104 protein-coding genes and 1 pseudogene (1 of these 105 only partly in view) are annotated in these 115343 nt (G+C 70.9%); 59 read left to right on the top strand and 46 right to left on the bottom strand.

The window, feature by feature from the left end; all coding sequences use genetic code 11:
* From RLT58_RS12565 to RLT58_RS12555, 3 genes are all read left to right on the top strand, one after another.
* A protein-coding gene (locus tag RLT58_RS12565; protein WP_311310485.1) for a tyrosine-type recombinase/integrase crosses the window boundary here: on the top strand, positions 1–719 show its 3' portion. Its footprint begins 559 nt before the window's first position; the window shows 719 of its 1278 coding nt (coding positions 560–1278); its start codon lies beyond the left edge, outside the window; its stop codon occupies positions 717–719.
* A 184-nt stretch (positions 720–903) separates the two neighbouring features.
* Positions 904–1188, top strand: coding sequence for a type II toxin-antitoxin system Phd/YefM family antitoxin (locus RLT58_RS12560; RefSeq protein ID WP_311310484.1), 285 nt, complete (start codon positions 904–906; stop codon positions 1186–1188).
* Positions 1185–1439, top strand: coding sequence for a Txe/YoeB family addiction module toxin (locus RLT58_RS12555; RefSeq protein ID WP_009321768.1), 255 nt, complete (start codon positions 1185–1187; stop codon positions 1437–1439). The genes RLT58_RS12560 and RLT58_RS12555 overlap by 4 nt, the downstream gene beginning before the upstream one ends.
* A gap of 173 nt (positions 1440–1612) precedes the next feature.
* Here the strand turns inward: RLT58_RS12555 and RLT58_RS12550 are convergent, their stop codons facing one another.
* The 6 genes from RLT58_RS12550 to RLT58_RS12525 form a co-directional block, all read right to left on the bottom strand.
* Positions 1613–1930: a hypothetical protein gene (locus RLT58_RS12550; protein ID WP_311310483.1), complete on the bottom strand. Its 318-nt coding sequence runs from the start codon at positions 1928–1930 to the stop codon at positions 1613–1615.
* 262 nt (positions 1931–2192) lie between these two features.
* The gene (locus RLT58_RS12545) at positions 2193–3302 is read right to left on the bottom strand and encodes an AIPR family protein (protein ID WP_311310482.1); all 1110 of its coding nucleotides are present in this window, start codon (positions 3300–3302) and stop codon (positions 2193–2195) included.
* A gap of 522 nt (positions 3303–3824) precedes the next feature.
* Entirely contained in the window at positions 3825–4523 is a 699-nt protein-coding gene (locus RLT58_RS12540; RefSeq protein WP_311310481.1) for an ArsR/SmtB family transcription factor, read from the bottom strand.
* A 113-nt stretch (positions 4524–4636) separates the two neighbouring features.
* The gene (locus tag RLT58_RS12535) at positions 4637–5455 is read right to left on the bottom strand and encodes an SAM-dependent methyltransferase (protein WP_311310480.1); all 819 of its coding nucleotides are present in this window, start codon (positions 5453–5455) and stop codon (positions 4637–4639) included.
* 82 nt (positions 5456–5537) lie between these two features.
* Positions 5538–5789, bottom strand: a complete 252-nt coding sequence (locus RLT58_RS12530) for a DUF397 domain-containing protein (protein WP_148020507.1) — start codon at positions 5787–5789, stop codon at positions 5538–5540.
* Positions 5786–6652 carry a Sco1979 family transcriptional regulator gene (locus RLT58_RS12525; RefSeq protein ID WP_311310479.1) on the bottom strand — a complete coding sequence of 289 codons (867 nt, stop codon included), beginning with the start codon at positions 6650–6652 and terminating at the stop codon, positions 5786–5788. The genes RLT58_RS12530 and RLT58_RS12525 overlap by 4 nt, the downstream gene beginning before the upstream one ends.
* A 318-nt stretch (positions 6653–6970) precedes the next feature.
* Between RLT58_RS12525 and RLT58_RS12520 the strand changes: the two genes are divergently transcribed.
* The 4 genes from RLT58_RS12520 (at position 6971) to RLT58_RS12505 (ending at position 9709) form a co-directional block, all read left to right on the top strand.
* Positions 6971–7435: an ATP-binding protein gene (locus tag RLT58_RS12520; protein WP_399131403.1), complete on the top strand. Its 465-nt coding sequence runs from the start codon at positions 6971–6973 to the stop codon at positions 7433–7435.
* 134 nt (positions 7436–7569) lie between these two features.
* A complete protein-coding gene (locus tag RLT58_RS12515) occupies positions 7570–7950 on the top strand; it encodes a hypothetical protein (protein ID WP_311310477.1) in 381 nt (126 codons plus the stop codon).
* Positions 7951–8077: 127 nt separating this feature from the next.
* On the top strand, positions 8078–8515 hold the full coding sequence (locus tag RLT58_RS12510) for an NfeD family protein (RefSeq protein WP_311310476.1): 438 nt from the start codon (positions 8078–8080) through the stop codon (positions 8513–8515).
* Between the two features lie 57 nt (positions 8516–8572).
* Positions 8573–9709, top strand: a complete 1137-nt coding sequence (locus RLT58_RS12505; RefSeq protein WP_311310475.1) for an SPFH domain-containing protein — start codon at positions 8573–8575, stop codon at positions 9707–9709.
* A 54-nt stretch (positions 9710–9763) separates the two neighbouring features.
* Here the strand turns inward: RLT58_RS12505 and RLT58_RS12500 are convergent, their stop codons facing one another.
* Positions 9764–10318, bottom strand: a complete 555-nt coding sequence (locus RLT58_RS12500; RefSeq protein WP_311310474.1) for a MarR family winged helix-turn-helix transcriptional regulator — start codon at positions 10316–10318, stop codon at positions 9764–9766.
* Positions 10319–10357: 39 nt separating this feature from the next.
* On the opposite strand from RLT58_RS12500, the gene RLT58_RS12495 reads away from it, so the two are divergent.
* Positions 10358–11266, top strand: a complete 909-nt coding sequence (locus RLT58_RS12495; protein WP_311310473.1) for a DMT family transporter — start codon at positions 10358–10360, stop codon at positions 11264–11266.
* On the opposite strand, the gene RLT58_RS12490 is transcribed toward RLT58_RS12495, so the two are convergent.
* From RLT58_RS12490 to RLT58_RS12480, 3 genes are all read right to left on the bottom strand, one after another.
* Complete coding sequence (locus RLT58_RS12490; protein WP_311310472.1) at positions 11253–13850, bottom strand: discoidin domain-containing protein; 2598 nt, start codon at positions 13848–13850, stop codon at positions 11253–11255. The genes RLT58_RS12495 and RLT58_RS12490 overlap by 14 nt on opposite strands.
* A 99-nt stretch (positions 13851–13949) precedes the next feature.
* Positions 13950–15062: a pyridoxal-phosphate dependent enzyme gene (locus tag RLT58_RS12485; protein WP_311310471.1), complete on the bottom strand. Its 1113-nt coding sequence runs from the start codon at positions 15060–15062 to the stop codon at positions 13950–13952.
* Positions 15063–15327: 265 nt separating this feature from the next.
* Positions 15328–16728, bottom strand: a complete 1401-nt coding sequence (locus RLT58_RS12480) for a glycoside hydrolase family 18 protein (protein WP_311310470.1) — start codon at positions 16726–16728, stop codon at positions 15328–15330.
* Between the two features lie 268 nt (positions 16729–16996).
* Between RLT58_RS12480 and RLT58_RS12475 the strand changes: the two genes are divergently transcribed.
* From RLT58_RS12475 to RLT58_RS12450, 6 genes are all read left to right on the top strand, one after another.
* Entirely contained in the window at positions 16997–17749 is a 753-nt protein-coding gene (locus RLT58_RS12475; RefSeq protein WP_311310469.1) for a GntR family transcriptional regulator, read from the top strand.
* Between the two features lie 227 nt (positions 17750–17976).
* A complete protein-coding gene (locus RLT58_RS12470) occupies positions 17977–19752 on the top strand; it encodes a purine-cytosine permease family protein (protein WP_311310468.1) in 1776 nt (591 codons plus the stop codon).
* 206 nt (positions 19753–19958) lie between these two features.
* A complete protein-coding gene (locus RLT58_RS12465; protein ID WP_311310467.1) occupies positions 19959–20159 on the top strand; it encodes an SPOR domain-containing protein in 201 nt (66 codons plus the stop codon).
* Positions 20160–20202: 43 nt separating this feature from the next.
* Positions 20203–20610 carry a (deoxy)nucleoside triphosphate pyrophosphohydrolase gene (locus tag RLT58_RS12460; RefSeq protein WP_311310466.1) on the top strand — a complete coding sequence of 136 codons (408 nt, stop codon included), beginning with the start codon at positions 20203–20205 and terminating at the stop codon, positions 20608–20610.
* Between the two features lie 236 nt (positions 20611–20846).
* Complete coding sequence (locus tag RLT58_RS12455) at positions 20847–21275, top strand: ATP-binding protein (RefSeq protein WP_311310465.1); 429 nt, start codon at positions 20847–20849, stop codon at positions 21273–21275.
* Positions 21276–21468: 193 nt separating this feature from the next.
* On the top strand, positions 21469–24024 hold the full coding sequence (locus RLT58_RS12450) for a SpoIIE family protein phosphatase (RefSeq protein WP_311314497.1): 2556 nt from the start codon (positions 21469–21471) through the stop codon (positions 24022–24024).
* Positions 24025–24042: 18 nt separating this feature from the next.
* Here RLT58_RS12450 and RLT58_RS12445 read toward each other — a convergent pair whose 3' ends face one another.
* The 7 genes from RLT58_RS12445 to RLT58_RS12415 form a co-directional block, all read right to left on the bottom strand.
* Complete coding sequence (locus RLT58_RS12445) at positions 24043–24756, bottom strand: PspA/IM30 family protein (RefSeq protein ID WP_311310464.1); 714 nt, start codon at positions 24754–24756, stop codon at positions 24043–24045.
* 88 nt (positions 24757–24844) lie between these two features.
* The gene (locus RLT58_RS12440) at positions 24845–26962 is read right to left on the bottom strand and encodes a TPM domain-containing protein (RefSeq protein WP_311314496.1); all 2118 of its coding nucleotides are present in this window, start codon (positions 26960–26962) and stop codon (positions 24845–24847) included.
* A gap of 134 nt (positions 26963–27096) precedes the next feature.
* The gene (locus RLT58_RS12435) at positions 27097–28569 is read right to left on the bottom strand and encodes a glucoamylase family protein (RefSeq protein ID WP_311310463.1); all 1473 of its coding nucleotides are present in this window, start codon (positions 28567–28569) and stop codon (positions 27097–27099) included.
* Between the two features lie 167 nt (positions 28570–28736).
* Positions 28737–29939, bottom strand: coding sequence for a glycoside hydrolase family 1 protein (locus RLT58_RS12430; RefSeq protein WP_311310462.1), 1203 nt, complete (start codon positions 29937–29939; stop codon positions 28737–28739).
* A gap of 105 nt (positions 29940–30044) precedes the next feature.
* On the bottom strand, positions 30045–30938 hold the full coding sequence (locus RLT58_RS12425) for a carbohydrate ABC transporter permease (protein WP_311310461.1): 894 nt from the start codon (positions 30936–30938) through the stop codon (positions 30045–30047).
* Entirely contained in the window at positions 30935–31927 is a 993-nt protein-coding gene (locus tag RLT58_RS12420) for a carbohydrate ABC transporter permease (protein WP_311310460.1), read from the bottom strand. The genes RLT58_RS12425 and RLT58_RS12420 overlap by 4 nt, the downstream gene beginning before the upstream one ends.
* 5 nt (positions 31928–31932) lie before the next feature.
* The gene (locus tag RLT58_RS12415; protein ID WP_311310459.1) at positions 31933–33183 is read right to left on the bottom strand and encodes a sugar ABC transporter substrate-binding protein; all 1251 of its coding nucleotides are present in this window, start codon (positions 33181–33183) and stop codon (positions 31933–31935) included.
* A gap of 257 nt (positions 33184–33440) precedes the next feature.
* On the opposite strand from RLT58_RS12415, the gene RLT58_RS12410 reads away from it, so the two are divergent.
* Positions 33441–34424, top strand: a complete 984-nt coding sequence (locus RLT58_RS12410; RefSeq protein ID WP_311310458.1) for an acetylxylan esterase — start codon at positions 33441–33443, stop codon at positions 34422–34424.
* A gap of 95 nt (positions 34425–34519) precedes the next feature.
* Here RLT58_RS12410 and RLT58_RS12405 read toward each other — a convergent pair whose 3' ends face one another.
* A complete protein-coding gene (locus RLT58_RS12405; protein ID WP_311310457.1) occupies positions 34520–35575 on the bottom strand; it encodes a LacI family DNA-binding transcriptional regulator in 1056 nt (351 codons plus the stop codon).
* A 177-nt stretch (positions 35576–35752) separates the two neighbouring features.
* Here RLT58_RS12405 and RLT58_RS12400 point away from each other — a divergent pair, with 177 nt between their 5' ends.
* The 3 genes from RLT58_RS12400 to RLT58_RS12390 are packed head-to-tail and all read left to right on the top strand — an operon-like array spanning position 35753 to position 38219.
* Positions 35753–36208 (top strand): MarR family winged helix-turn-helix transcriptional regulator, encoded by a 456-nt coding sequence (locus RLT58_RS12400; RefSeq protein ID WP_311310456.1) that lies wholly within the window; start codon positions 35753–35755, stop codon positions 36206–36208.
* 14 nt (positions 36209–36222) lie between these two features.
* Complete coding sequence (locus RLT58_RS12395) at positions 36223–37626, top strand: MFS transporter (RefSeq protein WP_399131875.1); 1404 nt, start codon at positions 36223–36225, stop codon at positions 37624–37626.
* 38 nt (positions 37627–37664) lie between these two features.
* Positions 37665–38219 carry an isochorismatase family protein gene (locus RLT58_RS12390; RefSeq protein WP_311310455.1) on the top strand — a complete coding sequence of 185 codons (555 nt, stop codon included), beginning with the start codon at positions 37665–37667 and terminating at the stop codon, positions 38217–38219.
* A gap of 9 nt (positions 38220–38228) precedes the next feature.
* On the opposite strand, the gene RLT58_RS12385 is transcribed toward RLT58_RS12390, so the two are convergent.
* The 4 genes from RLT58_RS12385 to RLT58_RS12370 all read right to left on the bottom strand — a co-directional run bounded on the left by RLT58_RS12385 (position 38229) and on the right by RLT58_RS12370 (position 42212).
* Entirely contained in the window at positions 38229–39014 is a 786-nt protein-coding gene (locus RLT58_RS12385; RefSeq protein WP_311310454.1) for a succinate dehydrogenase/fumarate reductase iron-sulfur subunit, read from the bottom strand.
* Positions 39011–40933, bottom strand: a complete 1923-nt coding sequence (locus RLT58_RS12380) for a fumarate reductase/succinate dehydrogenase flavoprotein subunit (RefSeq protein WP_311310453.1) — start codon at positions 40931–40933, stop codon at positions 39011–39013. Before RLT58_RS12380 ends, RLT58_RS12385 begins: the two co-directional genes overlap by 4 nt.
* Positions 40934–41779, bottom strand: a complete 846-nt coding sequence (locus RLT58_RS12375) for a succinate dehydrogenase subunit SdhC (protein WP_311310452.1) — start codon at positions 41777–41779, stop codon at positions 40934–40936.
* A 184-nt stretch (positions 41780–41963) separates the two neighbouring features.
* Entirely contained in the window at positions 41964–42212 is a 249-nt protein-coding gene (locus RLT58_RS12370) for an Rv0250c family protein (protein WP_311310451.1), read from the bottom strand.
* A 296-nt stretch (positions 42213–42508) separates the two neighbouring features.
* Here RLT58_RS12370 and RLT58_RS12365 point away from each other — a divergent pair, with 296 nt between their 5' ends.
* From RLT58_RS12365 to RLT58_RS12325, 9 genes are all read left to right on the top strand, one after another.
* Positions 42509–44911: an ABC transporter family substrate-binding protein gene (locus RLT58_RS12365; protein ID WP_311310450.1), complete on the top strand. Its 2403-nt coding sequence runs from the start codon at positions 42509–42511 to the stop codon at positions 44909–44911.
* Between the two features lie 333 nt (positions 44912–45244).
* Entirely contained in the window at positions 45245–45895 is a 651-nt protein-coding gene (locus RLT58_RS12360) for a hypothetical protein (RefSeq protein ID WP_311310449.1), read from the top strand.
* Positions 45896–46033: 138 nt separating this feature from the next.
* The gene (gene typA / locus RLT58_RS12355; RefSeq protein ID WP_311310448.1) at positions 46034–47908 is read left to right on the top strand and encodes a translational GTPase TypA; all 1875 of its coding nucleotides are present in this window, start codon (positions 46034–46036) and stop codon (positions 47906–47908) included.
* A 283-nt stretch (positions 47909–48191) separates the two neighbouring features.
* The gene (locus RLT58_RS12350) at positions 48192–48770 is read left to right on the top strand and encodes a hypothetical protein (RefSeq protein ID WP_311310447.1); all 579 of its coding nucleotides are present in this window, start codon (positions 48192–48194) and stop codon (positions 48768–48770) included.
* 455 nt (positions 48771–49225) lie between these two features.
* Complete coding sequence (locus tag RLT58_RS12345; RefSeq protein WP_311310446.1) at positions 49226–50860, top strand: peptide ABC transporter substrate-binding protein; 1635 nt, start codon at positions 49226–49228, stop codon at positions 50858–50860.
* A gap of 166 nt (positions 50861–51026) precedes the next feature.
* Positions 51027–51959 (top strand): ABC transporter permease, encoded by a 933-nt coding sequence (locus RLT58_RS12340; protein ID WP_311310445.1) that lies wholly within the window; start codon positions 51027–51029, stop codon positions 51957–51959.
* Positions 51952–52902: an ABC transporter permease gene (locus tag RLT58_RS12335; RefSeq protein WP_311310444.1), complete on the top strand. Its 951-nt coding sequence runs from the start codon at positions 51952–51954 to the stop codon at positions 52900–52902. Before RLT58_RS12340 ends, RLT58_RS12335 begins: the two co-directional genes overlap by 8 nt.
* Positions 52903–52913: 11 nt before the next feature.
* Positions 52914–53972, top strand: a complete 1059-nt coding sequence (locus tag RLT58_RS12330; RefSeq protein ID WP_311310443.1) for an ABC transporter ATP-binding protein — start codon at positions 52914–52916, stop codon at positions 53970–53972.
* Positions 53965–55107 (top strand): ABC transporter ATP-binding protein, encoded by a 1143-nt coding sequence (locus RLT58_RS12325; RefSeq protein ID WP_311310442.1) that lies wholly within the window; start codon positions 53965–53967, stop codon positions 55105–55107. The genes RLT58_RS12330 and RLT58_RS12325 overlap by 8 nt, the downstream gene beginning before the upstream one ends.
* A 139-nt stretch (positions 55108–55246) precedes the next feature.
* Here RLT58_RS12325 and RLT58_RS12320 read toward each other — a convergent pair whose 3' ends face one another.
* From RLT58_RS12320 to RLT58_RS12300, 5 genes are all read right to left on the bottom strand, one after another.
* Positions 55247–56332, bottom strand: coding sequence for an ABC transporter ATP-binding protein (locus RLT58_RS12320; protein WP_311310441.1), 1086 nt, complete (start codon positions 56330–56332; stop codon positions 55247–55249).
* Positions 56333–56358: 26 nt separating this feature from the next.
* Entirely contained in the window at positions 56359–57324 is a 966-nt protein-coding gene (locus RLT58_RS12315; RefSeq protein WP_311314494.1) for an ABC transporter ATP-binding protein, read from the bottom strand.
* Positions 57325–57395: 71 nt separating this feature from the next.
* A complete protein-coding gene (locus RLT58_RS12310) occupies positions 57396–58376 on the bottom strand; it encodes an ABC transporter permease (RefSeq protein WP_311310440.1) in 981 nt (326 codons plus the stop codon).
* A gap of 86 nt (positions 58377–58462) precedes the next feature.
* Positions 58463–60247, bottom strand: a complete 1785-nt coding sequence (locus RLT58_RS12305; RefSeq protein ID WP_311310439.1) for an ABC transporter substrate-binding protein — start codon at positions 60245–60247, stop codon at positions 58463–58465.
* Positions 60248–60320: 73 nt separating this feature from the next.
* Complete coding sequence (locus RLT58_RS12300) at positions 60321–61349, bottom strand: ABC transporter permease (protein ID WP_311310438.1); 1029 nt, start codon at positions 61347–61349, stop codon at positions 60321–60323.
* Between the two features lie 507 nt (positions 61350–61856).
* Here RLT58_RS12300 and RLT58_RS12295 point away from each other — a divergent pair.
* From RLT58_RS12295 to RLT58_RS12270, 6 genes are all read left to right on the top strand, one after another.
* Positions 61857–63488, top strand: coding sequence for a peptide ABC transporter substrate-binding protein (locus RLT58_RS12295; protein ID WP_311310437.1), 1632 nt, complete (start codon positions 61857–61859; stop codon positions 63486–63488).
* Between the two features lie 106 nt (positions 63489–63594).
* Entirely contained in the window at positions 63595–64518 is a 924-nt protein-coding gene (locus RLT58_RS12290) for an ABC transporter permease (RefSeq protein ID WP_311310436.1), read from the top strand.
* Positions 64511–65485 (top strand): ABC transporter permease, encoded by a 975-nt coding sequence (locus RLT58_RS12285; protein ID WP_311310435.1) that lies wholly within the window; start codon positions 64511–64513, stop codon positions 65483–65485. The genes RLT58_RS12290 and RLT58_RS12285 overlap by 8 nt, the downstream gene beginning before the upstream one ends.
* Positions 65486–65498: 13 nt before the next feature.
* Positions 65499–66476, top strand: coding sequence for an ABC transporter ATP-binding protein (locus RLT58_RS12280; RefSeq protein WP_311310434.1), 978 nt, complete (start codon positions 65499–65501; stop codon positions 66474–66476).
* Positions 66466–67749, top strand: a complete 1284-nt coding sequence (locus tag RLT58_RS12275; protein WP_311310433.1) for an ABC transporter ATP-binding protein — start codon at positions 66466–66468, stop codon at positions 67747–67749. The genes RLT58_RS12280 and RLT58_RS12275 overlap by 11 nt, the downstream gene beginning before the upstream one ends.
* Before the next feature lie 198 nt (positions 67750–67947).
* Positions 67948–69036 carry a hypothetical protein gene (locus RLT58_RS12270; RefSeq protein ID WP_311310432.1) on the top strand — a complete coding sequence of 363 codons (1089 nt, stop codon included), beginning with the start codon at positions 67948–67950 and terminating at the stop codon, positions 69034–69036.
* Between the two features lie 10 nt (positions 69037–69046).
* On the opposite strand, the gene RLT58_RS12265 is transcribed toward RLT58_RS12270, so the two are convergent.
* On the bottom strand, positions 69047–71125 hold the full coding sequence (locus tag RLT58_RS12265) for a S9 family peptidase (RefSeq protein ID WP_399131872.1): 2079 nt from the start codon (positions 71123–71125) through the stop codon (positions 69047–69049).
* Between the two features lie 209 nt (positions 71126–71334).
* Between RLT58_RS12265 and RLT58_RS12260 the strand changes: the two genes are divergently transcribed.
* The 10 genes from RLT58_RS12260 to RLT58_RS12215 all read left to right on the top strand — a co-directional run bounded on the left by RLT58_RS12260 (position 71335) and on the right by RLT58_RS12215 (position 82094).
* Entirely contained in the window at positions 71335–71529 is a 195-nt protein-coding gene (locus RLT58_RS12260) for a hypothetical protein (RefSeq protein WP_136330729.1), read from the top strand.
* Positions 71530–71592: 63 nt separating this feature from the next.
* Positions 71593–72492: an N-acetyl-1-D-myo-inositol-2-amino-2-deoxy-alpha-D-glucopyranoside deacetylase gene (gene mshB / locus RLT58_RS12255; protein ID WP_311310430.1), complete on the top strand. Its 900-nt coding sequence runs from the start codon at positions 71593–71595 to the stop codon at positions 72490–72492.
* Positions 72489–72935: a DUF6113 family protein gene (locus tag RLT58_RS12250; RefSeq protein WP_311310429.1), complete on the top strand. Its 447-nt coding sequence runs from the start codon at positions 72489–72491 to the stop codon at positions 72933–72935. The genes mshB and RLT58_RS12250 overlap by 4 nt, the downstream gene beginning before the upstream one ends.
* 430 nt (positions 72936–73365) lie before the next feature.
* Complete coding sequence (locus tag RLT58_RS12245) at positions 73366–75246, top strand: hypothetical protein (protein WP_311310428.1); 1881 nt, start codon at positions 73366–73368, stop codon at positions 75244–75246.
* A gap of 173 nt (positions 75247–75419) precedes the next feature.
* On the top strand, positions 75420–76358 hold the full coding sequence (locus RLT58_RS12240; protein ID WP_311310427.1) for an ABC transporter ATP-binding protein: 939 nt from the start codon (positions 75420–75422) through the stop codon (positions 76356–76358).
* Positions 76352–77107 (top strand): ABC transporter permease, encoded by a 756-nt coding sequence (locus RLT58_RS12235; RefSeq protein ID WP_311310426.1) that lies wholly within the window; start codon positions 76352–76354, stop codon positions 77105–77107. Before RLT58_RS12240 ends, RLT58_RS12235 begins: the two co-directional genes overlap by 7 nt.
* Positions 77104–78282, top strand: coding sequence for a sensor histidine kinase (locus RLT58_RS12230; protein ID WP_311310425.1), 1179 nt, complete (start codon positions 77104–77106; stop codon positions 78280–78282). Before RLT58_RS12235 ends, RLT58_RS12230 begins: the two co-directional genes overlap by 4 nt.
* Positions 78279–78890: a response regulator gene (locus RLT58_RS12225; protein ID WP_311310424.1), complete on the top strand. Its 612-nt coding sequence runs from the start codon at positions 78279–78281 to the stop codon at positions 78888–78890. The genes RLT58_RS12230 and RLT58_RS12225 overlap by 4 nt, the downstream gene beginning before the upstream one ends.
* Positions 78891–78964: 74 nt before the next feature.
* Entirely contained in the window at positions 78965–80518 is a 1554-nt protein-coding gene (locus tag RLT58_RS12220) for an alpha/beta hydrolase (RefSeq protein WP_311310423.1), read from the top strand.
* Between the two features lie 199 nt (positions 80519–80717).
* A complete protein-coding gene (locus RLT58_RS12215) occupies positions 80718–82094 on the top strand; it encodes an alpha-amylase (protein WP_311310422.1) in 1377 nt (458 codons plus the stop codon).
* Positions 82095–82157: 63 nt separating this feature from the next.
* Here RLT58_RS12215 and RLT58_RS12210 read toward each other — a convergent pair whose 3' ends face one another.
* Entirely contained in the window at positions 82158–83087 is a 930-nt protein-coding gene (locus RLT58_RS12210; RefSeq protein ID WP_311310421.1) for an SDR family oxidoreductase, read from the bottom strand.
* Between the two features lie 121 nt (positions 83088–83208).
* Between RLT58_RS12210 and RLT58_RS12205 the strand changes: the two genes are divergently transcribed.
* Positions 83209–83775 carry a TetR/AcrR family transcriptional regulator gene (locus RLT58_RS12205; RefSeq protein WP_311310420.1) on the top strand — a complete coding sequence of 189 codons (567 nt, stop codon included), beginning with the start codon at positions 83209–83211 and terminating at the stop codon, positions 83773–83775.
* Between the two features lie 133 nt (positions 83776–83908).
* Here the strand turns inward: RLT58_RS12205 and RLT58_RS12200 are convergent, their stop codons facing one another.
* Entirely contained in the window at positions 83909–85723 is a 1815-nt protein-coding gene (locus RLT58_RS12200; RefSeq protein WP_311310419.1) for a pectate lyase-like domain-containing protein, read from the bottom strand.
* Between the two features lie 320 nt (positions 85724–86043).
* On the opposite strand from RLT58_RS12200, the gene RLT58_RS12195 reads away from it, so the two are divergent.
* Positions 86044–86730, top strand: a complete 687-nt coding sequence (locus tag RLT58_RS12195; RefSeq protein ID WP_311310418.1) for a class I SAM-dependent DNA methyltransferase — start codon at positions 86044–86046, stop codon at positions 86728–86730.
* On the opposite strand, the gene RLT58_RS12190 is transcribed toward RLT58_RS12195, so the two are convergent.
* The 3 genes from RLT58_RS12190 to RLT58_RS12180 form a co-directional block, all read right to left on the bottom strand.
* A complete protein-coding gene (locus RLT58_RS12190; protein ID WP_311310417.1) occupies positions 86684–87541 on the bottom strand; it encodes a class I SAM-dependent methyltransferase in 858 nt (285 codons plus the stop codon). The two genes, RLT58_RS12195 and RLT58_RS12190, sit on opposite strands and share 47 nt — an antisense overlap.
* A 140-nt stretch (positions 87542–87681) precedes the next feature.
* On the bottom strand, positions 87682–88242 hold the full coding sequence (locus RLT58_RS12185) for a TetR/AcrR family transcriptional regulator (protein WP_311310416.1): 561 nt from the start codon (positions 88240–88242) through the stop codon (positions 87682–87684).
* Positions 88243–88256: 14 nt separating this feature from the next.
* Positions 88257–88835: a sugar O-acetyltransferase gene (locus tag RLT58_RS12180; RefSeq protein ID WP_311310415.1), complete on the bottom strand. Its 579-nt coding sequence runs from the start codon at positions 88833–88835 to the stop codon at positions 88257–88259.
* Positions 88836–88928: 93 nt separating this feature from the next.
* On the opposite strand from RLT58_RS12180, the gene RLT58_RS12175 reads away from it, so the two are divergent.
* Positions 88929–90137, top strand: coding sequence for an MFS transporter (locus RLT58_RS12175; protein ID WP_311310414.1), 1209 nt, complete (start codon positions 88929–88931; stop codon positions 90135–90137).
* Here RLT58_RS12175 and thrS read toward each other — a convergent pair.
* The 3 genes and pseudogenes from thrS to RLT58_RS12160 all read right to left on the bottom strand — a co-directional run.
* A pseudogene (thrS, locus tag RLT58_RS12170) lies at positions 90134–91372 on the bottom strand (threonine--tRNA ligase); the annotation flags it as partial. The gene RLT58_RS12175 and the pseudogene thrS overlap by 4 nt on opposite strands.
* Before the next feature lie 207 nt (positions 91373–91579).
* The gene (locus RLT58_RS12165; RefSeq protein ID WP_311310413.1) at positions 91580–92302 is read right to left on the bottom strand and encodes a class F sortase; all 723 of its coding nucleotides are present in this window, start codon (positions 92300–92302) and stop codon (positions 91580–91582) included.
* 150 nt (positions 92303–92452) lie between these two features.
* A complete protein-coding gene (locus tag RLT58_RS12160; RefSeq protein WP_311310412.1) occupies positions 92453–93100 on the bottom strand; it encodes a hypothetical protein in 648 nt (215 codons plus the stop codon).
* 385 nt (positions 93101–93485) lie between these two features.
* Here RLT58_RS12160 and RLT58_RS12155 point away from each other — a divergent pair, with 385 nt between their 5' ends.
* Positions 93486–95507: a GTP-binding protein gene (locus RLT58_RS12155; RefSeq protein ID WP_311310411.1), complete on the top strand. Its 2022-nt coding sequence runs from the start codon at positions 93486–93488 to the stop codon at positions 95505–95507.
* A 33-nt stretch (positions 95508–95540) separates the two neighbouring features.
* Here RLT58_RS12155 and RLT58_RS12150 read toward each other — a convergent pair whose 3' ends face one another.
* Together RLT58_RS12150 and RLT58_RS12145 are read right to left on the bottom strand one after the other, a co-directional pair.
* Positions 95541–96392: a transglutaminase-like and tetratricopeptide repeat-containing protein gene (locus RLT58_RS12150; protein ID WP_311310410.1), complete on the bottom strand. Its 852-nt coding sequence runs from the start codon at positions 96390–96392 to the stop codon at positions 95541–95543.
* A 2-nt stretch (positions 96393–96394) separates the two neighbouring features.
* On the bottom strand, positions 96395–97393 hold the full coding sequence (locus tag RLT58_RS12145; RefSeq protein ID WP_311310409.1) for a GNAT family N-acetyltransferase: 999 nt from the start codon (positions 97391–97393) through the stop codon (positions 96395–96397).
* Positions 97394–97510: 117 nt separating this feature from the next.
* Here RLT58_RS12145 and fdxA point away from each other — a divergent pair, with 117 nt between their 5' ends.
* Together fdxA and dapC are read left to right on the top strand one after the other, a co-directional pair.
* Positions 97511–97831, top strand: coding sequence for a ferredoxin (gene fdxA, locus RLT58_RS12140; RefSeq protein WP_065490770.1), 321 nt, complete (start codon positions 97511–97513; stop codon positions 97829–97831).
* A gap of 120 nt (positions 97832–97951) precedes the next feature.
* Entirely contained in the window at positions 97952–99046 is a 1095-nt protein-coding gene (gene dapC, locus RLT58_RS12135) for a succinyldiaminopimelate transaminase (RefSeq protein ID WP_311310408.1), read from the top strand.
* A 76-nt stretch (positions 99047–99122) separates the two neighbouring features.
* Here the strand turns inward: dapC and RLT58_RS12130 are convergent, their stop codons facing one another.
* Together RLT58_RS12130 and RLT58_RS12125 are read right to left on the bottom strand one after the other, a co-directional pair.
* A complete protein-coding gene (locus tag RLT58_RS12130; RefSeq protein ID WP_311310407.1) occupies positions 99123–99551 on the bottom strand; it encodes an ATP-binding protein in 429 nt (142 codons plus the stop codon).
* Positions 99552–99837: 286 nt separating this feature from the next.
* Positions 99838–100749: a VldE C-terminal domain-containing protein gene (locus tag RLT58_RS12125; protein ID WP_311314493.1), complete on the bottom strand. Its 912-nt coding sequence runs from the start codon at positions 100747–100749 to the stop codon at positions 99838–99840.
* A gap of 86 nt (positions 100750–100835) precedes the next feature.
* Between RLT58_RS12125 and dapE the strand changes: the two genes are divergently transcribed.
* Together dapE and RLT58_RS12115 are read left to right on the top strand one after the other, a co-directional pair.
* Entirely contained in the window at positions 100836–101915 is a 1080-nt protein-coding gene (gene dapE, locus RLT58_RS12120; protein ID WP_311310406.1) for a succinyl-diaminopimelate desuccinylase, read from the top strand.
* Positions 101916–102011: 96 nt separating this feature from the next.
* Positions 102012–102797, top strand: coding sequence for an LOG family protein (locus RLT58_RS12115; RefSeq protein ID WP_311310405.1), 786 nt, complete (start codon positions 102012–102014; stop codon positions 102795–102797).
* A 58-nt stretch (positions 102798–102855) separates the two neighbouring features.
* On the opposite strand, the gene folP is transcribed toward RLT58_RS12115, so the two are convergent.
* A complete protein-coding gene (folP, locus tag RLT58_RS12110) occupies positions 102856–103728 on the bottom strand; it encodes a dihydropteroate synthase (RefSeq protein ID WP_311310404.1) in 873 nt (290 codons plus the stop codon).
* A 121-nt stretch (positions 103729–103849) separates the two neighbouring features.
* Here folP and RLT58_RS12105 point away from each other — a divergent pair, with 121 nt between their 5' ends.
* Complete coding sequence (locus tag RLT58_RS12105; protein ID WP_311310403.1) at positions 103850–104278, top strand: DivIVA domain-containing protein; 429 nt, start codon at positions 103850–103852, stop codon at positions 104276–104278.
* Positions 104275–104859, top strand: a complete 585-nt coding sequence (locus RLT58_RS12100; RefSeq protein ID WP_311310402.1) for a DNA-3-methyladenine glycosylase I — start codon at positions 104275–104277, stop codon at positions 104857–104859. Before RLT58_RS12105 ends, RLT58_RS12100 begins: the two co-directional genes overlap by 4 nt.
* Before the next feature lie 49 nt (positions 104860–104908).
* On the opposite strand, the gene RLT58_RS12095 is transcribed toward RLT58_RS12100, so the two are convergent.
* The gene (locus RLT58_RS12095) at positions 104909–105730 is read right to left on the bottom strand and encodes a 2-cyclohexenylcarbonyl CoA isomerase (RefSeq protein WP_311310401.1); all 822 of its coding nucleotides are present in this window, start codon (positions 105728–105730) and stop codon (positions 104909–104911) included.
* 313 nt (positions 105731–106043) lie between these two features.
* On the opposite strand from RLT58_RS12095, the gene RLT58_RS12090 reads away from it, so the two are divergent.
* Complete coding sequence (locus RLT58_RS12090; protein WP_003966491.1) at positions 106044–106211, top strand: DUF3117 domain-containing protein; 168 nt, start codon at positions 106044–106046, stop codon at positions 106209–106211.
* 66 nt (positions 106212–106277) lie between these two features.
* Here RLT58_RS12090 and RLT58_RS12085 read toward each other — a convergent pair whose 3' ends face one another.
* A complete protein-coding gene (locus RLT58_RS12085; RefSeq protein WP_311310400.1) occupies positions 106278–106943 on the bottom strand; it encodes an O-methyltransferase in 666 nt (221 codons plus the stop codon).
* Positions 106944–107126: 183 nt separating this feature from the next.
* Here RLT58_RS12085 and sigE point away from each other — a divergent pair, with 183 nt between their 5' ends.
* The 5 genes from sigE (at position 107127) to RLT58_RS12060 (ending at position 112150) form a co-directional block, all read left to right on the top strand.
* Complete coding sequence (gene sigE / locus RLT58_RS12080) at positions 107127–107888, top strand: RNA polymerase sigma factor SigE (RefSeq protein ID WP_311310399.1); 762 nt, start codon at positions 107127–107129, stop codon at positions 107886–107888.
* Positions 107885–108880, top strand: a complete 996-nt coding sequence (locus RLT58_RS12075; RefSeq protein WP_311310398.1) for an anti-sigma factor family protein — start codon at positions 107885–107887, stop codon at positions 108878–108880. The genes sigE and RLT58_RS12075 overlap by 4 nt, the downstream gene beginning before the upstream one ends.
* Positions 108881–109001: 121 nt before the next feature.
* Positions 109002–110795 carry a S1C family serine protease gene (locus RLT58_RS12070; RefSeq protein ID WP_311310397.1) on the top strand — a complete coding sequence of 598 codons (1794 nt, stop codon included), beginning with the start codon at positions 109002–109004 and terminating at the stop codon, positions 110793–110795.
* A 99-nt stretch (positions 110796–110894) separates the two neighbouring features.
* On the top strand, positions 110895–111371 hold the full coding sequence (locus RLT58_RS12065; RefSeq protein WP_311310396.1) for a sec-independent translocase: 477 nt from the start codon (positions 110895–110897) through the stop codon (positions 111369–111371).
* Positions 111372–111490: 119 nt separating this feature from the next.
* The gene (locus tag RLT58_RS12060) at positions 111491–112150 is read left to right on the top strand and encodes a hypothetical protein (protein WP_311310395.1); all 660 of its coding nucleotides are present in this window, start codon (positions 111491–111493) and stop codon (positions 112148–112150) included.
* 66 nt (positions 112151–112216) lie between these two features.
* Here RLT58_RS12060 and RLT58_RS12055 read toward each other — a convergent pair whose 3' ends face one another.
* The 3 genes from RLT58_RS12055 to RLT58_RS12045 are packed head-to-tail and all read right to left on the bottom strand — an operon-like array spanning position 112217 to position 115213.
* On the bottom strand, positions 112217–113350 hold the full coding sequence (locus RLT58_RS12055; RefSeq protein WP_311310394.1) for an Mrp/NBP35 family ATP-binding protein: 1134 nt from the start codon (positions 113348–113350) through the stop codon (positions 112217–112219).
* Between the two features lie 44 nt (positions 113351–113394).
* Complete coding sequence (locus RLT58_RS12050) at positions 113395–113949, bottom strand: DUF1003 domain-containing protein (RefSeq protein ID WP_311310393.1); 555 nt, start codon at positions 113947–113949, stop codon at positions 113395–113397.
* Complete coding sequence (locus tag RLT58_RS12045) at positions 113939–115213, bottom strand: magnesium transporter MgtE N-terminal domain-containing protein (RefSeq protein WP_311310392.1); 1275 nt, start codon at positions 115211–115213, stop codon at positions 113939–113941. Before RLT58_RS12045 ends, RLT58_RS12050 begins: the two co-directional genes overlap by 11 nt.
* Positions 115214–115343 lie beyond the last annotated feature (130 nt).

The following is a 115343-nucleotide window of genomic DNA, read 5'->3' as shown; positions in this document are numbered from 1 at the left end:
TCAGGATCCGTTGGCAGGTCAGCGCCATGGCCCACCGTGCGGACTGCCGCATGATCTTCGTACCGCTCAAAAATCGGACGGAAGGCGAATATCGCGACGTTCCGACCGCCCGATTTGTTGATCAGGAAATGGACGCTCACCTGTCGACGTGGAAGCCGGTGCCCGTGGTCTTCATCGGGCAGAGGGGCAAGCGGCGCAGGCTTGAAGCCTTCTTCTCCCCGCGTTCCCACGGCAAGAGCACGATGCCCACCGCGACCACCTACGGCTACCACTTCAAAAAGGCGTGCCAGTCGGCGGGCCTGGTCGGCGCGGACGGCGAGGCGGCATACACCCCTGGCAGCCTGCGGCACTTCTTCGCCTCGACCGCCTTGGCCCACGGTGTCCCGATCCACGAGGTGTCACGCTGGCTGGGCCACCGGTCGGTCAAGACCACGATCGACATCTACGGGCATCTGCTGCCGAGCGCCTGGGGCCGCTGTCGTACGGTCCTGCAGAACGCGATGCGGCCGGCACCCCTCATTGAGGCGGGCCCGGCTGAGGCGCTGACCGGATCCGGCGTCAGCACCCAGGTGACGGGCCGAGGGGCGGCCGGTGAGGCGACTGAGCTGCACGGTGCTGGGATAGAACTCCCGTGCTGGGATGGTGCTGGGATGGGCACCCCAGAAACCACGTTTCCGCAGGTGGGAGCTCTGCACCAAACATTCCGCTTCAATGTGTGAGCGTCGTACTACTGCAAGCTAGGCACTTCGTCAAGTTTGCAGGTGGCAAGGGGGTGACTTCCCGGGCAGTCGCCCCCCGTCGTCTCCCGTGCTGGGATTCCTGATCTTTCGTCAGGTATCTGCCCTGTACGGGAGCGGTGAAAGTGGTACGTTATTCGGTACCGCAATCGGGAAGGGGCAGGTCATGTCCATAACTGCGAGTGAAGCCCGCAAGGCGCTCTTTCCGCTGATCAAGAAGGTCAACGACAATCACGAGGCCATCGAGATCGTCTCCAAGCACGGCAACGCGGTGCTCGTCTCGGCCGAGGACTATGCGGCGCTACGTGAAGGCTCGTACCTCCTGCGCTCTCCGGCGAACGCTCGCCGCTTGCTCAAGGCGTACGAGAATGCCTTGGCCAACATCAACGTGTCCGAGCGGGATCTGATCGCCCCCGACTCGCCGGATGCGCCACGTGAGGGTGCCGCGTGAGGCTCGTCTTCGAGGATCAGGGCTGGGAGGACTACACGTCCTGGCTCAAGAACGACCGGAAGATGCTCGCCCGGATCAACAAGCTCATCGAGGACGTCAAGCGTGACCCCTTCACGGGGATCGGCAAACCCGAGCCGCTGAAGTACCACCTGCCCGGGGCGTGGTCGCGGCGGATCGACGATGAGCACCGCCTCGTCTACCTGGTCACGGACAAGGAAATCGTCATTCTCGCGGCTCGTTATCACTACTGACGTCCGGGACGTTTTCTTGTGGGACGTGGCCCGTGCGGTGCGGGCTGGCGACGGAAGGCGCTGCTAGGGTCACATTCAGGGAGTTGTGTCGCCCATGGCTTGCTGCGGTCGGGCGTGGAATCTTGAGTGTGCTGGGGCACCCGGCGGAGAGTCAATCCGCCGGGTGCCGCCGGTCAGCCGGAACCAAACTTGGCCTCGACCTGCGTGACCAGGTCGCGGCACTTTGTGGTGTTCTTGAAGAGCGGCGCGAGATAGTTGTTCGAGTAGGTGCTCTCGATGGCCTCGGTCAGGTGCTCGAGAGCGATGCCGGTCACCTTGTTTACCCGCTTGGTCTCCTTGGCCCAGTCGTAGTTCGCATCGTCGACCTTGTCCAGTCTGAGTTGGTTGAAGACCAGCTGCAGCACGAGCCGGTTCCCGTGCGCGGCCACCGCGAACTCCCTGTCGACGAGATTCTTCCGGCGATCGGTCAAGTCTGCCTCGACCGCACGCATCACTTGAACGCAACGCCACACTCGATGCGCGCTGGTCCCGTTGTTGAACAGGTTTGTGTACGGGTGCTCGTTCGGTGTTTTCGGACAGCCGGCCAACCGCGCTCTTCGCTAGGACTGTGTAGTACGGATTGTTGTGGGCACAGGCAAGGGCGACGATTGCGTCTTCGACTGTGCACCCGTCACTCTCTGCGGGCACGTTTTCTCCGCGCTTGACGGAGTACTGCTTGTGCAGCGACAGAAGCATGTCCCGACGAATGCGTTCCTACTGTTGATCAAGTGCGACGAAGTCGCGATTCTCGACACTGTTCTGTGTGTTCGTCGCCCGGGTCACATCCGTGGCGAAATCGGGTGGACATCCCTCGAGCGAGATGAATCGAACCCATACGCGGGCCTCTTCGAGAGACTTCTCCTCCTTCTTTGCGGCCCGGTGGATGCTCGCCACGGTCTGTGCCCCATTTACCACGCTCACGCCCTCGATCGTGAAGTCCCCGTACGTGTGGGTAGAGCCACCGCGAGGTGCCTTCTTGATGGACTCGCAGAGTGCGGTGATTCCGTTGTTGAAATACCAAAAGTTCTCGCCCTGGGTGAGGAGCGTGTGGGTCAAGCCCTCGTTTACCTCGGTATTGCCGAGCGACTTGCGCAGATTCTGCGAGAAGAGTCGATCGCCGTGCTGTTCGAACCATGAGGCGATTTCTGTCGCCTGAACAAGTCCGTAGTACGCCTGATAAGGAAGATTGACTTTGCCCCACTGCTCGGTGGGTACGGTCAACTCGATCCGTGGCCCTGCTGTTCCTTCGACCACCATGGAGTGGAATTCTCGTAGGCCAAGTACTTCCAGGGTGACCACTGGATCGTTTTCGTTGGCTTCCGCCAGGAAGTCGGCGAACACATACTGGGCCTCCGCTGGCAGGGCGCTTCGGCCCGTAGTGGCGACAACCACGATGAAGGTGACCGCGGCATCACTCAAAGCTGCAGTGATTTCTGTGCGACGCGCTTGGAGCGTGGGGGAGAAGCGGTCGAACTTCATGTTGAACAGGTCGCTGCAGCCGTTCCGGATCTTGAGGGCGTCGGCCTGGGAGAGCCCAGAGTTTCCTGAACTGTCTAGTTTTGACTGGACGATGACGATCCGGCGGTTTTCCTCATCGATGCCCAGAGCATCGATCCCGTTGTCGTGGAACCCGTCGGTCACGGCGGCGGCCTCGTTGAGGGTGCAGCCCGTGAAGCGCTGTACGGCGCGAGCTGCCAATGCCCTGCTGAGGAAGATCGTGTCGGATTGGGCGCGCTGGCTGCCCGTCAGATCACTCAAGTGAATCAGGCCGGTGAAGTCCTGGCTGAGTGAATCCTTGACGTGGTGAACATGCAGCGTGTGCATGGAGGTCCCGCCCCTCGTCGTCCCGTGAACCAAGAGATTCTGCGTAACGCTTGGGAATGGTCCTGCCTTGGCCTTTTCGGTGAGGGTGGCGCAGCTGCCAGGATCTGGCTGCGATCGCGATCGAACCCAGGTGTGGGCTGCGTCAGCGGTGGCGGCGCCGAGGGAGAAGACCCGCGCTTGTCGCCACGGCGGGTGGCGACGGCCGCAGCTGCATCAGCTTGCTGATCGCCCGCTCGACGGTGTTGCGCTTCTCGTATCGCGTGGAGCCGAAGCCCGGGGGCGGCCGCCCGGCGAGGCCCGGCGCCGGCGTCCGGCCTGCTGGTCCTTCCTGTCGGGCGGCAGGCGGTGCGGGTGGCGCCTTCGACCAAGTCGGCGAGATCGGCACGGATCTGCAGGCGGTCCACCCGCTCGATCAGCAAGCGCACATCATCATTGGCAGCCATGCCGCAACGGTAGGTCCGGATCGGTCAAACGCCGGTTGAAGTCTTCGTGTGCCGACGCGCACGCCCATCGGCTCAGCGTTCAGCCCTTGCCGCAGGCGTGCAGCTGGAAGGTCTCGGTCAGCACCTCGCGGCCGTGTTCGCTCACCGAGACGACGCGGCCGGCCTCCCTCGTGCGCAACCAGCCTCGGCGGAAGAGCTCCGACGCGATGGTGGCTCCGAGACTCCCGCCGAGGTGGTGGCCCTGCTCGCTCCGGTCGACGCAGGCCCGGGTGAGCGGGCGTCGGCGCCGGGACAGCTCGACGACATCGATCTCCAGGCGGCCGAACGCCCGCACCCCGCGAGGTGTGACGTGCGGGACGGCCCCACGGCATTCGAGGAATCGGCCGTCGAGCAGTCCTCTTGTCAACGCCACGCCGGTTCTGCCGCCGATGTGGTCGTGACACATCCGGCCGCGGCGCAGTGCGGCGTTCTCGGCCACATCGCGGAAGGAGCGTGCGGGAGCAGTGGGCGCCACGAGCAGCAGAGCTTCGATGGCGTCGGCGACGGCCTGACTGCTGAGTCGGTACAGGCGTTGCCGTCCGTGCGGCTGGACCGCCAACAGACCGCCGGCCGTCAGCTTGCGCAGGTGCGCACGTGCCAGTGGGGCCGAGACCTTCGCCCGCTCGGCCAGGGACGAGGCCGCTGTCGGGCCGCCGTCCAGCAGGGTCGGCAAGATTTTCGCGCGTGTGCGATCGCCGATCAGTGCGGCGACAGCCGCCAAGTCCGGTGAGCCGGTCACATCGTGAAGGTACCGATCCGATGCCCGCTTCCGCGCCGCTCACGGCAACGAGGCCGGGCCCCGCCGTCGCCGCGCAGGGGCCCCGCCTCCCCGGCGGGCTGGAATCCCTCCGGTCAGCGCTTTATCCCTACGCCCGCGAGCAGGCTGATCTGGGCATCCGGAATATCCGGCTTGCCCGCGACGGGTTCGGGGGTCCGCCAGCGGTGGCAGACACAGACGCCTGGGGCAAGCAGGTCGAGGCCGTCGAAGAAGCGGCTGACCTCGCTGTGTGAGCGGACCTGCGCCGGAGTGCCGGCGCTTTTGTAGACCTCCACGACCTTTTTCCAGGTCTCCGGGTCGTAGTCGGGTGTGCAGTGGTTTATGGCGAGGGCGCTGCCGGCCGGGAGAGGGTCCAGCAGTCGGCGGACAATGGCGTACGGCTCCTGCGCGTCGACGACGAAGTGCAGAATCGCGTTGAGGCTGAGAGCGATGGGCTGGGTGAAGTCCAGTACCTCCGTGTCCCGGACCGCGCTCATCAGTGCGTCGGGGTCGGTGATGTCGCTCTCGACATAGGCCGTGCGTCCCTGCGTCGTGCTGCGCATGAGGCGTTCGGCGTACTTCAGGACGAGAGGGTCGTTGTCCGCGTACACCACACGGGCCTCGGGCACCAGAGACTGGGCGATCTGATGCAGATTGGGCTCGGTCGGGATGCCCGTGCCGATGTCCAGCCACTGGCGGATGCCGTGTTCCTGTGCCAGAACCCGTGCGGCCCGGTGCATGAAAGCCCGGTTCTCGCGGGCCACCACGGGGAGACTGGGGTTGGCCTCGACGGCGAGCAGGGCGGCTTCCTTGTCGACCTCGAAGTGGTCCTTGCCGCCGAGGAAGTAGTCGTACATCCGGGCCGAGTGCGCCCTGCTCGTGTCGAGGTCCCGGCCGGCCTGCCTGGTGCTCATGTGCTCCCCTTCATGCGTGTGTCGGTCGGCCCGGAGGCCGGGGACGGGACCGGTGTCGTCGTCCCTCCCTCATGCCGTCGGATCACCCGGCGGCCAAGTGATCGGCCAGACCCTCTTTGACCCCGCGGACGAACGCGGCGATCTCCTCCGGCGTGTAGATCAGCGCCGGGCCGGCCGGGTCGGTGGACTGCCGTACGGCCACGCGGCCGTCGGCGAGCTGCTTCGTCTCGACGCACTGGCCGCCGTTGGGCCCGCTCCAGGGACGTTCCCAGCCCTGTTCCCCGAGGTTGCGCGCCGGCATGCCGTTGTAGACGCCCTCGTCGGTGATCGTCATGAGTACTCCTTGCGCATGCGGTTCAGGAGCGCCCTGCTGTCCTCGGACGACGTCAGCAGCGCCATGCGGGAATGTGCCTCGAGGTGGGAGACGACGTCCGCGCGCTGGTCCAGATAGACCGATGCGGACAGGAGCTCGCTGTACACGATGTCGGGCAATTCGGGTTCCTCGAACCGGAAATATGTGAACGGGGCACAGGCTCCGACATACGCGCCCGCCGTGAAGGGCACGATGTCGAGGCTGACATGGACGAGCTCGGAGACGTCCAGGAGCCGCTCGATCTGCTCCTTCATCACATGAGGGCCGCCCACCACCCGGTGCAGTACGGCTTCCTCCATGACCACCCACAACGTGGGGGCGTTCTCCCGCTCCAGCAGGCTCTGGCGGCGCATCCGCAGCTCCACACGGCGTGCGAGATCCTCCTCGCTGCCGTTCGGCAGCCCGCCGCGCAGAGTCGCGTGCGCGTAGTCGTGGGTCTGCAGCAGCCCGGTGACGTACTGGGGTTCGTACGTGCGGAGCGTCTGGGCGCCCGCTTCCAGGCTGACGTAGGCCGTGAACCAGCTGGGGACGGCATCACGATACGAGTGCCACCAGCCGGGCTTGTTGGCCTGCTCGGCCAGGTCGACGAACTCGTCGATCTCCTGGCGGTCCGCGCCGAAGGTCTCCAGCAGCTTCTCCGCGTAGAGCGGCTTCAGCGCGACCTCGGCCTTCTCCAGACGGCGGATCGTCAGGGGCGTCACACGCAGAGCCTTGGCCGCGTCCTCCAGCGAGGCGCCGACGCCGAGCCGCATCTCCTGCAGCCGACGGCCGAGGATCATGCGCAGGACTGTCGGAGCGCTGGTGCCGGAACGGGCTTCGCTCACACCCAACCTCCTGAGAGTCCGTCAATAGCGCCATTCTTACAGCCCATTTGATGTTGGCGCCAGAGTGATACCCACGGTGCTGAAATTATCAGGGAGTCGGTTGCAGGGTGCATGCGATCACGCGCATAGTTGGTGTGTGAGCGGTCAAGGCACACCTCTGACGCAGGGTCCGGCCCCGGACGGGACACGTGACGCCGATGCCGGCGTCGGCTCCCCGTCGCCCGTTGCCTGCCTCGGCACACGCCTCTCACCGTCCGAGTTGCAGCCCGTACCCCCACATCGAGCCCGCCGCCCGGAGGGCACTGGAAGGCGACATCCGTGACTCTGTCCCCACCCTCGGTCCCGGCCTCGACCCCCGCCTTAGGCGGGGCCGCACCGTGCCGGGAGTACTGGTTCGGCCTGCCCGCCCTGCGGACGAGTGTGAAGTCCGCCCGCGACACCGTGCGTGACCGGCTCCGCGCCTGGAAGCTCTCCGGCGACACCTGTGGCGACGCGGTGCTGCTGGTCTCCGAGCTGACCACGAACGTCGTGCTCCACACCGGCAGCGGCCGTGTCCTGTGCGGCCTCACGCTGACCGGCGACGAACAGCGCCTGCGCATCGAGCTCCACGACGAGGGCGGTGCCACCACCCCGGTCCGCCCGCCCGAACGGCACGCCGGCCCCGGCGCGGAGGGCGGGCGCGGACTGTTCCTCGTCCAGCAGCTCGCGGACAGCTGGGGCTCCGCACGCTCGACGCGCGGCCAAGGGAAGGTCGTCTGGGCAGAGTTGAGGACCAGCCCCTGATGCCGGGGACCCGGACGGCACAGGACGAGACAGGACGGCACCCGGCCCGGACCCGGCCGCCGTCGCACACAACCGCCGCGACCCCCTCGCGCGGCGGGGAAGACCCCGCCCTCGATCCCCCCAGAGAAGGCGCCATGACTCCCCACGGTGAAACCGCCTCTCCCGTTGTGCTGTACGTATGTGCCGACCGGTCCCCGGGCGCGCGCGGGGAGGCGACGGAGCGCGCACAGCGAGAAGGCCGGGCGTTCGCCCGGGAGCGCGGGCTCAGGATCGCCGAGGTCGTCACCGACACGTACGGCGAGCCCGACCCGGCCCGGCGCCGGGGGTGGCGCCGGGTGAGACAGCTGGCGCAGACGGGACACGTCACGGCCGTCCTCGTCCGCTGGCCGAGCGCCATCGCCCCGGAGTGCGCGCGCGAGCTGCGCCACCGCGAGGCCGCCTGGCTCCGCGATCAGGGCGTGCGCGTCCGCTACACCTGGGCGCCCCTGTCGGCGCGGGGCGCCGAGGCCGGCTGATCCCGTTCCGTGCCGCTCGGCCCGGTCTGCGGGGCGGTGGACGGGCCGGGGCGGGTGGTGCCCGCGGGGGTTCCGTCCCGGTTCCGGGGGGTATGTACTGGGTACACCCCCCTGGAAGGCTGATTCGATGCCGTGGCTCGCATGGTTGCTCGCCGCCGCGGCACTCGGTGTCGCGGAGTTCTTCACCCTGACGCTGGTCTTCGGGCTGCTGGCCGGTGCCGCGCTGGTGGCCGCCGTCGTGGCCGGTGTGGGGGTCGGCGTCCTCGGCCAGGTGATCGCCCTCGGAGTGGCGGCGGTGGCAGGGCTCGTCCTGGTCCGGCCCGTCGCGCTGCGGAGCATGGCGCGGGTCCCCCTCACGCATGAGGGCAGCGACGCGCTGGTCGGCAAGCGGGCCGAGGTGGTGCGCGAGGTCACCGCGACGCGGGGTCTGATCAAGATCTCCGGTGAGGAGTGGTCCGCCCGCGCGCTCGACGAGAGCCATGTGATTCCGGTGGGAGCGCTGGTGGACGTCATGGAGATCGAGGGCGCGACGGCTGTCGTGTATCCCCGCGAACTCCTGCCCTGACCTGCTGGACGTGACCCGCAGAAGGTGACCTGCTGAACACCTAGCGAGGGAGGAAGCGTGGATCCGTTCGTCATCCCGATTCTGGTGGCGGCGATTGTCGTCGTCTTTCTCGTGGCCGCCACCGTGCGGATCGTCCCGCAGGCGCGCCGCTACAACATCGAGCGCTTCGGCCGGTACCGCGCGCTGCAACCGGGCCTGAATTTCGTCCTGCCGGTGGCCGACCGCGTCAACACCAAGCTCGACGTGCGTGAGCAGGTGTACTCGTCCGACCCCAAGCCGGTGATCACCGAGGACAACCTCGTGGTCAACATCGACACCGTGCTCTATTACCAGATCACCGATCCGAGGGCGGCGGCCTACGAGGTCGCCGACTACCTCCAGGCGATCGACCAGCTCACCGTGACCACGCTGCGCAATGTCATCGGCAGCATGGACCTGGAGGGCACGCTCACCTCGCGCGAGGAGATCAACGCCCGGCTGCGTACGGTCCTCGACGACGCCACTGGGAAGTGGGGCATCCGGGTCAACCGCGTCGAGATCAAGGCCATCGATCCGCCGAACACCATCAAAGAGGCGATGGAGAAGCAGATGCGGGCCGAGCGGGACAAGCGCGCGGCCATCCTGCACGCCGAGGGGGAGCGGCAGGCCAAGATCCTCACCGCCGAGGGCACCAAGCAGAAGGACATCCTGGAGGCGCAGGGCACGCAGCAGGCGATGATCCTGCGGGCCGACGGCGAGGCGAAGTCGGTGGAGCTCGTCTTCCAGTCCGTCCATCGCAACAACGCCGACCCGAAGGTCCTGGCCTACAAGTACCTGGAGACGCTCCCGCACCTGGCGCAGAGCGAGAACAACACGTTCTGGGTGATTCCCGGCGAGCTGACCGAGGCGGTGCGTGCCGTCACCAGTGCTTTCGGTGACCAGTCGGCGACGGGACTTCCCCCGTCGGCGCCGGGAGCGGAGGCGCCGGCCGCGGGCGGCACGTCGGAGGAGGGCGAGGGCGATGACGAGCGCGCGGGCGTGGGCGAGCGCGCGGCTCCGGAGCTGGAGCCGGGATCGAAGCTCCTGCTGGACGCCTCCACGGCGGCCGACGAGGTCGCCAAGGAGGCCGCCGCCGCCGTCAGCGACGCGAAGGCGGAGGCGGAGGCCGCCGGAGCGACCCAGCTGCCGGACCGGAGGCGGACGTCCGGTGAGTGAGTGACGGCGTACGGGTGAGTGGCGGCGTACGGCGGGCGGGCCCGGGCCCGCCCGTCAGGCGGTCGCCTCGCGCCCCGGTTCCACCCTCGCCAGCCATGCCGTCAGCAGCCCCTCCAGCGCCGTCGCCTCGTCCCCGGTCAGGGTGTCGAGGAGGGCGCGTTCGTTGCGCATGTGCTCCGTGAACGCCTGGTCGATCAGCTCGCGGCCAGCACGGGTGAGGGCGACCACGCGGGCGCGGCCGTCGTCCGCCGCGCGGCGGCGGGTGACCAGGCCCGCGCGTTCCAGGCGGTCGATGCGCTTCGTCATCGCGCCGGTGGTGACCATGGTGTGCGCCGCCAGCTCGCCGGGGGCGCGTTCGTACGGCTCGCCGGCCCGGCGCAGCGCCGCCAGGACGTCGAACTCGCCCTCGCTCAGGCCGAACCGCCGGTAGACCACGCAGAGCTCCTCCGTGAGCAGCCCGGCCAGGCGGTGCAGTCGCCCGATCACCGCCTGAGGGCTCACATCGAGATCCGGGCGCTCGCGGGCCCACTCCGCCTGGATGCGGGCCACGTGGTCGAGGGGCTGGGCGGCGGGCTGGGGGAGGGGGTGCGGGGTGGTCTCTTCCGGCATGGCCTCATTATAGCTTCCGGGGAAGGTATATTAGCTTCCATGGAAGCTAATGCGCGCTGGGTCCTCGTCACCGCGGTCGCCCCGGTCGCCTGGGGGACGAACTACTACGTCACCCACGCCTACCTGCCCGCCGGGACCCCGCTCTACGGCGCCGCGATCCGCGCCCTGCCCGCCGGGCTGCTCCTGCTCGCGCTCCGGCGCGAACGGCCGCACGGATCCTGGTGGTGGAAGGCCGCCGTCCTCGGAGTGCTCAACATGGGCGGGTTCTTCGCCCTCGTCTATGCCGCCGCGCAACTGCTCCCCACCAGCACCGCGTCGACGATCATGGCGACCTCGCCCGTGGCCATGATGCTGATCGCCTGGGCGCTCGTGGCCGAACGGCCCGGTCTCCGGCCCCTGCTCGGGGCCGCCGCCGGCATCGGCGGGGTCGGCCTCATGCTGCTGACCGGCGCCGTCGCCGCGGACGTCCGGGGCGTGCTGGCGTCCGTGGCCGCCATGCTGATGTCGTCCCTCGGCTACATCCTCACCAAGCGCTGGGGCACCGGAACCGATGTCCTCGCCTCGACCTCCTGGCAGCTCGTCGCCGGCGGCCTCCTGCTGCTGCCCCTCGCCGTCGCCGTGGAGGGCGCGCCGCCCGCGCTCGACGGACCCGCCGTCCTCGGCTTCGGTTACGTCACCGTGGTGGCGACCGCCCTCGCCTTCGCCGCCTGGTTCGCGGGCCTGCGCCGTCTGCCCGCCGCGACCGTCGGTCTCGTCGGGCTGCTCAACCCCGTCACCGGGGTGCTGCTCGGCACCGCCGTCGCCGGGGAGGCGCTCACCCTGCGGCAGATCTGCGGGCTCGTCCTCGTCCTGGCCGGGATTCTGCTCGGCCGGCCACGCCGCGCGGTGCGGCGGCCGGCCGGGCCCCGGAGCGAGGCCGAGGACAAGCAGTGCTCTAGGGCTGGGTGACCGTCAGTTCGCGTAGGCCCGTGGGCCGGTCCTCGTCCGTGGAACGGACCGTCAGCCGGACCTGGCGCGCCGCCGTCCCCTTCCGGTACGGCTCCCAGTGCCGGCCGTCCACCGATGTCTCCACGTCGTACGAGGCCGGGCGCACCTCCGTCCACTCCGGGGCGATGCCCGTCACCGGGGCCGTCCGCCCCAGGTCCACCGTCAGCGTGCCCGTACCGCCGTCCGGGGACCACGCCGTCGCCGGGCTGCCGTCCACCGCCGCCGCCGCGTACAGACCGGGTGTCTCGGAGGTGGCCGTCGCGGGGCGGCAGCGGGCCGCGTCGGTGGTCGGGGTCAGGTCGGGGCGGCGCGTGGGGAGGGTGAGAGTGCCCGACAGCAGGCGCGGGCCCGCCGGGGTGTCCACGGTGAAGGGGGCACCCGACGTCAGGCGGACCTCCGTCGTCCGGGGGCCGATGGCGATGTCGTACGTACGCCCCCGATGGTGCAGGCCCGTCAGGCCGACGCCCCTGCCGAGCTGCGGCGGCAGCAACGGGTCCAGGCGCACCCCGTCCTCCCGCAGCCGCAGACCCGTCAGGCCGTGCGTGAACACCTGGAGGAAGCCGCCCTTTCCGGTGAGGAAGTCCTCGGCAGGGAAGCCGGAGAGCGGGTCCTGCGCGCCCGCCTTCGCGCCGCGCGCCTCGCTGAACAGGGCGTACGGACCGCGCATGAACGGGCGCACCGCCCGCTGTAGATAGGTGTACGTGGCGCACCCCGGCTCCCCGATGGCCGCCGCGTCGATCGCGTGGACCGAGTCCGTCATCGCAGGTCCGTCGGGGTCGGTGTGCGCCGCGTAGTAGTCGAGCGTCGAGGCGGCCGCCCCCGGCTCCATCGGCCACTCCAGGGGGTGGATGAGCAGGACGGTGTCGGCCTGTTTGATCGTCGAGCCGTCGTACCCCGCGTACTGGAGGAAGAGCTTGCGGTCCGGGTCGTACGGGATGCGCAGACCGTCCGCCACCCCGGTCCACTCCGCCGGGGCGGGGTGCCCGAGCAGACGCGCCGCGCGGGTGGCGTTGCGCAGGGCGGTGGCGGCGACGGCGTTGGTGAACACCCCGTCCGTGACGTCGTTGCTGTACTCGTCGGGGCCGGCCACCTCCTTCACCGAGTAGCTGCCGTCGCCGTTCCGCGTGGCGCGCGAGGTCCAGAACTCCGCGATGCCCCGCAGCATCTGCCAGCCGTGTCCGGCCAGCCAGTCGCGGTCGCCGGTGGCCAGGTAGTACTGCCAGACGGCCAGCGAGACATCGCCCTGGAGGTGGTTCTGGGTGACGCAGTGCGGCGGGTCCCAGCTCTGGCACTCGGACCGGAGGGCGCCTCGGCTCGCGCTCGTCCACGGGTAGAACAGGCCGTCGAACCCGAGCTTCTCGGCGTTCCTGCGGGCCTGGCCGCGCGTCCGGTAGCGGTACTCGACCACCGAACGGGCCAGCTCGGGCCGGGTGGCGAGCAGCCCGGGGAACATCCAGGTCTCGGCGTCCCAGAACACCATGCCCGCATAGTTGTCGCTGGTCAGTCCGGCCGGGGCGATGCTGTCGCGGGAGCCGGCGCGGGTGGCGGCGAGGAGCCCGTACTGCGCCGAGCGCAGCCACTTCTGGAGGTCGGGGCTGTCCGGCACGGTCACATCGGCGGACCAGTCCCGGCGCCAGGCGGCGGCGTTCTCCGCGAGGACGGCGGACCAGCCGCGCCGGGCCGCGCGCTGTGACGCCTCGCGCGCGGTGGTGCGCGGGGTGCGCGAGGTGAGCGCGGTGTCGATGCCCACGTACTTCTCGAACGTATACGTGTGCCCGGCGCTCACCCGGGCCGTATCCGTGCGCGCCGACGACGGGCGGCGCACGGTCTGCACGATCGCGCCCTCCGTGCCGGTGCCCCGTGTCCGGAACGTTCCGTCGTCCTCCAGCGCGATCCGGCGTGCGCCGCGCGGGTCGAGCCGGCCGGTGACCGTCGCCGTGCCGCTCCAGTGCGGGGTCATGCGCAGCCGTACCGCTCCGGTGTGCACGTCGGCGCGGTCGGCCAGCACCTCGTACGTCAGGTCGGTCGCGCGGCCGTCGGAGGCGGTCCAGCGCAGCGACGTACGCACCAGTCCGCAGCGCAGGAACAGCGTCTGGCGGTAGCGGGAGATCCGGCCCGCCGGGGTGGCGGAGCCGTAGGTCTCGCCGCCGACGCGCACATCGAGGTCGGTCCAGCTCGGCAGCGCGGCCACCACCTCGCGGCCCGCCGCCAGGTCCTTGTCGCGGCCGTAGAGCCCGGAGACGAAGGCGCCGTCGTAGCGCGGGGTGAACAGCGGCCAGCCGGTCTTCTCCGCGCGCTCCGCGTACCCGGCGCCGGCGGCCGGCACCCGGTGACCCAGATAGCCGTTGCCCACGTACGGGTCGTAGCCTGCCGCCTCTCCGTAGGCGGTGGAGGCCGGCGCCCACGCGGGATCGGTGTCGCGCCCGCAGGCGACCGAGGACGCCTGGGGCGCGGTGGCCTGCGCGGCGGGCGCCGGCAGTGGCGCCGCGGCGACCAGGGCGCATGCGGCCAGGACCGTGAGAAGAGAGGTACGCGAGAGGCTCACGCTACGAACGTAGGGAAGCGGGCCCGGCGCGGCGGGGCACGGCGCGCGGGTGAACGGCTGACGCGCGCCCCCGGCCGCGCGGCCCGCCCCCGCCGTCCCTCAGGCCGCGAGGCCCGTCTTCAGCCCCGCGCCGCACAGCGGGACGACGACGCTGCGGTCCGTCCAGCCGCCCACGGCCGCCCAGCAGGCCACGCCCGTCGTCTCCACGTAGAAGCCCCGAGCGGCCAGATCCCGCTGGGCGGCGCGGATCCGGTCCTCGGTCACCGTCAGGAACGTGCCGCCCGACGCCCGCACCGCCGCCAGGATCGCCCGGGCGCGCGGCGGACGGCCGATGGCGATCCCCTCGGCGAGGGTGGGGGAGGCCGTGGCACCGGCCGGCGCGGGGAGCAGGTCGTCCGCCCCCGCGTGGAAGGCCGCCGCCAGCGGGGACACCGCCTCGGCCTGCACCGCCACCAGCGCGGGAGAGGTGTCGATCAGGCCCTGGGCGAGGAGTTCGGAGACGGCCAGGGCGGCGCCGAGGAGCAGCGTGCCGTTGCCGACCGGGACCGCGATCGCGTCCGGTAGCCGGCCGAGGTCCTCCCACAGCTCGTACACGTACGTCTTCGTGCCGTGCAGGAAGTACGGGTTGAAGACGTGCGAGGCGTAGAAGACACCGGGGGCGTCGGCGGCGGCGCGGGCGGCGAGCGCGGTCGCCTCGCGGTCGCCGGGGACCGTCTCCAGCCGGGCGCCATGGGCCCGGATCTGCTCCGTCTTCTTCGGGGACGTGCCCTCGGGGACGTACACTGTGCAGGGCAGCCCGGCGCGGGCGCAGTACGCGGCGACGGCGGTGCCCGCGTTGCCGCTGCTGTCCGCGACGACGCGCCCGGGGCCGAGCCTGCGCGCCAGTTCGGCGAGCATCACCGCGCCCCGGTCCTTGAAGGAGAGCGTCGGCATCAGGAAGTCGAGCTTGGCCGAGACCGTGCCGGTGAGCGGGACGAGCGGGGTGCGGCCCTCACCGAGCGTGGTCTCCGGCGCGGACAGCGGCAGGACTTCCTCGTAGCGCCACAGGGAGTTGACGCGGCCCGGCAGTTCGCCGGGGCGCAGCGGGTCCGTGAGCGCGAGGTCGAGATCCCAGGGACCCCGGCAGACCGGACAGCACCAGGGCGCCGAGTCGACGTCGGCGCGGGTGCCGTCCTGGGGGCAGCGGTACGGGGGGAGGTGCGGGGTGGCCATGGCAGCCAGCATGCCAGCCGCCAAGTGGGCGGCCCCGGGGCGGCTGCGCCGACGCAGCCGCCCCGGAACCGGTTCTGGGCCGGACACGCCCTAGGGCGTGTCGTCAAACTGGCGTCTGCCGGGCGACGCCATGCACGCACTCTCGCCGCACCGGCCCCAGACCCCGGTACGTCCAGTACAGGGGCCTGGGGCCGGCACGCCGAGAGCACGCACCTGACGCCGCCCGGCCGCCCTTCGGGCAACGACACCAGTTTGACGACACGCCCTAGCGGTGGGAGAGCCCCCGGTCGACGGCGGTCATCAGCTCGCCGTCGTCGGTGTCCCCGTCCAGCGACCAGAACATCGCGCCGCCGAGCCGGTGGTCGCGGATGTAGGCGGACTTGGTGCGCAGGACCTGCGGGTCGTCGTACGTCCACAGCGTGGTGCCGTCGAACAGCCAGGCGCTGCCGTCCCGGACATTGCGGTGGACCTTGTACGTACCGGATTCGGCCAGCTTCTTGAGGGCCTTGTAGTCCTCGTAGCCGTCCGCCCAGGTGGCCGGGGCGGGGGCCGCCGCAGGCTGGCCGAGGCCGTCGCCGCCGCCGGTCACGCCCGTCCAGCCCTGCCCGTAGAACGGGATGCCCAGCACGAGCTTGCGGGCCGGGGCGCCGCGCTTCAGCCAGTCGCGCACGGTCCGGTCGCCGCTGAAGTCGCCCTTGGCGTACAGCGCGGACTGCTGGGCGGTGGTGGACTCGCCCGACACGTGGAAGTCGTAGCCCTGGAGGTTCACGAAGTCGAAGTCCCGCATGATGCGCGGGACGTCGAAGCCCGCGTCGATCTTCTCGGGCGAGGCCGGGACGAACGCCGAGAGGTCGTAGTGCTTGGGCTTCGGCTTCCCGCCGTGGCGGCCCTTCTGCGCCTTGGCGCTGCTCTTCGCGTAGGCGTCGAGCTGGGTGCGGAACTCATGCACCAGGGCGGTGAAGTTCCGCTTGTCCTCGGGCCGGTAGACCGTGTCGGTGTCACCGGCGGATCCCGGCCACTCCCAGTCGATGTCCACGCCGTCGAAGAGCCCGGCCGCGGCACCCTGCCCGCCACGCGTCCCGTCCACCGGCAGATTGCCCTTGATGTACAGGTCGATGCAGGAGGAGACGAAGGCCTTGCGGGAGGCGGGCGTGCGGGCCGCGTCGGAGAAGTGGGTGGACCAGCTCCAGCCGCCGAGCGAGATCATCACCTTGAGGCCGGGGTGCTTGGCCTTCAGCTCGCGCAGCTGGTTGAAGTTGCCCGCGAGGGCCTGGTCGTCGGTGTCGGCGACGCCGTCCACCGAACCGGCGGCGTCCAGCGGACGGACGTAGTCCGCCCAGGCGTCGGCCTCGCCGGGCACATTGCCGGTGAAGCACTTGCCGTCGGCGCTCACGTTGCCGAACGAGTAGTTGATGTGGGTGAGTTTGGCCGCCGTGCCGCTCGTCTCCAGGTCCTTGACCTGGAAGTCGCGTCCGTAGACGCCCCACTGGGTGAAGTAGCCGACGCGCTTGTAGGCGGGGGCGGAGCTGTGGTGGCCGCTGCTCCCGTGGTCCTTGCCGTGCCCCTTGCCGTGGCCGGCGGAGGCGTTGGCGGCGGGGGAGACGGTGGCTGCCAGCGAGAAGGCGCAGGCGGCGATGGCCAGGGAGGACAGGATTCTTCGACGCATGGGGCCCGTTCCTGTACGTGTGCTGCGGGGGCTGATGCCTGGGCGAAAGAGGTGAACAGGGTGGTGTGGAGAGGAAGTTATTGGTCTGGACCAAATAAGGTCAAGAGGTGGCGGCGAGAACGGCCGAAGAAGTGGTGGTGGCCTCCGGCGGGATATGCGCACCCCGGCCAGGAACCATCACTTCGAGTGAAACTCTGGCCTGTGCTTGCGGGGCGGAACCGACGGTTGCGACGCTGTTGCAGTCTGTCAACCTTTTGGGGAGTGGCCTGTGACTTTCGGTGAGCAGCCCGCCTATCTGCGCGTTGCGAGCGATCTGAGAGAGAAGATCGTCAACGGTTCGCTGCCGCCGCATACGCGCCTGCCGTCGCAGGCGCGTATCCGCGAGGAGTACGGCGTCTCGGACACCGTCGCGCTGGAGGCGCGCAAGGTGCTGATGGCCGAGGGGCTGGTGGAGGGCCGGTCCGGCTCCGGCACCTATGTGCGCGAGCGCCCGGTCCCGCGCCGGATCGCACGCTCCGGCTTCCGTCCGGAGTCGGGTGCCGGACCGTTTCGCCAGGAGCAGACGGCGGAGGGCGCGCGGGGGACCTGGGAGTCCCGGAGCGAGCAGGAGGCGGCGCCGCCGGAGATCGCCGAACGGCTCGGGATCGAGCCGGGCGACCGGGTGATGCGCACGCGCTACGTGTTCCGGGACGCGGGCGAGCCGATGATGCTCTCCACCTCCTGGGAGGCCCTCGCGATCACGGGGCGCACGCCGGTGATGCTGCCGGAGGAGGGGCCGCTCGGCGGCTGCGGGGTGGTCGAGCGGATGGCCGCGATCGACGTGGTCGTGGACAACGTGGCCGAGCAGGTCGGCGCGCGCCCGGGGCTGGCGGAGGAGCTCCTGGCGCTCGGCGGGGTGCCGGGCCATGTGGTGATGGTGATCGAGCGGACGTACTACGCGTCGGGCCGCCCGGTCGAGACCGCAGATGTCGTGGTGCCCGCCGACCGCTACCGGATCGCCTACCACCTGCCCGTCCGGTGAGGTGCCCTGGTGGGGGCCGTGTCCGCCGGTCCCGCGCCCGTCCGGGGCGCCGTTCCTGTCGGGTGACCGGTATCCGGTGGGAGGCGTCCGGCGGCCGTGACGACAAGTTAACGGCCGCCCGGGTGCCGTAACAGCCGGGCAATCGCCGACCGTCCTGGCTTGTCATGTCCCGCTCCTACCTTCCCGTTCGAACCCCGCACACCGGACTGACGAACGGGAAGTCACCGATGACGGACACCGCCACACCCAGGACGGCCGAGAGCCCGCCGGCCGAGCCCGCCGCCGGAGCCCCGGAGCCGGAACACGGCCCGGGGGCCCCGGCGGCCGGGGCCGGCGCCCCGCCGCCCAGGCGCAGTTACGCCAAGCTCGCCGCCGACGAGAGCCGCGAGGACTACTCCCTTCGCTACGCGCCGCACTCCTTCCGGCGCTGGTCGCCGGGGACCGTCGCGGGCACCGCGCTCGGGGGGATCGCCTATCTCGCCGACTTCGCGATCGGCGCGTCGATCGTCTTCACCTACGGCTTCACCAGCGGGTTCGCCTCGATCCTGGCGGCCGCGACGATCATCTTCCTGACCGGCATCCCCATCGCCCGCGCCTGCGCCAAGTACGGCCTGGACATGGACCTGGTCACCCGGGGCGCCGGTTTCGGCTACTTCGGCTCGACGCTGACCTCGCTGATCTACGCGTCGTTCACCTTCATCTTCTTCGCCCTCGAAGGCTCGATCATGGCCCAGGCCATGCACCAGGCCGTCGGACTGCCCGTCGAGGCGGGCTATCTGATCACCACTCTGATCGTCATCCCGATCGTCTTCCGGGGCATGGGCGCCCTCGCCAAGGTGCAGGCCTGGACCCAGCCGGTCTGGATCATCGGCATGGTGCTGCCGTTCGTCGTCCTCGCCTTCGAGGCGCCGGACGCCTGGGGCGCCTTCGGCTCCTTCGGCGGTACGGAGGGCGCCGGATCCGGCTTCTCCTGGGTCGGGTTCGGCCTCGGCACGGGGGTCGCGCTCTCGCTCATCGCCCAGATCGGCGAGCAGGCCGACTACCTGCGCTTCATGCCCGCCAGGACGGAGGCCAACAAGCGGCGCTGGAACCTCGCCGTGCTCGCCGCCGGACCCGGCTGGGTCATCATCGGCGCGGCCAAGCAGATCGGCGGCGCGCTGCTCGCCTTCGTCGCCCTGGAGGCGGTCGGCAAGACGCACGCGCTGGAGCCCATCGCCCCGCAGATCGAGGCGCTGAAGCCCTGGCTCGGTTCGTTCGCGCTGCCCGCGGCCGCGCTCTTCGTGATCGTGTCGCAGATCAAGATCAACGTGACCAACGCCTACAGCGGCTCGCTGTCCTGGTCGAACTTCTTCTCCCGGGTGACCCACCGCCACCCCGGCCGGGTCTGGTACATCTTCCTCAATCTCGTCATCGCGCTGACGCTGATGGAGATGAACATGTTCGCGGCCCTCAACAAGCTGCTGGGCTTCTACTCCAACGTGGGCATCGCCTGGATCGCGGCCGTCGCCGCCGACCTGGTCATCAACAAGCGGATCGGGCTGAGCCCCCCGTACATCGAGTTCAAGCGCGCCTATCTGTACGCGGTGAACCCGGCGGGATTCGGGGCGATGGTGATCGCCTCGACCGTCTCGATCCTCGCCTTCTTCGGGCTGTTCGGCACGTACGCCGAGGCGTTCTCGACCTTCATCGCGGCCGGGCTCTCCCTGACGCTCTGTCCGCTGATCGCCTGGGCCACGAAGGGCAAGTACTACCTGGCCCGGCCCAATCCGGTGAACGGCCCCGGTGTCGAGGTCGCGGACATCACCGCCACCCACACCTGCGCGGTCTGCGAAACCGCCTACGAACTCCCGGACATCGCCGACTGCCCCGTGCAGTCCGGGCCGATCTGCTCGCTCTGCTGCTCGCTGGACGCGGAGTGCGGCGACGTCTGCCGCAAGGACCCGGCCGACGGGCCCGTCCTCATGCCGGTGCCGGCGCTGCGCGAAGGCGCCGCCCCGGTGTAGCCCGCCGGCCGCGGCCGTGAAGAAGCCCTGGGGGCGCATCCGTTCGGGTGCGCCCCCGAAGCATTGATCCGTACCTGGCCGGATCGGTATCTCTTTGTGCAATCACGTATGCGTTGCGTGAAGGTCAGGCGTACGCTCGGGCATATGCGTACTGCGGTTTCCTGGGGATCCTTAGAGACGTGCACGCCGTTCAGGGGAGGGGCGCAATGCTCGGGAGGGGCACGATGAGCGACAGCGGTGCCGTGCTCCACTGGCTGGTGATACGGCAGGACGACAACGGCAACCGCTACCGCGTGGGCAGGTATGCCACGCAGGCCGAGGCGCAGCGGACCGCCGACAAGCTGCAGGACCGCGGCCACAAGCAGCTCTACTGGGTGGAGCGCATCGGGCAGGCCGCCCGACCGTAGGACCTGTCGTGGTGCGCCGGAGCGCGGCATTACGCTCCGGGCCATGACTGATCGCGTAGTGGTGGCCGGTGCCGTCTACGACCGGGGGCGGCTGCTGGCCGCGCGCCGCAGCGCGCCGCCCGAGCTGGCCGGCGGCTGGGAACTGCCGGGCGGCAAGGTCGAGCCGGGGGAGAGCGGCGAACAGGCGCTCGTGCGCGAGCTCCGCGAGGAGCTGGGTGTGGAGACGGAGCCGCTGGAGCGGATTCCCGGCGAGTGGCCGCTGTCGCGCGGCTATGTCCTGCACGTGTGGACCGTCCGGCTGATCTCGGGTGTGCCCGAGCCCCTTGAGGACCACGACGAGCTGCGCTGGCTGGGGCCCGGCGAGATCGACACGGTGGACTGGCTGGAACTGGACCGGCCCGCGGTCGCGGAAGCCGTGCGGAGAAGGCCCGGTGGCGATCGGCCCAGTTGAGCGCGGCGTTCCGCCCGCCGCCCTCCCGCTTGCGGCGCACACGGCCGAGCGGAGTCTCTGATCAACGGCGCGTGGAACCGGGCGCGTGCGCCCTCCCGCCCCGTACATCCGTTCGCGCGCAGGGCCGTACACCCGTACGCCCCACGTGCCGACAGCTGCGGTATTTCGTCATAAATTCCGGGTATGTGCTGTTTAGCCCCCACACACCGGGCGTTCTCCGCTGCTGGTCTTGGGAAGTGAACGGCGTGACCGATACCGAAGGCGACTGGGCCGAGTGGAGCTTTCCGGCTGTTCCCGGTGCCGTGCGCACGGCCCGGCACGCCGTTCATGACGCATTGCGCTGCTGGGGGCTGGACGCCGCCGTCGGGGATGTGGCCGTTCTGCTGGTCAGTGAGCTGGTGACCAACTCCATGCGCTACACGGCGGGCCCGATCGGGGTGCGCCTGGTGCGCCCCCATCCCGACGGCGACGGCCCCGCCGCCCACTCGGGTCTGCTGGTGGAAGTCTCCGATCCGCTTCCGGATCCGCCCACCGAACGCACGGCCGGTCCCGACGACGAGGGCGGCCGGGGACTGCAGCTCGTGGCGTGTTCGGCCCGCCGCTGGGGGACCCGACGGGGAAAGAGCGGCAAGACGGTGTGGTTCGAGCTGGCCCTGCCTGGTTAGGAGTCAGGTGGGACGCACAGCGATCACCGGAGGTCGGGCAGAACCTGGCTGAAAGGGACTGAGACCGTGCTGTGATCGTGAACGCCGTGCCGGACGGGGCCGTAGTGCTGAATACTGCGGGCAGGACCGGTCCGGTGTGTGAGCTGGAGGGGACGGTCGCGTGAGCGAAATACCTGGGACAGCGGGCGACGTCGTGTGGCAGAGCAGTCCGCCTGGCTCGATCTACGACTACATCAGGGTCGCCTCCTTCTCGATCGGCCCCGACGGCCTGATCGAGCAGTGGAGCCGCCGGGCCGCCGGCCTCTTCGGCGTTGCCGCGCACGAGGTGGTGGGCCGGGACCCGGTCGACGTCTTCATGCCCGCCGAGCTGCGCCGTGACGGCCGCCGCACGGTCGACGCGGTGCTCGACGGCAGGGAGTGGACCGGCCTCGTCCCGTTCCGGATGCCGGACGAGGAGGGGGTGCACGGGCTCGCCGAGATCTATGTGATGCCCAGTGAGACGGCGTCGGGCGAACGGGCGGCGGTCTGCATCGTCGTGGACGTCCGCGCACTCCGCCGGATCGAAACGGACCTTGCGGCCTCGCAGGCCATTTTCGGCCAATCTCCCTTCGGGTTCGTCCTGTTCGGCACCGACCTCACCGTCGTCCGCGCCAACCAGCGGTTCGCCACCGTCTTCGGCGGCCGCGCCGACGACCACCGAGGCCGCACGGTCGACGACTACCTCGCCGGCGCGGAGGCCGCCCGGCTGACCGCCACGCTCGAACGCGTCCTGGCCACCGGCGAATCCGTCACCGACCTCCAGCTCGTCGGCACCGCCCCCGGCGACACCGAGCGCCGCCACTGGTCGATCAACCTCTACCGGGTGCACAGCGGATCGGGGCGCCCCACCGGCATCGCCGGACTCGCCACCGATGTGACCCGGCGCCACATCGCCGCCCGCGAGGCCGCCAGCGCCCGGCGCAATCTCGCCCTGCTCAACGAGGCGAGCGCCCGCATCGGCAACTCCCTCGACCTGGAGACCACCGCCCGCGAACTCCTCGATGTCGCCGTGCCCGGCTTCTGCGACCTCGCCTCCGTCGACCTCTACCAGGCCCTCCTCACCGGCGAGGAGGCCGCGCCCGGCAGCTGGAGCCCGCTCCGCCAGGAAGCGGTCGGCGGCTCCGCCGAACTGCGCCGCGTCGCCTTCGCCAGCGCCGTGTCCGACGCCGTCCCGGACACCGCCCCCGACGACGAGACCGGGCTGACCGCCGAAGGGCCGCCCGCACTCGGAGCCGTCCACCGCTACCCCTTCAGCTCGCCCTGCGCCGTCGCCCTGCGCAGCGGCCGGGTGACGGACGTGCCCGGCGACGACCGGGGCTTCGTCCAGTCCACGCTGGCCGTGCCCATGGTCGCCCACGACACCGTGGTCGGCCTGGTGCGGTTCTCCCGTACGAAGGGCAGCGAGCCGTTCGGCGACCGCGACCGGGCCCTGGCCACCGAGCTGGCCGCCCGCGCCGCCGTCTGTATCGACAACGCCCGCCTCTACCGGCGCGAGCACGAGCGCGCGCTGATCCTCCAGCGCAGCCTGCTGCCCCCCGGCGACCCCGAGGCCGCCGGCCTCGACATCGCGTGCCGCTATCTGCCGGGCAACACGGCGACCGAGGTGGGCGGCGACTGGTTCGACGTGATCGAACTCCCCGGGCACCGCACCGCCCTCGTCGTGGGTGACGTGATGGGCCGCGGGCTGCGCGCCGCCGTCGCCATGGGCGAGCTGCGGACCGCCGTGCGCACCCTGGCCCTCCTCGACCTGGAACCCGCCGAGGTGCTCTCCGCGCTCGACGAGGTCGCCCGGGGGCTCGGCACCCCCGGCGCCGCCTCGTCCGAGGGGGGCGGCGGTGCCCAGTGGCCGTCCCGCGCCGCGCACAAGTCCCGCGAGGCGGACCTCTCCGAGGTCTATCTCGCGACCTGCGTCTACGCCGTCTACGACCCGGTCACCCGGCGCTGCACCTTCGCCAACGCGGGCCATCTGCCGCCCGCCGTGGTCGAACCCGGCGAAGCCGCGCTCCTTCTCGACGTACCCCCCGGAATGCCGCTCGGCGTCGGCGGCGAACCCTTCGAGGAGGTCGAGGTCGAGCTCAAGGAGGGCGCGCTCCTGGCCCTCTACACCGACGGGCTCGTCGAGTCCCGCGACCACCCCCTGGACGAGGGCCTGGAAGCGCTCCGCCGCGCCCTGGTCGACCCCGACCGCCCCATCGAGGACGTCTGCGACCACGTACTCGGCTCGCTCCACACCCGGCACGGCGAGGACGACATCGCCCTGCTGATGGCCCGCATCCAGGGGCTGCCCACCGAGGCGGTCGGCGACTGGCGGCTGCCCCGCGAACCCCGCTCGGTCGGCCGCGCCCGCGAACTGGCCCGGGGCCAGCTCCTCGCCTGGGACCTCGAGGAACTGGTGGACACCACCGAGCTGCTGGTCAGCGAGCTGGTCACCAACGCCCTGCGGTACGGCGAGGGGGAGATCAGGCTCCGGCTGCTGCGCGACCGCACCCTGGTGTGCGAGGTGTGGGACGCGGGCCTCGTCCAGCCGAGGCGCCGACGGGCCCGCGACACGGACGAGGGCGGCCGGGGGCTCCAGCTGGTCGGGCTGCTGAGCGCGGCGTGGGGGTCCAGGCGGACCCCCCGCGGCAAGACCGTCTGGTTCGAACTGCCGCTGCCCGACGGCGGACCGGCCGCCGAGCGCACGGTGGAGGAACTCCTCAGCATGTTCTGACGCCGGCCCCCGGCCGGCTCAGGTGCCCGACTTCAGCGCGGCGAGACGGGCCTCGACCTCGGCACTGGCGCCCAGCGAGTCCAGCTGCTCGAACTGGGCGTCCAGCGAGGAGGCGGCCAGCTCCTGCTTGCCCACCGCCTTCGCCTCCTCGCGCCGCACCTTGTCCTCGAACCGGCTCAGCTCGCTCGTCGGGTCGAGGACGTTGATGTTCTTGACGGAGTCCATCATCTGGTTCTGCGCCTGCGCGGACTTGGCGCGCGCCACCAGCTCGTCGCGCTTGGCCTTCAGCTCGGTCAGCTTCGCCTTCATCTGGTCCAGGCCGGTCTTGAGCTTGTCGACCACCTCGGTCTGCGAGGCGATGGTGGGCTCGGCGGTCTTCGCCTCCTTCTCCGACTGGAGCTGGCGGCCGAGCGCGACCTTGGCCAGGTTGTCGAACTTGTCGGCGTCGGCGGCCGATCCGCCGGCCCGCAGCTCATCGGCCTTGCGGCTGGCGGCGAGCGCCTTGCCGCCCCACTCCTCGGCCGCCTCGACGTCCTCCCGGTGGTCCTGCTCCATCAGCCGCAGATTGCCGATGGTGGCGGCCACGGCCTGCTCGGCCTCCGAGATGTTCGACGTGTAGTCGCGGATCAGCTGGTCCAGCATCTTCTGCGGGTCCTCGGCCTGGTCGAGCAGGCTGTTGATGTTGGCCTTCGCCAGCTGGGTGACGCGTCCGAGAATGGTCTGCTTGGTCATGGCACCTCTCCTGTGGGGTCCGGTCGTTCCGTGGTGCGGTCCGTGCGCACGGGCGCGGGCGGGGTCGGGTTACGGGTGCGGGCGTCGTTCAGAAGCGGCCGCCGCCGCCCCTGCGGCCGCGGGTGCCCCCGCCGCCGAAGCTGCCCGGCCCGCCGCCCCCGCCGAAGCCGCCGCCCCCGAAGCCGCCACCGCCGCCGAACCCGCCTCCTCGGCCGCCGCCCATGAGGCCGCCGAGGATGATCCCGCCGAGGACCGCGCCGCCCATCCCGCCGCCCGGGCCGCCTCCCCGCATCCCGCCCGTGCCGCCGCCACCGCCGTACGACCGCACGTCCTGCTCCGCGAGGCTCCGGGCCTCGCCGGCCAGTGCGTCCGCCCGCTGGGCCTCGGCCAGCGCGCTCTGCGCGTCGTCCGTGCCGGCCAGCTCGCGGGCCCGCTCCAGCCGCCGCTGGGCCTCCGCGAGCCGGGTCCTGGCCCGGCTGCCGACCGCGCCCCGGTTCGTCGTGATGTAGTCGGCCGCGGCACCGACCGCCGAGCGCGCGGTGAGCATCGCCGGGTCGAGCAGCGAGCGGGCCCGCCGGTCGCCCTGCTCCTGTTCGCGTGCGCCGGCCAGCGCCTCGTCCAGCGCCGTGTCCGCCTCCTCCACCCGGCGCAGGGCGTCGATCGGGTCGTACGGACCGGCCCCGACCTCCTGCCGTACGCCGTCGGCCACCGACCGCGCGCGGGCGATCCGGCCGCGCAGATCCGCCGTGGAGACCCCCTGCGCCGTGCCCTCCAGCAGCCCGCCCGCGTCCGCGAGGTCCGTCTCCAGCTCGGTGAGGGCGGCCGACACCTTGCCCGCCGCCTCGTCCAGTTCCCGGGCCCGGCGGTCGATGCCGTCGGTGAGGGCTGCCGCCTGCCCGATCGCGCCCTCGGCGGCCCGTACGTACACCGCGCCCGCCGCGTTGTCGCCGCCGTCCACCGCCTGCCGGGCCCGGTTGAGCGAGGACGTCGCGAAGACGAGCCGGTCCTTGGCCTGTTCGACGTCGCCCGCGACCGGGGCCGACGCGGACTGCGCGTAGCGGCCGCGCATCGCGGCGAGCGCGGTCTCGGCCGCGGCGACCCGGCCGGCGAGCGCGCGGAACCCCGTCTCGGCCGCCGCCAGGGCCTGCGGGGCGTTGCGCTCCAGCTCCCGCAGCCGGTCGAAGTCCTCGGAGACCGCGTCCAGCCGGGCGTTGGCGTCCGCGCAGCGGCCGATGATCTCGTCCAGCATCCGCCGCCGGGTGGCGTCGTCCTCAGGAAACGCGTCGTCGAGCTGCTGGCGCAGCCGGAACGCCGCCGTCAGCTCGCCCTTGGCGTACGCGACCGCCTCGGTGAACGGAGTGGCCGCCTCCTCCCCGAACTGGGCCGTCGCGAAACCGAGTTCCTCGTCGCTCGTACGGACGGCGTCGTCCGTGTCGACGAGGGTCTGCTTGGCCCGGGCGTCCAGCTCAGGCAGCGCAGTGGGCGGCGGCGCACCGCCCTGCCCGCCTCCGGCGGGCCCCCAGCCGGTCGCGGCGGGTGTCGTACGGGTGGTGGCGCGCCGTCTGCGCCGGGTGAAGGCGTACGCGGCGACCGCTCCGGCGCCGCCGACGAGGACGATCGGCAGGATCAGGTCACCGGTGTCCGTGCCGGCGGACTTCCCGCTGCCGGGGTCGTCGGCGCCCGGGGTGATCGCGGGCGTGGGGACGGGGGCGCCGGCCAGGACGGCGGAGTAGCCGTCGGCGGCCCCGATCGCGGCGCCCGCCCAGTCGTTCTCCTTGAGCGCCGGCTCGATGGCGGTGCTCGCCACGTCCTGGAGCTGCGCGTCGGTGAGGCGGGAGTCCTGGTCGACGGAGTACGCGTACTGCCGGTCGTGGGTGGCGACGGCCAGCAGGACGTCGTCCCGGCCGAGTCCGTTGCGGTCGGCCGTCTCGTCGGCCCAGTCCTGCGAGGAGCGTCCGGAGAAGTCACGGACGTAGGCCACGAAGAGCTGGACGCGGCGCTTGTCGTAGAGCTGGTCGAGCGCGGTGACCACCTGCGGCTTGCGGTTCCCGAGCGCGCCCACCCGGTCGGTGATCTGCCCGTCCCGGGACAGCGCGACCGGCCCGTCGGCGCGTGCGGTCGGCGCGGGGGAAAGGGCCAGCCAGCCCACCGTCAACAACACGGCGAGCAGGGCCCGGCCCGGTATGAGGATCCGGGTTCGGCTCACAGGCGGCGTCACGTTTGTGAGGCTATGTCCGCACCTGGGGTGCCGCGACCCGGCGAGGGGCCGGACCCCGGCCCGTGGTCCGGCCGGGTGACGGACCGGACCGGCCCGTCACCCGGCGCGTGGCCCGGCGCGGCTCAGATGCTGAAGCGCTCCTTGGCGAGCAGGGGCCGTACCCGGGAGCGGAAGCCGCCGGTCCGGAACGGCCGCTGGAGCAGCCCGGGGCGCAGTGCCTGGGCCAGGGCGGCGGCGATCATGCCCTGGTCGAGGGCGAGCGCGAAGTCGCTGACCCGTCCGGTGGAGACGTTGACGGAGTCCCGGAAGCCGTAGCCCTCGTGGTAGGCGCCGAAATCACGGTCCAGCGCGCGCAGATTCGTCACCGCCTCGGCCGGTGCGTAGGGCAGCGCGAGGAACGAGGCGTGCGGGGTGACCACACCGTTGGTGAACGCGGACGCCGGCGGCAGCGGGTCGCCGTCCGTCGTGTACGTCCGGTCGGTGTTGGAGGCGTACCCGTCGGTCTGCATGCCGAGCGCGTCGACGCCGTACTCCTGATAGCCGCCCTCCGGCACATTGGCGGGGGAGAAGCCCCAGTACCCGTACCGCGCCTCCTGCATGCCGTGCTCGATCTGCCCGCGCACATACCGCTGGTGGCTGCGGCCCCACGAGCGCGGCGACCACTCGGGCTCCGGTACGAAGAGCGGCACCATGAGGGCCTCGAACATCGACCCGCCCCAGGTGGGGACGAGCTTGCGGCCCCGGTGCGTGTAGTGGCCCTGCCAGACGCGGATGCCGTCCATCGCCGCGTACGAGCCCTGCGGCTCCTGCTCCTGCTCGTTGCCGGGGAGCATGGTGCGCAGCAGGTGCCAGTAGTGGTCTGCGGGCAGCGAACCGTCGGCGATGCCCAGGTAACTGGCCATCCGGGGCTCGGTGTTGAGGGCGCCGTAGTGATGGCCCGTGGGCTCCCCGGTGTCGGTCCAGAAGCCGCCGCGCAGCTGGCCGGGGCCGGCGACCGGATCGGCCGGGTCGTAGGGCGTGTAGTAGTACGACCAGTCGGCGTCCGCCAGCAGCCGGGCGATGCGCGGCCCCAGCCCGGGCGCCGCGTCCGCGGCGATGCGCAGGCCGGTGACCAGCCAGGCGTTGTCGACGGACGAGAGGAACGGCCGGACCGGGTCCCCGGTGCCGGGCCACTCGGTCAGCACCGAACCGTCGTGCGCGTCGTACCAGTTGAGCCAGAAGCCGTGAGGGCGCTCCAGCTTCTCGACGGACCGGACCGTGCGCTCCAGCCTGCGCCGCATCGTGGCGTCGTCGATCACACCGAGGCCGCCGGCGGCGACGGTGGACCAGAGACCGCAGCCGATGTTGGTGGGCGAGGTCTGGCGCGCGAGGACGGCACCGCCGTGGCCGCTCACATCGATCTTGTCGACGGCGAGCCCGAGATCGGTCGTCATGGCCTCGATCGAGCGATACGTGGCGCGGAACCAGCGCAGCAGCAGCTCCCGGTCCGGCGCGCGGCCGTGGGCAACGGCGCCCGCCGGGGGCGCGGACAGGGCTCCGAGGGAGAGGGCGGCGGCCCCTGCCCCGGTGGCGGTGAGAAACGTGCGACGGTCCATGAAGATCCGGCTCCCGGTGGCAGAAGGGGGATGGGGGAGATTCGTGGCGTGCTCGGTGCGGTGGCCGAAAGCGGCCGGTGGTGCGGTACGGGAACCGGCGGAGGTCAGGTTCCGCCGGTTCCCGTACGGGCGGGAGCCGTCAGGGGTTCCCGGTCGGTGGGCCGGGGTCAGCCGGCGGTGCGGGGCAGGGCGCGGGTGCGGCCCAGCTCGCCCAGCCAGAGGGCGGACGGCTTCGGCAGCCGTTCGAACGTCTCGGGGTTCCACCCGATGAGCCCGAAGGTCGGCTTGTACGAGCCCCACTCGTAGTTGTCGAGCGCGCTCCAGGCCAGATAGCCCTGGACGTTGAGGCCGTCCTCCAGCGCGGCGGCGACCTCGTTCAGCGCGCCCGTGTAGTAGTCGATCCGGCGGCTGTCGTCGTCCGTGGCGATGCCGTTCTCGGTGACGATCAGCGGGATGTCGCGGCCCACGACCTCGGCGGTGTGGCGCAGCGCGTATCCGACCGCGGCGGGGTAGTACTCCCACTGCGTGAGGGTGCGCTCGACGTCGTCCGCCGTCGGGATCGGGCCGTCGGTGCCGATCTTCGTCCGGGTGTAGGACTGGACACCGATCCAGTCGTCGCCGCGCGCGGCCTCGATGAAGACGTCCTCGCGGGGGTGGCGGTAGGCCGCGGTGACCTCCTCGGCACCGGGGAGGGCCTGGTAGACCTGGTTGGCGATGGTCCAGCCCACCTGGATGGCGGGGTTGATCGCCTTGACCTCCTTGACGGCCGCGTGGTGGGCGGCGATCACGGCGAGGGTGGTCTCGTCGTCCGGGGTGGGCAGACCGGCGGGCGGGAAGCCGATGTCGCCGCGCTTGGCCTGGCCCGCCATGACGGCGATCATGTTCGGCTCGTTGATGGTGCAGACGTGGCTCACGTCCTCGCCGATCACGGGCGCGCAGGCCGCGACGTACCGGGCGAACAGCTCGGTCGCGCCCTCGGAGGTGAAGCCGCCGCGCTCCTCGAACCACTGGGGCACGGTGAAGTGGTGCAGCGTGACCATCGGGCGCAGCCCGCGCTCGACGGCACCCTCGACCATCCGCCGGTAGTGGGCGAGCTCGGCGCGGGAGAACCGCCCCTCGGCGGGCTCGATGCGGGCCCACTCGATGGAGAAGCGGTAGTCGGTGAAGCCCAGTCCGGCGAGCACGTCCATGTCCTCGCGCCAGCGGTGGTAGCTGTCACAGGCGTCCAGGCTGGGCTCCTGGATGTGGGTGCCCGCGGTGTGCTCCTTGACCCACCAGTCGCTGTTGGTGTTGTTGCCCTCGATCTGGTGGGCGGCCGTGGAGGCGCCCCACAGGAAGCCTTCGGGGAACGGGACCTGGGTGTGAGTCATCGCAAACTGTCTTTCTGGTGCGTGAAGGGGTGCGGCCGGCGGAGTGGGGCGCGGCCTCGTACGTATCGGTGGGGCGGCCGGTCGGACCGGGGCGCCCCGGGCGGACTACTTCATGCCCGCCGTGGCGATGCCCTGGGTGAAGTGCCGCTGGAGCGCGATGAACACGACCAGGACCGGCAGCACGATCAGGAAGGACCCGGCCATCAGCATTCCGTTGGAGCCGCCCGCCTTGTTGGGGTCGGTGGCGAACGTGGCCAGGGCGACCGGGAGGGTGTACTTGTCGGGGTCGTTGGTCGCGATGAGCGGCCAGACGAAGTTGTTCCAGGACCCGAGGAACGTGAAGATCGACAGCGTCGCCAGGGCGGGCTTCACCAGCGGCATCACGATCCGCCAGAAGATGTACCACTCGCCGGCGCCGTCCATCCGGGCCGCCTCCAGCAGCTCGTCCGGGATCGACTGCATGAACTGCCGCATCAGGAAGACCCCGAAGGCGCCCGCCGCGAACGGCAGCACCAGACCGGCGTAGGAGTCGATCAGCTGCATCTTGCTCATCAGGACGAACAGCGGGAGCAGCATCAGGTTGCCGGGCACCATGAGCGCGCCCAGCACCAGACCGAAGATCTTGTTGCGGCCGGCGAAGTTCAGCTTGGCCAGGGCGTAGCCGAGCATCGAGCAGAACACCAGGTTCGAGACGGTGACCAGCACGGCCACGATCACCGAGTTCATGAAGTACAGCGGCAGATCGAGCTTGTCGAGCAGGTCCCGGAAGTTGTCCAGGGTCCATTCGGTCGGGATCCAGACTGGCGGGCTCGCGGTCAGCTCGCTCGTCGTCTTGAACGAGGAGAGGGCCATCCACAGGAACGGTGCCGACATGATCAGCAGCCCGACGGAGAGCAGGACGTAGACGAGGACCCGCTTCACGGACTTCGGCCCGGCGGACTTCGGCTTGACGGACTTCGGCTCGACGGACTTCGGCCCGGCCGCGGTGGTCGCGCTCATTTCGTGTTGTCCTTCAGCAGTCGGAGCTGCAGCACCGTGATGCCCATGATCACTACGAAGAGGACATACGCCATGGCGCTCGCATAGCCCATGTGGAAGAAGTTGAAGCCCTCGCGGTACATGTTCAGCGAGACGGTGAGCGTCGAGTCCGAGGGGCCGCCCTGCGTCATCACGAAGGGCTCCTCGAAGACGTTGAGGTAGCCGATGGTGGTGATCACCGTGGCGTAGAGCAGTGTGGGCCGCAGCAGCGGGACGGTGATGCCCTTGAACTCCTGCCAGACGTTCGCCCCGTCGAGCCGTGCCGCCTCCCGCACCTCGGTGGGGATGGCCTGGAGGCCGGCGATGAACAGGACCATGACCGTGCCGACGTTGCGCCAGACCGCCATCGCGATCATGGAGGGCATGGCGAGCGTCTCGGAGCCCAGGAAGTCCGGGGCGGTGAGACCCACCTCGGAGAAGAGCCCCGCCACCAGGCCGTCGCTCGGGTCGAGGACGAAGCGCCAGACGACGGCGACCGCCACGATGGTGGTCACGACGGGGGCGTAGAAGCCGACGCGGAAGAAGGTCCGGGCCCGGTCGATGCCGTTGTTCAGCAGTACGGCGACGACCAGTCCGATGAGGATCGTCAGCGGGACGCCGACGACCACGAAGTACGCCGTGTTGAACAGCGACTTGAGGAACTTGTCGTCGCTGAACAGCTGCGTGTAGTTGTCGAGTCCGATGAAGTTCGCGTCCATCGGGTGCGTCACGTTGCGCAGCCCGAAGTCCGTGAAGCTCATCACCAGCGTGGCGATGATCGGGACGGCCATGAAGACGAGGAAGAGAACGAGGAAGGGAGTGGAGAAGAGCCAGCCGGCCACGTTCTGCACACCCATCGAGGGCTTCCCGCGCCTGCGCGGTCCCTTCGGCCCGGCCGCCGGGGACGCGGTGGCCCCCGGCGCGGCCTGCACCTTGGCCGGCTGTGCGGCCTTTCCGGTCGTGGTGCTCATGGCTCCTACTTCACGAGGCCTTCGATCTGGGACTGCGCGGTCTTCAGCGCGTCCTCGGCGGACGCCTTGCCCTGGGTCACCTTCGCGACGGCCTGGTCGACCTTGTCGGTGACCTCGGTCCAGTTGGGCAGCGACGGGGAGGACTTGGCGGTGTCCATCTGCTTCTTGAAGACCTGCAGACCGGCGTCGTCGGCGAGGTCACCGGAGGTCCAGGCGGCGGTGTTGGCCGGCAGGTCCTTGGTGCGCTTGTACCAGTCGGCCTGGCCCTTGGTATCCGTCAGGTACTTGATGAACTGTGTGGCGGCGGCCTTGTGCTCGCTGTCCTTGGAGATGACCAGCGAGGAGCCGCCGGCCATCGACACCGAGGACTTGCCGGCGGGTACGCCGGCCACCGCCCACTTGCCCTTGAGCTGCGGCTGGCCCTCGTCGAGCAGGGTGACGTGCCAGGGGCCGCCGAAGAACATCGGGACGCGGCCGTTGCCGAAGTCCTTCACCACGTCGTAGCCGGGCGGCAGGGACTTGTCGGAGAGGCCCTTGTCGAAGTACGAGGCGTACTCCTTGAGGGCCTTGACGGCCGCGGGGCTGTCGATGACGGTCTCGCCCTTGTCGTCGACGATCTCGCCGCCGGCCGAGTAGAGGAAGGAGTAGAAGCTCTGCACCGTGTCCAGGCCGCTGGGCTGGATGGACAGCCCCCACTTGGTACCGGCCTTCTTCTGGTACGCGGTGGCGAGGTCCCGCAGTTCCTTCCAGTCGGCCGGAGCCTTGGTGATGCCCGCCTTCTTCGCCAGGTCGGTGCGGTAGTAGAGGACGCGGGTGTCGACGTACCACGGCACGCCGTAGGCCTGGCCGTCCACCTCGCCCTGCTTCCAGCCGGCCGGGAAGAAGTCCTTCTCGTGGAAGGTCTTGGTGTCGACCGGCTCCAGCACGCCGAGTTCGGAGAACTCGCCCATGTAGCTGCCGCCCATCTGCGCCACGTCCGGCATGGTGCCGGCGGCGGCCGCGGAGACCAGCTTCTGGTGGGCGACGTCCCAGCCGACCGGGGTCACCTTTACGGTGATGTTCGGGTGGGCCTTCTCGTAGACCTTGGCCACATCCGCGAGCTTCTCGCCCTCGGCCCCCATGGCCCACACGGTGAGCGTCTGCTTCTTGTCCGCGGCGACGCTCGCGCCTCCGGAGCTGCCGCACGCGGTGAGACCGAGCGAGAGCACGACTGCGATACCGATGCCCGTGGAGGCGGTTCTGGCGATGCGGGACATGGAGGGCTCCTCCTTGAGCAATCCGGATGTATGCGCTGCCTGTAAGCGCATACATCACTGTGCGGCAGACATTCGGGAATCCGCAAGAGGGTGCTGGGTCACACTCGTGCAACGTGCTGGACATCTGAATGTTCAACTTGGAACGGTAAGGGCGCCGTTTGCGGAAAAGGTGCCTGTGTGACCGATTCCGCATGGTTGGTGCGCGGGGGCGGGCCGGCGATCCCGGCCGGGAAACGGGCGGCGTTACTGTCGTGGCCATGGCTTCGTTCGCGCACGATTTCCCCTTCGATCCGGCCTATGGGCGCACCCTCGACGACCTGAGGGCCGTGGATGCGCCGCCCGCTCCGGACGGGTTCGCGGCGTTCTGGCGCGGCCGGTACGAGGCGGCGCGCGCGGTGGCCGCGGAGCCGGAGATCGGGCCCCTGGAGGACGAGCGCGACGGTGTACGGATCCACGGTGTGACGTACACCTCGGTGGGCGGGGTGCGCCTGGGCGGCTGGCTCGTGCTGCCGGCGGCGGGGGAGCCGGTAGGGCACGGCTTCGTCGTCGGGCACGGGTACGGGGGCCGGCAGGAGCCGGGGCCCGACCTGCCGCTGCCGCTGCCGTCGGCGGCCGCGATCCTGCCGTGCGTACGGGGGATGGGGGCGCGGGGGCTCGTGGCGGGCATCCCGGACGAGGCGGACCGCCATGTGCTGCACGGGATCGCGTCGCGCGAGACGTATGTGATCGGCGACTGCGCGGCGGACCTGTGGTGTGCGGCGTCGGCGCTCCAGGAGCTGTTCCCGGGCCTGGCGGGCGCGGGCCGGCTCGGCTACCTCGGGGAGAGCTTCGGCGGGGGGCTGGGGGCGCTGGCCCTGCCGTGGGACGAGCGGTTCGGGGCGGCGCAGCTGACGGTGCCCACGTTCGGGAACCACCCGCTGCGGCTCACGCTGCCGTGCGCGGGCAGCGGGGAGTCGGTGCGGCGGTACCACCGGGGGCATCCCGAGGCCGTGGACGTGCTGCGGTACTTCGACGCGGCGACGGCGGCGGGGTTCCTGGAGCGGCCGACGCTGGTGGCGGCGGCACTGTTCGACCCGTCCGTGCCGCCGCCCGGCCAGTTCGCGGTGTACAACGCGCTGGCGGGGGAGCGGGAACTGCTGGTGCTGGAGGCGGGGCACTTCGAGCACGCGGGGCTGGGGCAGGACGTGGCCGCGCTGGGGGCGGCGCGGCGGAGGTTCTTCGGGGAGTGGCTGGGGCGGTAGTGGCGTGCAGGCGGTCGGGCCGCGGGGTTCCGTCCTCAAGCGCCGGACGGGGTGGGCGGTGGCCGGAGTGGGTGTCGGCCCCCGCCGGGCGCCGGTCAGCCGCAGCCGCAGCTTCGGCGGCGGGTGAGGGAGACCGGGAGGGTGAGGGAGACCGGTTCGCGGGTGGCGTTGTTCAGGCGCTGGACCAGGAGCTCCACCGCCTGCTCGCCCAGGCGGCGGATCGGCTGGCGCACCGTCGTCAGCGGCGGCTGCACGATCCGGCTGAGCGGGATCCCGTCGAAGCCGGTCACCGCCATGTCCTCCGGCACCCGCACCCCGCGCCGGGCCAGGGCGCGCAGCGCGCCCACCGCCATCTGGTCGTTGGCGAACACCATCGCGTCGGGCCGTTCCCCGTCCCGGTCCAGCAGGGTTTCGGCGGCCGTCGCACCCTCGGCCTGGGTCATCATCGCCGTCCGCAGGGCCGGTGCGTCCGGCACCGGGAGGCCGGCCTCCCGGTACGCCTCCCGGAAGCCCCGGAAGCGCGCCTCGGCGTCCGGTGAGCCGGCGTCGCCCCCGATGAAGGCGAGCCGGCGCAGCCCGTGGTCCTCGATGAGGTGGCGGGTCAGTTCGCGCTCGCCGTCGGCGTTGGCGACGACGATGTGGTCGAGGTGGTCGATCTCGCGCGGCCCGGCGAGCATCACCACCGGCAGCCGGCGCGATATCACCTCGAGGTCCTCGGTCGGCACGGTCTGCGCCAGGACGGCGAAGCCGTCGACCCGCCCCGCGACCTTCGCGACCAGGCTCTCCGGGCCGCCCTCCAGGGACGCCGCGATCAGCAGGGCGTAGCCGTGCCGGCGGGCGGCCCGCTCCATGCCCCGGATGATCTGGTCGGAGTAGAGCATCACCGCGTCGTCGGCGTCGCTGTCCGCCTCGGCGTCGGCCTCCGCGTCCGGGTCGGCGTAGTCGGGGAAGCAGAGGCCGAGGACCCCGGTGGTGCGGCTGGCTAGTCCCCGGGCGTTGCCGCTCGGTACGTAGCCGAGCTCCCGGGCCGCCTCCAGGACCCGCTCGCGGGTCTGGGCGCGTACCGAGTCGGGGTTGCGGTAGACCCGCGACACCGTGGCAATGGAGACGCCCGACCGCTCGGCGACGTCGTACACCGTTGGGGCGCTCACTCGACGACCGTCCGCTTCTTCCTCGTACCGGCGCGTATCGACGAACGTCGACGTACACGTATTGAAAGCGCATTCACCCTAGATCGCGGGCCGTGTGCGAGCAAGGCCATCCGGAATCGACCCGAAGATAGACAGGCAGCCTTGCAAGATGGCCTGTGCATCTTTTACGGTGGTCCCATGACGCACCCGTCCGGAGCCGCCCCCGTCGACCCGACCGCCGAGGAGGTGGCGAACCATCTCGCCGCCGCGGTCGGCCGGCTGCTGCGGCGGCTGCGGTCCTCGTCCTCGGAGTCGCTGCTGACCCCGACCCAGCGCTCCGTGCTGGCCCGGCTCGACGACGGGGGGCCCACCACCACGGCGGATCTGGCCCGCGCCGAGTTCGTACGCCCCCAGTCCATGCGGCTGACCCTGGGCGCGCTGGAGGGTCAGGGGCTCGTCGAGCGGTCGCCGGACCCCGCCGACGGCCGCAAGTCGGTCATGTCGATCACGGAGGCGGGCCGCACGATGCTCGCCGAGGTCCGGGCCGCCAAGCGGAACTGGCTGGCCGAGGCCATAGCCGCCGAACTCGACGGGGCCGAGCGCCGCACGGTCGCCGAGGCGACCGCCCTGATCGAGCGCCTGGTCGGTTCGTGACCGCGCGCGACGCGCTGCCCGCGGCGGCCGCCCAGGAGGCACCGCCCCGGAAGGCGGCCGGCGGACCCGGATTCAGCACCCGGCTCACCGCCCCGCTGCTGCTCGGCTCCCTGCTCAACCCGCTCAACACGACCATGATCTCCACCGCGCTGGTGGCGATCGGGCACCACTTCGGCATCGGCGCCGCCGACACCGCCTGGCTGATCTCGGTCCTCTACCTCGCCAGCGCGGTCGCCCAGCCCGTCCTGGGCAAACTCGCCGACGTCCTCGGCCCCCGCCGGGTCTTCCTCGCCGGTCTGCTCGTCGTCATCGCCTCCGGCCTGGTCGGGGCCCTGGCGCCCGGCTTCGGCTGGCTGATCGTGTCGCGGCTGCTGCTCGGCATCGGTACGTCGGCCGCCTACCCCGCCGCCATGGCGGTGCTGCGGGACGAGTCCGCCCGGGTCGGCCGGGCCACCCCGAGGCCCGTGCTGGCCCGGCTCTCCTTCGCCGCGCTCGGCAGCGCCGCCGTCGGGCCCACGCTCGGCGGGCTGCTGGTCATGGCCGTCGGCTGGCGCGGGATCTTCGCGGTCAACGTGCCCGTCGCGCTCGTCGCGTTGGCTGCCGCGCTGCGCTGGATCCCGGCCGACCCGCCCCGCGCGCGGGCCGCCGACGGGGCCGCGCCCCGGCTGGGCCTGGACCCGCTGGGCATCGGCCTGTTCACCACCGCCCTGACCGTGCTGGTCTTCTTCCTGCTCGACCTCGCGCACCCGATGTGGTGGCTGCTCGCGCCCTTCGCCGTGCTGACCGCTGCCCTGGTGCGCTGGCAGCTGCGCCGCCCCGAGCCGTTCATCGACCTGCGGATGCTCGCCGGGAACCCCGCGCTCTCGCGTACGTATCTGCGGCACGGCGTCAGCTACCTCCTCATCTACTGCGTGATGTACGGGTACACGCAGTGGCTGGAGGAGGCCCGGGGCTACTCCTCGGGGCACACCGGGCTGCTGATGCTGCCGATGTCCGTCGCCGCCCTGGTCTGCTCGCTGCTCGGCGCCCGTACGAAGGGCATCCGGGGCCCGCTCACGCTGGCCTGTGTGCTGCTCACCGCCGGGGCCGGGCTGCTGTTCCTGCTCTCCGGCGACACCCCGCTCGCCGTCCTGCTGCTGGCCGGGGCCTGCTTCGGCATCCCGCAGGGGCTGATCGGCACCAGCAACCAGGCGGCCGTCCAGGCCTACGCGCCCGCCGAGTCCATCGGCTCCGCCGCCGGGCTCCAGCGCACCGCCCAGTACATGGGCGCCATCACGGCATCCAGCCTGATCGCCCTCGCCTACGGCCGGTCGGCCGACGACGCGGGCCTGCATCTGATGGCCGCCGTCGCCGCCGTCCTCGGCGTGCTGCTCATCGTCCTCACCGTCACCGACCGCGCCCTGCGCGGCCGTACCTGAACCGAACCGTCCACCCCCACCCCGCAAGGAGCACCACCATGAGCGTCACCACCCTCGACCCGAAGACCGCGCTGGTCGTCGTCGACCTCCAGAAGGGCATCGCCGGGCTGCCCACCGCGCCGCACCCCAGCGCCGACGTCATCGCGCACTCCGCGACGCTGGCCGACGCCTTCCGCGCCAAGGGCCTGCCCGTCGTCCTGGTCCGGGTCACCGGCGGTGCCCCCGGCCGCACCGAGGGCCCCGCCCGCTCCGGCAAGCCGGCCGCCGACTGGGCCGAGATCGTCCCTGAGCTCGGCCCGAAGGACGGCGACATCGTCGTCACCAAGCAGCAGTGGGGCGCCTTCTACGGCACCGACCTCGACCTCCAGCTGCGCCGCCGCGGCATCACCCAGGTCGTGGTGACCGGGATCGCGACGAGCATCGGCGTCGAGTCCACCGCCCGCTCGGCGTACGAGCACGGCTACCACGTCACGCTCGCCACGGACGCGATGACCGACATGAGCGCCGAGACCCACGCGAACAGCATCGAGCGCATCTTCCCGCGCCTGGGCGAGACCGGCACCACCGAGGAGATCGTCAAGCTGCTCGGCTGACGCCTCCCCTCAGGAGGGATCGCGGGAGGGATCGCGCCGGCGGATCTTGTTCCCCAGCCAGACCAGCGGGTCGTACGTGCGGTCCACCGCCCGTTCCTTCAGCGGGATCAGCGCGTTGTCCGTGATCCTGATGTGCTCGGGGCAGACCTCCGTACAGCACTTGGTGATGTTGCAGTAGCCGAGTCCGTGCTCCTCCTGGGCCGTCGCCTTGCGGTCGAGCCCGGACTCGGCGGCGGCGTCCAGCGGGTGCATGTCCAGCTCGGCCACCCGCATCAGGAAGCGCGGTCCGGCGAAGGACGCCTTGTTCTCCTCGTGGTCGCGCACCACATGGCAGGTGTCCTGGCACAGGAAGCACTCGATGCACTTGCGGAACTCCTGAGAGCGGTCCACATCGACCTGCTGCATGCGGTAGTCGCCCGCCTTCACCCCCTCCGGGGGTACGAAGGCGGGCACCTCCCGTGCCTTGGCGTAGTTGAACGACACATCCGTCACCAGATCGCGCACCACGGGGAAGGCCCGCAGCGGGGTGACCGTGACCGTCTCCTCACGGCCGAACACCGACATCCGGGTCATGCACATCAGCCGGGGCCTGCCGTTGATCTCCGCGCTGCACGAACCGCACTTGCCCGCCTTGCAGTTCCACCGCACCGCCAGATCGCCCGCCCGGGTGGCCTGGATGCGGTGGATGATGTCGAGGACCACCTCGCCGTCGTTGACCTCGACCGAGAAGTCCTGGAGTCCGCCGCCCGAGGCGTCCCCGCGCCACACCCTGAACCGTGCGTCGTAGCTGCTCACTCGTAGAGCTCCTCTTCGGCGAGGTACTTGGCCAGCTCCTCCTTCTCGAACAGGGAGAGCAGGTCGGGACGGATGGGTTCGGTCACCGTGCGGACGAGCGCGATCAGGCCCGCGGCGTCCGGATCCTCCACCGGCCGGCACAGCAGGTTCACCGGCCGCCAGGAGCGCTCCATCGCCGGACAGTCCTCGCGCGTGTGGCCGCCGCGGCTCTCGGTGCGCTCCAGCGCCGCCCGCGCGATGCACTCGCTGACCAGCAGCATGTTCCGCAGGTCCAGGGCGAGATGCCAGCCCGGGTTGAACTGCCGGTGCCCCTCCACCCCGGCGCGCCCGGCCCGCTCGCGCAGCCCGGCCAGCTTCTCCAGGGCCCGTTCCATCTCGGGGGCGCGCCGGATGATGCCGACCAGGTCGTTCATCGTCTGCTGGAGTTCCTGGTGCAGGGTGTACGGATTCTCCGGCGGTACGTCACCTGCGGGGGCCTCCGCGCTGAACGGACGCAGCGCCTCCGCCGCGGCCGCGTCGATCTGCGCCTCGTCCGCCACGGGCGGGGTGGCGGCCGCCGCGGCGTACGCGGCGGCGTGCAGCCCGGCCCGGCGGCCGAAGACCAGCAGGTCGGAGAGGGAGTTCCCGCCGAGCCGGTTGGAGCCGTGCATGCCGCCCGCCACCTCGCCCGCCGCGAACAGCCCCGGCACATCGAGGGCGGCCGCGCTGTCCGAGTCGACGGCGATGCCGCCCATCACGTAGTGGCAGGTGGGGCCGACCTCCATCGCCTCGGCCGTGATGTCGACGTCCGCCAGCTCCTTGAACTGGTGGTACATCGAGGGCAGCCGCCGCCGGATGCGCTCGGCCGGCATCCGGGTCGACACATCCAGGAACACCCCGCCGTGCGGGGAGCCCCGGCCCGCCTTCACCTCGGAGTTGATGGCCCGGGCGACCTCGTCGCGCGGCAGCAGCTCGGGCGGCCGGCGGTTGTGGTCCGGGTCCTCGTACCAGCGGTCGCCCTCCTCCTCCGACTGCGCGTACTTCTCCTTGAACACGTCGGGGACGTAGTCGAACATGAACCGCTTGCCCTCGGAGTTGCGCAGCACCCCGCCGTCGCCGCGCACCGACTCGGTGACGAGGATGCCCTTGACCGAGGGCGGCCAGACCATCCCGGTCGGGTGGAACTGCACGAACTCCATGTTCAGCAGGGGCGCCCCCGCCAGCAGCGCCAGCGCATGGCCGTCGCCGGTGTACTCCCAGGAGTTCGACGTCACCTTGAAGGACTTGCCGATGCCGCCGGTGGCGAGGACGACCGCGGGCGCCTCCAGCACGAAGAAGCGGCCCGACTCGCGCTCGTAGCAGAAGGTGCCCGAGACGCGGTCCCCGTCCTTCGGGCGTTGTTCTTTCAGGACTCGGGTCACCGTGCACTCCTGGAAGACCTTCAGCCGTGCCTCGTAGTCACCGAACTCGCGCTCGTCCTCCTGCTGGAGCGAGACGATCTTCTGCTGGAGGGTGCGGATCAGTTCGAGGCCGGTACGGTCCCCGACATGGGCCAGGCGGGGGTACTCGTGGCCGCCGAAGTTGCGCTGGGAGATCTTGCCCTCGGGGGTGCGGTCGAAGAGGGCGCCCCAGGTCTCCAGCTCCCAGACCCGGTCGGGCGCCTCCTTGGCGTGCAGCTCCGCCATCCGCCACTGGTTGAGGAACTTCCCGCCGCGCATGGTGTCGCGGAAGTGCACCTGCCAGTTGTCGCCGGAGTTCACATTGCCCATGGAGGCGGCGATCCCGCCCTCCGCCATGACCGTGTGCGCCTTGCCGAAGAGCGATTTGCAGATGACGGCGGTACGGGCACCGCGCTCCCGCGCCTCGATGGCGGCGCGCAGCCCGGCGCCCCCGGCACCGACCACGACGACGTCCCACTGCTGCCGTTCGAGCTCAGTCATTCAGAAGAACCTCGGATCGTCGAAGGCGCCGGAGGCGACGAGGTACACATAGAAGTCGGCGAGCGCCACGCTGATCAGCGAGGCCCAGGCCAGCAGCATGTGGTGGGCGTTGAGCCGCCCCACCCAGCCCCACAGCCGGTAGCGCACGGGATGCTTCGAGAAGTGCCGCAGCCGGCCGCCGATGATGTGCCGGCAGGAGTGGCAGGACAGGGTGTACGCCCAGATCAGCGTGATGTTGACCAGGAAGACCAGCGAACCGAGCCCCATGTGCCCCCACGCGTAGTGCGTGTCGCGGAAGGAGAGCACGGTGTCGTACGTGAGGATCCCGGCGACCGGCACCGCCGCGTAGAAGAAGTAGCGGTGCATGTTCTGCATGACCAGCGGGAAGCGGGTCTCCCCGCTGTACGTCCGGTGCGGCTCGGCGATCGCGCAGGCCGGGGGCGAGGCCCAGAAGCCCCGGTAGTAGGCCTTGCGGTAGTAGTAGCAGGTCAGCCGGAAACCGAGCGGGAAGATCAGGATCAGCAGGGCGGGGGACAGGCCCCACCAGCTGCCGAGGAGCTCCCAGTTCGGGCCGTGCCGCATGGGGGCGCAGTTGTCCGCCAGACAGGGCGAGTAGAACGGCGAGACATAAGGGGCGGCGTAGTAGTCCGCGTTCGAGAACGCCCGCCAGGTCGAGTAGACGATGAAGGCGAGCAGCCCGGCCGCCGTCACGGCGGGCGCCAGCCACCAGCGGTCGGTCCGCAGATGGCGGGCGGCGATGGCGGCCCGGGTGGCGTGGTGGACCCCCGTGGCCCGGGCGCCCGGGGCCGTTCCTGAATCCGTTCCTGTTTCCGTACCGGTGGCCAAGGAACTCTCCTAGGGCGTGTCGTCAAACTGGTGTCGTTGCCCGTAGGGCGGCCGGGCGGCGTCAGGTGCGTGCTCTCGGCGTGCCGGCCCCAGGCCCCTGTACTGGGCGTACCGGGGTCTGGGGCCGGTGCGGCGAGAGTGCGTGCATGGCGTCGCCCGGCAGACGCCAGTTTGACGACACGCCCTAGGGGGCGTGCCTGCCGCGGACGCCCAGACCCTCGTCGTCCGCGTCCGTCCACAGAGTGCTGTCGTAGGGCGCCTCGGTGATCGTGATGACGCCGTCGACGGGGTCGGCGGGGCCGGCCGGGGCGAGACCTTCCCGGCCGGTGTCCGCCGCGCGCAGCCGCGCGAGGCTCTGCTCCAGCCGTCCGACGGTGCGGACCAGGTCGTCGAGGCAGTGCTGAATTGCCGTCAATTCGTCGTGCAGCGACATGACTTGATCTCACTTCCGCAGTCGCGGGTGGTCCATGTCCATGCGCATGCGAGTGTCGCGCGTCACATCCGGTTTGGGAAGGGAGCGGGCCGGACCGGCTCGCGGGCCCGGGTGCGGCGGCTCCGCCGCACGGGTGAGGTTTCGGGGCGGCTGCGCCGTGTCTGCGCCGCCTCTCGCGCGTGAGCGCCTTCAGTGGACGGGCGGAACCAGTGTGATCAACTGCAAATGCCACCAAACATGCATAATCCGGTCCATTCGGGTACGGGTGGGCCGGGCCGTCCCCGGAGGTATCAGTCATGTCCCACGTCGGCGTCCCGCGCGGGACAGCCCGAAAGCGCCGCTCGCTCGCCCTCCTCACCACGGGGGTGCTCACGCTCCCCGTGCTGGCCGGCTGCAGCTCGGGCGAGGACGAGGCGACCACCACCGCCGTCGCCCCGCAGGACGTCGCGCCCGCGGCCCGCGCCCAGGTCGCCAACGGCGGCACGGTCAACTGGGCGATCGACGCGATGCCCGCCACCCTCAACGCCTACCAGGCGGACGCCGACGCGGCCACGAGCCGGATCACCGGCGCCCTGCTGCCGACCCTCTTCCCGCTGGACGCCAAGGGCCGGCCGCAGCTCAACCCGGACTACCTCGAATCCGCGAAGGTGGTCGACACCGAGCCCAAGCAGGTCGTGCTCTACCGGCTCAACCAGCAGGCGGTCTGGAGCGACGGACGGGAGATCGGGGCGCCCGACTTCGTCGCCCAGTGGCGCGCGCTGAGCGGCAAGGACTCCGCGTTCTGGACCGCCCGCAACGCCGGGTACGAACGCATCGAGAAGATCGAGCGCGGCGCCGACGACCTGGAGGTCAAGGTCACCTTCGCCAAGCCGTACGCGGACTGGCGCTCCCTCTTCTCCCCGCTCTACCCGAAGCAGGTCACTGGCTCCCCGGACGCCTTCAACGACGGGGCACGCGCCACGATCAAGGCGACCGCCGGACCGTTCCGGCTGGGCAAGGTGGACAAGGACGCGAAGTCCGTCACGCTGACCCGCAACCCGCGCTGGTGGGGCAGCCCGGCCAAGCTCGACTCGCTGGTCTTCAAGGCGGTCAAGCCGCAGGACCGCACCGAGGCGCTGACCAAGGGCAAGGTCGACGTCGCCGACATCGACGCGGCGGCCGCCCACCGCATCGTCCAGGCGGCCCGGGACAGCGGCGGCTCCAACGGCGCGCCGCCCGCCCACGGCCCCGGCTCGGAGATCACCCCCGCCCAGGCGCTGCGCTCCTGGGCGCTGGCGCACGGCTCCGACGAGGAGGCGGCCGAGGAGGCGCAGGAGGCCAGGGACGAGAAGTCCCGGGCGGCCGAGGCGTACGCCACCGAGCAGAGCGACCTGCGCCGCTACACCGTCCGCAAGTCGCTGGAGCCCGCCTACACCCAGCTCGCCCTGAACGGCGAGACCGGGCCGCTGGCCGACGACCGGGTGCGCCGGGCCGTGGCGCGTGCCCTGGACCGCCAGGAGCTCGCGAACACCGTGCTCAAGCCGCTCGGCCTGCCCGCCGACCCGCTCGGCAGCCACCTGGCCCTGGCCGGGCAGCCCGCGTACAAGGACGGCAGCAAGGCACTCGGCGGCCAGGACACCAAGGAGGCGCAGGCGCTGCTGGCCGACGCGGGCTGGACGCGCGAGGGCGCCCTGAAGAAGACCGAGGGGACCAAGGCCGGCAGCGAGGGCGAGAAGCAGACGGACGCGGAGAAGAAGGCCGCCGCGGACAAGGCGGACAAGGCGGCCGAGAAGAAGGAGAAGAAGGAGGAGGAGAAGGCGCAGAAGGGCGACGGGGCCAAGGACGACGGCAAGACCAACGACGCCGCCCGCCGCGAGCCCGCCGCCGACGAGGGCCTCTACATCGTCGGCGACGACAACAAGCCCGGCGAGGCCGAGGGCGCGGCCACCCACGTCATCGCGCCCGCCCCCGCGGCGGCCGTCCAGAGCGTGGCCCTGCTCCGCCAGGCCGGACGCCTCGGCGGCACCGGCACCTCCGAGGACGCCCCCGCCCACCTCTTGGCCCAGGACCGGCAGCCGGGCGGCGCGGTCGGCGCGTACGCCCCGGTCGGCACCGCGGCCCCGGCCCAGGCCGCCGACGTGGCGCGCGGTCCGCTCGGCAAGGACGGCAAGCCGCTGAGCCTGCGGTTCGTCCTGCCCTCCGGCCCCGGCTCGGAGTCCCTGCGCAGCGTGGGGGACAAGATCGCCGCGATGCTCGACACGATCGGGATCCGTACCGAGATCACCAAGGTCTCCGACGAGAGCTACTTCCGGGACCACGTCGCGTCCGGCGACTACGACCTGGCGCTCTACTCCTGGCCCGCCACGGCCTACCCGGCCACGGACGACCGCCCGATCTTCGCCAAGCCGGTGCCCGCGACCGACGGCTCGCTGCTCGTCGAGCAGAACTACACCCGGGTCGGTACGGACCACATCGACCAGCTCTTCGACCAGGCGGTCTCCGAACTGGACGAGGCCACGGCCCGGGATCTGATGAAGAAGGCGGACGCCCGGATCTGGGCCGCCGCAGGATCGATTCCTCTCTATCAGCGCCCGCAGCTCGTCGCGACCGACAAGAAGCTGGTGAACGTCGGCGCCTTCGGCTTCGGGGTGCCGCACTACCAGGACATCGGTTTCAAGACGCCGCAGTCCGCCGGAGCCCCCGCAAACCCGAAGAAGTAGCAGGTCAGAGCGGAATCGAAAGCTCAGAACTGGCTCAATTCCCTTGCCCGCCGGCCTGCCGGCGGGCAAGGCTGTGCCCACCTGCTGACCCGGGTAGCCACTCCGCCGGACGGTCTTGGGGCCCCAACCCCGAAGATCCGCCGCGGAGCCCCCGCTCCGTTCCCCACATCGGAGCCCGCGGCTTCGGAGCCCCACCTCTGAAGTTGCTCAAGTCCCGCGTCCGCGGAGTCCGCCCGGGGACCGTGTTCACGACCACCGGTGAAATCCGCCGGAAGAACTGATCACGGGGGCGGAAACATGAAGCGGACGCGGGCTCTCAGCACGGCGGTCGCCGTGGCTGTCGCAGGACTCCTCACGGCCACGAGCGGCTGCACCTCGGCGCCGGACGCACCCAAGGCTGCCGCGAGCCCCTCGACGGCCGGTGCGCCGGCGGGCAGCGCGGAGCCCGTGTCCGCTCCCCGGGAGCGGGCCTGCGAGGGCGGCACCTACACCTGGTTCAACGAGCAGAGCCTCTTCGTGCTGAACGGTGTCTCCGATGTGCAGCGCGTCACGGGCAAGCGCACCAAGCTGACCGAGCCGGTCCGCCGGCTGCGCACCGACCAGGCGTCCGTGGAGGCCGTCGGCCCGAGGCTGGACTCGCGGGACGTGCTCTTCGCGCTGAGCGTGCGCCTCGGTTTCGCGGACAAGGGGGGCGACCCGCAGGACGGATCGGGACTGGGCGAGCCCGGCACGTACGCGCCTCTCGACGAGGGAGGCGGCGAGGTCGGCGGGCACACCGCCCGCCTGGTGAACTTCAGTTTCGTCAAGCTGGTCGAGACGGATTTCCGGTACACCTGCGGAAGCGGCAAGGGCCAGGAACCGACCACCGGGCATGTGGTGACATGGGGCAACTCGGGCGGGGGAGTCGTCGACTGCGACGAGGCGCTGCCCAAGGACGCGTCGGCCGCCGCGCACGAGGCCGTCCGGCTGTCCTGTGGCCGGTAGCGACCGCCCGGGAAGCCTCCGACCCGTCGGGCCCGTACCATGGGGACTAGCCGTGGCGCGTCCGCCCGGCGGGCGTACGAGGACTCAAGACCGACTAAGACGCCTGAATCCCCGATCCGAGAGAAGCGCAAGCCACCCATGCCCACGCGCCACGACATCCGTAACGTAGCCATCGTCGCCCACGTCGACCACGGCAAGACCACGCTGGTCGACGCCATGCTCAAGCAGGCCGGCTCCTTCGCCGCGCACGCTGCCGAGTCGCTCGACGACCGCATGATGGACTCGAACGACCTGGAGCGTGAGAAGGGCATCACGATCCTGGCCAAGAACACGGCCGTGAAGTACCACCCCAAGGATGGCGGCGACGTCATCACGATCAACATCATCGACACCCCCGGCCACGCCGACTTCGGTGGTGAGGTCGAGCGCGGCCTGTCGATGGTGGACGCGGTCGTGCTGCTGGTCGACGCCTCCGAGGGCCCGCTGCCGCAGACCCGCTTCGTGCTCCGCAAGGCGCTGACGGCCAAGCTGCCGGTCATCCTCTGCATCAACAAGACGGACCGCCCGGACTCCCGGATCGCCGAGGTCATCGACGAGACGTACGACCTGTTCCTGGACCTGGACGCGGACGAGGACCAGATCGAGTTCCCGATCGTCTACGCCTGCGCCCGTGACGGTGTCGCCTCGCTGACCAAGCCGGAGGACGGCACGGTCCCGCAGGACAGCACCAACCTGGAGCCGTTCTTCAGCACCATCCTCTCCACGGTCCCGGCCCCCGAGTACGACGAGGAGGCCCCGCTCCAGGCGCACGTCACCAACCTGGACGCCGACAACTTCCTCGGCCGTATCGCGCTCTGCCGTGTCGAGCAGGGCGAGCTGCGCAAGGGCCAGACGGTCACCTGGATCAAGCGTGACGGCACGCAGTCCAACGTCCGGATCACCGAGCTGCTGATGACCGAGGCGCTCACCCGCAAGCCCGCCGAGAAGGCCGGCCCGGGTGACATCTGCGCGATCGCCGGTATCCCGGACATCATGATCGGCGAGACCCTGGCCGACCCGGAGAACCCGATCGCACTGCCGCTGATCACGGTGGACGAGCCGGCCATCTCGATGACCATCGGTGCCAACACCTCGCCGCTCGTCGGCAAGGGCGGCAAGGGCCACAAGGTCACCGCGCGCCAGATCAAGGACCGCCTCGACCGCGAGCTCATCGGTAACGTCTCGCTGCGCGTCCTGGAGACCGAGCGCCCGGACGCCTGGGAGGTCCAGGGCCGCGGTGAGCTGGCGCTCGCCATCCTGGTCGAGCAGATGCGCCGCGAGGGCTTCGAGCTGACCGTCGGCAAGCCGGAGGTCGTCACCAAGCAGGTCGACGGCAAGACGCACGAGCCGATCGAGCGCATGACGATCGACTCGCCCGAGGAGCACCTCGGCGCCATCACGCAGCTCATGGCGACCCGCAAGGGCCGCATGGAGACCATGACGAACCACGGTTCGGGCTGGGTCCGCATGGAGTGGATCGTCCCGTCCCGCGGCCTCATCGGCTTCCGTACGGAGTTCCTGACCCAGACCCGCGGCACGGGCATCGCGCACTCCCTCTTCGAGGGCCACGAGCCGTGGTTCGGCGAGCTGCGGACCCGTCACAACGGCTCCCTGGTCGCGGACCGCGCGGGCACGGTCACGCCGTTCGCGATGGTCAACCTCCAGGAGCGCGGTGTCATCTTCACCGAGGCCGGCACCGAGGTCTACGAGGGCATGATCATCGGCGAGAACTCGCGCGCCGACGACATGGACGTGAACATCACCAAGGAGAAGAAGCTCACCAACATGCGTGCGGCCTCCGCCGACACCACGGAGAACGTGGTGCCGGCCCGCAAGCTGTCGCTGGAGCAGTCCCTCGAGTTCTGCCGCGACGACGAGTGCATCGAGGTGACCCCGGAGACCGTGCGGATCCGCAAGGTCGTCCTGGACCAGAAGGACCGCGGCCGCGCCGCGTCGCGCGCCAAGCACAACTGACCCACGGAGAAAGCCAGGCCTGGTTCCGTCCCGACACGGAACCGGGCCTTCCGTATCTGTGCACCTCCTCTGTCGGCAGCCAGCAATGTGCCACTGGAAACGGATGCTGGAAGTGGAACTTCCGATTACATAAAGCACTCGGTTCATTACAGAAGGCTCAAGCTTCCCTCAGATCGGTGGAATGCGGAGCCTCGCTTCGGCAGGATGCTTGCTGTGCCGCCGGCTGGCGGCACAGCAAGCAGTGGTGGGGATCAGTTTTGATGCGCGAAAGCAAAGGATGACGATGCGGAAGATTGTGGCGATCGCACTCGCGGGGGCGGCGGCGTCGGCGGCTCTCACAACGCCGGCGGTGGCGGCGGGAAACGACCCGATGTGCAGCCCGGGGCGGACGAAGCTGACGTGGTCCTCGAAGAGCAAGCCGTGGCTCGTCACGCACAAGAGAGTCGTCGAGCACTACACCGGAGACTCGGGCAAGAGGACCTACAAGGCAGAGAAGGTTGCCGAGGTCAAGGCGTCCGTCAAGGCAACGGCCGGTGCCAAGGTCAGTGGCAAGGCTGTCCTCGCCAGCTTTGAAGGGTCCATCGGCCTGGAGCTCGCGGCCGAGGGAAGGATCACGAATACGAAGTCGGAGACGGTCACCTACAACTTCACCAAGTTCGACACCTATGTGTTCTACGCGGGAACGCGGAAGGCCACCGGCTACTACACGCAGTACCGCTGCGATCGCGGCACGAAGTGGGTCAAGACCGGACGGTACGGCAAGGCGCAGAGCTGGACGGCCGCGGTCGAGGGCGGCGTCCGCTGCGGCACGAAGCCCCCGAAGGCATCCTTGGCGGCGTTCGTGAAGAAGGAGTACTGCTGAGTCGCTGACGGGCCCTCTGTTCAGGCGCCCCGCCGACCTGCTTGCATGGGTCGGCGGGGCGTCCGGCGTCTTGTCGGCCGGAGAGGGTCGGGTGCTGCACGAGGGTGCGGACATGTGAAGTCGATTTCGACGACCGGGCGTTCGACTATCGGGCAACCCGATCCGGTACATGTGTGAACGGTCCGTTTCGGGGGTGTCTGTCTGGTATCCCTTTGTCCGCATTTCGGGTCTACGCGCTGAGTCGATGTTGTCAAAATGAGACCCTTTAGGTGTGGTTTACAGCCCAGTCGTACTTAATAGTTGGCTCCATTGAGCTCGGGTCAATGGGTCACGCACTGTGGGGAGTGTCGACTCACGAGCACACTCAGGGCACTGAAACGATCACCGTCAGGGGTGTCGGTGATCAATCCAGTGCCCTTCTTGTAGTCAAAAGTGGACTCATGAGGAGGAAACCCATGCGTGGTGCCAAGAGCGCCAAGTGGGTCGCGGGAGCGGCCATCATCGCCCTGGCTGCGACTGCCTGTGGCGACGGCGACGACAATGCCGACAAGGGGGGCGCCAAGGGTGCCGTCAACGCCGACGGCATCTTCTCCGTCGAGGTCGGTGAGCCGCAGAACCCGCTGCAGCCGGCCAACACGATGGAGTCGAACGGCAGCATCGTCACCGACGCGATCTTCTCGCAGCTGGTTGACTACGACCCGTCCGGCAAGCTTGAGATGATCAACGCGGAGTCTGTCGACACCAAGGACAGCAAGCTCTGGACGATCAAGCTCAAGAAGGACTGGAAGTTCCACGACGGCACGCCCGTCACCGCGGAGTCCTACGTCAAGGCGTGGAACTGGGCCGCGAACATCAAGAACGCTCAGACCAACGCGTCCTGGTTCGCCGACATCAAGGGCTTCGCCGACGTTCACCCCGAGGACCCGAAGGCCAAGCCCAAGGCCGACGCCATGTCGGGTCTGAAGATCGTCGACGACTCCACCTTCACCGTCGAGCTCAACAACCCGCTGCCGTACTTCTCGTACAAGCTCGGCTACACGGTCTTCTCTCCGCTGCCCGAGTCCTTCTACGCGGACCCGAAGGCCGCCGGCCAGAAGCCGGTCGGCAACGGTGCGTACAAGTTCGTCAGCTGGGACCACAAGAAGCAGATCAAGGTCGTCCGCAACGACGACTACAAGGGTGCTGACAAGGCGAAGAACGGTGGTGTGATCTTCAAGAACTACACCACTCTCGAAACCGCCTACGAGGACCTGAAGTCCGGCAACGTCGACGTGCTGCGCCAGATCGCGCCGAAGGACCTTCCGGTCTACCGGTCCGACCTCGGCGACCGTGCGGTGGACAAGCCGTACTCCGCGATCCAGACGCTCGGCGTCGCCATGTACACCAAGCAGTGGAAGAACACCGACCCGAAGGTCCTGCAGGGCCTGTCGATGGCGATCGACCGCGACACCATCACCAAGACGGTGCTCCAGGGCACCCGCGAGCCGGCCACGGGCTGGGTGGCCCAGGGCGTTCTCGGCTACCAGCCGAACGTCGCGGGTGACGTCACCAAGTACAACCCGACCAAGGCGAAGGCCCTCATCAAGGAGGGCGGCGGTGTTCCGGGTAACAAGATCTACATCCAGTTCAACGCCGACGGTGGTCACAAGGAATGGGTCGAGGCTGTCTGCAACAGCATCACCCAGGCGACCGGTGTCGCGTGCGCCGGCGACTCGAAGGCCGACTTCCAGGCGGACCTGAACGCCCGTGACGCCAAGCAGGTCAAGTCGTTCTACCGCGGCGCCTGGGTGCTCGACTACCCGGTGAACGCGAACTTCATCAGCGACCTGTTCCGTACGGGTGCGGCCGGTAACAACGGCTTCTTCTCCAACAAGGACCTCGACAAGAAGATCAAGGCCGCGGACTCCGCTGCCACGCTCGACGAGTCGGTCAAGGGGTACCAGGAGATCGAGAAGGAGCTGGTCAAGTACATGCCGACCATTCCGCTCTGGTACTACAAGGTCAACGCCGGTTACTCGGAGAAGGTCCAGAACGTTCAGTACGCCCAGGACGGCGACCCGATCCTGACCCAGGTTCAGGTCAAGAAGTAAACACCGACGTAGTCCGCAGGCCGGTGCGGGACCGACACTGACATCGGTCCCGGACCAACCTGCACGCCGCGGCCGGGGGGCCCTTTCCCATCACCGACAACCCCACAGGGGACCGGTCACGGGGAAGGGCCCGTCGGCTGCCGCTCGCCACTTACATGGAGGCACCATGGGGCGCTATGTCGCACGACGACTGCTCCAGATGATCCCGGTCTTCCTCGGGACCACCCTGCTCATCTTCCTGATGGTCTACACACTGCCCGGCGACCCCGTGCGGGGCCTCTTCGGGGACAAGGGCGCCGACCCCGCCACCCTGGCCGCCATGCGGCACCAACTGGGGCTGGACCAGCCCATCCTGCAGCAGTACTGGAATTACATGTCAGGCATCGTCCTGCACGGTGATTTCGGTGATCAGATAGCCAGCGGACGTCCCGTCACGGACGTCCTCGGCGACGCGTTCCCCGTTACCTTCCGACTGGCGGGCATGGCCTTCGTCATCGAGATCGTCATCGGTATCGGTCTCGGGATGATCGCCGGTCTGCGTGCCGGCCGGCTCACCGACAACGTGATCCTGGTCTTCACCCTGCTGATCATCTCGATCCCGGTGTTCGTCCTCGGCTTCATCGTCAAGACGGTGTTCGCCTTCCAGCTCGGCTGGATCGATCCAAATGTTTCCAGTGACGCCAAGTGGGGCGAACTCCTCGCTCCTGCGATCGTTCTGGGGTCGCTGTCACTCGCCTATGTGGCGAGACTGACACGTACGACCATGGCCGAGAACCTGCGGTCTGACTACATGCGCACCGCCATCGCCAAGGGCCTGCCCAAGCGCCGCATCGTCGGTGTGCACCTGATGCGCAACTCGCTGATCCCCGTCATCACCTTCCTCGGCACCGACCTGGGTGCCCTGATGGGCGGCGCGGTCGTCACCGAGGGCCTGTTCAACGTCAAGGGCGTCGGCGGCACGATCTACGAGTCGATCGTCAAGCGCGAGGGCACGACGCTCGTCGGCCTCGTCACCATCCTGGTGCTCGTTTATCTCCTCATGAGCCTCATCGTCGACCTGCTGTACGCGGTCCTGGACCCGAGGATCCGTTATGCCTGACGCGACCAAGACCGCACCCGCCCCCGAGGACGCCAAGGCGCCCATCGTGGACCCGGCGGCGACCGTGAAGGCCGACAAAGCCCGCAGCCTGTGGGGCGACGCCTGGCGGGACCTGCGCTCCAACTGGTACTTCATCGTCTCCTCGGTACTCATCCTGATCCTGCTCGTGATGGCGGTGTTCCCGGGTCTGTTCACCAGCGCCTCGCCCACCAGCAGCGACCTGGTGCACCACTACCTGGGCAAGCCGGAGCTGAGCAAGGTCGGCTCCGCAGGCTGGCTCGGCTACGACGGCCAGGGCCACAGCGTCTACGCGCGTGTCATCTACGGCACCCGCGCCTCGGTCACCGTCGGCGTCTGCGTCACGCTCCTGGTGACGCTGTTCGGCGGCCTGATCGGCATGCTCGCCGGTTACTTCGGCGGCTGGGTCGACGCGCTGCTCTCCGGGTTCTTCACCAACGTGTTCCTCGGGATTCCGTTCCTGCTCGGAGCCATGGTGGTGCTGCAGGCCTTTACCGATCATTCGGTGTGGGTGGTTGTCCTTGCGCTCGCGTTCCTCGGCTGGACGCAGATCGCACGTGTCATGCGCGGCGCGGTGATCGTGATCAAGCAGTCGGACTACGTACAGGCCGCCAGAGCGCTGGGCGCGGGCACCAACCGGATCCTCTTCCGGCACATCCTGCCCAACGCCATGGCCCCCGTGATCGTGGTCGCGACCATCTCGCTGGGTGTCTACATCTCCGCCGAGGCGACCCTGTCCTACCTGGGTCTGGGTCTCGCCGACCCGACGATCTCCTGGGGCATGGACATCTCCGACGGCGCCGCCCAGATCCGCGTCGCGCAGCACATCCTGCTGTACCCGTCGATCATGCTCAGCATCACCGTTCTGGCGTTCATCATGCTCGGCGAAGCCGTCCGCAACGCCCTCGATCCGAAGTCGCGATAGGAGGGCGAAACGTGGCCACCATCAACAAGACCGCCGAAGTCCCGTCCGCACGCTCGGGGGACGACTACGTCGGCCCCCTCCTCGATGTCCGTGACCTGCACGTGGAGTTCCACACCCGCGACGGTGTGGCCAAGGCGGTCAACGGTGTCAACTACAGCGTGAACGCCGGGGAGACGCTCGCCGTGCTCGGTGAGTCCGGCTCCGGCAAGTCCGTGACGGCGCAGGCCATCATGGGCATCCTCGACATGCCGCCGGGCAAGATCCCGCAGGGCGAGATCCTCTTCCGCGGCCAGGACATGCTCAAGATGTCCTACGAGGAGCGCCGGCAGATCCGCGGCCGGAAGATCGCGATGATCTTCCAGGACGCGCTGTCCTCCCTCAACCCGGTCCTGACCGTCGGCTACCAGCTCGGCGAGATGTTCCGGGTCCACCAGGGCCTGTCCAAGAAGGAAGCCCGCGCCAGGGCCATCGAGCTGATGGACCAGGTCAAGATCCCGGCCGCCGCGGCCCGGGTCGCGGACTACCCGCACCAGTTCTCCGGCGGTATGCGCCAGCGCATCATGATCGCCATGGCGCTGGCCCTGGAGCCGGACCTGATCATCGCGGACGAGCCCACCACGGCGCTCGACGTGACCGTCCAGGCCCAGGTGATGGACCTGCTCGCGGAGCTCCAGCGCGAGTACAACATGGGCCTGATCCTGATCACGCACGACCTCGGCGTCGTCGCGGACGTCGCCGACAAGATCGCGGTGATGTACGCGGGCCGGATCGTCGAGACCGCCCCGGTGCACGAGATCTACAAGCGTCCGGCGCACCCCTACACCAAGGGTCTGCTGGCGTCGATCCCGCGCCTGGACCAGAAGGGCCAGGAGCTCTTCGCGATCAAGGGCCTGCCGCCCAACCTGCTGCACGTGCCCTCGGGTTGCGCCTTCAACCCGCGCTGCACCATGGCGCAGGACATCTGCCGTACGGACATCCCGGCGCTCAGCCCGGTGACCGAGCAGGACGGCACCGAGCTGGTCGGACGCGGCAGCGCCTGCCACTTCTGGAAGGAGACGATCCATGGCTGACCTCGAGAAGGAGCCCGTGGACGCCACCCCGAACGTCACCGAAGTGGAGACGGTCGACGCGGCCACCGAGGCGGAGGCCGTAGCCGCCATCGACGCGCCCGTGTCGCAGGGGGAGCCGATCCTCCAGGTGCGCAACCTGGTCAAGCACTTCCCGCTGACCCAGGGCATCCTGTTCAAGAAGCAGGTCGGCGCGGTCAAGGCCGTGGACGGGATCTCCTTCGATCTCTACGCGGGCGAGACGCTCGGCATCGTGGGCGAGTCCGGCTGTGGCAAGTCCACCGTCGCCAAGCTCCTGATGACGCTGGAGCGGGCCACCGCCGGCGAGGTCTTCTACAAGGGCCAGGACATCACCAAGCTGTCCGGCCGCGCGCTGAAGGCGGTGCGCCGCAACATCCAGATGGTCTTCCAGGACCCCTACACCTCGCTCAACCCGCGTATGACGGTCGGCGACATCATCGGGGAGACCTACGAGATCCACCCCGAGGTGGCTCCGAAGGGCGACCGGCGCCGCAAGGTGCAGGAACTCCTGGACGTCGTGGGGCTCAATCCGGAGTACATCAACCGGTACCCGCACCAGTTCTCCGGCGGCCAGCGCCAGCGCATCGGGATCGCCCGCGGCCTCGCGCTCAACCCGGAGATCATCATCTGCGACGAGCCGGTCTCCGCGCTCGACGTGTCGGTGCAGGCCCAGGTCATCAACCTGATGGAGAAGCTCCAGGACGAGTTCAACCTGAGCTACCTCTTCATCGCGCACGACCTGTCCATCGTCCGGCACATCTCCGACCGGGTCGGCGTGATGTACCTCGGCAAGATGGCCGAGATCGGCACGGACGAGCAGATCTACGACCACCCGACGCACCCCTACACCCAGGCGCTGCTGTCGGCGGTCCCGGTCCCCGACCCGGAGGCCCGTGAGGGCCGCGAGCGGATCATCCTCACCGGCGACGTCCCGTCCCCGGCCAACCCGCCGTCGGGCTGCCGCTTCCGCACCCGCTGCTGGAAGGCCCAGGACAAGTGCGCCACCGAGGTGCCGCTGCTGGCGGTCCCGGAGCGCTTCAAGACCTCCACGACGCCGGCCGCGCACGAGTCGGCGTGCCACTTCGCGGAGGAGAAGGACGTGGTGCACGCGTCCTGACACCAGGCCGCACCGCACGGCGAAGGCGCCCGGAACCGAATGGTTCCGGGCGCCTTTCCCGTGTGCCGGGGGACCGGGCTCGCGGATGGCTCGGGTCGAGGGGCCGACGCGCTCGGTGCCCCGGGCGGGGGCAGGGGTGTCAGCCCCCGGCCTTCGGGCCCCCGTCGCTCTTGTCGAGCGGGACCGCGTCGGAGACCGTACGCGCCTTCGGGACCACCGATACGGTGCCGGGGTCCTCCGGGTAGTGGCAGGCCGTCAGATGGCCTTCCCGGCTGCCCTCCACCCGTACCAGCGGCGGCGCCTCGGTCGCGCACGTGTCCGTGGCCTTCCAGCAGCGGGTGCGGAAGCGGCAGCCCGAGGGCGGATTGACGGGGGAGGGCACATCGCCGGTCAGCCGGATGCGCTCGCGGGCCGGCACGTCGTCCGCGGTGGCCTCGGGCACGGCCGAGAGCAGCGCCCGGGTGTAGGGGTGGCGGGGGTTGCCGTACAGGTCCTCGCGGTCGGCGATCTCCACGATCCGGCCGAGGTACATCACGGCCACGCGCTGCGAGAAGTGCCGCACGATCGCCAGGTCGTGGGCGATGAACAGGAACGCGATGCCCAGTTCCTTCTGCAGCTTCTGCAGCAGGTTGACCACCTGGGCCTGGATCGACACGTCCAGCGCCGAGACCGGCTCGTCGGCGACGATCAGCTTCGGCTCCAGGGCCAGCGCGCGGGCGACCCCGATGCGCTGACGCTGGCCGCCGGAGAACTCGTGCGGGAAGCGGTTGTAGTGCTCCGGGTTGAGGCCGACGGTTTCCAGCAGCTCCCGGACGCGCGCCTCGCGGCCGCCGGGCGGCTCGATGCCGTTGATCTCCATCGGCGCCGCGACGATCTTGCCGACCGTCTGCCGGGGATTCAGCGAGGCGTACGGGTCCTGGAAGATCATCTGGATCTCGGAGCGGATCGGCGCCAGCTCCTTGCGCGAGGCGTGGGAGATGTCCTGCCCGCGGTAGGAGATCCGGCCCGCCGTCGGCTCCAGGAGGCGGGTGACCAGCCGGCCCGTCGTCGACTTGCCGCAGCCGGACTCGCCGACCAGGCCCAGGCTCTCGCCCGTACCGACCGTGAAGTCCAGTCCGTCCACGGCCTGCACCGCGCCGACCGTCCGCCGGATAGGGAAGCCGCCCTTGATCGGGAAGTGCTTGGTGAGTCCGGAGACGTCCAGGAGGGGGTCGGTGCTGCTCATCGTAGGGAAGTCCCGTCTCTTGTACGTCAGTTGGGCCGGGTGCCGGCGAAGTCGGTGAAGAACTCGGTGCGCTGCCCGTCCGTCAGGTGGCAGGCCGCCCCGCGCCCGGCCACCAGCTCCAGCGGAGGCTGCTGGGCCGAGCAGTGGTCGCCGCCCACCTGCTCGGTGAAGGCGCACCGGGGGTGGAAGCGGCAGCCCGTCGGCGGGTTGAGCAGGCTCGGCGGGGTCCCGGGGATCGGCGACAGGGGCACGTCCACCGGCCCCTCCAGGCTGGGCATCGACCCCAGCAGGCCCCAGGTGTACGGATGCCGGGGCGCCCGCAGCACCTCCTTCTTCGTGCCGCGCTCCACACAGCGCCCGCCGTACATCACCAGCACGTCGTCCGCGATGTCGGCGATGACGCCCAGGTCGTGCGTGATGAAGATGATCGCCGTGCCGAACTCCTGCTGGAGGTCCTTGAGCAGGTCCATGATCTGGGCCTGCACGGTCACGTCCAGCGCCGTCGTCGGCTCGTCCGCCACCAGCAGCGCGGGGTTGCAGACCAGCGACATCGCGATCATCGCGCGCTGGCGCATACCGCCGGAGAACTGGTGCGGATAGTCGTCCACCCGCAGATCGGGCTGCGGGATGCCCACCTTGGTGAGCATCTCCACGGCCCGCGCGCGGGCCTCCCGCTTGGAGGCCCCGGTGTGCTTGCGGTACGTCTCACCGATCTGCTGGCCGATGGTGTGGTACGGCGAGAGGGAGGCCAGCGCGTCCTGGAAGACCATGGCCATCTTGTTGCCGCGCAGCCGCTCCAGCTCCCGCTCCGACGCGGAGAGGAGGTCCTGCCCGTCGAGCAGGATCTCGCCCTCGATCTCGGTGTGGTCGGGGTGGTGCAGACCGAGGATGGCCAGGTTGGTCACGGACTTGCCGGAGCCGGACTCGCCGACGATGCCGAGGGTCCGGCCCCGCTCGATGTCGAAGGACAGCCCGTCGACGGCCTTGACCATGCCGTCTTCGGTGGAGAAGTGCACGCGCAGATCGCGTACGGAGAGGAAGGGGGTGCTCACTGGATCTCTCCCTAGGCGAGGCGGACGCGTGGGTCGATGAGGGCGTAGACGGCGTCGACGATGATGTTGAAGACGACGATCGCCGCCGCCGCGACCAGGACCACACCGAGGATCAGCGGGAGGTCGTTGTCGTTGACGGCCTTGATGGAGAGGGCGCCGATGCCGTGCAGGCCGAAGACCTTCTCCGTGATGATCGCGCCGCCGAGCAGCAGACCGATGTCGAGGCCGAAGATCGTGACGATCGGGCCCATGGCGCCGCGCCAGGCGAACCGGAAGAACACCGTGCGCCGGGAGAGGCCCTTGGCGCGCGCGGTCCGCACGTAGTCCTCGCTCAGCGTCTCGACGAGCTGGGAGCGGGCCATACGCGTGTAGTTGGCGGTGAAGATCAGCGCCAGCACCAGCCAGGGCAGCAGCAGTCCGTTGAACCAGCCGGCCGGGTCCTGGGTGAAGGGGACGTCCTTGGGGCGGCTCAGGATGTGCCACTGGTCGGTCAGGTAGTACATGGCGACCACGCCGACGATGTAGATCTGCATCGAGGAGCCGATCAGCGACGCCGAGGACGCGACCTTGTCCAGCATCTTGCCCTGCTTCACCGCCGCCAGCATGCCGGTGCCCACACCGAAGACCACGAAGACGACCGAGCTGCCGATGGAGAGGGACAGCGTCGTCGGGAAGCGGTCCAGGATGGTGCCGAGGACCGGCTCGCGGTTGTGGAACGAGTACCCCAGGCACGGCGCGGGGCAGTGGCCGAACGAGGTGTAGTCGCGGCCGACGAACACGCCCTGGAGCCAGTGCCAGTACTGCACGGGCAGGGGGTCGGCGATCCCGAGGTTGCGTTTGACCAGCGCCAGTGTCTCCGGCGTGCACACCTTGCCGCAGGCCACACGAGCGGGGTCGCGGGGCGCGACGTAGAAGAGGACGAAGGTGATGGCACTGATGATCAGCAGGATGACCAGTGCGCCGATTGCCCGGCGGATGAGGAAGCGGAACATGGCGATGGATTTCCCTGGCAGACGCCGACGAGGGGGAGGGGGCGGGCGGGGCGCCGCACAGGGCGCCCCGCCTCAGGAGTGTCGGCTCAGGCCTTCACGAACAGCTTGTAGATCACGGCCGAGGAGTACTGCGGGTCGAACATCGCCCCGCCGACCTTCGAGCCGTGCAGGTAGAAGCGGCGCTGGAACGTCTCGGGGATGATCGGCGCCTCCTCCGTCATCATCCGCTTGTCGAGCGCGGCCCACTGCTTGCCGGCCTCGGCGGGGTCGGGGATGGTGACGTTCTTCTTGATGGCCTCGTTGACCCAGTCGACGTTCAGCTGCGAGATGTTGTTCGCGCCGTTGGCGATGGTGCCGCCGTCGAACAGCGGCTGGATCAGGGTGTAGCCGGTCGGCCAGTCCGGGGCCCAGCCGAACCACATCACGTCGAACTTGTTGTCGATCTGCTGGATCTGGTCGTAGTAGCTGGAGGAGTCCAGCGGCTTGAGGACCGGGTCGAAGCCGGCCGCCTTGAGGGCGTTCTCGATGACGACCTTGGTCTTGTCGTAGGTGTTGCTCTGCGGGAAGGCGTAGACGATCTTCTGACCCTCCTTGCCCGCCTCCTTGAGCAGCTGCTTCGCCTTCTCCGGGTCGCCCTGCGGCTTCTTCAGCTTGCCGTAGACGTCGTCCTTGGCGTAGCCCATGATGTCGGGGCTGAGGATCGAGGTCGCGTAGTCACCGGCCGACGGACCACCGTAGATCTTGCGGATCTGCTCCAGCGGCCAGGCGTGGATGAGCGCCTGGCGCACCTTCAGGTCGGTGATCCGCTTGGTGTTGATGGCGTAGTAGTAGATGCCGGTCAGCAGACCGTTGAAGGTGCGCTTCTTGAGGTCCGGGTCGGTCAGGACCTTCTGGATGCGCTCGGCCGGAACACCGCTGTAGGCCATGTACGCGTACTGGTCGTCGCCGGAGTCGGCGATCAGGCGGTCGGCGGCCTGGAGCGACTCGGGGCCGAACTCGAAGGCGAAGCTGTCCGGGTAGGCGTTGCGGATCGCGTCCGTCTTCGGGTCCCAGTGCTCGTTGCGCACCAGCGTCATCGACTTGTCGATGGAGTGCGCCTTGATGCGGTACGGGCCGGCCGAGACCGGGTCCTTGTCGTACTTCTCCTTGCTGTCGCCCTTGACCGGGACGGCACCGTAGGAGGTCATCGCCAGCGTGAAGTTGAAGTCCGGGCGGGACTCGGCGAGCTTGAAGGTGATGGTCTTCGCCGAGGCGTCCGTCACGATCGAGTCGAGGTGCTTGCCGCTGAACGGGCCCTTGTACTTGCCGCGGAAGTCGGTGGCGCCGGTCAGTGCCTGCTGGGCGTAGCCGGCACCCTCGGTGGTGAAGCTGGCGAAGCCGCGCTCGATGCCGTGGCGCACGTCCTCGACGGTGATCTCCTTGCCGTCCTCCCACTTGAGGCCGTCCTTCAGGGTGAAGGCCCAGGTCTTGCCGCCGTCACTCATGGTGCCCGCGTCGGTGGCGAGGTCGCCGACCAGCTTCATCGTGCCGTCCGAGGCGATCTTGTAGCCCGTCAGACCGCGGATGAGGAGGTTGCCGATCTCCGAGTTCCACGAGTAGTAGATGCGCTGCGGGTCGAGGTGGGAGAAGTCGTCCGGGGAGATGCCGCGGATCGTCCCGCCCTTCTGGGCGCCCGCGACCTCGGGAGCGGGGCCCGTGGAGTCCTCCCTGGTGCCGACGACGACCGCGCCGGTGTACTTGTCGGCGCCGCCGTGGCCCTTGCTCGTGCCCTTGCCGGTGTTGGAGCTGCCGCTGCTGCAGGCGGAGAGCACCATCGAGCCGCCGGCCGCGACCGACGTGGCGATGACGAAGTTTCTGCGGGAGAGAGACATGGCTTCCTGCTCTGGTCGAGTGGAGAAACGATGGATCCGGTGGGCCCCGTCGCCCGGCCGGAGTACGGCGGGTTCAGCGCTTGGTCTTCGGGTCCAGTGCGTCGCGCACCGAGTCACCGAGGAGGTTGAAGGCGATGACGAAGATCACCATCGTTGCGCCGGGGAAGAGCATGAACGTGATGTCGCTCTGGTAGACGTCCGAACCGCGCTGGATCATCACGCCCCAGTCCGGCGTCGGCGAGGTCAGTCCGACGCCGAGGAAGGCGAGGCCCGCCTCCGCCGTCACATAGGCGGGCAGCGCGAGCGTGGCCTGGATGAGGATCGGCGTCCAGAGGTTGGGCAGCAGTTCCTTGAAGATGATCCGCGTGGGCGAGGCGCCGGTGACCTTGGCGGCCTCGACGAACTCGCGCTCGCGCAGCGCCAGGACCTCGCCGCGCAGCAGCCGTGCGATGGAGGCCCAGCCGAAGGCGGTCATGACCGAGATCAGGCTGACGACGGTCAGCCAGACCGGGGTGTTCTCCTCCGGGTCGACCAGGATCGAGATCATCACGGGCCAGAAGGCGATGAAGAAGAGCGTGGAGGGGAAGGCCAGCAGGATGTCGATGACCCGGCCGACCAGGTAGTCCGTCTTCCCGCCGAGGTACCCCGCCGTGATGCCGATGGCGATGCCGATCACGGTCACCAGCAGCGTGGTGGCCGTGGCGATGAGCAGGGAGTTGCGGATGCCGTAGAGCAGGAAGGTGAAGACGTCCCGGCCGAGGCCGGGCTCGATGCCGAACCAGAAGTCACCGCTGATTCCGCCGTTGGGCAGGACCGGAGATCCGAAATCGTCCAGCAGACTGGTGTCGTTCTGCCCGTATGTCGTGTACGGGTCCTTCCCGTACAGTTTGGCGATCAGCGGTGCGGCAATCGCCACCACGAAGAAGAAAACGACCACATAGGCCGAAATGACTCCGGTACGGTCGCGCTTGAAACGCCGCCAGGCCAGTTTTCCGGGTGACCTGCCGTCACCCCCCTTGGGGCCGGAGGGGTCCGGCGCCGCTGGCGCCTTCACATCCGCAGTCCCAAGCGTGGCTTCTGCGTTCGAGGTTGGAATCGTCATGGTGCTCCTGGCCCGGAGGGTCGAAGGACTCCGCAGGGCACACCTACGGGCTACCCGGACTTTTTCAACGCAATTCATGCAGGGTCAATGAATGTCGGACCGGCTTGAAGTGCTCTTTGGAAGCTTGACCAGGTCATGGTCTAGGCATGGCCATCTCTTTGCCTTTGATTTACCTTTACTAAATCTCATTGCATAGAAAATCGAGTGAATTCAGGCATTGAGTCCGATATCCGGGCGGCACTGTCTCGGAATTCGTACATCCGGATGTGCCGGTGCCGGGTCGATGCGCGTTCGTTGCCCCGCCGTTATCCCTTCACTGCTCGTCAGACCCGGTCGGGCCCTCGCGGTGATATGTCATGCCCTCATCAAAAAGGCCTCGATCGGCGCCTCGGAGGCAGGCTCCGGCGGGCCTCGCTGTGCCCGAATGGCGGGAGTAAATGTGCGTATGGTCAGTTGTGTGGTGATATTTGACTTCACGTAAGACGGAGCACTATGAGGAGGCACTCCATGCGCGGAGCCACACAGGTCAGGTGGGCCGCATGTGCGGTGGCCGTCGCCCTCGCGGCGACGGCCTGCGGCGGGGGCGACAGTGGCGGCGGCGGTGGTGGTGCCGACGGGATCGTGAGCTCCTCCTGGGGTGACCCGCAGAACCCGCTGGAGCCCGCCAACACCAACGAGGTGCAGGGCGGCAAGGTCCTCGACATGATCTTCCGGGGGCTGAAGAAGTACGACCCGAAGACCGGCGAGGCCACCAACATGCTCGCCGAGAAGATCGAGTCCAAGGACAACCAGAACTTCACGATCACCGTGAAGGACGGCTGGACCTTCAGCAACGGCGAGAAGATCACCGCCAAGTCGTTCGTGGACGCCTGGAACTACGGCGCCCTGCTGAAGAACAACCAGAAGAACGCCTACTTCTTCGGCTACATCGACGGATACGACAAGGTCCACCCCGAGACCGGCAAGGCCGGCGCCACCACGCTCTCCGGCCTCAAGCTCGTGGACGACAAGACCTTCACCGTCAAGCTGACGCAGAAGTTCTCCCTGTGGCCCGACACCCTCGGCTACCCGGCCTTCGCTCCGCTGCCCAAGGCCTTCTACACCGACCACGCCGCCTGGGTCTCCAAGCCCATCGGCAACGGCCCGTACACCATCGACAAGTACACCAAGGGCTCGTCGATGAACCTGCGCAAGTGGGACGACTACCCCGGGGACGACAAGGCGCAGAACGGTGGCATCGACCTCAAGGTCTACACCGACAACAACACCGCCTACACCGATCTGACGGCCGGCAACCTCGACCTCGTCGACGACGTGCCCGCCTCCCAGCTCAAGAACGTCAAGGCGGACCTCGGCGACCGCTACATCAACACCCCGGCCGGCATCATCCAGACCCTGGCCTTCCCCTTCTACGACAAGAAGTGGGACACCCCCGGCGGGATCAAGGTCCGCCAGGGCCTGTCGATGGCGATCAACCGCGAGCAGATCACCAACCAGATCTTCCAGAAGACCCGCACCCCCGCCTCCGACTGGACCTCCCCGGTCCTCGGCGAGGACGGCGGCTTCAAGGAAGGGCTCTGCGGCAAGGAGTGCACGTACAACGCCGCCGAGGCCAAGAAGATGATCCAGGACGGCGGCGGCATCCCCGGCGGCCAGCTCAAGATCTCGTACAACGCGGACACCGGCTCCCACAAGGAGTGGGTCGACGCCGTCTGCAACAGCATCAACAAGGTCATGGGCAACAACAAGGCGTGCGTGGGCGCCCCGGTCGGCACCTTCGCCGACTTCCGCAGCCAGGTCTCCCAGCAGAAGCTGCACGGCGCCTGGCGCGCGGGCTGGCAGATGGACTACCCGCTGATCCAGAACTTCCTGCAGCCCGTCTACTACACCAACGCCTCGTCCAACGACGGCAAGTGGAACAACAAGCAGTTCGACGACCTCGTCGACAAGGCCAACGCCGAGTCCGACAAGGCCAAGGCCGTCTCCACCTTCCAGGACGCCGAGAAGGTCATGGTCCAGCAGATGCCCGTCATCCCGCTCTGGTACCAGAACGGCAGCGCCGGCTACTCGGAGAACGTCACCAACGTCTCGCTGAACCAGTTCAGCGTCCCGGTGTACGAGCAGATCAAGGTCAAGTAAGCGGCTGAGGCCGGGTGGCCGGTGCGCTCCCCGCACCGGCCACCCGGCTTCCCCGTCCCCACGACCCCGCCCAGCGACTCTGACCCCGCGACCCCCGGAGCCCTTCATGGGACGTTATGTGATCCGGCGGCTGCTGCAGATGATCCCGGTCTTCTTCGGCACCACGCTGTTGATCTTCCTCATGGTGAACGTGATGGGTGACCCCATCGCGGGTCTCTGCGGCGACCGCCAGTGCGATCCGGCGACCGCCGCCCAACTCCGTACGGAATTCGGCCTCGACAAGCCGGTGTGGCAGCAATACCTGACCTACATGGGCAACGTCTTCACCGGCGACTTCGGCACCGCGTTCAACGGGCAGAAGGTCACCGAGCTGATGGCCACGGCCTTCCCGATCACCATCCGCCTCACCCTCGTGGCGATCGTCTTCGAGATCGTCATCGGCATCAGCCTCGGTGTCGTCACCGGCCTGCGCCGCGGCCGCCCCATCGACACCACCGTGCTGATCCTGACCCTGGTCGTCATCTCCATCCCGACCTTCGTCACCGGTCTGCTGCTCCAGCTCCTGCTGGGCGTCGAATGGGGCGTCATCAAACCGTCGGTGTCCAGCGAGGCCCCGCTCAACGAACTCCTCATCCCCGGCCTCGTGGTCGCCTCCGTCTCGCTGGCCTACGTCACCCGGCTCACCCGGACCTCGATCGCCGAGAACGCCCGCGCCGACTACGTGCGTACCGCGACCGCCAAGGGCCTGCCCCGGCGCCGCGTCATCATCCGGCACCTGCTGCGCAACTCGCTGATCCCCGTCGTCACCTTCATCGGTACGGACGTGGGTGCCCTGATGGGCGGGGCGATCGTCACCGAGCGGATCTTCAACATTCACGGCGTGGGCTACCAGCTCTACCAGGGCATCCTGCGCCAGAACTCGCAGACCGTCGTCGGGTTCGTCACCGTCCTGGTCCTCGTCTTCCTGGCGGCGAACCTGATCGTCGACCTGCTGTACGCCGTACTCGACCCGAGGATCCGCTATGCCTGAGCAGACACCGGACGAGGCGATCTCGTCGGCCGGAGCCGGCGGACCGATGGACCTCGCCCTCGAAGAGGGCACCACCCTGGAGAAGAACCCCGGCGGCCCCGAGGGCACCGGCCCCGCCGCCAAGCCGCAGAGCCTGTGGTCCGACGCCTGGCGCGACCTGCGCCGCAACCCGGTCTTCATCATCTCCGCGCTGATCATCCTGTTCCTGGTGATCATCTCGATCTGGCCGCAGCTCATCGCCTCCGGCGACCCGCTCGACTGCGACCTCGACAAGGCCCAGCAGGGCTCCCAGCCCGGCCACCCCTTCGGCTACGACGGCCAGGGCTGCGACGTCTACACCCGCGTCGTCTACGGCGCCCGCAACTCCGTGACCGTCGGCATCTGCTCCACCATCGGCGTCTCCCTCATCGGCAGCGTCCTCGGCGGCTTCGCGGGCTTCTTCGGCGGCTGGTGGGACGCGATCCTCTCCCGCCTCACCGACGTCTTCTTCGGCATCCCCGTCGTCCTCGGCGGCCTGGTCTTCCTCTCCGTGGTGACCAGCTCCACCGTCTGGCCGGTGATCGGCTTCATCGTGCTGCTGGGCTGGCCGCAGATCGCCCGCATCGCCCGCGGCTCCGTCATCACCGCCAAGCACAACGACTACGTCCAGGCCGCCCGGGCGCTGGGCGCCTCCAACGGGCGGATGATGCTGCGCCACATCGCGCCGAACGCCATCGCCCCGGTCATCGTCGTCGCCACCATCGCGCTGGGCACGTACATCTCCCTGGAGGCGACCCTGTCCTTCCTCGGCGTCGGCCTCAAGCCACCGGCCGTCTCCTGGGGCATCGACATCTCCGCCGCCTCCCAGTACATCCGCAACGCCCCGCACATGCTCCTCTGGCCCGCCGGCGCGCTGGCGGTCACCGTGCTCGCGTTCATCATGCTCGGCGACGCGGTGCGCGACGCCCTCGACCCCAAGCTGCGCTGAGGAGTCCGCTGCCATGTTGCTCGAAGTGCGCGATCTGCACGTGGAGTTCCACACCCGGGACGGGGTCGCCAAGGCCGTCAACGGGGTCAACTACTCGGTGGCCGAGGGCGAGACGCTCGCCGTGCTCGGCGAGTCCGGCTCCGGCAAGTCGGTCACCGCGCAGGCGATCATGGGCATCCTCGACATGCCGCCCGGGAAGATCAGCGGCGGCGAGATCCTCTTCAAGGACCGCGACCTGCTGACCATGAAGAAGGAGGAGCGGCGCAAGATCCGCGGCCAGGAGATGGCCATGATCTTCCAGGACGCGCTGTCCTCCCTCAACCCCGTCCTGACCGTGGGCGAGCAGCTCGGCGAGATGTTCGTCGTCCACCGGGGGCTGTCCCGCAAGGACGCGAAGGCCAAGGCCGTCGAGCTGATGGACCGGGTCCGCATCCCGGCCGCCAAGGAGCGCGTCGGCAACTACCCGCACCAGTTCTCCGGCGGGATGCGCCAGCGCATCATGATCGCCATGGCGCTGGCCCTGGAGCCCTCCCTGATCATCGCGGACGAGCCCACCACCGCCCTCGACGTCACGGTCCAGGCCCAGGTGATGGACCTGCTCGCGGAGCTCCAGCGCGAGCTGAACATGGGCCTGATCCTGATCACGCACGACCTCGGAGTCGTCGCGGACGTCGCCGACAAGATCGCGGTGATGTACGCGGGCCGCATCGTGGAGACCTCGCCCGTCCACGACATCTACAAGGCGCCCGCCCACCCCTACACCAAGGGCCTGCTCCGCTCGATCCCGCGCCTGGACCAGAAGGGCCAGGAGCTGTACGCGATCAAGGGTCTGCCGCCCAACCTGCTGCACATCCCGCCCGGCTGCGCCTTCAACCCGCGCTGCCCGATGGCCCAGGACGTCTGCCGCACCGACGTGCCGCCGCTGTTCGACGTGGCCGAGCACCGTCAGAGCGCCTGCTACTTCTGGAAGGAGACGCTCGATGCACGCTGACCACTCGGGGCGCAAGGAAGCGCGCGAAGAGGGCGAGGTGGCACGCGATCTGCTGGCCAAATCGCGGGAGCAGAGCGCGTACGCGGGCGGCGAGCCGATCCTGGAGGTGCGCGACCTCGTCAAGCACTACCCGCTGACCCAGGGCATCGTGATCAAGAAGCAGGTCGGGGCCGTCAAGGCGGTCGACGGGGTCTCCTTCGACCTCTCGGCGGGCGAGACGCTCGGCATCGTGGGGGAGTCCGGCTGCGGGAAGTCGACCGTGGCCCGGATGCTGGTCCACCTGGAACAGCCGACGGCCGGCCAGATCCGGTACAAGGGCGAGGACATCACCAAGCTCTCCGGCCGCGCGCTGAAGGCGGTGCGCCGCAACATCCAGATGGTCTTCCAGGACCCCTACACCTCGCTCAACCCGCGTATGACGGTCGGCGACATCATCGGGGAGCCGTACGAGATCCACCCCGAGGTGGCCCCGAAGGGGGAGCGGCGGCGCAAGGTCCAGGACCTGCTGGACGTCGTGGGGCTCAATCCGGAGTACATCAACCGCTATCCGCACCAGTTCTCCGGCGGCCAGCGCCAGCGCATCGGGATCGCCCGCGGCCTCGCCCTCAACCCCGAGATCATCGTCGCCGACGAACCGGTCTCGGCCCTCGACGTCTCCGTGCAGGCCCAGGTCGTCAACCTGCTGGACCGGCTGCAGGCGGAGTTCAACCTGAGCTACGTCTTCATCGCGCACGACCTGTCCATCGTCCGGCACATCTCCGACCGGGTCGGCGTGATGTACCTCGGCCGGTTCGCCGAGATCGGCACGGACGAGGAGATCTACGACCACCCCACGCACCCGTACACCCAGGCGCTGCTGTCGGCGGTGCCGGTGCCGGACCCGATGGCGCGCGAGTACCGCGAGCGGATCATCCTGCACGGCGACGTGCCCTCGCCCGCCAACCCGCCCTCCGGCTGCCGCTTCCGCACCCGCTGCTGGAAGGCGCAGGAGCGGTGCGAGCTGGAGGTGCCGCTGCTGGCGGTCCCGGCGGTCTTCCGGCTGACGGACACCCCCGCCAAGCACGACTCGGCCTGTCACTTCGCCGAGGAGAAGCGGGTGGTGCCGCCGGAGGGCAACCTGGAGACCGTGCAGGGCGAGGGGCCGGGCCCGGATGTGGAGACGGCGGACCGGGAGGCCCGCAGGCCCCCGGCGCCGGCGGATGTGCGCGAGGACGACACTCCGCAGGACCCGCAGGACCGGCCGCCGCCCTCGGGCAGCAGCCGGGCGAGCTGACCCGCCCGGTCGTTAACGCGCGGGCAACTCGGCTGTCGCACGTCCGATATACGGACCCGTCAGCATGGACAGCGTACGGCCGTGCGGGTGCCGTGGACCGGCCGGAAGGGCTCATGCCCCTCCGGCCGGTCGCCGTAGGAGGACCGGGCGGCCGGGGCCCTCTTGTCGGGAGACCGGACGCGGTGGAGTATCGCTCGGGTGATACTCACGCGGGGAGCAAGAGTCACCGGAGCCGTCCTCTGCGCTGTCCTCGCGGTCGTCGTCGCGAGCTGGCTGGTACGGGACGCCAGGGCGGCGGAGACCGGCCAACTGCTGCGCTACTGGGCCGGATTCTATGACGCGCGCCCCAAGGCGATGCCCGCGACCTCGGTCATCGACGTCGCCCTGCTCGTGGTGTACGCGGCCGCCGCCGTCGCCGTGCTGCGCTCCTCGGTCGCCGCCACCGCGCTCGTCGCCACCGGGGTGGTCACACTCGCGGTCCGGCTCCCGGGCCTCTGGAACCTCGGCGGCTCCTGGGCGCAGTCCGCGTTCGGCGACACCCTGCGCACCCGGGCGCTGGTCAGCGCCTTCGTCGCTCTCGCCGTGGGCATCGCGCTGCTCATCGTCGCCGGAGCGGGCCGCAGACCGCCGGCCGGCTCCTACGAGCAGTTGCCCACCCGGTCCGGACAGGGCGCCGCCGTCGCGTCCTTCCTGCTGCTGGGCGCGGCCGCCGCAGTGCTCGCCGCCTGGGACATCCGCCAGGTGGTGCGGCTCCCCGAGATCTTCCCCGAGTGGTACGTGGGCGGCGACCGGATCCCGCAGGGCGCGATCGATCCGCCGCCCGGCTGGGGCACGGCCGCGCTGGTGCTGTTCTGCGCGGTCGCGGCGGTGAGCGCCCTCTTCCGCGCCGTGCACGCCCGGCCGTTCGGCCTGGTGGCCGCGGCGCTGCTGCTGCCCGGCGGGGTGCTGGGCATCTTCCGGGCCGTGCACTACGACATGCTCGACCACTTCGGCTCGCTGGGGACCGAGACCCAGCTCATGGTGGCGAGCTGGTTCTTCCAGGCGTCGGCCGCCGCGGTCGTGCTGCTGGCCCTGGCGCCCCGGGGCTTCGCCGACGTCCCCGGTCCGTACGGCGGCCCGTACGGACCGGACCAGGGCCCCGGCTACGGCCCGCCGGGGTACGGGCCGCCCGGCCGGGCCCCCGACCTCTATCCCGGACAGCAGCCGCCGGCCTCCGGCTACGGCTATCCGCAGGGCGGCGGCTTCGGCCCTCCGCCGCCGCCCTCCCAGCCCCCGCCGGGCTGGTGACCGGCGCGGTCTAGAGCCCCAGCGACCGCCTCAGGAAGTCGACCTGGAGCAGCAGCAGGTTCTCCGCGACCTTCTCCTGCGGGGTCATGTGGGTCACCCCGCTCAGCGGCAGCACCTCGTGCGGCCGGCCCGCCGCGAGCAGGGCCGAGGACAGCCGCAGGGTGTGCGCCACGACCACGTTGTCGTCCGCCAGGCCGTGAATGATCATCATCGGCCGCACCTGCCCGGCAGCGTGCGACAGCCCCTCGTCGGTGAGCAGCGAGTTGTCCGCGTACACCTCCGGCTGCCGCGCCGGGTCGCCGAGGTAGCGCTCGGTGTAGTGGGTGTCGTAGAGCCGCTGGTCGGTCACCGGGGCGCCCACGATCGCCGCGTGGAAGACGTCGGGCCGCCGCAGCGCGGCCATACCGGCCAGGAACCCGCCGAACGACCAGCCCCGGATCGCCACCCGGTCCAGGTCCAGCGGGAAGCGCTCCGCGAGGGCGTGCAGGGCCTCGACCTGGTCGTCGAGGGAGAGCGCGAGGTTGTTCTTGACCGCCTTCTCCCAGCCCGGCGAACGGCCCGGTGTGCCGCGCCCGTCCGCGACGACCACGGCGAAGCCCTGGTCCGCGAACCACTGCGAGGTGAGGTGCGGGTTGTGGGCGGCGACCACCCGGCGGCCGTGGGGTCCGCCGTACGGATCCATCAGAACCGGAAGCGGACCATCCGATTCCTTGTATCCGGTGGGGAGCAACACGGCGCACGGAATCCGCCGTGCGCCCCCTTCGGTGAGCACGGGCCGCGTGGACAGCACCGGCCGCTCCGCGTGGCTCGCGACGACGGCGATCTCCTTGCCGTCCCTGAGCACCCGCGCCGTGGCCCCGGGCCCCTCCGGCGAGGCGGAGACCAGCACCGTCACCGCGCCGGAGCGCACCGCCGAGTGCACGCCCACGCCCTGCGAGACCCGCTCCACGCCCAGCTCGTTGACCCGGTACACATGGCTCTCGCCGATCTCCGGCTCGGCCGCCGTCTCGCCCGCCGTGGCCTCCACCAGGATGTCCGACTCCCCGATGTCCAGCACCTGCCGGATCTGCAACTGGGCCCCGGTCAGCGGCCGGTCGCCGACCGCGAGGACCCGTGCCCCGCCCTCGTCCGCGATCCGCACCAGCCGCCCGTCCGGCGCCCACGCGGGCACCCCGGGGAACAGCTCCAGCCACACCGGATCCTCGTCCGCGTGCACGGTCCGGGTCTCGCCGCTCTCCGGATCCACCGCGAGGCAGAGCTGGCTCTGCTGGTCACGGGCCTGCACGAGCAGCAGCGGCGCCCCGGCGGACGACCAGTGCACCCGCGCCAGATAGGGGAACAGTGCCCGGTCCCACACCACTTCGGTGCGCTTGCCGTCCAGGCCCACCACGAAGAGCCCCACCTCGGCGTTGGGCGTCCCCGCCGCCGGGTAAGCGACCTCGGCCGGCTTGCGGTCCGGGTGCGCCGGGTCGGCGATCCACCACCGCCGCACCGGGCTGTCGTCGACCCGCGCGACGAGCAGCCGGTCCGACTCCGGCGACCACCAGAAGCCCCGTGAGCGCTGCATCTCCTCGGCCGCGATGAACTCCGCGAGGCCGTAGGAGATCTGCGCGTCCTCCGGCTCCAGGAGCGCCCGGTCCTCCTCGCCCCCGGCCCCGACGACCCGCAGCGCGCCCTTGGACACATAGGCGATGTGCCGCCCGTCCGGGGAGGGGCGCGGATCGATCACCGGGCCCGGCACGGGCAGCGCACGCGCCGTTCCGGCCCGCAGCTCCGCGACGTACACCTCCCCCGAGAGGGCGAACGCCGCCAGCTCGGCCGCCGCGTCGACCGCGTAGCCCACGATCCCCGCCGAGCCCTCGCGACTGCGCTCGCGGCGGGCCCGCTCCTGCGCCGAGAGGCGCTCGGCCGAACCGCCCAGCAGCACGGCCGGGTCGGCGACGACCCGCTCGCGCGGGGCGCCGTCGGCCAGGTCAAGCACCCACAGCCGGCCCGCGCGGTCCGTACCGGAACCCGAGCGCAGGAAGACCACGCGTCCACCGTCGGGTGAAACCGTGAACGCGCGAGGCGCCCCCAGGGTGAATCGCATCGTCCGGGCGTACTGCAGCGGAAAGGTGATCTCTGGCGAAGTCATGCGCCGAACCTATCGGCCGCCCCCGGCCCGTGCGCCCCTCGTGCTGCTGTGCCCCGATCAATGCATTGCCACGGATAGTTATGATCCGTAGCGCTTGGCGGGTATGAACCTGCTGGCTCCATGCGTGCTGCCCGTCCCGACCGTACAGATGGAGGTGAACCGCCGTGGCGCTCTCGATTTCGGCGGTGGTGCTGCTGGCGATCGTCGTCTTCCTGCTGATCCGGAAATCCGGACTGAAGGGCGGACACGCGGTCGTCTGCATGCTGCTCGGTTTCTATCTCGCCAGCTCGTCCATGGCGCCCACCATCTCCGAGCTGACCACGAACGTGGCCGGCATGATCGGGGGCATCAAGTTCTGACCCCGGCGTCCGCCGGGCGGCCGCCGTCGGTCCCGGGGGCCGGCGGCTCGTAGGGTGGTCCCCATGACGGACCTTCCCGCCCGGCGTCTGCTCCTGGTGCACGCGCACCCCGACGACGAGTCGATCAACAACGGCGCCACCATGGCCAGGTACGCCGCCGACGGCGCCCTGGTCACGCTGGTGACCTGCACGCTCGGCGAGGAGGGCGAGGTCATCCCGCCCGCGCTCGCCCATCTCGCGGCGGACCGGGACGACACCCTCGGCCCCTACCGCCGGGGCGAACTGGCGGCGGCCATGAAGGAGCTGGGGGTCACCGACCACCGCTTCCTCGGCGGCCCCGGCCGCTACCGGGACTCCGGGATGATGGGCGCCGAGCAGAACAGCCGCCCCGGCGCCTTCTGGTCGGCCGACGTCGACGAGGCCGCCGGGCATCTCGTGGACGTGATCCGCGAGGTCCGCCCGCAGGTCCTGGTCACCTACGACCCCGACGGGGGTTACGGGCACCCCGACCACATCCAGGCCCACCGGGTCGCCACCCGCGCCGCCGGACTGGCCGCCGACCCCGCGTACCGCCCCGGCGCCGGGGCCCCGCACACCATCGCCAAGATCTACTGGAACCGGGTGCCGCGCACGGTCGCCGAGGACGGCTTCGCCCGTCTGCGGGCCACCGCCCCCGACGCCTTCCCGGGGATCGCCGCGATCGACGACGTACCGGGTGTGGTGAACGACACGTCGGTCACCACCGAGATCGACGGCACGGGGTACGAGGGGGCGAAGGCCGCCGCGATGCGGGCCCACGCCACCCAGATCGCGCTGCAGGGCCCCTTCTTCGCACTCTCGAACGACCTGGGGCAGCCCGTTCTCACCACCGAGTACTACGAGTTGGTGAACGGAACCCCGGACACCTCCGGGGAAACGCTCGAACACGATCTCTTCGCCGGCGTACCGGGAGCGGACCAGTGAGCAGCAGCAGGGCCAGGGCGGCACGGACCGACGGGCCGGCGAAGGACATTCCGGCCACCGGTCTCGCCGCGCCCCTCAACCCCCGCCGGATCGCCGCCCTGGTGGGCCTCGCGGTCCTCGGCGCGCTGGTCGGGATCGCCGGCACGCTGGTCCAAGCCGCTTGGTTTCCCGGGGGGTTGCTGCTCGCCCTGGCCGCGGCCGCAGGCCTCTTCCACGGCGGCCGCACCCTGACCGGTACGCAGCCGGGGGCGGTGGCGCCCGCTGCGGGATGGCTGATTTCGGTCATTGTTCTGCTCAGTGGACGGCCGGAGGGGGACTACGTGTTCGGCGACGAACTGGGCCTCGGACTCTTCATGCTGGGCGGGATGGCCGTCGCTGTGATCTGTGCCACCATGTCGCGGTCGCCCCGGCAGGGGGCCGACAGCGGCCGACCTGGCAAGTAATGTGCCACGTCCGATCCCGTAATGCCCCCTGTCCGTCCGGGGGGTGCGCGGCCGTTTCCCCCGGTCGCGGGGTGTCTGTCGGCAGAGGCCAGTATGGTGGTTCGCGCGCCGAGCCGTCCCCTGGCCTGCGGCACGGGGGAAGTACGGGCGGCGGAGCCAATCGGGAGAACCTGCTTTGAGTCGTGAAACTGACAGTTCGTCCTCCGGGCCCCAGGGTCGCGGAGGAGCCGCGTACCCCTCGGGTACGCCGCCGTACGGATCCCGCCAGTATCCGTCGCTGCACCCTTCGCAGGACGCCCCGGAGGAGTCCCCGGAGCCGGCGGATCCGCCTCAGCCCGACGAGCCGAGGACCGAGACGACGCTGACGACGCGTATCCGGATCAACATCCCGGGCTCGCGTCCCATCCCTCCGGTCGTCATGCGCACGCCCATGAGTGACGCCGACGGATCCGGCGGCGAGCGCACCGGCAGCACCCCGCGTCCGGGCGCCCCGGCCACGGGCGGCGCGTCGGCACCGGAGGCGAAGGGTCCCGAGGAGACGGGCGAGACCCCCGTCCCGGAACCCGCCCCCGAGAAGCCGGCCAGGGAGAAGAGCGGCAGCGACTGGTTCGCCCCGCGCAAGCCCCCGACGGCCGCTCCGCCGAGCAGTGCGGGCGGCGGCACGGACGGCGCGGGATTCTCCGCGGGCCCCGGCGCCCCGGGCGGCCGTCCGGACGGGCCGACGCCCGGCCAGGTGACCCCGCCCTCGGGCCCGCGCACCGACCTGCCCTACTTCTCGGACGGCCCGCAGAGCGCCGACGGTCCGGGCGCGCCCGGTTCCGGCTTCGGCTCCGGCGGCTCGGCCGACGGCCCGGGCGGACCGCGCGCCACCCCGAACCTCGGTGTGCGCACACCGGGCCCGTCCGGCCCGACCACGGGACCGGCCCCCGGTACCTCGTCCCTCACCCCGAAGCTCGACGGCGCGGGACCGTTCGGCCCCGGCGGACCGGGTCAGGGCGGTCCCGGCGGTCCCGGCCAGAGCGGACCGGGCGGCCAGAACGGCCCCGGACAGCAGGCCCCCGGCGGACCCGGCGGCCCCGGTGGCGTGCCGCCGCGCATGTCCGACGACACCGCCGTGCTCACCCCGCAGTTCCCGCCGGCCGGACCCGGTGGGAACGTCTCGGGCGACACGCTGAACAGCGGCATCCCCGTCGTGCCGTCGGAGCACCGCTCGCCGTCGCCGTTCCCCGGCCCCGAGCTCACCCCGAGGGTCCCGGACGACCCGATGGGCACCGGCCCGGCGGGCCCGGGCGGTTTCGCCGCCCAGGCGCCCAAGCCTGCGGCCCGTACGGCGCCCGAACCGGCGTCGGGCGCCCCGGCGAAGAAGGGCCGCTCCAAGCTGGTGCTGCTCGCTGTGGCGGCCGTCTGCCTGCTCGGCGTCGCGTACGCGGCCGGGCTGCTGATGAACCACTCGGACGTGCCCAAGGGCACCACCGTCCTCGGCGTCGACATCGGCGGCGGCACGAAAGAGGCGGGCGTCGAGAAGCTGGACGCCGCGCTCGGGGAGCGCGCCAAGGCCCCGCTCCAGCTGACCGTGGACGGCAAGAAGACACAGCTCTCGCCGGACAAGGCCGGACTCTCGCTGGACAGCCAGGCGACCGTGCGCGCCGCGGCGGGCAGCGACTACAACCCGGTCTCCGTCATCGGCTCGCTCTTCGGCGGCAAGCGGACCGTCGACCCGGTGATCCCGGTCGACGAGGAGAAGCTCGGCGTCGCGCTGAAGGACCTGGCCGGCGCCTCCGGTTCGGCCACCGACGGCACGATCAAGTTCGTGCCGGGCAAGGCCGTCGCCGTCCCGGGCAAGGCGGGCAAGGCGCTCGATGTCGGCCAGTCGATGGTCTCGGTGCGCGACGCCTACCGCGCCCAGGTCGAGACGGGCCGGACGGACAGCGTAGAACTGCCCGTCACCACCCGGGAGCCCACGATCGGCCAGGCCGAACTGAACCGGGCGATGAAGGAGTTCGCGGAGCCCGCGATGTCCGGTCTGGTCGTCATCAAGGCGGGCGGCAAGGAGATCCCCTTCGGCCCGGCCAAGTCGCTGCCGCAGATCCTCTCGATGGTCCCGGTCAACGGAAAGCTCGTCGACCACTACGACAAGAAGGCCATCGAAACCCTCTGCGGGGGTGTCTTCGACGGCATCATGATCACCAAGGGCGACGGTACGAAGCACCAGGTCGGCCCGGACGACGTGGCCTTCGCCCTCAAGGGCGCGGTGCTCGGCAAGACCCTCGCCGAGCGGACCGTCACGATCGACCTCGACGGCAACGGCTGACGCCGCCCCGCAGCGCACGCCGCCGCCCCCGGCCGGACCTCCGGCCGGGGGCGGCGGCGTGGTGGGGGACGGCCCCGCCGAGCGGCCGTCATGGGTACGGCATGACATCTGTCATCCCGGATTCACGACGGGTGACTCTGCCGGGCGCCGCCCCGGTCGGCCAGGCTGGACACATGACAACGACAGCCACCGAAGTCACCGCGGCGAAGACCGCCGTGGTCAGCTTCGACCAGGTCAGCAAGGCGTACGCAGACGTGCGCGCCGTCGACGGGCTCACTCTCGACCTGCACCCCGGCGAGACCGTGGCGCTCCTGGGCCCCAACGGCGCGGGGAAGTCCTCCACCCTCGACCTGCTCCTCGGCCTGCGCACCGCCGACGCGGGCACGGTCCGCCTCTTCGGCACGACGCCGCACGCTGCCATCGCCTCGGGCCGGGTCGGCGCCATGCTGCAGACCGGCGGCCTGATGGAGGACGTCACGGTCGAGGAGCTGGTCCGGCTCGTCTGCGATCTGCACCCCCGGCCCTACCCCGTGAGCGAGGTGCTGGCCCGGGCCGGGATCGCGTCGATCGCCGGCCGGATGGTCAACAAGCTCTCCGGCGGCCAGGAGCAGCGCGTCCGGTTCGCCCTCGCCACCGCCGGGGCCAACGACCTGATCGTGCTCGACGAGCCGACCACCGGAATGGACGTCACCGCCCGCCAGGCCTTCTGGGCCACCATGCGCGAGCAGGCCGAGCAGGGCCGTACCGTCCTGTTCGCCACCCACTACCTCGAAGAGGCCGACGCGATCGCCGACCGCGTCCTGGTCCTGCACAAGGGCCGCCTCCTCGCCGACGGCACCGCCGCCGAGATCAAGGCGAAGGCCGGGGCCCGCCGCATCTCCTTCGAACTGGAGGGCGCGATCGACGAAGAGGCCCTGCGCGCGCTGCCGTTCCTCTCCGCGCTCGACATCAGCGGCCGCCGGGTCCGCATTCAGTCCCACAACGCCGACGCGACCGTCCACGCCGTCTACGGCCTCGGTCTCTACCCGCGCGCGCTCGAAGTCGCCGGACTCGGCCTGGAACAGGCCTTCGTCGCCATCACCGAGGCCGAGGAGGCCAAGTCCGCATGCTGAACTACTTCTCGTGGGCCCTCATCCGGCTCGAAGTGACCCGCACCCTGCGGAACAAGAAGTTCATGTTCTTCTCGGTCATCTACCCGTCGGTGATCTACCTGCTGATCTCCGGCACCCAGAACACCACCGACAAGATCCCGCACACCGATCTGACGCTCCAGGCCTTCTTCATGGTCTCGATGGCCTCCTTCGGCGCGCTGACCGCCGTCCTGATGGGCAACAGCGAACGCATCGCCAAGGAGCGCGAGAAGGGCTGGGTCCGCCAGCTGCGGCTGACCGCACTGCCCAGCCGGGGCTACATCCTGGCGAAGATCGCCAGCGCCGCCGTGGTCACCCTGCCCTGCATCGTGGTCGTCTTCTGCGTCGCCGCCGCCGTGAAGCACGTCCGGGTCGACCTGTGGCAGTGGTTCGCGCTGACCGGCGTCATCTGGGCCGGCTCGCTGGTCTTCGCCGCGCTCGGGGTCGCCATCGGCTACCTCGCCAGTGGTGACGCGGTCCGCCCGATCACCATGATCATCTACTTCGGGCTCTCGATCCTCGGCGGTCTGTGGATGCCGAGCGCGACCTTCCCGCAGTGGCTCCAGAACATCTCCGAGTGGCTGCCCACCCACGCGTACGCTGCACTCGGCCAGTCCGTCGAGATGGGCGGCGCGCCGCACGCCAAGGACGTCGCCATCCTCTGCGGCTACTTCCTGCTCTTCGCGGGCGGTGCGGCCTGGCTCTACCGGAAGGACACCCTGAAGGCGTGAACGAGGACGAGACGTCCGTGGGCATCGGCAGCCCGCCGGAGCGGCGCAAGCAGATGAGGCTCAAGGCCCTGTGGATCGGGATCTGGCTCGCCTTCATGAGCGCCCCGGTCAAGGACCTCGTGGACGGCCACCACCCCGCGTGGGCGACCGCGCTGGGCACCCTCGGCCTGCTGGTGTTCGTCGGCAGCTATCTGCTCCTGGTCTACCGGCACACATCGAAGGCGCTCGATCCCGTCCGGGTCCGCTCCGCGCTCGCCTTCCTCGGGGCCCTGGCCGTGGTGCTGTCCCTGACGCTGGGCACCCCCTGGCTGGTGCTGTTCGTCTACGTCTCGGTCTCCGTCGGAGCCACCCTGCCCCTGTCGACCGCCCGCTGGCTGATCCCGGCCGTCACCGCCGTCCTGATCGGCATCGGCGTGACCGGCGAACACCCCAGGGAGGTCATCACCGCGCTGGCCTTCCCGGCGCTGCTCGGCGGCTTCGCGATGACCGGCATCCGCCAGATGATCCGCACCACGATCCAGCTCCGCGAGGCCCGCGCCACCGTCGCCCAGCTCGCCGCCAACGAGGAGCGGCTGCGCCTCGCCCGCGATCTGCACGACCTGCTCGGCCACTCCCTCTCCCTCATCACGCTCAAGAGCGAGCTGGCCGGGCGGATGCTGCCCGATCACCCCGAGCAGGCCGCCGCACAGGTCGCCGACATCGAACAGGTCAGCCGCCAGGCCCTGGTGGACGTCCGCAGCGCCGTCACCGGCTATCGCAGGCCGACCCTCCCCGGCGAGCTGGCCGGGGCCCGTACCGCCCTCGCCGCCGCCGGAATCGCCGCCGATGTCCCGGTCGAGCCCGTCGAGGAACTGCCCGAGAAGCCGGAGGAAGTGCTCGCCTGGGGGCTGCGGGAAGCCGTCACCAATGTCGTACGGCACAGCGGCGCGCGGCGTTGCACCATCACCCTCGCCCCGCGCCAGACGCTCGACGGCCGGGTCCTCGAACTGACCGTCGCCGACGACGGAAGGGGCGCCTCCGGCAGGGCCCCGGGCAACGGACTCACCGGCATCAAGGAGCGTCTGACCACCGTCGACGGGACCCTGGCCACCCGTGCCACCGATCCCCGCTCGGGCAAAGGCTTCACCATGGTCCTCAGCGTTCCGCTCGAATCCGGCCTAGGATCCGCGGAATGAGCATGATCAGACTTCTCCTCGCCGAGGACCAGTCCATGGTGCGCGAGGCGCTCGCTGCGCTCCTCGGCCTGGAACCCGACATCGAGGTGGTCGCCCAGGTCGCCCGCGGTGACGAGGTGCTGGCCGCGGCCCGCGCCCACGACATCGATGTGGCCCTCCTGGACATCGAGATGCCCGGCATGACGGGCATCGACGCGACGGCGGAGCTGCGCCGCGACCTCCCGGAGGTCAAGGTCGTCGTCGTCACGACCTTCGGCCGGCCCGGCTATCTGCGCCGCGCGATGGAGTCGGGTGCGGACGCGTTCCTAGTGAAGGACGCCCCGGCGTCCCAACTCGCCGAAGCCGTACGCAAGGTGCTCGCCGGTGAGCGGGTCATCGACCCCACCCTCGCGGCCGCCGCCCTCGCCGACGGGGCGAGCCCGCTGACCGAGCGGGAGCGCGAGGTGCTGCGCACGGCCGCGGACGGCTCGACCAACGCGGAGATCGCCGCCGCGCTGCATCTGTCGCAGGGCACGGTCCGCAACTACCTCTCCATGGCGATCCAGAAGATGGCGGCGCGCAACCGCGCCGAGGCGGTCCGGATGGCCCGCGAGAAGGGCTGGCTCTAGGGTGTGCCGTCGCCGGCACACATAAGGCGCGGCGCCCGGTGCGGGCGTCCAGGGGTGGGAGCGCGAGGAAGCCGATGAGTGACGTACATCCGATACGAGGCCGCAGACCGGGTCTCGCGGTCGCGGCGTACATCGTCGCCGGGGTCCTCCTTGCCGCGGCCGGGGCGGTCGGCGCCTGGCTCCAGCGGGACGCTCCCGGCCGGAGCCCGGAGCCGCGTACGGAGTTCACCGCGAACAACCCGCCCGCAGCTCTGCCCACCGCGCTCACCACCGGCCAGCACCTCCACTGGTCCCGCTGCACCGCGCCGCCCACCGCGCGCACGGGCTACGACTGCGCCGCCATGAAGGTCCCCCTCGACTACCGGAAGCCGGACGGCAAGACGATCGACGTCGCCCTGATCCGCCGCAAGGCCACCGGCCCGAACTCCCGGCGCATCGGCTCGCTCGTCCTCAACTTCGGCGGCCCCGGCGTGTCCGGCGTGATCGGACTGCCCGAATTCCTCGGCCAGTACAAGCCGCTTCTCGACCGCTACGACCTGGTCTCCTTCGATCCGCGCGGCGTCGGCGCGACCATCCCCGTGCGCTGCGGGAAGACCGAGGACGACCCCGGCTACGACGGGGCCGACGCCTGCGGCAAGTACTCCGGGGCGCTCCTGCCGTACATCGGCACCTCGCACACCGCGCGCGACCTGGAGCTGATGCGCTACCTCCTCGGCGACGAGCGGCTGCACTACTTCGGCGTCTCGTACGGGACGGCGCTCGGTGCGGCCTACGCCCACCTGTACCCGTCACACGTCGGGCGGCTCGTCCTCGAGGCATCCGTCGATCCGACCGAGGATCACGACGAGGAGAAGGTGTCGCAGGTCAAGGCGGTCCAGGCGGCGTTCGACCGGTTCGCCGCGCACTGCGCGGCCCATGTCCGCCGCTGCCCGACCGGCGACGGCCCCGAGGAGGCCGCGCGGCGCATGGCGCGCCTGGCCGACCGCCTGGAGAAGAAGCCCGCCCCGGCCGGCGGCGGAAGGAAGCTCGACGCCCGCGACCTCGCGTACGCCGTCAGCGACCATCTCGACCTCGGCACGGACGGCTGGCCGCCCCTCGCCAAGGCCCTCACCGCGCTGATCGACCACAACGACGGCCGTCCGCTGAGCAAGGGCGCGGACGACAACGGCTCCGCCGACCGCTCGGCGGCCCCGCGCGCCGGCAGCCGCGCCGCCCTGGTCGCGATCAACTGCGCGGACTCCAGCCTGCGCCCCGACTTCGAACGCCTCGACAGGGACGAGGCCCGCATCAGGGCGGCCTCACCCGTCTTCGGCGAGGCCTGGTCCAACGGCGTCTACCTCTGCTACGACTGGCCGTTCGACGGCGAGCGCGCCACGCCCCAGGTGAACGCCGACGGCGCGGACCCCGTCCTGGTGGTCGGCGGCACCGGCGACCCGGTCACCCCCTACGCCGGCGCCCGCCACATGGCCCGCGCCCTGGGCGACGGCGTCGGCGTGCTCCTGACGGCCGAGGAGGAGGGCCACGGCACCTACCCGCAGAACCGCTGTGTCACCAAGGCGGTCGAACGGTACCTCCGCACGGGCCGGACCCCGGCCCCGGGGACGGTGTGCCGGGGCACCATGTCCTGAGGCCCGTACGGATTCGCGTCTCCCCAACACCCCTTCCCTGCAAGTGATTTCAGAAACATGCTGGAAATCCTTGCGTGATCTCTTGACGTGTTCATCACTGGAGCGGCAGGCTCCGAACTCCCCCCGCGGTGGCCAGGCGCGTGGCTGCCCCCGACGGGTACGGACCCCATTCCCGTACCCGCGAACGAAGGAGCCGCAATTGAGTTCCCGCGCCGCCCGTGCCGCTCTGGCGGGCCTGCTCGCCGCCGCCGGCCTCACCGCCCTCGCCCCCTGGCCCTCCCAGGCGACCCCGCCCGGTGAGAAGACCGTCACCGCCACCCTGTTCGAGTGGAAGTACGACGCGGTGGCCCGGGCCTGTACGGACTCCCTGGGCCCGGCCGGCTACGGCTATGTCGAGGTCTCGCCCGCCTCCGAGCACATCCAGGGCGACCAGTGGTGGACGTCGTACCAGCCGGTCAGCTACCGGATCGCCGGGCGTCTCGGCGACCGCGACGCCTTCGCCTCGATGGTGGAGAGCTGCCACGCGGCCGGAGTGAAGGTCGTCGCCGACGCCGTCATCAACCACATGTCGTCCGGCTCGGGCACCGGGACGGGCGGCACGCAGTACACGAAGTACGACTACCCCGGGTACTTCCAGGACCAGGACTTCCACACCTGCCGCAAGGACATCAGCAACTACGGCGACCGCGACGACGTCCAGAACTGCGAACTGGTCGGGCTGGCCGACCTGGACACCGGCAGTGACGCCGTCCGTGCGACGATCGCCGCCTACCTGTCCGACCTGCGCACCCTGGGCGTCGACGGCTTCCGCATCGACGCCGCCAAGCACATGGCCGCCGACGACATCGCGGCGATCAAGGGCAAGATGGCCGACCCGGGCTTCTGGGTCACCGAGGTCATCCACGGGGACGGCGAGGCGGTCCAGCCCGACGAGTACACGGGCGTGGGCGATGTGGACGAGTTCCGCTACGGCGGCCACCTCAAGAGCGCGTTCCAGGGCGGCGACATCACCGGACTGAAGAGCGTCGCCGACGGCAAGCTGGCGAGCGGCAGCGCCCGTACGTTCGTCGACAACTGGGACACCGAGCGCAACGGTTCCACGCTCACGTACAAGGACGGTGCGGCCTACACCCTGGCCAACGTCTTCATGCTGGCCTCGCCCTACGGATCGCCGAACGTCTTCTCCGGCTACGCGTGGTCGGACAAGGACGCGGGCCCGCCCAACGGCGGCGCGGCGGCCTGCGGCAGCGACGGCTGGACCTGCACCCACGCGCAGACGGCGATCACCGGCATGGTCGGCTTCCACAACGCGACCGAGGGCGCCGAGCTCACGGACTGGTGGGACAACGGCTCGTCCGCCCTCGCCTTCGGCCGGGGCGACAAGGGCTTCGTGGCGGTCAACAACGGCGACGGCGAACTGACCGAGACGTTCACGACGTCGCTTCCGGCGGGCACGTACTGCAATGTGGCGCAGGCGTCCCCGGACGCCTGCGACGGCAACATCGTCCGGGTCGGTGACGACGGCACCCTGACGGCGACCGTCCCGGCGAAGGGCGCGCTGGCCCTGCACGGCTGAACCGGCACCCCCGCCCCGGCCGTCCGCGCCTCCACCGGGGACGCGGACGGCCGGGGTGCGCGGTCACTCGGCCGGGGCGGCGAAGTAGTGGCCCTTGCCGAGGTCGTCGAGGAGCCCGGGGTGGGCCGGCTCCCAGCCGAGCGACTCTCGGGTCAGCGCGCTGGAGGCCGGGCTGTCCAGCCCCACCGGCCCGCCCAGCCAGCCGAAGTGCTCCGCCGCGTCCTCCGGGGGGACGGAGACCGCGGGAAGGCCGAGGTGGCGCCCGAAGACCTCGGCGACCTCGCGGAGCGGGACGCCCTCCTCGGCCACCGCGTGCAGCGTCGAGCCTGCGGGGGCGTGCTCCAGGGCGAGCCGGAACAGGCGGGCGACGTCGGCGCGGTGGGTGGCCGGCCAGCGGTTGGCTCCGTCGCCCACGTAACCGGCCGCGCCCTTGTCGCGGGCGACGGCGACCAGGGTCGCCATGAAGCCCTTGTCCCCGTCGCCGTGCACGGTCGGGGGCAGCCGGACGACGGACGAACGGATGCCGCGGCCGGCGAGGGCGACCGTCAGCTGGGCGTTGGCCAGCCGTGCCCCCGCCCCCTCGAACGGCGCCTCCCCGTCGCTCGCCTGCCCGTCCTCCTCGGTCGCCACCCGGCCCGGGGCGAGCCCGAGGACGCCGGACGCGATGAGGAACGGCTTGCCGGAGCCGGCGAGCGCCTCGCCGAAGGCCTCGATGGCGGCGCGGTCCGCGGTGGCGGCGCCCTGGAAGTCGCCGGTGAAGGCGATGTCGTGCTTGAACGCGAGGTGGATCACGCCGTCCGCCTCGGCGGCCGCGTCCCGCAGTACGCCGAGGTCGTCGATGGTCCCGCGCCTCACCTCGGCCCCCGCCGAGGTGAGGGCGTCGGCCGAGGCGTCCGAGCGGGCGAGCCCGATGACCTGGTGGCCCGCGTCGAGGAGCTCGGGCACGACGGCGGAGCCGATCCAGCCGGACGCTCCGGTGATGAACACACGCATGGGAAACCTCCTGAGGGGGACGACCGCCCGCGCGCCGGTCGGGGCTGCGGACCGTCTATGTCAGCGACTGTCATCAGCCTACCTCTGATGTCATGCACTGTCATCACATAGAATCGCCGGTATGAGTCGATGGGAGCCGAACGCGCGGGGCCGGCTGGAGCAGGCCGCGATGGAGCTCTTCGGCGAGCGCGGGTACGAGCAGACGACCGTGACCGAGATCGCCCGGCGGGCGGGGCTCACCGAGCGCACGTTCTTCCGGCACTACGCCGACAAGCGCGAGGTGCTGTTCGGGGGATCGGCCGCGCTCCAGGACCTCCTGGTCGGCACGCTCGCCGCCGCCCCCGCGTCCGCGCCCCCGATCGACGCGGTGGCCGGGGCGCTCGACGCCGTCGCGGCGGTGTTCGAAGAGCGCCGCGACCACTCCCTGCGGCGCCAGAAGATCATTTCCGCCACCGCGGAGCTGCGCGAGCGCGAGCTGGTCAAGCTCGCCACGCTGGCCGCCGCGCTCGCTGAGACCCTGCGCGGACGCGGCGTCGGGGAACCGGCCGCGAGCCTGGCGGGCGAGGCGGGGATCGCCGTCTTCAAGGTCGCGTTCGAGCGCTGGATCGACGGCGACGGCTCGCAGGGCATGAGCGCGTACATGCGCGAGGCGCTCGACGGCCTCAAGGACGTGACGGCGGGCCGCTAGGGCCTGTCTTCGAACTCCCCTCTGCCGGGCGACTAGGGGAGTTCGAAGACAGGCCCTGGGTCCGGTCACCGGCACGGCAGTGCGCCCCGCCGTCCGGGACGGCGGGGCGCACTGCTCGTTCATCCGGGTGCTGCTACGGGAACGACACCACCTGCGACGGGATGGTGTCCGTCCCCGAGGTGGGCGAACCCGTGTCGTTGATGACGTGTTCGTACTGGCCCTGGCCGCCGAGGGAGACGACGAGCAGGTCGTGGAACTTCACGCCGGGCTTCACCGGTGCCTCGAAGCCGTGGTCCTGACGGATCGTCGGGTCGACGTTGAAGTAGCAGTAGCTGCCCAGCCCCCAGCCCTCGTGGGTGGTGACGGAGTCGTCGACCTTGTAGGCCGCGAACCCCTTGATGTCGCCGTTCTGGACGGCGGCCTGGTTGGGCGCGTCGTACGCCTTCTCGTTCTGGAAGAAGATCGTCTTGCCGTTCTCCCCGGACCAGCGGACGTCGTACTTGTTGAAGTGTTCGACGAACAGCCCGGTCGCCAGCACGTTGTCGCCGTTGACCTGGAGGCCGTAGTCGGACCGGTTGGTCTCCCAGCCGATCCCCTCGCCGTGGTCCGCGCGCCACAGCCAGGTGTGGTCGATGATGGTGTCGTTGCTGTTGATCACCATGCCGGTGGTGGCCTTGCCGGCCCCGGCGCCGCCGACCCGGACGAAGACGTCCTGGAGCGACGTCGGGTTGTCCGCGTGGCTCGCGGAGGCGCCCTCCGGGCCGACCTCGATCAGCGACTCGGAGTTGGTGGTGCCGGCGTCGACGAGCAGACCGGCGAGCTTCACCCCGTCGACGTCACCGACCTTGATGGCGGTGACCCCGTTGTCCGGGATGATCGTCGCGAGACCCAGACCCAGCGCCACGGTGTCCGCGCGGTCGATGTTGATGGTCTGGTCCACGTGGTAGACACCGGGCGTGAACAGCAGGTGCAGGCCCTGCTGCACCGCGGCGTTGATCGTCTCCGCGGTCGCGCCGGGCTTCACCACGTAGAACTGGTCCAGCGGGATGGACTCCCCCTGCGGGGTGCCGTTGCCCCAGGAAGTGCCCCGCGCGTTGGTGCGCTTGGCGGGGACGAACACCTTGTAGTCGTCGCCGTCCAGGTAGAGGAACGGCTTCTCCCGGGAGACCGGGGTGTTCTCCAGCGTGGTGTACGGCGGCTCGGGGAAGCTCTGCGCGGGTGCGCCCTCGACACCGGAGAACGTCATGTTCCAGACGCCGTTGCCCCAGCTGCCGACCGAGCTGTCACGGGTGTACCACTGCTGCTGCGAGTACGGCCCGACCTGGCCGTCGATCTTGCTGTCGGCGATGTACCCGCCGCTGGCCCAGCCGTAGCCGTCGGGGGCGAGGTTGAGCCCGCCCTTGACGTGCATCCGGCGGAACGGGGCGGCCTGCGAGACGGCCCAGCGGTCGGTGCCGCTCACCGGGTTGAGCGCCAGGTTCTCCGCCGAACGCCAGAAGTTCTGCGTGGCGTTCCCGTTGAACCAGCCCGCGTCCACGGTCACATCACCGTTGAACGTGGTGTCGTCCGGGTTCAGCCCGAGCCCGGCGATCGAGGTGTAGAAACCGATCTGGGCGTTGATGTTGTCGTACGTGCCCGGCTTGAACATCAGCGCGTAGCGGCCGTTGCCGAACTGCGCCGACTCCTGCTGCTTGAACACCTCGTCGACCTTGCCCTGGATGTCGGGCGTCGAGGGGTCGAAGACCAGCACGTTCGGGCCGAGGTCGCCGCCGCCCTCGATGGCCTGCGCGTCCTCGCCGAAGGCGGTCTGCGCGGTGGGGACGGCCATGAGGAGCGAGACCGCGAGCGCGGCGAACCCGAACGAGCGGCTGCGGCGACGGCGGCGTGCGGCGGGGGCGGGGGACCCCGTGGGGGGAGTCGTGGGGGTTTCCGTGGGGGGAAATGGCATAGACGTACGTCTCCTGAGTCGTGGTACGGGTGACACGACGAACTGGCCCGGAAAGCGCTCTGAGAGCGCTCTCCGACGGGAGTTGATGGTTCCGCCGTTACCCGGGAAACGTCAAGAGGTGTGCATCATGTGCCTCACCCGAACCGCGTGAGCGCAACAATTAACGCCAGGGGAAAGGCAATTGACCCGTTCTGCGCTCAGTTGGAGGGGCCGTTGACTTCAGGAGATGATGTTGGGCGCGGGCCTGCGGCGCGTGGCTCAAACGCTCCACCGGCCGCCGTGCGGACGGGAGTTGCCGCGAGACCGTAGGGTCGGACGCCATGACGGACCACTCCCTTCTGACAGCGACCCGGGCCTACTACGACACCGTGGCCGAGGACTACGCCGGGCGCGTGCGGGAGCTGTTCGACCGGGACGTGTGGGGGCGCGCGATGCTCGGCGGCTTCGCGGAGGAGGTGCGCGCCGACGGCGGACTCCCGGTCGTGGACCTCGGCTGCGGGCCCGGCCATGTGACCGCCCATCTGTCCGGGCTCGGGCTCGACGCCTCCGGCGTGGACCTGTCGCCGCGCATGGTCGGCATCGCCCGGCGCAGCCATCCCGGGCTGCGGTTCGAGGTGGGTGCGATGAGCCGGCTGGAGCTGCCGGACAAGGCGCTCGGGGGCGCGGTCGCCTGGTGGTCGATCATGCACACCCCGCCGGACCGGCTGCCGGAGATGTTCGCCGAGTTCCACCGTGTCCTGGCGCCGGGCGGCAGGCTGCTGCTGGGCTTCCACGCGGGCGACGACCGGCCGTACACCGGCCGCAAGCGCGACGACGGGGTCTCCTACGCCATCCATCTGCTGGCGCCGGACCGCGTCGGCACCCTGCTGGAACAGGCCGGGTTCGCCGTGACCACCCGGATGACGGGCGAGGGCGACACCTGGCCGTGGGCGTGCCTGGCCGCCCGCCGCACCGCCCCCGTCACCGCCCCCGGAGAGGGGCCCGGCGGGGCTTGCGCCAGATCCTGATCGCGCTCGCCTGGAGGCGCTCGGCGAACCGGCCGTTCGGCGAGGCCGCCGCGAGCGCCTCGCGTACCTCCCGCTCGAAGGCGGCCGCCTTGTCGGCGAACAGGTGCGGGGCCGAGTCCGAGCGGGAGAAGACCCAGGCCACGAGGTCGTCGGCGGTGCGGACGACCACCTCTCCGGCGGGTACGACATAGCGCTCGGGGCCCTCGAAGCCGGCCGGTCCGAGCACCAGCTCCTCGCGGCCGGGCGTGCCGTGTTCCAGCACGCCCTGCCCAGCCCGGCGCACCGGGCCCAGGTGCGCGCGCACCAGCTCCGCGAGCCGTTCGTACGGGGGAGCGGGCAGGGGCAGCGGCCTCGGGTCGGGCGGCGGGTCCTTCCGGTCGCTCAGCAGCACGAACGCGCCGCCCGGCGCCAGCATGTCCCGCACGGCCGCCGCGACCCGCTCGCGGTCGGTCCAGTGGAACGACTGGGCGAACACCACCGCGTCGAACATGCCGAGCCCGGCCGGCAGATCCTCGGCCCGGCCGTGCACCCAGCGCACGTTGCGTATCCCCAGCGCCCCCGCACGCCGGCCGGCCTCGGCGAGCATGTCCGCGTCCGGGTCGAGCCCGACCACCTCGCTGACGTGCCACGCCATGTCCAGCGCCACCGTGCCCGGTCCGCAGCCGGCGTCGAGCAGCCGGCCGGCGCCGCCCGGTCCGAGCACGGCGGCCAGCACCTCGGCGTACCCCGGCGCGTAGGGGAGCCGGCCGCGTGTGTAGTGGGGCGCACTGCCCCGGAACAGCGTGCTGTCCCACTGCCATCCCTCGGGCATTGCCGACTCCGTTCCGTCCGCCGGGTGAGCAAGCGAATCATAGGAGTGTTCCGGCAGGTGGGGGGTCCTGGCCGGCACCTTGGTCAGGTGGGGTGCCGGCCAGGGGATCCGAGGGGGCGACGGAGGGGGTGAGGCAGGGGTCAGAGGGACCCCGGTCCGTGGCCCCGGGTGATACGGGCGATGGCCTCGACGGTCAGCGCACGGTCGTGCGGCTCGGTCTCCAGCGCGCGATGGATCGACAGGCCCTCGATCAGCGCGTCCAGCTGACGGGCCGTCGCCGGGTCGAAGTGCCACTCCAGCGCGCGCCGGCTGCGGCGCATCCACTCCCTCGTCAGCTCGCGGTAGGCGGGCTTGCGGGCCGCGAGGGTGTACAGCTCGTGGGTGAGGACCAGTTCGCGCTGGTTGCCGCTGGACAGATGGTGGACCAGGTCAGCCACCGCCTCCCGGGCCTCCTCCGGTGTGTGCGCGGCGCCGAGGCGCTCCTCGAAGACGGCGACGATGCCGCTGGAGAAACGGGTGAACGCCTCCCGCAGCAGCTCGTCCATCCCGCCGAAGTGGTACGTCATCGAGCCCAGCGGCACCCCGGCGCGCGCGGCGACCTTGCGGTGCGAGGTCCCGGCGACCCCCTCCTGTGCGATCAGGTCGAGCGCGGCGGTGATGATGCGCTCCCGCCGCTCGGGGTCGTTCTGTCCGGTCGCCACGCTGAGTCCCTCGTCTAGATCGAACGGATCACCCGGGCCGGATTGCCCACGGCGACCACATTGGCGGGGACGTCCTTGGTGACGACGGCTCCCGCGCCGATGACGCTGTTGTCCCCGATGGTCACCCCGGCCAGCACGATCGCCCCGCCGCCGAGCCAGACATTGTCGCCGATCGTGATCGGACGCGCCGCCTCCAGCTTGTCCCGGCGCGGCTCCGGCTCGACCGGATGGGTCGGCGTGAGCAGCTGCACGTTGGGGCCGATCTGGCAGTCGCGGCCGATCGTGATGGGCGCGACGTCCAGCGCGGTGAGGTTGTAGTTGATGAACGTGTCCTCGCCGACCGTGAGGTACGTGCCGTAGTCGACGTACAGCGGCGGCCGGATGTGCGCGCCCGCGCCGACTCCGCCGAGCAGCTCGGCGACGACGGGCTGCGCCGCGTCGGGGTCCTCGGTGTAGGCCGCCAGATAGCGTGCGGCCAGCCGCACGGCCCGCCGCTGGGCCTCCACGATGTCCGGGTCGTCGGCGATGTAGAGGTCCCCGGCGAGCATCCGCTCATGATTCGTACGCGGGTCTCCCGCGAAGTGATCCGTCATGGGTACGATCGTACACTCAAGGGCGTACGATCGTACGCTCCTGCTGGAATCCCCCTGCCGGACCCCCCTTCTGGACTGCCGAGGCCCGCTGTCATGGATGCCGCCACACGCCGCCGGCGTGCCGCCCTGTTCCTCTTCATGCTCGCCGCCGGCGCCGGCATGGCCTCGTGGGTGGCGCGCACCCCGGCCGTCAGGGACGGACTGGACGTGTCGACCGGCGCGATGGGGCTGGTGCTCTTCGGGCTCTCCACCGGTTCGATGGCCGGCGTCACGGCCTCCGGCCCGCTCGTACGCCGCTACGGGGGCCGGACCGCGATCACCGTCGGCGCGGGGCTGATCACGGCCGGGCTGCTGGTGGTCGCGGCGGGCACCGGCCTGGCGCTGGCCGGCGGGGTCTTCTGCGGACTGGCCCTGTTCGGCGGCGGGATGGGGCTGTCCGAGGTGGCGTTCAACATCGAGGGCGCGGACGTCGAGCGGGTCATCGGCCGGCCCGTCCTGCCGGTGCTGCACGGCTGCTTCAGCCTGGGCACCGTCGTCGGGGCGCTGCTGGGCATGGCGCTGACGGCGGCCGCGTTCCCGGTCGGATGGCATCTGACGGTCGTCGCGGTGCTCGTCGCCGTCGCCGGGGCCGCCGCCGTCCGCGCCATCCCGCACGGCACGGGCAAGGAGGAGGGAGCGCGGACCCCCGGAGCGGGCGGTCTGCGCGGGCAGCTGACGGTGTGGCGGGACCGGCGCCTCGTCCTCATCGGGGTGATCGTGCTGGCCATGGCCTTCGCGGAGGGCGCCGCCAACGACTGGCTGCCGCTGCTGATGGTGGACGGCTACGAGGTGAGCGCCACCGCGGGTTCGCTGACCTTCCTGGTCTTCGCCTCCTCGATGACGCTCGGCCGCTTCGCCGGCGGCCCGGTCCTGGAGCGCTTCGGCCGGGTCAGGACCGTCCGGGCCAGCGCGGTCGTCGCCGCGCTGGGCCTGGCGGTGGTGGTCGTCGCGCCGAGCCCGGCGATGGCGGGCGCCGCCACGGTGCTCTGGGGCCTGGGCGCCTCGCTCGGCTTCCCGGTCACCGTCTCCGTGGCGGGCGACCACCCGCACGACGCGGCCGCCCGGGTCGCCGCGGTCTCCACCGCGGGCTACCTCGCCTTCCTGGTCGGCCCGCCCGCGCTCGGCTTCCTCGCCGACCACATCGGGCTCCGGCTCACGATGACCGTCGTCCTCGGCCTGCTGATCGTCGCCGCGACACTGGCGGGAGCGCTCGGCCCGGCCCCGCGCCACCCCGCGGCGGACCCGGAGCCGGTCACGCCCTAGACCCCCGCGGCCTCCTCCTCCCACAGCGCGGTGCTGTGCGCGGCGACCAGCGCGCCGATCCGGGCCAGGGCCCGTCCGGCCGGCAGCGGGTCCGGGCGGCGGCCGTCGCGCAGACGCAGTGCGACCCGGCCGTCGGCGGCCTCCGCCGCCCCGATGACCGCCTGGTACGGCACCAGCCGGTTGTCCCGGATCCGGGCCCCGAGGCTGCCGCGCTCCCGGCCGCTGACCTCCGCACGCAGCCCGAGCGCGGTGCAGCGCCGGGCGAACGCCTCCGCGTCCTGGTGTTCGGCGTCCGAGACCGGCAGGACCACCAGCTGGAGCGGGGAGAGCCAGGCGGGGAACGCGCCGCCGTGCTGCTCGACGAGGTGCGCGACCGCCCGCTCGACGCTCCCGATGATGCTGCGGTGCACCATGACCGGCCGGTGCTTCGCCCCGTCCGCGCCGATGTAGTGCAGGTCGAACCGCTCGGGCTGGTGGAAGTCGACCTGCACGGTCGACAGGGTCGACTCACGGCCCGCCGCGTCGGCCACCTGCACATCGATCTTCGGCCCGTAGAACGCGGCCTCGCCCTCGGCCGCCTCGTACGGCAGCCCCGACGCCTCCAGCACCTCGGTCAGCAGGGCGGTCGAGCGCTCCCACATCCGCGGCGCGGCCACGTACTTCCCGCCGGGCCCGGGCAGCGAGAGCCGGAAGCGGGCGGGGCGGATGCCGAGCGCCCCGTACGCCTGCCGGATCATGTCGAGCGCGCCCCGCGCCTCCTGCGCGACCTGGTCCAGGGTGCAGAAGATATGGGCGTCGTTCAGCTGGATGGCCCGTACCCGGGTCAGCCCGCCGAGCACCCCGGACAGCTCGGAGCGGTACATCCCGCCCAGCTCGGCCATCCGCAGCGGGAGTTCGCGGTAGCTGTGGGCGCGTGAGCGGTAGATCACCGCGTGGTGCGGACACAGGCTCGGCCGCAGCACCATCTCCTCGCCGCCCAGATCCATCGGCGGGAACATGTCGTCGCTGTAGTGCGACCAGTGGCCCGAGATCTCGTACAGCTCCCGCTTGCCGAGCACCGGCGAGTACACATGGCGGTAGCCCGCCAGCCGCTCGGCCTCGCGGACGTACTCCTCCAGGGTGTGGCGCAGCGCGGCTCCGTCCGGCAGCCAGTAGGGCAGCCCGGCGCCGATCAGCGGGTCGGTGTCGAACAGTTCCAGCTCGCGGCCGAGCCTGCGGTGGTCGTGCATGGGGGTCTCCTCGCGTACGGAGGGCGAGCGACCCCATGCGAAAGCCCCGGGGCACTCGCCCCGGGGCTTTCGGACTGGTCATCAGTCAGCGTGCCGGGACACTCTCCGGCGTCGTCGTGATCATGGCGGCACGCTTCATACGGAAGACGTTAGCAAGAGCCGGTGGGCCCCCGCGCGGGATTTTTCACCGGGTGCGCGGGACCGCGCGGCGGGTCACGCCTTCTTCGCCGAGTCGAAGTGGGCGAAGACGACCACGTTGTCCACGTAGTCCTTGGCCTTCCGGTCGTAGTCGCCGCCACAGGTGATCAGCCGCAGCTGGGCGTCCGGCGTGTCCGCGTAGACCCGCTTGTCGGGGAACTTCGCCTTGCTGAACTTCTCCACGGAGTCGACCTTGAACGTGGCCACCACGCCGTCCGCGCGGGTGATGTCCACCGTCGAGCCCGGCCGCAGGAACCGCAGCTGGAGGAAGACCGCGGGGCCGGTCGTCGTGTCGACGTGCCCCGCCACGATCGAGGCACCGCGCTCACCGGGCGTCGCCCCGTCCTTGAACCAGCCCACCAGGTTCTTGTCGTTCGGGGGCGGGGCGTTCAGCCGGCCCCCCGCCCCGATCGACAGGGGCGTGAACGGCGCGTCCACCGCGATGGCCGGGATGCGCAGCCGCGTCGGTACGGAGCGGGTCAGCGCGGGGGAGGGGCTCGGGGACGACTGCTTCGGTACGACGGCGGCCGGCGAGGAGGCGGCGGGGGCCGATGCGGCGGGGGCGACGGCCGCCGGGGGCGCGGGCGGCTTGTCGTCGGCCTGCGAACCGATGGAGTTGTAGATCAGGAGCATGCCGAGCCCCGCCGCTGCGGCGGGCCAGAGCAGAGCGCGGCCGAGCGTGGCGGAGTCGGGCGCGGTCCGGGAGGAGTCGGGACCGGGAGCCTGCGGGGCGGCCATGGAACGTGCCTTTCATCCGTGCGGGGGCGGTACCAAGGGTGCGGGCCCGGCGGGCGGGACACCCCCGGGGGAAACGAAGGCGCCGCGGCCGCCGTCCGGGAGGGACGGCGACCGCGACAGCGGGGCGACCGGCGTGCGGTGCGGGGCCGGTCAGGCCAGCGCGCCACCCGTCGCCTGGCGGCGGCGCAGCTTGTACGCGCCGACACCGACACCACCGAGGAGCAGCAGCGAACCGGCCGCCAGACCGCTGCCGGTCATGGCCATCGCGCCGCCACCGGTGTGCATGCCACCGCTGGGCTTGTCCTTCTTCCAGCCCTCGTCCTCGGACTTGGACGACGAGTCCGTCTTGCCGGCCTCGTCGCTGCCCGGCTGCCACTCCTTGGACACCGACTGGGACAGCGCGCCGCCCCCGGTGTGGACGCCGCCGTTGGGCTTGTCCTCGTCCTTCTTGTACTTGCCGCCCTCGTCGTCCTTGCCGGGCTGCCACTCCTTGGCGACCGTCATCGACAGGGCGCCGCCACCGGTGTGCACACCGCCGTGCGGCTTGTCCTTGTCCTTGTACTTGCCGCCCTCGTCGCCGGGCTGCCACTCGGTGACCGTCTTGGCCAGGGCGCCGCCGCCGGTGTGGACGCCGCCGTTCGGCTTGTCCTTCTTCCAGCCGCCGTCCTCGCTGCTGGAGGACGAGCCGCTGTCGTGCTCCCAGTCGCCGGCCGAGGCCATGGCGTAGGCGGAGGGAGCGGTGATCGTGAGGACCGCCGTGACGGCGGCCGAAGCGAACAGTGTGCGGGCAGAGCGCATCTGAACACATTTCCTTTCGTCGCGGCCGCGAGGAGTGACGGTGTGCCGACTCGAAGGGGCGCGGTCGCTACGTGATCCACCGTCAGCCGGAACGAGGGGGCGCGCCATCGGAGTGCACCGCATTGGAGCTACGCCATGGGCCCATCGAGTGGCGAAGAGCTGATAATCACCCGTTGGACGGCACGGCGCGCCGGGGCGAGGTTTGGACAGCGCCGCATCCCCCGTTTCGCTGACGGTGTCTCACCGCGCTCAAATGCGTTGCGCGGCCCCTCGGAGCGCTGCTGTACTCGCCGTATCAGCCGACAGGACCGGGAGATATCCATGCGCCGATCTCACATGTTCATTCAGACGGGAATTCACCTCACCCCCGAGAACATGGAGTTCTGTGCATACGCTGAATCTCGGCATTCTGGCGCACGTCGACGCCGGTAAGACGAGCCTGACCGAACGACTGCTCCACACCGCCGGAATCGTCGACGAGCTCGGCCGCGTCGACGACGGGAACACCCGGACCGACTCCCTCGCGCTCGAACGGCAGCGCGGCATCACAATCAAGTCCGCGGTCGTCTCCTTCGCCCTCGGCGACGTCACCGTCAATCTGATCGACACCCCCGGCCACCCGGACTTCATCGCCGAGGTGGAACGGGTGCTCGGCGTGCTCGACGGCGCGGTGCTGGTCGTCTCCGCCGTGGAGGGCGTGCAGGCGCAGACCCGGGTCCTGATGCGGACGCTGCAACGGCTGCGCATCCCCACCCTCGTCTTCGTCAACAAGGCCGACCGCTCCGGAGCCCGGTACGGGGAGCTGCTGTGCGACATCGCGGAGAAGCTCACCCCGGCCGCCGTCGCGATGGGCCCCGCCGTCACCGGCCTCGGCACCCGCGAGGCGCGCTTCGAGCCGTACGCCGACGACGACCCCCGGCTCACCGGCCGGCTCGTCGACCTGCTCACCGAGCACGACGACGCCCTGCTGTCCGCGTACGTCGAGGGGGACCGGACGCTCACCCCGGCCCGGCTCCACGCGGCACTCGCCGCCCAGACCGGCCGGGCGCTGGTCCACCCCGTCTACTTCGGCTCGGCCGTCACGGGCGCCGGGACCGACGCCCTGTGCCGGGGCATCAGGGAACTGCTGCCCGCCGCCGGGGGAGACCCGGCCGCCCCGGCCGCCGGCACCGTCTTCAAGGTCGAACGCGGTCCCTCGGGCGAGAAGCTGGCGTACGTCCGGATGTTCTCCGGGACCGTACGGACCCGGGAGCGGCTGCCGTTCGGGCGGTGTGCCGGTGCGGTCACCGAGGGCAGGGTGACCGGCATCAGCGTCTTCGCCGACGGCACGGACACCGCCGCCTCCTCGGTCGGGCCGGGGCGGATCGCGACGCTCCGGGGCCTCGGCGACATCCGCATCGGGGACGCGGTCGGCGACCCCGGCGCGGCGTGGGACGGACACCATTTCGCCCCGCCGACCCTGGAATCCGTCGTGGTTCCCTCGCCGCCCGCGACCAGGGGGGACATGCATGCCGCGCTCACCCGTCTCGCGGAACAGGACCCCCTGATCAATCTGCGCCAGGACGACATCCGCAAGGAGGTCTCCGTATCGCTCTACGGCGAAGTGCAGAAAGAAGTCATTCAGGCGACACTCGCGGACCAGTACGGAATCGACGTCACTTTCGAGGAGACCACGACCATCTGCCTGGAAAGGCCGGCGGGCAGCGGTGCGGCATTCGAAATCATCGACAAGGACGACAATCCGTTCCTCGCGACGGTCGGTCTGCGGGTCGACCCCGCCCCGCCCGGCAGCGGGGTGAGCTACGGCCTGGAGGTGGAGCTCGGCTCCATGCCGTACTCCCTGATGAGAGCCGTCGAGGAGACCGTCTTCGCCACGCTCGCCCAGGGACTGAACGGCTGGCAGGTCACCGACTGCGCGGTCACGATGACGCACTCCGGCTACTGGCCCCGCCAGAGTCACGCGCACGGCACCTTCGACAAGTCCATGTCCAGTACGGCCGGGGACTTCCGGCTGCTGACCCCGCTGGTGCTGATGGACGCGCTGCGACGGGCCGGGACGACGGTGTACGAGCCGATGCACCGGTTCCGGCTGGAGCTTCCGGCGGACACGCTCGGGTCGCTCCTGCCGGTCCTCGCCCACCTCGGCGGCGTCCCGTACGCCCCGTCCCCCGACGGGGCGCACTGCGTGCTCGAAGGCGAGATCCCGGCCGCCCGGGTGCACGACCTGCACCAACGGATCCCGGGGCTGACCCGGGGCGAAGGCGTCCTGGAATCATTCTTCGACTCCCACCGCCCCGTCACCGGGCCCGCCCCGCAGCGCTCCCGCACCGACCACAACCCGCTCGACCGGAAGGAGTACCTGCTGCACACGGTCCGACGCACGGGCCCCGGCGCGGAGCCCGCCTGACCCGCCGCACGGCGGGGGCGGTACCGGCCGCTGTCAGTTCAGCAGCGACCGGGCCGCCCGCGCCCGCCGGCGCACCACCTCGGCAGCGGCCGGCTCGACCTCCTCGACCACCTCCGCGTACTCCTCCATCTCCGCCGCCCCGCGCAGGAAGTCCCCGCTCTGGACCAGCAGCTGGGCGTGCTCGTACCGCAGCGAGGCCGGGTGGGACGGCAGCAGCAGGGACAGCTCCACCGCCCACAGCGCCACGTCCGTGCGCTCCGGGCGGGCCGCCGCCCACGCCCGGATGTTGTTCAGGATCCGCAGCACGATCTCCAGCGGCCGCGCGGGCACCAGCATCGACGGCTCCAGCGCCTCCCCGGTCGCCCCCGTCACCAGCAGCTCCGCGTCCTGCCCCGTCAGCGGGCGGCCGCCGGCGAAGGGATCGGCCAGCACCTGTTCCGCCGGATCCCCGAAACCGACCACGAAATGGCCCGGCAGCGCGACCCCGTACACCGGGGCGCCCGCCCGCCGCGCCACCTCGATCCACACCACCGACAGCAGGATCGGCAGCCCGCGCCGCCGCCGCAGCACCTCGTGCAGCAGCGAGGACTCCAGCCGCTGGTACTCCGCCGACGATCCCTCGAACCCGCACCGCTCCCCGAGCAGTTCGGCCAGCGCCGAGGCCCAGGCGTGGGCGCCGCGCAGCCCGTAGGGCAGCAGTCCCGCGAGCCGGTCCAGCTCGATCTGCGCCACGTCCGTCCCGGCCGTGTCCAGGTCCGGATCGGCCTCGGCGGCCACCAGCAGGCAGAGCAGTGCCAGATCCGGCCGCTCGGACCGCGCCTCCTCGGCGAACCGCCGGCGGGTCTCAGCCCGGCCGGGCCGCTCCCCGTGCTTCCCGGAAGCCATCGCTACGCCGGCCGGAAGTGGTGGTAGCGGTGATGGGGCGCGAACCCCATCCCGTCGTACAGCGCGCGGGCGCCCTCGTTGTCCGCCTCCACCTGGAGCCAGGCCGCCGACGCGCCCTCGTCCGTCGCCTGCCGGGCCAGAGCGGTCATCACGGCGGTCGCGAGCCCGCGCCTGCGGTGCTCGGGGGCCACCTCGACGGCCATGAAACCGGCCCACCGCCCGTCCACCACGCACCGCCCGATCGCGGCGGGCGCCTCGTCCTCCGCGCCCGGCACCGTCGCGAACCACACGGAAGGACCGCCGCCCAGCACCGCTGTCACCTCCGGGCCCGGAGCCCCGACCCGCTGGTAGCGGGAGAGCCACGCCTCGTCCGGGGCGCGGTCCAGCCGCACCCGTGACACCTCCGCCGCCAGATCACCGATCCGCGCCAGTGCGGCGATCCGCACCTCCGCCGTCACCTCGCGCCGCCAGCCGTGCTCCTCCAGCGCCGCGCACAGCTCCTCCTGGGTGCCCTCGGCGCCGGTCGCGGTCTGGATGTATGCGGGCAGTTCCCGCTCCGCGTACCACTGCCGGACCCGCGCGAGCGCGGCGTCGAGCGGCACGCCCGGATCGCCGAGCGGCAGCACGGAGTTGGCGCGCCGGGTGAAACCGCCGGCGGCGCGCAGCAGCCAGCCGCCCAGCGGCTCGCTCTCCACGGGCGGCCAGGCACGCGCGCAGACACGCGCGAGTTCCTCGAAGGAGGCCGCCGGTCCGCGCCTGCGGGCCGGGGCCGAGGGCACCACCTTGCCCGCCGCCAACGAGGACTCGGCGATGCGGACGGACTCGCCGCCACGCGTTGTGACGGAGAGCACACCGTGGTCCCACGATGTGAGAACGCCGACCGTGTCGGTGAATTTCGCCCCTTGCGGGCCGTTCTCGGTCACACGCCGGACTGATACCCGTTTGCCCACGTCAGCCGGTGCAATTCGGACCTCAAGTCGTCCGCCGATGGTGAATTCCACAGCTCTGTCCGCCCCTCCTGTTCGGATCGTGCCCGGGAACGGAGATACTAGGTGCGGGCATCGACGACGCCGCGCTCCCGCGCGAGAGCCAACGCCCTACCGAGGAGGAACGACAGCGTGACCTACGTCATCGCGCAGCCTTGTGTCGACGTAAAGGACAAGGCCTGCATCGAAGAGTGCCCCGTCGACTGCATCTACGAGGGCCAGCGGTCCTTGTACATCCACCCGGACGAATGCGTCGACTGCGGAGCCTGCGAGCCGGTCTGCCCGGTGGAAGCCATCTTCTACGAGGACGACACCCCGGAGGAGTGGAAGGACTACTACAAGGCGAACGTCGAGTTCTTCGACGACCTCGGGTCCCCGGGCGGTGCCTCCAAGCTCGGTCTGATCGAGCGTGACCACGCGTTCGTCGCCGCGCTGCCGCCCCAGAACCAGTAGCAGCGTCCCGGCACGTGCGTCGCCCCGGTCCCGTACGGCTCGTCACCGTGCGGGACCGAGGTGTTTTCCGCGGCCCCGCACAGCCGCCCGCGTGAACCCCGTACGAGAAAGCAGAGATCCGTGTCCGCAGTCTCCTCCCGCCTCCCGGTCTTCCCCTGGGACAGGCTCGCGCCCTACAAGTCGACGGCCGAGAGCCACCCGGACGGGATCGTGGACCTGTCCGTCGGTACGCCCGTCGACCCGGTGCCCGAGCTGATCCGGCAGGCGCTCGTCGCCGCCGCGGACAGCCCCGGCTATCCGACGGTGTGGGGGACCGCCGCGCTGCGCGACGCGCTCACCGGCTGGGTGGAGCGGAGGCTCGGCGCGGTCTCGGTGGCCCATGAGAACGTGCTGCCGGTCGTCGGCTCCAAGGAGCTGGTGGCCTGGCTGCCGACCCAGCTCGGCCTCGGCGCCGGCGACAAGGTCGCCTACCCGCGCCTGGCCTACCCGACGTACGAGGTGGGCGCCCGGCTCTGCGGCGCCGAGCCCGTCGCGTACGACGACCCGACCGAGCTGGACCCGGCCGGACTCAAGCTGCTCTGGCTCAACTCCCCGTCCAACCCGACCGGCCGGGTCCTCGCCAAGGAGGAGCTGATCCGGATCGTCGCCTGGGCGCGCGAGCACGGCGTCCTGGTCTTCAGCGACGAGTGCTACCTGGAACTGGGCTGGGAGGCCGACCCCGTCTCCGTGCTCCACCCGGACGTCTGCGGCGGTACGTACGAGGGCGTCGTCGCCGTCCACTCGCTCTCCAAGCGCTCCAACCTCGCCGGCTACCGCGCCGCGTTCATCGCGGGCGACGCGGCCGTGCTCGGCGAGCTGCTGCTGATCCGCAAGCACGGCGGGATGATGACGGCCGCGCCCGTCCAGGCGGCGACCGTCGCGGCGCTCGGCGACGACACGCACGTGGCCGAGCAGCGCACGCGGTACGCGGACCGGCGCGCAGCCCTGCGCACGGCCCTGGAGGCCCGCGGCTTCCGGATCGAGCACAGCGAGGCGAGCCTCTACCTGTGGGCGACCCGCGACGAGCCCTGCTGGGACACCGTGGCCCACCTGGCGGAGCTGGGCATCCTGGTGGCGCCCGGGGACTTCTACGGCCCGGCGGGCGACCGTTTCGTCCGGGTGGCGTTCACGGCCACCGACGAGCGCGTGGCGGCCGCGGTCAAGCGGCTGGGCTGAGCCACCGGCACACGCGTGAGGGCCTCGGGAGTGCGCACTCCCGAGGCCCTCACGCGTGACTGCGCCGTGCTGCCGGTCAGCCGAGCGACAGGCCCTTGGTGGGCAGGCTCTGCGTCGGCAGCGCGCCGAGGGCGTCGGTGGACAGGGCGCCCGTGGCGGTCTTGCCGAGGGTGTCGACGGCGTCGCCCTTGGCGGCCTTGCCGACGGTCTTCTTCGCCGCGGGGGCGGCCTTGCCGCCGGCCTCGCCGAGCGTCTTGGTCGCCACCGGCAGCGTGGTCCCGACGACCTTGCCGCCGGCCTCGGCCGCCGTGGCGGCGGCCGGGGTGGCCGCGCCTTCGACCGTCTTGCCGAGGCCGGAGCCCTCGACACTGGTGAGACCGCCGAGGTCCGGGGTCTGCGGGAGCTCCGCGGCACCTGCGGCGCCGGCCGCACCGACCACGGGGGCCGCACCCGCCGCGATCAGCAGCGCGGTACGGGCGATCCGACGGGTCAGGGGGAGGGACATGATGCTCCTTCGACGAGGTGGGAAATCCGGTGTCCGTGGGTCGGACGCCATGACAACCGTCGTGGGGGCGGGTGAGGTTGCGGTGGGGCAACGTAAAGACTGGGTAATGCGTCAGATAATCCGCAGCGGAGGAACCCGGGCGGACAAGACATTCGGCCGCCGCCCGCCGAACCGTCACTTCCCTTGCCCCGCAAGCGAATCGAAGCGATATCAGGAAGGTGTACGGGGTGCCGCGCGGCGCCCGTTCACAGGTGGGGCGGACCCCCTGTACGGGTGACGGAACGCACTAACGCACGAGGCGCATTCGGACCTCGCCGGTGTCCGATTTTCTGCTTTCCCCGCCTCCTCCGCTCTGGTCGCGCCACCCCGAGCCCGCCCGCCACACCCGGCCCGCGTACGCGACCTCCTCGACGCCCAGCGCCTCGGACTGCGCGACCGCCCAGTGGGCCAGCTCCCAGCCGTGCTGCGGCGCGCCGCCCTCGGCCGAGCGGCGGACCGGGCGCACCGGCACCGCGAGCGCGTCGGGAGCCGTCGCACCCGCCGCCGGGGCCTCCCGCGCCCTGTCGGCGGCATCCGGCAGCACACCCTTGCCGAAGACCCGGACGAGGGCGTCCCTGACCTTGGACGCGTCACCCGTCCCGGCGGTGGTGCGCGGCGGCACACAGTCCAGCGCGCCCGGCGTCCGGCCGGTCAGCGCGGCGGCCAGCAGCGCCGCGTCCGGCTCGTGCTTCGCGTACGCCTGCGGGAAGCCGCTGCGCTGGACGCGCTGCGCGGCCTCGGTCAGGGGGAGCCGCGAATAGCCGGGCACCTCGGCCAGGCGCTGGTAGAACTTCCCGGCCGAGTAGACCGGGTCCAGAATCTCCTTCTCGGTGCCCCAGCCCTGCGAGGGCCGCTGCTGGAACAGCCCCAGCGAGTCACGGTCGCCGTGCTCGATGTTGCGCAGCCCCGACTCCTGGAGCGCCGTCGCCAGCGCGATGGTCACCGCGCGCTCCGGCATCCCCCGGGTGGTGCCGACCGCGGAGATCGTCGCGGCGTTCGAGGCCTGCTCGGGGGTGAGCCGGTACGTACGCCCCCGGCCGGACGAGCCGTCCGCCGACTGGACGGTGCACCCGGTGGACCCTCTGCTGCCCGAAACGTACTGAACAGTCAGATATCCGCCCAGCGCCGCGAGGACGGCGAAGGCGGCCGTGATACGCAGGCGACGGCTGCGGCCGGTGCGTCGGCGGGCAGCGGGAACAGTCCGGGGCACGGGGCCACCGTACGCGAGGGACTAGGGTCGTAGCCATGGCCGAAAGCACGCTTGACCTCACCCTGGACGGGCCCGCCCTCACCGCCGCGCTCGTCGACTTCCCCTCGGTCAGCGGGGAGGAGAAGGAGCTCGCCGACGCCATCGAGTCGGCGCTGCGGACCCTGCCGCACCTGACCGTCGACCGGCACGGGAACAACGTCGTCGCGCGGACGAACCTGGGCCGCGGCGAGCGCGTCATCCTGGCCGGCCACATCGACACCGTGCCGATCGCCGACAACGTGCCCTCCCGGCTCGACGCGGACGGCCTGCTGTGGGGCTGCGGGACCACCGACATGAAGTCCGGCGTCGCCGTCCAGCTGAGGATCGCGGCCACCGTGCCCGAGCCCAACCGCGACCTCACCTTCGTCTTCTACGACAACGAGGAGGTCGCCGCCCACCTCAACGGCCTCGGCCACATCGCGGACGCCCACCCCGACTGGCTGGAGGGCGACTTCGCGATCCTCCTGGAGGGCTCCGACGCCGAGGTCGAGGGCGGCTGCCAGGGCACCCTGCGCGTCTTCCTCCGTACGGAGGGCGAGCGGGCCCACTCCGCGCGCAGCTGGATGGGGTCCAACGCGATCCACGCCGCCGCCCCGGTCCTCGCCCGGCTCGCCGCCTACGAGCCGCGCCGGCCGGTCATCGACGGCCTCGAGTACCACGAGGGCCTCAACGCCGTACGGATCGAGGGAGGCGTCGCCAACAACGTCATCCCGGACGCCTGCACGGTCGTCGTGAACTACCGCTACGCCCCCGACCTCGGCCCCGACGAGGCCCTGGCCCACGTCCGCGAGGTCTTCGACGGCTGCGGCGTCGCCGAGTTCACCGTCGACGACCACTCGGGCGCGGCCATGCCGGGCCTCTCCCACCCGGCGGCCAAGGCGTTCATGGACGCGGTCGGCGGCACCCCCCGGCCCAAGTTCGGCTGGACCGACGTGGCGCGCTTCGGCGCCCTCGGCGTCCCCGCGGTGAACTACGGCCCAGGCGATCCGGTCTTCGCGCACAAGCGCGACGAGCACGTCCGGGTGGACCGGATCGTCCGGTGCGAGGAACGCCTCCGCTCCTGGCTCACGATCTGACCCTCCGCATTCCCCTGTCCGTAACCTCCGGCGATCTACGCTGGCGGGAGACGGGGCGTCGCAGGGCGCCCCGGATGTCGGCGGAGGGAGCAGGTCATGGGCAACCCCGAGGATGCGCGGATCCCCGAAGGTGCGGAGATCCCCGAGGGCGCGGTCAGGCCGGAGGAACAGCGGCTCGGCCCGGTGCTGCGCCGCAGGGACCAGGTGCAGCCCGGCACCACGGACCAGCGGCTGCTGGACTCCGAGGGCGACTCCGAGTGGGTGCACACCGACCCCTGGCGGGTGATGCGCATCCAGTCGGAGTTCGTCGAGGGCTTCGGCGCCCTCGCCGAACTGCCGAGCGCCATCAGCGTCTTCGGCTCGGCCCGCACGGCGGCCGGCACCCCGGAGTACGAGGCGGGCGTACGGATCGGCCGGGCGCTCGTCGAGGCGGGCTTCGCGGTGATCACCGGCGGCGGGCCCGGAGCGATGGAGGCGGCGAACAAGGGGGCGCGGGAGGCCAAGGGCGTATCGGTCGGCCTCGGCATCGAGCTGCCCTTCGAGTCGGGCCTCAACCCGCATGTCGACATCGGCGTCAACTTCCGCTACTTCTTCGTCCGCAAGACGATGTTCGTGAAGTACGCCCAGGGCTTCGTCGTGCTGCCCGGCGGCCTCGGCACCCTGGACGAGCTCTTCGAGGCGCTCACCCTGGTCCAGACGGGCAAGGTCACCCGCTTCCCGATCGTCCTGTTCGGCACGGCCTACTGGGGCGGCCTGGTGGACTGGCTCCGCGACACGGTGATCGCCCAGGGCAAGGCCTCCGCGAAGGACCTCCTGCTGTTCCACGTCACGGACGACGTGGACGAGGCGGTGGCCCTGGTGACGAAGGAGGTCGGCCGCTGACCGCCGGTGCCTGAGGCGCGGGGTCCGGAGCGGAGCCCCGGGGCAGGCCCCGCCCCGGCTACGCCAGCCCGCGCCGGGCCACCGCCGGCGCCCGGTGCCCCGCGATCGACGCCACCATGTCCAGCACATCCCGCGTCTCGGCCACCTCGTGCACCCGGTACACCCGCGCCCCCAGCCACGCGGAGACCGCCGTCGTCGCCAGCGTCCCGAGCAGCCGCTCCCTGACCGGCCGGTCGAGCGTCTCGCCCACGAAGTCCTTGTTGGACAGGGACACGAGAACCGGCCACCCCGTCTCCGCCATCTCCCCGAGGCGGCGCGTCGCCTCCAGCGAGTGCCGGGTGTTCTTCCCGAAGTCGTGACCGGGGTCGATCATGATGCCGTCCGGCCGGACACCCAGCTCCACGGCCCGCTCGGCCAGCCCCGCGGTCACCTGCAGGATGTCGGCCATCACGTCCTCGTACCCCACCCGGTGCGGCCGGGTCCGGGGCTCGGCCCCGCCCGCGTGCGTGCACACCAGCCCGGCCCCGTACCGCGCGGCGACCTCCGCCAGCTTCGGGTCCACCCCGCCCCACGCGTCGTTCAGCACATCCGCGCCGGCCTCGCACACGGCCTCGCCGACGTCGTGGCGCCAGGTGTCGACGCTGATCACCACGTCCGGGTGGCGGCGGCGCACCTCGGCGACGAAGCCGACCGTGCGCCGGGCCTCCTCCTCGGCGGAGACCTCCTCGCCGGGCCCGGCCTTCACCCCGCCGATGTCGATGATCGCGGCCCCGTCGGCCACCGCCTGCTCGACCCGGGAGAGCGCGGGCTCGTCCTGGAAGGTGGCGCCCTGGTCGTAGAACGAGTCCGGGGTGCGGTTCACGATCGCCATGATCACCGGCTCGTGCGCACCGAACTCGCGCCGCCCCAGCCTCAGCGCACCGCTTCGCATCCCGTGACTCTCCCTGTGAATCCCCCGGCGGATCTCCAGCCGGGACCGACTGCCGACCCTAACTGTCAGTGCCGCATGGCACGATCGGACCCGGACGAATTCCACTCCCGGGGAGATGCGCGTGTTCTGGTTCTTGCTGCTCGCGATGGTGGTCGTGGTCGCCGCGGTCACCCTGGCGGTGGTCGGTGGAGGGAAGAGCGCCGTCCTGCAGGACGTGGCGCCCGAGCAGCTGACGGATCCGCTGCCCGCGACGCGCCCGGTCGGCCGGGCGGATGTCGAGGCCCTGCGGCTGCCCGTCGCCGCCCGGGGCTACCGGATGGCCGACGTGGACGACGCGCTGGGCCGGCTCGGGGCCGAGCTCGCCGAGCGGGACGCCCGGATCGCCGAGCTGGAGTCGGCGCTCGCCGGCGCGCAGGCGACGCGGTCCGGCGGCCCCGGCCTGCTCAAGCCGGGCCCTGAGCAGCCGCACGAGGGGTGGCACGCACCGGAAGGCCCCCCGCGTCCCGCCGAGGGCGCCGAGGGGCACCCCGGCGAGGAGACCGGCCGATGAGCGATGCCCTGCCCGCCCCGGACGGCGGACTGCGCTGCCCGTGGGGCCTGTCCACCGAGGACTACCTCGCGTACCACGACACCGAGTGGGGCCGTCCGCTCCACGGCGACGACGCCCTCTTCGAACGGCTGTGCCTGGAGGCGTTCCAGTCCGGGCTGTCCTGGCTGACGATCCTGCGCCGCCGGGAGGGCTTCCGCACCGCGTTCGCCGGGTTCAGCATCCCGGCGGTGGCGGCGTTCACGGACACCGACCGGGAGCGCCTCCTCGCCGACGCGGGCATCATCCGCAACCGGGCGAAGATCGACGCCACCCTCGCCAACGCCGGGGTGCTGGCCGGCTGGAGCGCCGGTGAGCTGGACGAGCTGATCTGGTCGTACGCCCCCGACCGCGCGAGCCGGCCCGCACCGCGCACCCTCGGGGACGTACCGGCCGTCACCCCGGAGTCCACGGCCCTGTCCAAGGAGCTCAAGAAGCGCGGACTGCGCTTCATCGGGCCGACCACGGCCTACGCGCTGATGCAGGCGTGCGGACTGGTCGACGACCACCTCGTCGACTGCGTGGCGCGCGGCGCCGAGGCGTAGGCCGGCCGCACCCGAGAGCCGATCGGGAGCAGACCCAGGGCGTGCCGCCCTAGCGGCCGACGTACTTCGGCTTCTCCTTGTCGAGGAACGCCTGCACCGCGATCCCGTGGTCCTGCGACGCGCCCGCCCTCGTCTGGAGTTCGTCCTCCTTCTCCAGCGCCTGCAGAAGGGTGTGCCCGGCCCCGTAGGCGAGCGACTCCTTGAGCGCCGCGTAGGCCACCGTCGGGCCGTTGGCCAGCGCGCGGGCCACGGCGGTGGCCTCGGCTACGAGGTCGGCGGCGGGGACCAGGCGGTTCACGATGCCCAGCTCATGGGCGTCCTGCGCGGAGATCGAGCGCGGGAAGAGCAGCAGGTCTGCGGCGTGGCTCCGGCCGATCAGCCGGGGCAGCGTCCAGGAGACGCCCGAGTCGGCCGTGAGGGCGACCCCGGCGAACGAGGTGTTGAACGAGGCGGTGTCGGCGGCCACCCGGTAGTCGCAGGCGAGCGCGAAGCCGAGACCCGCGCCGGCGGCGGCACCGTTGATCCCGGCGACGACCGGCTTCGGCATCTCCGCGAGGGCCCGCACGATGGGGTTGTAGTGCTCCTGCACGGTGCTCAGCGCGTTTCCGCCGCCCGACGCGCGGACCTCGGACAGCTTGCCGAGATGCTCCTTGAGGTCCTGGCCGACGCAGAAGGCCCGTCCGCCCGCGGCGGTGAGCAGGACCGCCCGCACCTCGGGGTCGGCGCCGGCGGCCCGCAGGGCGTCGCGCAGCGCCACCTTGGCCGCGGTGTTCATGGCGTTCATCGCGTCGGGGCGGTTGATCGTGATCGTCGCGAGTCCGTCGCTCACCTCATGGAGCACGGTGTCCTCGTGATCTGCCTGACCGGCCATGTGCGATCCCCTCTGCGTGTCGTTCACCAGCGTGTCCACGCAAGCATGGCCGACTTCGGCGGAGGCGAACATGTGACCTGCGTCTAACAATTCCGCCCCGTTGGAGGGGTGAAGGGGACGGAGTATCGCAGTCGGATCGCCGAATTGGGTGGTTTTGAGCGAGCGCGTTGCGCAAGCGATGCAGAGCGATGTTGGTCATCGGGGTCTCCGATGCGGGATAATGGCCTGGAAGCAATGTGTTCGATGCCGGTGAGGCAGCGCCTGTCATGGGGCCGCCGGTTGCGATGAGCTGGTTTCAGGAAGGGGAACGAGCATGGCGGCCATGAAGCCGCGGACGGGCGACGGCCCGCTCGAGGTGACAAAGGAGGGGCGGGGCATCGTCATGCGCGTTCCGCTCGAAGGCGGCGGTCGGCTTGTCGTGGAGCTGACTCCGGACGAGGCCGATGCCCTCGGCGATGCCCTCAAGAAGGTCGTCGGCTGAGCAGAGGCGCCCACACTTCACCGCTGCCCGGCACGGTCTCCGTGCCGGGCAGCGGTGCGTCCGGGGTCAGCCCCGCCGTACCGCGCACAGCAGGCCGTCGCCCACCGGCAGCAGCGTCGCCATCAGCTCCTGGCTCTCGCGGACCGCGCGCAGCAGCTCCCGCAGCCGCAGCACCTCCGCCGGCTGGGCGGCCGAGTCGACCGTGCGACCGTCCGCGAAGACGCCCTCGAAGCAGACGAGACCCCCAGGTCGCAGCAGGCGCAACGATTCAGCGAGCACGTCCAGCGACTCCATCCGGTCGCCGTCGCAGAACACGAGGTCGTACCCCCCGTCCGCCAGCCGGGGCAGGACGTCAAGGGCGCGGCCGGGGATGAAGCGGGCCCGGTTAGCGGCGAAACCCGCAGCCCGGAAGGCCTCACGGGCGAACTGCTGGCGCTCGGGTTCCGGGTCGACCGTGGTCAGCACCCCGTCCGGCCGCATGCCGTGCAGCAGATAGATGCCGGACACGCCGGTGCCGGTGCCGATTTCCGCCACCGCCTTGGCGTCCGTGGTGGCAGCGAGCAGACGCAGCGCTGCGCCGGTGCCTGGCGACACCGAGCGGAGCCCTGCCTCCCGGGCCCGGTCCCGGGCCCAGCGCAGTGCTTCGTCCTCGGCGACAAAGGCGTCGGCGAACGCCCAGCTCGTCTGCCGGTTGGCGGTAATGACCCTCTCCTGACCCCGTAGTTGGCGCAACGGTGACTGTATCCGCTGGACCCGGGAACCCGCAGATGGGACCGGGCGTTGTGAAAGGACAGGGGAAAGCCCGTGAATCAGGCCCGCGGACCGGGTCCGGGAATCACGGGCAGGCGGTTCCCGGGGCGATCCCCGGCCCCAGCTGGAAAAAAGGCTTATCCGGAGCTAACGGGCGAGGTGGCTATGGTAGGGGCTCCACTGGACACCACCAGAGCCGACAGGGGAGGTGCGGCTGCGCCTGTGGATCGGGGAGGAGTGCTGCGGCGCTTTCTCAGGTCGGCGGGTGAGCCGAAATCCGTGACCAACATTGCTGACCGTTCTTCCAACGACTCCGCACCGACCGCGACCTTCGCCTCCGATGCGGAATCCCAGGCGTGGACGCCGCCCACATGGGAAGAGATCGTCAGCACGCACAGCGGTCGTGTCTACCGCCTTGCCTACCGACTGACGGGTAACCAGCACGACGCCGAGGACCTCACGCAGGAGGTCTTCGTTCGGGTGTTCCGTTCGCTGTCGACCTACACGCCCGGCACCTTCGAGGGCTGGCTGCACCGCATCACGACCAATCTGTTCCTGGACATGGTCCGCCGCAAGCAGCGCATCCGCTTCGACTCCCTCGGGGACGACGCCGCCGAGCGGCTGCCCAGCCGTGAGCCGTCGCCGCAGCAGGTCTTCAACGACACCCACTTCGACGCGGACGTCCAGCAGGCGCTGGACACCCTCGCGCCCGAGTTCCGGGCCGCCGTCGTGCTCTGTGACATCGAAGGACTTTCGTACGAGGAGATCGCCGCGACGCTCGGCGTGAAGCTCGGCACCGTACGCAGCCGTATCCACCGCGGCCGCTCGCACCTGCGCAAGGCGCTCCAGCACCGTTCGCCCGAGGCCCGCGCCGAGCAGCGCTCGCTGGCGGGTGCCCTCGTGGCGGGGGAGGGCGGCTCGGCGTGAGCGGTACGGATCCGACCTCCGCGGAACAACACCTGGGGGACCGGCTCGCCGCGCTTGTCGACGGCGAGCTGAAACACGACGCCCGCGACCGGGTGCTCGCCCACCTCGCGACCTGTACCAAGTGCAAGGCCGAGGCCGCCGCCCAGCGGCGCCTGAAGAGCGTCTTCGCACAGTCGGCCCCTCCCTCCCCCTCCGAGGGGTTCCTGGCCCGCCTCCAGGGCCTTCCCGGCGGACCGGGCGGTGACGACGACCGGCAGGGAAGACCACTGGGCGGCTCCGGGCGCTTCGGTGACGGAGTCTTCCCCGTGATGCAGCCCCCGGGCGGTGCCTCGGACCAGGCCCGTGACGGCGGCCCCCTCGACTTCGGCTATCTCCCCGCGCTGCACGGTCCGACCGCGCTCCCGGGCGGTCCGGCCGGCTCCGTCTTCCGGATCCATGAGTCCGGCCGCGAGAACGACCGCTCGCCCTGGCGGGGCCGCAGGTTCGCCTTCGCCGCGGCCAGCGCCGTCTCGCTGGCGGCCATCGCGCTCGGCGGCGCCCTGCCGACGAACGCCGGCTCCGGCCTCCCTTCCCGGGCCGCCGGCTCGGGCAACACCGTGACCCCCATCGACGCCCAGGCCCGCGCCGGGAACGGCACGGCGGTCAGCCGCCGGGGCGGCGGCGGCCAGGGCACGCGCTCGTCCGCCGGTGAGCGCCAGGCCCCCCTCGTCGTGAACGCCGCACCGCTGGCGTTCTCCTCGGCCCCCTCGCTGCTCGGCGGCGGCTCCGGCCGGGTCACGGGGAACCCCTTCGGGCTGCCCGTGCGGGCCAACGTGTCCGCGCCTTCGCTGATACGCCCCGGCGGATCCGGCTCCCTGCTCGCCCAGGGCCTGGGCAGCGGACTCGCCCCGGTGTCCCCGGCCCCCTCCGCGACGTCCTCCTGGACGCCCACATCGGCCGCCGCGAAGCCGGCCTCCGCCGATCACGGACTGCCGCTCTCGCCCCGTCGCTGAGCCCGGTCGCCGTACGGGCCGCGCGGGTCCTGCGCAAACCTGGTTGAATTCCGGCAGGATTTCGGGAGGGACGCCCCCGCTGGGGCGTGCGGAGGCCGGTTGCGGCAGTTGCGGGGAGAACATGGACGACGGGAAGCCCACCGAGCCGAAGGCGAAGTGGTGGAGCCGGCCCACACCGGGGCGCAGCACGAGCACCGCGCCCCAGGAGCCGTCGCCCGTCGAGGACGCGGTGCCGGACGCGAGCGACACGCCGGACGTGAGCGATACCCCGGCCCTCGGCGACGCCCCCGACGCGGGTGCGCCTCAGGATGCGGGTGACGCCCCCGACGCGCGGCCCCAGGAGCCCGTGACCTCGGAGATCCAGGTCCCGGCGCAGCAGGCCGCGAAGCCCCTGCACGAGCCCGACCAGTACAGCACCCCGCCCTACGGCGGCCCCGGCCCCTGGGCCCCCGCCCCGCCCGTCCAGCGCCCGACCCCGGCGCACGGCACCCCCGTACCGCCGCCCTACGCGGGGCCGAACGGCTCGGGCGCGAGCGGCGCCGGGACCAACGGCGCGGGCATGACGCTGGCCCCGGCCCCCGCGGCCGTACAGGCACCCGTGGCGGCCCAGGCCCCTGCCTACCCGCCCCCGGCGGCCCCGCAGCAGCCCCAGCAGCCCCACCACGCCCAGCAGCCGCAGCACGCGCCGCCGCAGCCCCAGCCGCACGCCCCGTCGCCCCAGTGGCTCCAGTACGACCCCTGGGGCGCGCCCCGGCAGCCCCTCGTCACCAACCCCGGCCCGCCGCTCGGTCCGGAGGGCGCCCGGCGCAGGAGGCGCGGCCCGGTCCTGATCGGGGCGCTCCTCCTGGCCCTGGTCGCGGGCGGCATCGGCGGCGGGATAGGCGCCTACATCGAGCGCAACGGCGGCCTCACCCAGGTCGAACTGCCCCAGGACAAGCGGGACGGCGGCGGCCGCGCCCCGGACAGCGTGGCCGGGATAGCCGCCAGTGCCCTGCCCAGCGTGGTGACCCTGCATGTCAGCGGCACCACCGAGTCCGGCACCGGCACCGGCTTCGTCCTCGACAACCGGGGCCACATCCTCACCAACAACCACGTGGTCGCCCCGGCCGGCGCCTCCGGCGAGATCACCGTGACCTTCAGCGGCGGCGAGACCGCCGACGCCGAGGTGGTCGGCAAGGACAGCGGCTACGACCTGGCCGTGGTCAAGGTCAGCGGCGTCTCCGGGCTGAAGCCGCTGCCCCTGGGCAACTCCGACAATGTGCAGGTCGGTGATCCGGTGGTGGCCATCGGCGCCCCGTTCGACCTGTCGAACACCGTCACCTCCGGGATCATCAGCGCCAAGGACCGGCCGATCACCGCGGGCGGCGAGAAGGGTGACGGCAGCGACGTCAGTTACGTCGACGCGCTCCAGACCGACGCCCCCATCAACCCGGGCAACTCCGGCGGCCCGCTGGTGGACACCGACGCGCACGTGATCGGGATCAACAGCGCCATCCGCGCCGCCGACAGCGGCTCGGCCACCGAGGGCGGCCAGGCCGGCTCCATCGGTCTCGGCTTCGCCATCCCGATCAACCAGGGCAAGCGGGTCGCCGAGGAGCTGATCAACACCGGCAAGGCCACCCACCCGGTGATCGGCGTCACACTCGACATGAAGTACACCGGGGACGGCGCCAAGGTCGGGCCGAAGGGCGCCGACGGCAAGTCGTCCGTGACGGCGGGCGGTCCGGGGGCCAAGGCCGGCATCCGGCCGGGCGACGTCATCACCGAGGTGAACGGACAACGGGTGCACAACGGCGAGGAGCTGATAGTCAAGATCCGCTCGCACCGGCCCGGTGACCGACTGGAGCTGACACTGACCCGCGCGGGTAAAGAGCTGTCCATGAACGTGACGCTCGGCTCGGCAACGGGCACGTGACGGGCCCGGGACGCTACCGTCCGGACAGCTGCGCCGGGTACCGTGGGCCGAGTCCGGACCTCATCCGACCTGGTCGCGGAGAACACGAGGAGCCGCAAGGTGTTCAATGACATAGGCCCACTCGAGCTGGTGACGCTCGTGATTCTCGGCGTGCTCGTCTTCGGCCCGGACAAGCTGCCCAAGGTCATTCAGGATGCCTCGCGCTTCATCCGCAAGATCCGTGAGTTCTCGGAGAGCGCCAAGGAGGACATCCGTACGGAGCTCGGCCCGGAGTTCAAGGACTTCGAGTTCGAGGACCTCAACCCCAAGACGTTCGTCCGCAAGCAGCTCATGGACGGCAACGACGATCTGGGGCTGAAGGAGATCCGGGAGAGCTTCGACCTGCGCAAGGAGGTCGCCGAGGTCACCGACGCGGTGAACGGCCGCTCGACGTCGTCCGTCGAGACGAGGACCGGCGTGTCGGGCGGTGCCGCGATCACCGCGGCCAACGGCTCGTCAGGCGGCCCCGACCTGCTCAAGAAGGGCGATCAGCCCACGAAGGACACGCCTCCGCCCTTCGACGCCGACGCCACCTGAGACCGGTCAATCCCGGCTCGTCCGGACGGTATGGCTATTCTCCATCTGTCCGGTTGTGAGGGACGCCCGCGGGGGGCGGGCCGCTCCGGACGCTGATGATCGAGGAGGCGGCCGGACCGATGGAAACGACGAGTCGGGTGGGCGCGGAGAACGCGCCGGACACAGTCACGGCAGAAGGGGTGCCGGCGGCCCGGCTCACGGTCGACGGCTACCTGCGGGCCCCGTTCCCCTGGTACGGGCTGGACGAGGCCTTCACCGGGCCGCGCTGGCTGATGCAGGTGGGCACCGCCGCGGACGGCACGGTGCAGCACGGCTCCATCGGCCACGGCGACGAGCCCCTGGTGCGCAGCGACTCGGGTTCGGACAAGCAGCGGTTCGCCGTCGTCGTCACCGTGGCCAGCAGCCCGGTGCGGCGCAGCGGTGACGGCACGGGCGTCCTGGACGCCACGACGGTCTCCTCCGCGGCCTGGCTGGCGGGCTCCGGCCTGCTGGCCTGCACCTGGCCCGCACAGATGGACCACACCCTGCGCGACGACTGGCTGGACCAGCAGACGGAGACCGCGTTCGAGCTGGCCGACGACCTGGACGGCCCCGCGTGGTCGGCGCTGTCCCTGCCGGTGGACGGGGTGCCGGTGCCCTTCCACTACCGCGAGTCCGAGTTCGGCTGGGTGCTGGCCGGGTCCGCGCACGGCGGGGTGCACATCGGCGCCTACGGCCGGGGCATGAGCGCCTACGGCCTGGGGTTCTCGGTGGTCGGCGACATCACGTCGTACGCGTAGCCCGCGTACGCCTCGACGCGCGCGGGGCCGGGTGATCCGGGCCCCGCCCGCGAGGCGGCCTTCTTCTCAGAACTTGTTGCGCGGGGTGATGCCCAGCGACATGCCCGACAGGCCGCGCTGACGGCCGCCCAGCTTCTCCGCGATGGAGCGCAGCGCCTTGCCGGCGGGGGAGTCGGGGTCGGACAGGACGACGGGCTTGCCCTCGTCGCCGCCCTCCCGCAGCCGTACGTCGATCGGGATGGAGCCCAGCACCGGCACCTCGGCGCCGATCGTCCTGGTCAGCCCCTCGGCGACCCGTGCGCCACCGCCCGAGCCGAACACGTCGACCATCTCGTCGCAGTGCGGGCACGGCATGCCCGACATGTTCTCGACGACGCCCACGATCTTCTGGTGGGTCTGGACGGCGATGGAGCCCGCCCGTTCGGCCACCTCGGCGGCGGCCTGCTGCGGGGTCGTGACGACCAGGATCTCCGCGTTCGGCACCAGCTGGGCCACGGAGATGGCGATGTCACCGGTGCCCGGCGGCAGGTCGAGCAGCAGGACGTCCAGGTCGCCCCAGTACACATCGGCCAGGAACTGCTGGAGCGCGCGGTGCAGCATCGGGCCGCGCCACACCACCGGCTCGTTGCCCGGGGTGAACATGCCGATGGAGATGACCTTCACGCCGTGCGCGGACGGCGGCATGATCATGTTCTCGACCTGGGTCGGCTTGCCGTCCGCGCCGAGCATCCGGGGCACGCTGTGCCCGTAGATGTCCGCGTCCACGACCCCGACCTTCAGCCCGTCGGCCGCCATCGCCGCCGCGAGGTTCACCGTCACCGAGGACTTGCCGACGCCGCCCTTGCCGGAGGCGACCGCGTACACACGGGTCAGCGAACCGGGCTTGGCGAAGGGCACCTCGCGCTCCGCCGTACCGCCGCGCAGCGAGCTCGCCAGCTCCTTGCGCTGTTCGTCGCTCATGACGTCGAGCGTGACCTCGACGCGGGACACCCCCTCGACGCGGGCCACCGCGTCGGTCACGTTCCTCGTGATCGTCTCGCGCATCGGGCAGCCGGAGACGGTGAGATACACCGTGACAGCGACTACACCGTCAGGATCGATCTCGACCGATTTCACCATGCCCAGCTCGGTGATCGGGCGGTGGATCTCCGGGTCGTTCACTGTCGCCAGTGCCTCAAGCACCGCGTCTTCCGTAGCCATACCGACGATGGTACGGCGCCGCCCGCTACGCGCGGGTAGCCCTGTCAGCGGTCTTCGTCACTCTCGGCGGACAGCAGCGCGTGCCGGTCGTCCAGGCCCTTCACCAGGTCCTCCAGTTCGGACCTGATCCAGTCCCGGGTGGCGACCTCCCCGAGGCCCATCCGCAGCGCGGCGATCTCCCTGGTCAGGTACTCGGTGTCCGCGATGGAGCGCTCGTTCTGCTTGCGGTCCTGCTCGTGGGTGACCCGGTCGCGGTCGTCCTGCCGGTTCTGCGCGAGCAGGATCAGCGGAGCCGCGTACGAGGCCTGGAGCGAGAGCATCAGGGTCAGGAAGATGAACGGGTACTCGTCGAACCGGAACTTCTCCGGCGCGAAGATGTTCCACACCACCCACACGATGATGATCAGCGTCATCCAGACGATGAACCGTCCCGTGCCCAGGAAGCGCGCGATCCGTTCCGAGAAGCGGCCGAACGCCTCGGGGTCGTACTCGGGCAGCAGCCGCCGCCGCGGGGCCTTCGGCTGGTCCAGCCGGGCGCGCGGGGGGCGGGTCAGCGCCGACGAGCCGTTCGAGGCCCTGGCGCGGTCGTCACCGGCCACGGAGCACCCCCTCACGGCCGTGGAAATCGGTCTCCCGCCAGTCGTCGGGCAGCAGGTGGTCCAGGACGTCGTCGACGGTCACCGCGCCCAGCAGCGAGCCGCTCTCGTCCACCACGGGCACCGAGACCAGGTTGTACGCGGCCAGATAGCTGGTGACCACCGACAGCGGGGTCTGCGGGGTCAGCGCCACCAGGTCGCTGTCCACGATCGAGCTGACCAGGGTGAACGGCGGGTCGCGCAGCAGCCGCTGGAAGTGCACCGTGCCCAGGTACTTGCCCGTCGGCGTCTCGTCCGGCGACCGGCACACGTACACCTGCGCGGCCAGCGCCGGTGACAGGTCCGACTGGCGGACCCGGGCGAGTGCGTCCGCGACCGTGGCGTCCGGGCGCAGGACGATCGGCTCGGTGGTCATCAGACCGCCCGCCGTCCGCTCCTCGTACGACATCAGGCGCCGCACGTCCGCCGCGTCGTCGGGCCGCATCAGCGTCAGCAGCCGCTCCTTGTCCTCCTCCGGCAGCTCGGAGAGCAGGTCGGCCGCGTCGTCGGGGTCCATCGCCTCCAGCACGTCCGCCGCGCGCTCCTCCTGGAGCTTGCCGATGATCTCCACCTGGTCGTCCTCGGGCAGCTCCTCCAGGACGTCGGCCAGCCGGTCGTCGTCGAGGGCCGCCGCGACCTCCGCCCGGCGCTTCGGCGTCAGATGGTGCAGGGCGTTGGCCACATCGGTGGGGCGCAGCTTCTCGAACGTGGCCACCAGCGACTCCGCGCCCTGCCCGTGCTCCTCCAGCGAGAAGCCGCTGACCGCCGACCACTCGACCGTCAGGGTCTCGCCCTTGCGCCGCAGCGCCCCGCCCCGGCCCTTGCGGACGAAGTAGCGGTCGATCTCCCAGTCGCGCCGGGCGGGCAGCTGCTGGATCGCCACGTCGAGGACCGTGACCTCCTCGCCGGTCTCCACCAGCTCCACCCGCCGGTCCAGGAACTCGCCGAGCACCAGGCGTTCGGTGGGCCGCTGTTCGAAGCGCCGCATGTTGACCACGCCGGTGGTGATGACCTGTCCCGACTCGACGCCCGTCACCCGGGTCATCGGCAGGAAGATCCGGCGCCGGCTCACCACCTCGACCACCATGCCGAGCAGCCGGGGCGGCCGGCCGCCCACCCGGAGCATCGCGACCAGGTCCCGGACGCGGCCCACCTGGTCGCCGTTGGGGTCGAAGACGGGCACACCGGACAGGTGCGAGACGAAGACCCGGGGCGTGCCTGGTGCCATGCCTGGGCCTCCTCGTCTCCCGCCGTGCGCGCGGATGCCGCCCGCGCCGTCGGTTATCGCACCGTTATGACGTGATCAGGCTAGCCCGTACCTCTGCGGGCCGCCCCGGCGGACCGTCCGTACGGCTCTG

The sequence above is a fragment of the Streptomyces sp. ITFR-16 genome (genome assembly GCF_031844705.1).
GTDB lineage: Bacteria > Actinomycetota > Actinomycetes > Streptomycetales > Streptomycetaceae > Streptomyces.
Note: the sequence above shows the minus strand (reverse complement) of the source record. Positions and strands in the feature narration are given on the sequence as shown.

Coding starts and splice junctions, on each gene's coding strand:
- RLT58_RS12560 (WP_311310484.1), top strand. CDS start 904: ATGTCCATAACTGCGAGTGAAGCCCGCAAGGCGCTCTTTCCGCTGATC.
- RLT58_RS12550 (WP_311310483.1), bottom strand. CDS start 1,930: ATGCGTGCGGTCGAGGCAGACTTGACCGATCGCCGGAAGAATCTCGTC.
- RLT58_RS12545 (WP_311310482.1), bottom strand. CDS start 3,302: ATGCACACGCTGCATGTTCACCACGTCAAGGATTCACTCAGCCAGGAC.
- RLT58_RS12535 (WP_311310480.1), bottom strand. CDS start 5,455: ATGAGCACCAGGCAGGCCGGCCGGGACCTCGACACGAGCAGGGCGCAC.
- RLT58_RS12530 (WP_148020507.1), bottom strand. CDS start 5,789: ATGACGATCACCGACGAGGGCGTCTACAACGGCATGCCGGCGCGCAAC.
- RLT58_RS12515 (WP_311310477.1), top strand. CDS start 7,570: ATGACTCCCCACGGTGAAACCGCCTCTCCCGTTGTGCTGTACGTATGT.
- RLT58_RS12510 (WP_311310476.1), top strand. CDS start 8,078: ATGCCGTGGCTCGCATGGTTGCTCGCCGCCGCGGCACTCGGTGTCGCG.
- RLT58_RS12500 (WP_311310474.1), bottom strand. CDS start 10,318: ATGCCGGAAGAGACCACCCCGCACCCCCTCCCCCAGCCCGCCGCCCAG.
- RLT58_RS12495 (WP_311310473.1), top strand. CDS start 10,358: ATGGAAGCTAATGCGCGCTGGGTCCTCGTCACCGCGGTCGCCCCGGTC.
- RLT58_RS12485 (WP_311310471.1), bottom strand. CDS start 15,062: ATGGCCACCCCGCACCTCCCCCCGTACCGCTGCCCCCAGGACGGCACC.
- RLT58_RS12480 (WP_311310470.1), bottom strand. CDS start 16,728: ATGCGTCGAAGAATCCTGTCCTCCCTGGCCATCGCCGCCTGCGCCTTC.
- RLT58_RS12470 (WP_311310468.1), top strand. CDS start 17,977: ATGACGGACACCGCCACACCCAGGACGGCCGAGAGCCCGCCGGCCGAG.
- RLT58_RS12465 (WP_311310467.1), top strand. CDS start 19,959: ATGCTCGGGAGGGGCACGATGAGCGACAGCGGTGCCGTGCTCCACTGG.
- RLT58_RS12460 (WP_311310466.1), top strand. CDS start 20,203: ATGACTGATCGCGTAGTGGTGGCCGGTGCCGTCTACGACCGGGGGCGG.
- RLT58_RS12445 (WP_311310464.1), bottom strand. CDS start 24,756: ATGACCAAGCAGACCATTCTCGGACGCGTCACCCAGCTGGCGAAGGCC.
- RLT58_RS12435 (WP_311310463.1), bottom strand. CDS start 28,569: ATGGACCGTCGCACGTTTCTCACCGCCACCGGGGCAGGGGCCGCCGCC.
- RLT58_RS12430 (WP_311310462.1), bottom strand. CDS start 29,939: ATGACTCACACCCAGGTCCCGTTCCCCGAAGGCTTCCTGTGGGGCGCC.
- RLT58_RS12425 (WP_311310461.1), bottom strand. CDS start 30,938: ATGAGCGCGACCACCGCGGCCGGGCCGAAGTCCGTCGAGCCGAAGTCC.
- RLT58_RS12420 (WP_311310460.1), bottom strand. CDS start 31,927: ATGAGCACCACGACCGGAAAGGCCGCACAGCCGGCCAAGGTGCAGGCC.
- RLT58_RS12415 (WP_311310459.1), bottom strand. CDS start 33,183: ATGTCCCGCATCGCCAGAACCGCCTCCACGGGCATCGGTATCGCAGTC.
- RLT58_RS12410 (WP_311310458.1), top strand. CDS start 33,441: ATGGCTTCGTTCGCGCACGATTTCCCCTTCGATCCGGCCTATGGGCGC.
- RLT58_RS12400 (WP_311310456.1), top strand. CDS start 35,753: ATGACGCACCCGTCCGGAGCCGCCCCCGTCGACCCGACCGCCGAGGAG.
- RLT58_RS12390 (WP_311310455.1), top strand. CDS start 37,665: ATGAGCGTCACCACCCTCGACCCGAAGACCGCGCTGGTCGTCGTCGAC.
- RLT58_RS12380 (WP_311310453.1), bottom strand. CDS start 40,933: ATGACTGAGCTCGAACGGCAGCAGTGGGACGTCGTCGTGGTCGGTGCC.
- RLT58_RS12370 (WP_311310451.1), bottom strand. CDS start 42,212: ATGTCGCTGCACGACGAATTGACGGCAATTCAGCACTGCCTCGACGAC.
- RLT58_RS12365 (WP_311310450.1), top strand. CDS start 42,509: ATGTCCCACGTCGGCGTCCCGCGCGGGACAGCCCGAAAGCGCCGCTCG.
- typA (WP_311310448.1), top strand. CDS start 46,034: ATGCCCACGCGCCACGACATCCGTAACGTAGCCATCGTCGCCCACGTC.
- RLT58_RS12350 (WP_311310447.1), top strand. CDS start 48,192: ATGCGGAAGATTGTGGCGATCGCACTCGCGGGGGCGGCGGCGTCGGCG.
- RLT58_RS12345 (WP_311310446.1), top strand. CDS start 49,226: ATGCGTGGTGCCAAGAGCGCCAAGTGGGTCGCGGGAGCGGCCATCATC.
- RLT58_RS12340 (WP_311310445.1), top strand. CDS start 51,027: ATGGGGCGCTATGTCGCACGACGACTGCTCCAGATGATCCCGGTCTTC.
- RLT58_RS12335 (WP_311310444.1), top strand. CDS start 51,952: ATGCCTGACGCGACCAAGACCGCACCCGCCCCCGAGGACGCCAAGGCG.
- RLT58_RS12325 (WP_311310442.1), top strand. CDS start 53,965: ATGGCTGACCTCGAGAAGGAGCCCGTGGACGCCACCCCGAACGTCACC.
- RLT58_RS12320 (WP_311310441.1), bottom strand. CDS start 56,332: ATGAGCAGCACCGACCCCCTCCTGGACGTCTCCGGACTCACCAAGCAC.
- RLT58_RS12315 (WP_311314494.1), bottom strand. CDS start 57,324: ATGGTCAAGGCCGTCGACGGGCTGTCCTTCGACATCGAGCGGGGCCGG.
- RLT58_RS12310 (WP_311310440.1), bottom strand. CDS start 58,376: ATGTTCCGCTTCCTCATCCGCCGGGCAATCGGCGCACTGGTCATCCTG.
- RLT58_RS12305 (WP_311310439.1), bottom strand. CDS start 60,247: ATGTCTCTCTCCCGCAGAAACTTCGTCATCGCCACGTCGGTCGCGGCC.
- RLT58_RS12300 (WP_311310438.1), bottom strand. CDS start 61,349: ATGACGATTCCAACCTCGAACGCAGAAGCCACGCTTGGGACTGCGGAT.
- RLT58_RS12295 (WP_311310437.1), top strand. CDS start 61,857: ATGCGCGGAGCCACACAGGTCAGGTGGGCCGCATGTGCGGTGGCCGTC.
- RLT58_RS12290 (WP_311310436.1), top strand. CDS start 63,595: ATGGGACGTTATGTGATCCGGCGGCTGCTGCAGATGATCCCGGTCTTC.
- RLT58_RS12285 (WP_311310435.1), top strand. CDS start 64,511: ATGCCTGAGCAGACACCGGACGAGGCGATCTCGTCGGCCGGAGCCGGC.
- RLT58_RS12280 (WP_311310434.1), top strand. CDS start 65,499: ATGTTGCTCGAAGTGCGCGATCTGCACGTGGAGTTCCACACCCGGGAC.
- RLT58_RS12275 (WP_311310433.1), top strand. CDS start 66,466: ATGCACGCTGACCACTCGGGGCGCAAGGAAGCGCGCGAAGAGGGCGAG.
- RLT58_RS12265 (WP_399131872.1), bottom strand. CDS start 71,125: ATGCGATTCACCCTGGGGGCGCCTCGCGCGTTCACGGTTTCACCCGAC.
- mshB (WP_311310430.1), top strand. CDS start 71,593: ATGACGGACCTTCCCGCCCGGCGTCTGCTCCTGGTGCACGCGCACCCC.
- RLT58_RS12245 (WP_311310428.1), top strand. CDS start 73,366: ATGAGTGACGCCGACGGATCCGGCGGCGAGCGCACCGGCAGCACCCCG.
- RLT58_RS12240 (WP_311310427.1), top strand. CDS start 75,420: ATGACAACGACAGCCACCGAAGTCACCGCGGCGAAGACCGCCGTGGTC.
- RLT58_RS12235 (WP_311310426.1), top strand. CDS start 76,352: ATGCTGAACTACTTCTCGTGGGCCCTCATCCGGCTCGAAGTGACCCGC.
- RLT58_RS12225 (WP_311310424.1), top strand. CDS start 78,279: ATGAGCATGATCAGACTTCTCCTCGCCGAGGACCAGTCCATGGTGCGC.
- RLT58_RS12220 (WP_311310423.1), top strand. CDS start 78,965: ATGAGTGACGTACATCCGATACGAGGCCGCAGACCGGGTCTCGCGGTC.
- RLT58_RS12210 (WP_311310421.1), bottom strand. CDS start 83,087: ATGCGTGTGTTCATCACCGGAGCGTCCGGCTGGATCGGCTCCGCCGTC.
- RLT58_RS12205 (WP_311310420.1), top strand. CDS start 83,209: ATGAGTCGATGGGAGCCGAACGCGCGGGGCCGGCTGGAGCAGGCCGCG.
- RLT58_RS12200 (WP_311310419.1), bottom strand. CDS start 85,723: ATGCCATTTCCCCCCACGGAAACCCCCACGACTCCCCCCACGGGGTCC.
- RLT58_RS12195 (WP_311310418.1), top strand. CDS start 86,044: ATGACGGACCACTCCCTTCTGACAGCGACCCGGGCCTACTACGACACC.
- RLT58_RS12190 (WP_311310417.1), bottom strand. CDS start 87,541: ATGCCCGAGGGATGGCAGTGGGACAGCACGCTGTTCCGGGGCAGTGCG.
- RLT58_RS12180 (WP_311310415.1), bottom strand. CDS start 88,835: ATGACGGATCACTTCGCGGGAGACCCGCGTACGAATCATGAGCGGATG.
- RLT58_RS12175 (WP_311310414.1), top strand. CDS start 88,929: ATGGATGCCGCCACACGCCGCCGGCGTGCCGCCCTGTTCCTCTTCATG.
- RLT58_RS12165 (WP_311310413.1), bottom strand. CDS start 92,302: ATGGCCGCCCCGCAGGCTCCCGGTCCCGACTCCTCCCGGACCGCGCCC.
- RLT58_RS12160 (WP_311310412.1), bottom strand. CDS start 93,100: ATGCGCTCTGCCCGCACACTGTTCGCTTCGGCCGCCGTCACGGCGGTC.
- RLT58_RS12150 (WP_311310410.1), bottom strand. CDS start 96,392: ATGGCTTCCGGGAAGCACGGGGAGCGGCCCGGCCGGGCTGAGACCCGC.
- RLT58_RS12130 (WP_311310407.1), bottom strand. CDS start 99,551: ATGTCCCTCCCCCTGACCCGTCGGATCGCCCGTACCGCGCTGCTGATC.
- dapE (WP_311310406.1), top strand. CDS start 100,836: ATGGCCGAAAGCACGCTTGACCTCACCCTGGACGGGCCCGCCCTCACC.
- RLT58_RS12115 (WP_311310405.1), top strand. CDS start 102,012: ATGGGCAACCCCGAGGATGCGCGGATCCCCGAAGGTGCGGAGATCCCC.
- folP (WP_311310404.1), bottom strand. CDS start 103,728: ATGCGAAGCGGTGCGCTGAGGCTGGGGCGGCGCGAGTTCGGTGCGCAC.
- RLT58_RS12100 (WP_311310402.1), top strand. CDS start 104,275: ATGAGCGATGCCCTGCCCGCCCCGGACGGCGGACTGCGCTGCCCGTGG.
- RLT58_RS12095 (WP_311310401.1), bottom strand. CDS start 105,730: ATGGCCGGTCAGGCAGATCACGAGGACACCGTGCTCCATGAGGTGAGC.
- RLT58_RS12090 (WP_003966491.1), top strand. CDS start 106,044: ATGGCGGCCATGAAGCCGCGGACGGGCGACGGCCCGCTCGAGGTGACA.
- sigE (WP_311310399.1), top strand. CDS start 107,127: ATGGTAGGGGCTCCACTGGACACCACCAGAGCCGACAGGGGAGGTGCG.
- RLT58_RS12070 (WP_311310397.1), top strand. CDS start 109,002: ATGGACGACGGGAAGCCCACCGAGCCGAAGGCGAAGTGGTGGAGCCGG.
- RLT58_RS12060 (WP_311310395.1), top strand. CDS start 111,491: ATGGAAACGACGAGTCGGGTGGGCGCGGAGAACGCGCCGGACACAGTC.
- RLT58_RS12055 (WP_311310394.1), bottom strand. CDS start 113,350: ATGGCTACGGAAGACGCGGTGCTTGAGGCACTGGCGACAGTGAACGAC.
- RLT58_RS12045 (WP_311310392.1), bottom strand. CDS start 115,213: ATGGCACCAGGCACGCCCCGGGTCTTCGTCTCGCACCTGTCCGGTGTG.